111 protein-coding genes and 1 riboswitch (1 of these 112 running past the window's edge) are annotated in these 112,169 nt (G+C 71.0%); of the genes, 62 read left to right on the top strand and 49 right to left on the bottom strand.

What is annotated here, in order from left to right:
- From ABGB17_RS21490 to ABGB17_RS21480, 3 genes are all read right to left on the bottom strand, one after another.
- On the bottom strand, nucleotides 1-281 hold the 5' portion of the coding sequence (locus ABGB17_RS21490; protein ID WP_347632242.1) for a glycosyltransferase family 2 protein. 535 nt of this gene lie to the left of the window's left edge; the window shows 281 of its 816 coding nt (coding positions 1-281); the start codon lies at nucleotides 279-281; its stop codon lies off the left edge, out of view.
- A gap of 68 nt (nucleotides 282-349) precedes the next feature.
- Complete coding sequence (locus tag ABGB17_RS21485; protein ID WP_347632240.1) at nucleotides 350-1,051, bottom strand: hypothetical protein; 702 nt, start codon at nucleotides 1,049-1,051, stop codon at nucleotides 350-352.
- 499 nt (nucleotides 1,052-1,550) lie between these two features.
- Nucleotides 1,551-1,751: a hypothetical protein gene (locus tag ABGB17_RS21480; RefSeq protein ID WP_347632238.1), complete on the bottom strand. Its 201-nt coding sequence runs from the start codon at nucleotides 1,749-1,751 to the stop codon at nucleotides 1,551-1,553.
- Nucleotides 1,752-1,944: 193 nt separating this feature from the next.
- Between ABGB17_RS21480 and ABGB17_RS21475 the strand changes: the two genes are divergently transcribed.
- From ABGB17_RS21475 to ABGB17_RS21455, 5 genes are read left to right on the top strand one after another with little or no spacing between them, the layout of a single operon-like run.
- Complete coding sequence (locus ABGB17_RS21475) at nucleotides 1,945-2,985, top strand: 4Fe-4S dicluster domain-containing protein (RefSeq protein ID WP_347632236.1); 1,041 nt, start codon at nucleotides 1,945-1,947, stop codon at nucleotides 2,983-2,985.
- Nucleotides 2,982-3,788 (top strand): FAD/NAD(P)-binding protein, encoded by an 807-nt coding sequence (locus ABGB17_RS21470; RefSeq protein ID WP_347632262.1) that lies wholly within the window; start codon nucleotides 2,982-2,984, stop codon nucleotides 3,786-3,788. Before ABGB17_RS21475 ends, ABGB17_RS21470 begins: the two co-directional genes overlap by 4 nt.
- Nucleotides 3,785-4,705: an oxidoreductase gene (locus tag ABGB17_RS21465; protein WP_347632234.1), complete on the top strand. Its 921-nt coding sequence runs from the start codon at nucleotides 3,785-3,787 to the stop codon at nucleotides 4,703-4,705. The genes ABGB17_RS21470 and ABGB17_RS21465 overlap by 4 nt, the downstream gene beginning before the upstream one ends.
- Nucleotides 4,614-5,900, top strand: coding sequence for a Ni/Fe hydrogenase subunit alpha (locus ABGB17_RS21460; RefSeq protein WP_347632232.1), 1,287 nt, complete (start codon nucleotides 4,614-4,616; stop codon nucleotides 5,898-5,900). Before ABGB17_RS21465 ends, ABGB17_RS21460 begins: the two co-directional genes overlap by 92 nt.
- Nucleotides 5,884-6,363 (top strand): hydrogenase maturation protease, encoded by a 480-nt coding sequence (locus ABGB17_RS21455; protein WP_347632230.1) that lies wholly within the window; start codon nucleotides 5,884-5,886, stop codon nucleotides 6,361-6,363. The genes ABGB17_RS21460 and ABGB17_RS21455 overlap by 17 nt, the downstream gene beginning before the upstream one ends.
- Here the strand turns inward: ABGB17_RS21455 and ABGB17_RS21450 are convergent.
- On the bottom strand, nucleotides 6,345-8,270 hold the full coding sequence (locus tag ABGB17_RS21450) for a multicopper oxidase (RefSeq protein ID WP_347632228.1): 1,926 nt from the start codon (nucleotides 8,268-8,270) through the stop codon (nucleotides 6,345-6,347). The genes ABGB17_RS21455 and ABGB17_RS21450 overlap by 19 nt on opposite strands.
- Before the next feature lie 169 nt (nucleotides 8,271-8,439).
- Between ABGB17_RS21450 and ABGB17_RS21445 the strand changes: the two genes are divergently transcribed.
- Genes ABGB17_RS21445 through ABGB17_RS21435 form a run of 3 tightly spaced genes read left to right on the top strand, consistent with a single transcriptional unit; the run spans nucleotide 8,440 to nucleotide 12,220 of the window.
- On the top strand, nucleotides 8,440-9,189 hold the full coding sequence (locus ABGB17_RS21445) for an HAD-IA family hydrolase (protein ID WP_347632226.1): 750 nt from the start codon (nucleotides 8,440-8,442) through the stop codon (nucleotides 9,187-9,189).
- Nucleotides 9,186-11,555, top strand: coding sequence for a glycoside hydrolase family 65 protein (locus ABGB17_RS21440; protein WP_347632224.1), 2,370 nt, complete (start codon nucleotides 9,186-9,188; stop codon nucleotides 11,553-11,555). Before ABGB17_RS21445 ends, ABGB17_RS21440 begins: the two co-directional genes overlap by 4 nt.
- A complete protein-coding gene (locus ABGB17_RS21435; protein ID WP_347632222.1) occupies nucleotides 11,552-12,220 on the top strand; it encodes a pyridoxamine 5'-phosphate oxidase family protein in 669 nt (222 codons plus the stop codon). Before ABGB17_RS21440 ends, ABGB17_RS21435 begins: the two co-directional genes overlap by 4 nt.
- Nucleotides 12,221-12,247: 27 nt before the next feature.
- On the opposite strand, the gene ABGB17_RS21430 is transcribed toward ABGB17_RS21435, so the two are convergent.
- The 5 genes from ABGB17_RS21430 to ABGB17_RS21410 form a co-directional block, all read right to left on the bottom strand.
- Nucleotides 12,248-13,138 (bottom strand): universal stress protein, encoded by an 891-nt coding sequence (locus tag ABGB17_RS21430; RefSeq protein ID WP_347632220.1) that lies wholly within the window; start codon nucleotides 13,136-13,138, stop codon nucleotides 12,248-12,250.
- Nucleotides 13,139-13,241: 103 nt separating this feature from the next.
- Complete coding sequence (locus ABGB17_RS21425) at nucleotides 13,242-14,771, bottom strand: AAA family ATPase (protein ID WP_347632218.1); 1,530 nt, start codon at nucleotides 14,769-14,771, stop codon at nucleotides 13,242-13,244.
- Entirely contained in the window at nucleotides 14,768-15,466 is a 699-nt protein-coding gene (locus ABGB17_RS21420) for a CBS domain-containing protein (protein WP_347632216.1), read from the bottom strand. Before ABGB17_RS21420 ends, ABGB17_RS21425 begins: the two co-directional genes overlap by 4 nt.
- Before the next feature lie 74 nt (nucleotides 15,467-15,540).
- Entirely contained in the window at nucleotides 15,541-18,276 is a 2,736-nt protein-coding gene (locus tag ABGB17_RS21415; protein WP_347632214.1) for a cation-transporting P-type ATPase, read from the bottom strand.
- 99 nt (nucleotides 18,277-18,375) lie between these two features.
- A complete protein-coding gene (locus tag ABGB17_RS21410) occupies nucleotides 18,376-19,083 on the bottom strand; it encodes a CBS domain-containing protein (RefSeq protein ID WP_347632212.1) in 708 nt (235 codons plus the stop codon).
- Between the two features lie 253 nt (nucleotides 19,084-19,336).
- On the opposite strand from ABGB17_RS21410, the gene ABGB17_RS21405 reads away from it, so the two are divergent.
- Together ABGB17_RS21405 and ABGB17_RS21400 are read left to right on the top strand one after the other, a co-directional pair.
- Entirely contained in the window at nucleotides 19,337-20,728 is a 1,392-nt protein-coding gene (locus ABGB17_RS21405) for an FAD-dependent oxidoreductase (RefSeq protein WP_347632210.1), read from the top strand.
- Nucleotides 20,729-20,879: 151 nt separating this feature from the next.
- Nucleotides 20,880-21,239 carry a metalloregulator ArsR/SmtB family transcription factor gene (locus ABGB17_RS21400; RefSeq protein ID WP_347632208.1) on the top strand — a complete coding sequence of 120 codons (360 nt, stop codon included), beginning with the start codon at nucleotides 20,880-20,882 and terminating at the stop codon, nucleotides 21,237-21,239.
- 14 nt (nucleotides 21,240-21,253) lie between these two features.
- Here the strand turns inward: ABGB17_RS21400 and ABGB17_RS21395 are convergent, their stop codons facing one another.
- The gene (locus tag ABGB17_RS21395) at nucleotides 21,254-21,916 is read right to left on the bottom strand and encodes a low molecular weight phosphatase family protein (protein ID WP_347632206.1); all 663 of its coding nucleotides are present in this window, start codon (nucleotides 21,914-21,916) and stop codon (nucleotides 21,254-21,256) included.
- 223 nt (nucleotides 21,917-22,139) lie between these two features.
- Between ABGB17_RS21395 and ABGB17_RS21390 the strand changes: the two genes are divergently transcribed.
- The 8 genes from ABGB17_RS21390 (at nucleotide 22,140) to ABGB17_RS21355 (ending at nucleotide 28,030) form a co-directional block, all read left to right on the top strand.
- Complete coding sequence (locus tag ABGB17_RS21390) at nucleotides 22,140-23,129, top strand: PstS family phosphate ABC transporter substrate-binding protein (RefSeq protein WP_347632204.1); 990 nt, start codon at nucleotides 22,140-22,142, stop codon at nucleotides 23,127-23,129.
- Nucleotides 23,126-24,073 carry a phosphate ABC transporter permease subunit PstC gene (gene pstC, locus ABGB17_RS21385; RefSeq protein ID WP_347632202.1) on the top strand — a complete coding sequence of 316 codons (948 nt, stop codon included), beginning with the start codon at nucleotides 23,126-23,128 and terminating at the stop codon, nucleotides 24,071-24,073. The genes ABGB17_RS21390 and pstC overlap by 4 nt, the downstream gene beginning before the upstream one ends.
- Complete coding sequence (gene pstA / locus ABGB17_RS21380) at nucleotides 24,070-24,963, top strand: phosphate ABC transporter permease PstA (RefSeq protein WP_347632200.1); 894 nt, start codon at nucleotides 24,070-24,072, stop codon at nucleotides 24,961-24,963. Before pstC ends, pstA begins: the two co-directional genes overlap by 4 nt.
- A gap of 25 nt (nucleotides 24,964-24,988) precedes the next feature.
- On the top strand, nucleotides 24,989-25,816 hold the full coding sequence (pstB, locus tag ABGB17_RS21375; protein ID WP_347632260.1) for a phosphate ABC transporter ATP-binding protein PstB: 828 nt from the start codon (nucleotides 24,989-24,991) through the stop codon (nucleotides 25,814-25,816).
- Between the two features lie 20 nt (nucleotides 25,817-25,836).
- The gene (locus ABGB17_RS21370; RefSeq protein ID WP_347632198.1) at nucleotides 25,837-26,541 is read left to right on the top strand and encodes a response regulator transcription factor; all 705 of its coding nucleotides are present in this window, start codon (nucleotides 25,837-25,839) and stop codon (nucleotides 26,539-26,541) included.
- A 53-nt stretch (nucleotides 26,542-26,594) separates the two neighbouring features.
- A complete protein-coding gene (locus ABGB17_RS21365; RefSeq protein WP_347632196.1) occupies nucleotides 26,595-26,948 on the top strand; it encodes a metalloregulator ArsR/SmtB family transcription factor in 354 nt (117 codons plus the stop codon).
- 146 nt (nucleotides 26,949-27,094) lie between these two features.
- The gene (locus ABGB17_RS21360; RefSeq protein ID WP_347632194.1) at nucleotides 27,095-27,388 is read left to right on the top strand and encodes a metalloregulator ArsR/SmtB family transcription factor; all 294 of its coding nucleotides are present in this window, start codon (nucleotides 27,095-27,097) and stop codon (nucleotides 27,386-27,388) included.
- Between the two features lie 213 nt (nucleotides 27,389-27,601).
- On the top strand, nucleotides 27,602-28,030 hold the full coding sequence (locus ABGB17_RS21355) for an arsenate reductase ArsC (protein WP_347632192.1): 429 nt from the start codon (nucleotides 27,602-27,604) through the stop codon (nucleotides 28,028-28,030).
- A 6-nt stretch (nucleotides 28,031-28,036) separates the two neighbouring features.
- Here the strand turns inward: ABGB17_RS21355 and ABGB17_RS21350 are convergent, their stop codons facing one another.
- Nucleotides 28,037-28,696 (bottom strand): TetR/AcrR family transcriptional regulator, encoded by a 660-nt coding sequence (locus tag ABGB17_RS21350; RefSeq protein ID WP_347632190.1) that lies wholly within the window; start codon nucleotides 28,694-28,696, stop codon nucleotides 28,037-28,039.
- Between the two features lie 342 nt (nucleotides 28,697-29,038).
- Nucleotides 29,039-29,479 (bottom strand): hypothetical protein, encoded by a 441-nt coding sequence (locus ABGB17_RS21345; protein ID WP_347632188.1) that lies wholly within the window; start codon nucleotides 29,477-29,479, stop codon nucleotides 29,039-29,041.
- Between the two features lie 80 nt (nucleotides 29,480-29,559).
- On the opposite strand from ABGB17_RS21345, the gene ABGB17_RS21340 reads away from it, so the two are divergent.
- From ABGB17_RS21340 to ABGB17_RS21320, 5 genes are all read left to right on the top strand, one after another.
- A complete protein-coding gene (locus ABGB17_RS21340) occupies nucleotides 29,560-29,805 on the top strand; it encodes a hypothetical protein (RefSeq protein ID WP_347632186.1) in 246 nt (81 codons plus the stop codon).
- A gap of 72 nt (nucleotides 29,806-29,877) precedes the next feature.
- Nucleotides 29,878-30,774, top strand: coding sequence for a HAMP domain-containing sensor histidine kinase (locus tag ABGB17_RS21335; protein WP_347632184.1), 897 nt, complete (start codon nucleotides 29,878-29,880; stop codon nucleotides 30,772-30,774).
- Nucleotides 30,775-30,948: 174 nt separating this feature from the next.
- The gene (locus ABGB17_RS21330) at nucleotides 30,949-31,872 is read left to right on the top strand and encodes a potassium channel family protein (protein ID WP_347632182.1); all 924 of its coding nucleotides are present in this window, start codon (nucleotides 30,949-30,951) and stop codon (nucleotides 31,870-31,872) included.
- An 82-nt stretch (nucleotides 31,873-31,954) separates the two neighbouring features.
- On the top strand, nucleotides 31,955-32,914 hold the full coding sequence (locus ABGB17_RS21325) for an RNA polymerase subunit sigma-70 (RefSeq protein WP_347632258.1): 960 nt from the start codon (nucleotides 31,955-31,957) through the stop codon (nucleotides 32,912-32,914).
- A 78-nt stretch (nucleotides 32,915-32,992) separates the two neighbouring features.
- Nucleotides 32,993-33,655, top strand: a complete 663-nt coding sequence (locus ABGB17_RS21320) for a TIGR03086 family metal-binding protein (RefSeq protein WP_347632180.1) — start codon at nucleotides 32,993-32,995, stop codon at nucleotides 33,653-33,655.
- A 101-nt stretch (nucleotides 33,656-33,756) separates the two neighbouring features.
- Here ABGB17_RS21320 and ABGB17_RS21315 read toward each other — a convergent pair whose 3' ends face one another.
- The 3 genes from ABGB17_RS21315 to ABGB17_RS21305 all read right to left on the bottom strand — a co-directional run bounded on the left by ABGB17_RS21315 (nucleotide 33,757) and on the right by ABGB17_RS21305 (nucleotide 36,201).
- Entirely contained in the window at nucleotides 33,757-34,536 is a 780-nt protein-coding gene (locus ABGB17_RS21315) for an ABC transporter permease (RefSeq protein ID WP_347632178.1), read from the bottom strand.
- Entirely contained in the window at nucleotides 34,529-35,503 is a 975-nt protein-coding gene (locus ABGB17_RS21310; protein WP_347632176.1) for an ABC transporter ATP-binding protein, read from the bottom strand. Before ABGB17_RS21310 ends, ABGB17_RS21315 begins: the two co-directional genes overlap by 8 nt.
- Before the next feature lie 236 nt (nucleotides 35,504-35,739).
- Nucleotides 35,740-36,201 carry a helix-turn-helix domain-containing protein gene (locus tag ABGB17_RS21305; protein WP_347632174.1) on the bottom strand — a complete coding sequence of 154 codons (462 nt, stop codon included), beginning with the start codon at nucleotides 36,199-36,201 and terminating at the stop codon, nucleotides 35,740-35,742.
- Between the two features lie 156 nt (nucleotides 36,202-36,357).
- Between ABGB17_RS21305 and ABGB17_RS21300 the strand changes: the two genes are divergently transcribed.
- From ABGB17_RS21300 to ABGB17_RS21290, 3 genes are all read left to right on the top strand, one after another.
- Nucleotides 36,358-37,620 carry a glycosyltransferase gene (locus ABGB17_RS21300; RefSeq protein WP_347632172.1) on the top strand — a complete coding sequence of 421 codons (1,263 nt, stop codon included), beginning with the start codon at nucleotides 36,358-36,360 and terminating at the stop codon, nucleotides 37,618-37,620.
- Nucleotides 37,621-37,742: 122 nt separating this feature from the next.
- Complete coding sequence (locus tag ABGB17_RS21295; protein WP_347632170.1) at nucleotides 37,743-38,957, top strand: cation:proton antiporter; 1,215 nt, start codon at nucleotides 37,743-37,745, stop codon at nucleotides 38,955-38,957.
- 44 nt (nucleotides 38,958-39,001) lie between these two features.
- On the top strand, nucleotides 39,002-39,874 hold the full coding sequence (locus ABGB17_RS21290; RefSeq protein WP_347632168.1) for an alpha/beta hydrolase: 873 nt from the start codon (nucleotides 39,002-39,004) through the stop codon (nucleotides 39,872-39,874).
- Between the two features lie 52 nt (nucleotides 39,875-39,926).
- On the opposite strand, the gene ABGB17_RS21285 is transcribed toward ABGB17_RS21290, so the two are convergent.
- Entirely contained in the window at nucleotides 39,927-42,485 is a 2,559-nt protein-coding gene (locus ABGB17_RS21285; RefSeq protein ID WP_347632166.1) for a LuxR C-terminal-related transcriptional regulator, read from the bottom strand.
- Nucleotides 42,486-42,551: 66 nt separating this feature from the next.
- Here ABGB17_RS21285 and ABGB17_RS21280 point away from each other — a divergent pair, with 66 nt between their 5' ends.
- On the top strand, nucleotides 42,552-43,643 hold the full coding sequence (locus ABGB17_RS21280) for a hypothetical protein (RefSeq protein ID WP_347632164.1): 1,092 nt from the start codon (nucleotides 42,552-42,554) through the stop codon (nucleotides 43,641-43,643).
- A gap of 202 nt (nucleotides 43,644-43,845) precedes the next feature.
- On the opposite strand, the gene ABGB17_RS21275 is transcribed toward ABGB17_RS21280, so the two are convergent.
- A complete protein-coding gene (locus ABGB17_RS21275) occupies nucleotides 43,846-44,274 on the bottom strand; it encodes a hypothetical protein (RefSeq protein ID WP_347632162.1) in 429 nt (142 codons plus the stop codon).
- A gap of 268 nt (nucleotides 44,275-44,542) precedes the next feature.
- Between ABGB17_RS21275 and ABGB17_RS21270 the strand changes: the two genes are divergently transcribed.
- Together ABGB17_RS21270 and ABGB17_RS21265 are read left to right on the top strand one after the other, a co-directional pair.
- Complete coding sequence (locus ABGB17_RS21270; RefSeq protein ID WP_347632160.1) at nucleotides 44,543-45,262, top strand: leucine-rich repeat domain-containing protein; 720 nt, start codon at nucleotides 44,543-44,545, stop codon at nucleotides 45,260-45,262.
- 236 nt (nucleotides 45,263-45,498) lie between these two features.
- Nucleotides 45,499-46,434 carry a DUF2332 domain-containing protein gene (locus ABGB17_RS21265; protein WP_347632158.1) on the top strand — a complete coding sequence of 312 codons (936 nt, stop codon included), beginning with the start codon at nucleotides 45,499-45,501 and terminating at the stop codon, nucleotides 46,432-46,434.
- A 21-nt stretch (nucleotides 46,435-46,455) separates the two neighbouring features.
- Here ABGB17_RS21265 and ABGB17_RS21260 read toward each other — a convergent pair whose 3' ends face one another.
- Nucleotides 46,456-46,863: a hypothetical protein gene (locus tag ABGB17_RS21260; RefSeq protein ID WP_347632156.1), complete on the bottom strand. Its 408-nt coding sequence runs from the start codon at nucleotides 46,861-46,863 to the stop codon at nucleotides 46,456-46,458.
- A gap of 105 nt (nucleotides 46,864-46,968) precedes the next feature.
- Here ABGB17_RS21260 and ABGB17_RS21255 point away from each other — a divergent pair, with 105 nt between their 5' ends.
- Nucleotides 46,969-47,532: a hemerythrin domain-containing protein gene (locus ABGB17_RS21255; RefSeq protein WP_347632155.1), complete on the top strand. Its 564-nt coding sequence runs from the start codon at nucleotides 46,969-46,971 to the stop codon at nucleotides 47,530-47,532.
- A gap of 72 nt (nucleotides 47,533-47,604) precedes the next feature.
- On the opposite strand, the gene ABGB17_RS21250 is transcribed toward ABGB17_RS21255, so the two are convergent.
- Nucleotides 47,605-47,817, bottom strand: a complete 213-nt coding sequence (locus ABGB17_RS21250; protein WP_347632152.1) for a DUF2188 domain-containing protein — start codon at nucleotides 47,815-47,817, stop codon at nucleotides 47,605-47,607.
- A gap of 89 nt (nucleotides 47,818-47,906) precedes the next feature.
- Nucleotides 47,907-48,194 (bottom strand): hypothetical protein, encoded by a 288-nt coding sequence (locus ABGB17_RS21245; protein WP_347632150.1) that lies wholly within the window; start codon nucleotides 48,192-48,194, stop codon nucleotides 47,907-47,909.
- A 292-nt stretch (nucleotides 48,195-48,486) separates the two neighbouring features.
- Here ABGB17_RS21245 and ABGB17_RS21240 point away from each other — a divergent pair, with 292 nt between their 5' ends.
- From ABGB17_RS21240 to ABGB17_RS21220, 5 genes are all read left to right on the top strand, one after another.
- Nucleotides 48,487-49,725, top strand: a complete 1,239-nt coding sequence (locus tag ABGB17_RS21240) for a cytochrome P450 (protein WP_347632148.1) — start codon at nucleotides 48,487-48,489, stop codon at nucleotides 49,723-49,725.
- A 72-nt stretch (nucleotides 49,726-49,797) separates the two neighbouring features.
- Entirely contained in the window at nucleotides 49,798-51,564 is a 1,767-nt protein-coding gene (locus tag ABGB17_RS21235) for a thiamine pyrophosphate-dependent enzyme (protein WP_347632146.1), read from the top strand.
- A gap of 35 nt (nucleotides 51,565-51,599) precedes the next feature.
- Complete coding sequence (locus tag ABGB17_RS21230; RefSeq protein ID WP_347632144.1) at nucleotides 51,600-51,932, top strand: SRPBCC family protein; 333 nt, start codon at nucleotides 51,600-51,602, stop codon at nucleotides 51,930-51,932.
- Nucleotides 51,933-51,963: 31 nt separating this feature from the next.
- Nucleotides 51,964-52,218, top strand: coding sequence for an alcohol dehydrogenase catalytic domain-containing protein (locus ABGB17_RS21225; RefSeq protein ID WP_347632142.1), 255 nt, complete (start codon nucleotides 51,964-51,966; stop codon nucleotides 52,216-52,218).
- Complete coding sequence (locus tag ABGB17_RS21220) at nucleotides 52,188-52,445, top strand: hypothetical protein (RefSeq protein ID WP_347632140.1); 258 nt, start codon at nucleotides 52,188-52,190, stop codon at nucleotides 52,443-52,445. Before ABGB17_RS21225 ends, ABGB17_RS21220 begins: the two co-directional genes overlap by 31 nt.
- 48 nt (nucleotides 52,446-52,493) lie before the next feature.
- Here the strand turns inward: ABGB17_RS21220 and ABGB17_RS21215 are convergent, their stop codons facing one another.
- Nucleotides 52,494-52,958 (bottom strand): hypothetical protein, encoded by a 465-nt coding sequence (locus tag ABGB17_RS21215; RefSeq protein ID WP_347632264.1) that lies wholly within the window; start codon nucleotides 52,956-52,958, stop codon nucleotides 52,494-52,496.
- Between ABGB17_RS21215 and ABGB17_RS21210 the strand changes: the two genes are divergently transcribed.
- The 6 genes from ABGB17_RS21210 (at nucleotide 52,845) to ABGB17_RS21185 (ending at nucleotide 57,161) form a co-directional block, all read left to right on the top strand.
- Entirely contained in the window at nucleotides 52,845-53,255 is a 411-nt protein-coding gene (locus ABGB17_RS21210) for a TOBE domain-containing protein (RefSeq protein WP_347632138.1), read from the top strand. The two genes, ABGB17_RS21215 and ABGB17_RS21210, sit on opposite strands and share 114 nt — an antisense overlap.
- Before the next feature lie 10 nt (nucleotides 53,256-53,265).
- Nucleotides 53,266-54,039 carry a molybdate ABC transporter substrate-binding protein gene (modA, locus tag ABGB17_RS21205; protein WP_347632136.1) on the top strand — a complete coding sequence of 258 codons (774 nt, stop codon included), beginning with the start codon at nucleotides 53,266-53,268 and terminating at the stop codon, nucleotides 54,037-54,039.
- Nucleotides 54,040-54,129: 90 nt separating this feature from the next.
- Complete coding sequence (locus ABGB17_RS21200) at nucleotides 54,130-54,891, top strand: ABC transporter permease (protein ID WP_347632256.1); 762 nt, start codon at nucleotides 54,130-54,132, stop codon at nucleotides 54,889-54,891.
- Entirely contained in the window at nucleotides 54,888-55,919 is a 1,032-nt protein-coding gene (locus ABGB17_RS21195; protein WP_347632134.1) for an ABC transporter ATP-binding protein, read from the top strand. Before ABGB17_RS21200 ends, ABGB17_RS21195 begins: the two co-directional genes overlap by 4 nt.
- Before the next feature lie 136 nt (nucleotides 55,920-56,055).
- The gene (locus tag ABGB17_RS21190; RefSeq protein WP_347632132.1) at nucleotides 56,056-56,460 is read left to right on the top strand and encodes a metalloregulator ArsR/SmtB family transcription factor; all 405 of its coding nucleotides are present in this window, start codon (nucleotides 56,056-56,058) and stop codon (nucleotides 56,458-56,460) included.
- The gene (locus tag ABGB17_RS21185) at nucleotides 56,457-57,161 is read left to right on the top strand and encodes a cation transporter (protein ID WP_347632130.1); all 705 of its coding nucleotides are present in this window, start codon (nucleotides 56,457-56,459) and stop codon (nucleotides 57,159-57,161) included. Before ABGB17_RS21190 ends, ABGB17_RS21185 begins: the two co-directional genes overlap by 4 nt.
- A 23-nt stretch (nucleotides 57,162-57,184) precedes the next feature.
- Here ABGB17_RS21185 and ABGB17_RS21180 read toward each other — a convergent pair whose 3' ends face one another.
- The 3 genes from ABGB17_RS21180 to ABGB17_RS21170 form a co-directional block, all read right to left on the bottom strand.
- A complete protein-coding gene (locus tag ABGB17_RS21180; protein WP_347632128.1) occupies nucleotides 57,185-58,615 on the bottom strand; it encodes a pentapeptide repeat-containing protein in 1,431 nt (476 codons plus the stop codon).
- 261 nt (nucleotides 58,616-58,876) lie between these two features.
- A complete protein-coding gene (locus ABGB17_RS21175) occupies nucleotides 58,877-59,548 on the bottom strand; it encodes a response regulator transcription factor (RefSeq protein WP_347632126.1) in 672 nt (223 codons plus the stop codon).
- The gene (locus ABGB17_RS21170) at nucleotides 59,530-60,738 is read right to left on the bottom strand and encodes a sensor domain-containing protein (protein ID WP_347632124.1); all 1,209 of its coding nucleotides are present in this window, start codon (nucleotides 60,736-60,738) and stop codon (nucleotides 59,530-59,532) included. The genes ABGB17_RS21175 and ABGB17_RS21170 overlap by 19 nt, the downstream gene beginning before the upstream one ends.
- Before the next feature lie 210 nt (nucleotides 60,739-60,948).
- Here ABGB17_RS21170 and ABGB17_RS21165 point away from each other — a divergent pair, with 210 nt between their 5' ends.
- The 6 genes from ABGB17_RS21165 to ABGB17_RS21140 all read left to right on the top strand — a co-directional run bounded on the left by ABGB17_RS21165 (nucleotide 60,949) and on the right by ABGB17_RS21140 (nucleotide 68,121).
- The gene (locus ABGB17_RS21165; RefSeq protein WP_347632121.1) at nucleotides 60,949-61,674 is read left to right on the top strand and encodes an ABC transporter ATP-binding protein; all 726 of its coding nucleotides are present in this window, start codon (nucleotides 60,949-60,951) and stop codon (nucleotides 61,672-61,674) included.
- Nucleotides 61,668-64,049: an ABC transporter permease gene (locus tag ABGB17_RS21160; protein WP_347632119.1), complete on the top strand. Its 2,382-nt coding sequence runs from the start codon at nucleotides 61,668-61,670 to the stop codon at nucleotides 64,047-64,049. Before ABGB17_RS21165 ends, ABGB17_RS21160 begins: the two co-directional genes overlap by 7 nt.
- A gap of 142 nt (nucleotides 64,050-64,191) precedes the next feature.
- Nucleotides 64,192-66,075 (top strand): RiPP maturation radical SAM C-methyltransferase, encoded by a 1,884-nt coding sequence (locus tag ABGB17_RS21155; protein ID WP_347632117.1) that lies wholly within the window; start codon nucleotides 64,192-64,194, stop codon nucleotides 66,073-66,075.
- Nucleotides 66,072-66,689 carry a DUF5825 family protein gene (locus ABGB17_RS21150; RefSeq protein WP_347632115.1) on the top strand — a complete coding sequence of 206 codons (618 nt, stop codon included), beginning with the start codon at nucleotides 66,072-66,074 and terminating at the stop codon, nucleotides 66,687-66,689. The genes ABGB17_RS21155 and ABGB17_RS21150 overlap by 4 nt, the downstream gene beginning before the upstream one ends.
- A 39-nt stretch (nucleotides 66,690-66,728) precedes the next feature.
- Entirely contained in the window at nucleotides 66,729-66,866 is a 138-nt protein-coding gene (locus tag ABGB17_RS21145) for a hypothetical protein (protein ID WP_347632113.1), read from the top strand.
- A 91-nt stretch (nucleotides 66,867-66,957) separates the two neighbouring features.
- The gene (locus ABGB17_RS21140; protein WP_347632111.1) at nucleotides 66,958-68,121 is read left to right on the top strand and encodes a hypothetical protein; all 1,164 of its coding nucleotides are present in this window, start codon (nucleotides 66,958-66,960) and stop codon (nucleotides 68,119-68,121) included.
- 186 nt (nucleotides 68,122-68,307) lie between these two features.
- Here ABGB17_RS21140 and ABGB17_RS21135 read toward each other — a convergent pair whose 3' ends face one another.
- From ABGB17_RS21135 to ABGB17_RS21110, 6 genes are all read right to left on the bottom strand, one after another.
- Nucleotides 68,308-69,639, bottom strand: coding sequence for a hypothetical protein (locus ABGB17_RS21135; protein WP_347632109.1), 1,332 nt, complete (start codon nucleotides 69,637-69,639; stop codon nucleotides 68,308-68,310).
- Nucleotides 69,640-69,739: 100 nt separating this feature from the next.
- Nucleotides 69,740-70,102 carry a hypothetical protein gene (locus tag ABGB17_RS21130; protein WP_347632107.1) on the bottom strand — a complete coding sequence of 121 codons (363 nt, stop codon included), beginning with the start codon at nucleotides 70,100-70,102 and terminating at the stop codon, nucleotides 69,740-69,742.
- A gap of 38 nt (nucleotides 70,103-70,140) precedes the next feature.
- Nucleotides 70,141-71,022 (bottom strand): copper resistance protein CopC, encoded by an 882-nt coding sequence (locus ABGB17_RS21125; protein WP_347632105.1) that lies wholly within the window; start codon nucleotides 71,020-71,022, stop codon nucleotides 70,141-70,143.
- A 250-nt stretch (nucleotides 71,023-71,272) separates the two neighbouring features.
- Complete coding sequence (locus tag ABGB17_RS21120) at nucleotides 71,273-71,947, bottom strand: DUF6766 family protein (RefSeq protein ID WP_347632103.1); 675 nt, start codon at nucleotides 71,945-71,947, stop codon at nucleotides 71,273-71,275.
- Nucleotides 71,948-71,982: 35 nt separating this feature from the next.
- Entirely contained in the window at nucleotides 71,983-72,117 is a 135-nt protein-coding gene (locus ABGB17_RS21115; protein WP_347632101.1) for a hypothetical protein, read from the bottom strand.
- A 2-nt stretch (nucleotides 72,118-72,119) separates the two neighbouring features.
- The gene (locus ABGB17_RS21110) at nucleotides 72,120-72,512 is read right to left on the bottom strand and encodes a hypothetical protein (protein ID WP_347632098.1); all 393 of its coding nucleotides are present in this window, start codon (nucleotides 72,510-72,512) and stop codon (nucleotides 72,120-72,122) included.
- 153 nt (nucleotides 72,513-72,665) lie between these two features.
- Between ABGB17_RS21110 and ABGB17_RS21105 the strand changes: the two genes are divergently transcribed.
- A complete protein-coding gene (locus ABGB17_RS21105) occupies nucleotides 72,666-73,928 on the top strand; it encodes a GAF domain-containing SpoIIE family protein phosphatase (RefSeq protein WP_347632096.1) in 1,263 nt (420 codons plus the stop codon).
- A 10-nt stretch (nucleotides 73,929-73,938) separates the two neighbouring features.
- Here ABGB17_RS21105 and ABGB17_RS21100 read toward each other — a convergent pair whose 3' ends face one another.
- From ABGB17_RS21100 to ABGB17_RS21070, 7 genes are all read right to left on the bottom strand, one after another.
- On the bottom strand, nucleotides 73,939-74,895 hold the full coding sequence (locus ABGB17_RS21100; protein ID WP_347632094.1) for a TIGR03885 family FMN-dependent LLM class oxidoreductase: 957 nt from the start codon (nucleotides 74,893-74,895) through the stop codon (nucleotides 73,939-73,941).
- A gap of 76 nt (nucleotides 74,896-74,971) precedes the next feature.
- Nucleotides 74,972-75,718, bottom strand: a complete 747-nt coding sequence (locus ABGB17_RS21095) for a hypothetical protein (RefSeq protein WP_347632092.1) — start codon at nucleotides 75,716-75,718, stop codon at nucleotides 74,972-74,974.
- Nucleotides 75,719-75,981: 263 nt separating this feature from the next.
- Nucleotides 75,982-77,079, bottom strand: a complete 1,098-nt coding sequence (locus tag ABGB17_RS21090) for a DUF3103 family protein (protein ID WP_347632090.1) — start codon at nucleotides 77,077-77,079, stop codon at nucleotides 75,982-75,984.
- Between the two features lie 268 nt (nucleotides 77,080-77,347).
- A complete protein-coding gene (locus ABGB17_RS21085) occupies nucleotides 77,348-80,755 on the bottom strand; it encodes a DUF4153 domain-containing protein (protein ID WP_347632088.1) in 3,408 nt (1,135 codons plus the stop codon).
- 28 nt (nucleotides 80,756-80,783) lie between these two features.
- Nucleotides 80,784-81,473, bottom strand: coding sequence for a response regulator transcription factor (locus ABGB17_RS21080; RefSeq protein ID WP_347632086.1), 690 nt, complete (start codon nucleotides 81,471-81,473; stop codon nucleotides 80,784-80,786).
- Nucleotides 81,474-81,568: 95 nt separating this feature from the next.
- Nucleotides 81,569-82,564, bottom strand: a complete 996-nt coding sequence (locus ABGB17_RS21075) for a ribonucleotide-diphosphate reductase subunit beta (protein WP_347632084.1) — start codon at nucleotides 82,562-82,564, stop codon at nucleotides 81,569-81,571.
- A 35-nt stretch (nucleotides 82,565-82,599) separates the two neighbouring features.
- On the bottom strand, nucleotides 82,600-84,876 hold the full coding sequence (locus ABGB17_RS21070; RefSeq protein WP_347632082.1) for a ribonucleoside-diphosphate reductase subunit alpha: 2,277 nt from the start codon (nucleotides 84,874-84,876) through the stop codon (nucleotides 82,600-82,602).
- A gap of 124 nt (nucleotides 84,877-85,000) precedes the next feature.
- Nucleotides 85,001-85,209, bottom strand: a riboswitch (cobalamin riboswitch).
- Between the two features lie 144 nt (nucleotides 85,210-85,353).
- Here ABGB17_RS21070 and ABGB17_RS21065 point away from each other — a divergent pair.
- A complete protein-coding gene (locus tag ABGB17_RS21065; RefSeq protein WP_347632080.1) occupies nucleotides 85,354-85,932 on the top strand; it encodes a dihydrofolate reductase family protein in 579 nt (192 codons plus the stop codon).
- 16 nt (nucleotides 85,933-85,948) lie between these two features.
- On the opposite strand, the gene ABGB17_RS21060 is transcribed toward ABGB17_RS21065, so the two are convergent.
- The 4 genes from ABGB17_RS21060 to ABGB17_RS21045 form a co-directional block, all read right to left on the bottom strand.
- Nucleotides 85,949-86,803 carry an ABC transporter permease subunit gene (locus tag ABGB17_RS21060; protein ID WP_347632078.1) on the bottom strand — a complete coding sequence of 285 codons (855 nt, stop codon included), beginning with the start codon at nucleotides 86,801-86,803 and terminating at the stop codon, nucleotides 85,949-85,951.
- 214 nt (nucleotides 86,804-87,017) lie between these two features.
- Nucleotides 87,018-87,992, bottom strand: a complete 975-nt coding sequence (locus ABGB17_RS21055) for an ABC transporter ATP-binding protein (protein WP_347632076.1) — start codon at nucleotides 87,990-87,992, stop codon at nucleotides 87,018-87,020.
- The gene (locus ABGB17_RS21050) at nucleotides 87,989-89,074 is read right to left on the bottom strand and encodes a hypothetical protein (protein WP_347632074.1); all 1,086 of its coding nucleotides are present in this window, start codon (nucleotides 89,072-89,074) and stop codon (nucleotides 87,989-87,991) included. Before ABGB17_RS21050 ends, ABGB17_RS21055 begins: the two co-directional genes overlap by 4 nt.
- Nucleotides 89,058-89,612: a sigma-70 family RNA polymerase sigma factor gene (locus ABGB17_RS21045; protein ID WP_347632072.1), complete on the bottom strand. Its 555-nt coding sequence runs from the start codon at nucleotides 89,610-89,612 to the stop codon at nucleotides 89,058-89,060. Before ABGB17_RS21045 ends, ABGB17_RS21050 begins: the two co-directional genes overlap by 17 nt.
- A gap of 395 nt (nucleotides 89,613-90,007) precedes the next feature.
- Here ABGB17_RS21045 and ABGB17_RS21040 point away from each other — a divergent pair, with 395 nt between their 5' ends.
- Complete coding sequence (locus ABGB17_RS21040; RefSeq protein WP_347632070.1) at nucleotides 90,008-90,955, top strand: GNAT family N-acetyltransferase; 948 nt, start codon at nucleotides 90,008-90,010, stop codon at nucleotides 90,953-90,955.
- 117 nt (nucleotides 90,956-91,072) lie between these two features.
- On the opposite strand, the gene ABGB17_RS21035 is transcribed toward ABGB17_RS21040, so the two are convergent.
- The 5 genes from ABGB17_RS21035 to ABGB17_RS21015 form a co-directional block, all read right to left on the bottom strand.
- Nucleotides 91,073-92,443 (bottom strand): hypothetical protein, encoded by a 1,371-nt coding sequence (locus ABGB17_RS21035; RefSeq protein ID WP_347632068.1) that lies wholly within the window; start codon nucleotides 92,441-92,443, stop codon nucleotides 91,073-91,075.
- A complete protein-coding gene (locus ABGB17_RS21030) occupies nucleotides 92,440-92,979 on the bottom strand; it encodes a SigE family RNA polymerase sigma factor (protein WP_347632066.1) in 540 nt (179 codons plus the stop codon). The genes ABGB17_RS21035 and ABGB17_RS21030 overlap by 4 nt, the downstream gene beginning before the upstream one ends.
- Before the next feature lie 114 nt (nucleotides 92,980-93,093).
- Nucleotides 93,094-94,287 carry a chromate efflux transporter gene (gene chrA, locus ABGB17_RS21025; protein ID WP_347632064.1) on the bottom strand — a complete coding sequence of 398 codons (1,194 nt, stop codon included), beginning with the start codon at nucleotides 94,285-94,287 and terminating at the stop codon, nucleotides 93,094-93,096.
- A gap of 388 nt (nucleotides 94,288-94,675) precedes the next feature.
- Nucleotides 94,676-94,990 (bottom strand): PadR family transcriptional regulator, encoded by a 315-nt coding sequence (locus ABGB17_RS21020; protein WP_347632061.1) that lies wholly within the window; start codon nucleotides 94,988-94,990, stop codon nucleotides 94,676-94,678.
- A gap of 73 nt (nucleotides 94,991-95,063) precedes the next feature.
- Complete coding sequence (locus ABGB17_RS21015) at nucleotides 95,064-95,834, bottom strand: TetR/AcrR family transcriptional regulator (RefSeq protein ID WP_347632059.1); 771 nt, start codon at nucleotides 95,832-95,834, stop codon at nucleotides 95,064-95,066.
- Between the two features lie 116 nt (nucleotides 95,835-95,950).
- On the opposite strand from ABGB17_RS21015, the gene ABGB17_RS21010 reads away from it, so the two are divergent.
- From ABGB17_RS21010 to ABGB17_RS21000, 3 genes are all read left to right on the top strand, one after another.
- Nucleotides 95,951-96,703 carry a DUF2306 domain-containing protein gene (locus ABGB17_RS21010; protein WP_347632057.1) on the top strand — a complete coding sequence of 251 codons (753 nt, stop codon included), beginning with the start codon at nucleotides 95,951-95,953 and terminating at the stop codon, nucleotides 96,701-96,703.
- Nucleotides 96,704-96,731: 28 nt separating this feature from the next.
- A complete protein-coding gene (locus ABGB17_RS21005) occupies nucleotides 96,732-97,631 on the top strand; it encodes a diacylglycerol kinase family protein (protein WP_347632055.1) in 900 nt (299 codons plus the stop codon).
- Between the two features lie 182 nt (nucleotides 97,632-97,813).
- Nucleotides 97,814-98,290: a hypothetical protein gene (locus ABGB17_RS21000; protein ID WP_347632053.1), complete on the top strand. Its 477-nt coding sequence runs from the start codon at nucleotides 97,814-97,816 to the stop codon at nucleotides 98,288-98,290.
- A gap of 10 nt (nucleotides 98,291-98,300) precedes the next feature.
- Here ABGB17_RS21000 and ABGB17_RS20995 read toward each other — a convergent pair whose 3' ends face one another.
- Nucleotides 98,301-99,410, bottom strand: a complete 1,110-nt coding sequence (locus ABGB17_RS20995) for an aldo/keto reductase (protein WP_347632051.1) — start codon at nucleotides 99,408-99,410, stop codon at nucleotides 98,301-98,303.
- Nucleotides 99,411-99,595: 185 nt separating this feature from the next.
- Here ABGB17_RS20995 and ABGB17_RS20990 point away from each other — a divergent pair, with 185 nt between their 5' ends.
- The 9 genes from ABGB17_RS20990 to ABGB17_RS20950 all read left to right on the top strand — a co-directional run bounded on the left by ABGB17_RS20990 (nucleotide 99,596) and on the right by ABGB17_RS20950 (nucleotide 109,923).
- Nucleotides 99,596-100,543 carry a PLP-dependent cysteine synthase family protein gene (locus ABGB17_RS20990; protein ID WP_347632049.1) on the top strand — a complete coding sequence of 316 codons (948 nt, stop codon included), beginning with the start codon at nucleotides 99,596-99,598 and terminating at the stop codon, nucleotides 100,541-100,543.
- Between the two features lie 262 nt (nucleotides 100,544-100,805).
- Nucleotides 100,806-101,228 (top strand): cellulose binding domain-containing protein, encoded by a 423-nt coding sequence (locus ABGB17_RS20985; protein ID WP_347632047.1) that lies wholly within the window; start codon nucleotides 100,806-100,808, stop codon nucleotides 101,226-101,228.
- Nucleotides 101,229-101,437: 209 nt separating this feature from the next.
- Entirely contained in the window at nucleotides 101,438-101,986 is a 549-nt protein-coding gene (locus ABGB17_RS20980) for a snapalysin family zinc-dependent metalloprotease (protein ID WP_347632045.1), read from the top strand.
- A 185-nt stretch (nucleotides 101,987-102,171) separates the two neighbouring features.
- Nucleotides 102,172-103,869 carry an ABC transporter ATP-binding protein gene (locus tag ABGB17_RS20975; protein WP_347632043.1) on the top strand — a complete coding sequence of 566 codons (1,698 nt, stop codon included), beginning with the start codon at nucleotides 102,172-102,174 and terminating at the stop codon, nucleotides 103,867-103,869.
- Nucleotides 103,866-105,602 (top strand): ABC transporter ATP-binding protein, encoded by a 1,737-nt coding sequence (locus ABGB17_RS20970; protein WP_347632041.1) that lies wholly within the window; start codon nucleotides 103,866-103,868, stop codon nucleotides 105,600-105,602. The genes ABGB17_RS20975 and ABGB17_RS20970 overlap by 4 nt, the downstream gene beginning before the upstream one ends.
- Before the next feature lie 283 nt (nucleotides 105,603-105,885).
- Complete coding sequence (locus tag ABGB17_RS20965) at nucleotides 105,886-108,546, top strand: sensor histidine kinase (protein WP_347632039.1); 2,661 nt, start codon at nucleotides 105,886-105,888, stop codon at nucleotides 108,544-108,546.
- Nucleotides 108,547-108,579: 33 nt separating this feature from the next.
- Nucleotides 108,580-109,005 carry a roadblock/LC7 domain-containing protein gene (locus ABGB17_RS20960; RefSeq protein ID WP_347632037.1) on the top strand — a complete coding sequence of 142 codons (426 nt, stop codon included), beginning with the start codon at nucleotides 108,580-108,582 and terminating at the stop codon, nucleotides 109,003-109,005.
- Nucleotides 109,002-109,352: a DUF742 domain-containing protein gene (locus ABGB17_RS20955; protein WP_347632035.1), complete on the top strand. Its 351-nt coding sequence runs from the start codon at nucleotides 109,002-109,004 to the stop codon at nucleotides 109,350-109,352. The genes ABGB17_RS20960 and ABGB17_RS20955 overlap by 4 nt, the downstream gene beginning before the upstream one ends.
- Complete coding sequence (locus tag ABGB17_RS20950) at nucleotides 109,333-109,923, top strand: ATP/GTP-binding protein (RefSeq protein WP_347632033.1); 591 nt, start codon at nucleotides 109,333-109,335, stop codon at nucleotides 109,921-109,923. Before ABGB17_RS20955 ends, ABGB17_RS20950 begins: the two co-directional genes overlap by 20 nt.
- A gap of 85 nt (nucleotides 109,924-110,008) precedes the next feature.
- On the opposite strand, the gene ABGB17_RS20945 is transcribed toward ABGB17_RS20950, so the two are convergent.
- Nucleotides 110,009-110,854, bottom strand: coding sequence for a hypothetical protein (locus ABGB17_RS20945; RefSeq protein ID WP_347632031.1), 846 nt, complete (start codon nucleotides 110,852-110,854; stop codon nucleotides 110,009-110,011).
- A gap of 319 nt (nucleotides 110,855-111,173) precedes the next feature.
- Nucleotides 111,174-111,797 (bottom strand): TetR/AcrR family transcriptional regulator, encoded by a 624-nt coding sequence (locus tag ABGB17_RS20940; protein ID WP_347632029.1) that lies wholly within the window; start codon nucleotides 111,795-111,797, stop codon nucleotides 111,174-111,176.
- Nucleotides 111,798-112,169 lie beyond the last annotated feature (372 nt).

Genomic DNA, 112,169 nt, shown 5'->3' with positions numbered 1-112,169 from the left:
CGGGCGATCGCGGCGGCGATCGCGGCGCCCGCGCCCCGATTGCGGTCGAACGAGACGACGACGAGCTCGGGGCAGTCGGCCCGCAGGGCCGCGAGGATGGCTCCGGTCGCGTCCTTGCTCCCGTCGTCGCACACGACGATCTCCCACGCGCCGACCGCCGGGTGCCGTTCGAGGTAGTCGCGCCACTCCGTCACCACCGCCGCGATGGTCTCCGCCTCGTTGTACGCGGGCGCCGCCACCGAGATGTCGACGGTGCGGGCCCCGACATGCGTGTTCGGCAAATCTCACCTCCCGGAAGGGCTTCAGATGCGGGCGTGACGGCCATGACGAGACGGGCCGCCGGAGCCGGTCACCGGACCGGCGTGAGCTCCCCGGCCCCCAGCAGGCGGGTGATCCAGCGATCGAGGGGAAGCAGGTTGATCCCGACGACGATCGGAACGTGCGCGAGGGCGAACAGGATGGTCGCGCCGAACGAGATCGGACCGCCGGTGAACAGGTTGATGTGGGGCGCGTCGATGACCTCGGGGATCGCCACCGGGTTGACGACGAACCACATGATGTCGAGAAACCCCGAGAACAGGATGACGACGCCGGTCGCCATGATTTTCAGGCAGCGGCCCCGGCTGCCGCCTCCGATCCGGTAGGCGGCGGCGACCGTGAGGACGATCGCCGGATAGAGCAGCAGATAGAGGTGCGTGTAGAAACCGTCGCCCTGCGCGCGTGCGCCGTCGCCGAAGTAGAACCAGCTGATCCGCGGGATCACGTACCCGGTGAAGAAGACGAACGGGATGAAGACCAGCCACTGCAGGCGCGGCGACACCCACGGGAAGAACGCGATGGCCACGCACAGGCAGGCGAACACGGTCAGCTTGGCCACGAGCTCCCACGCCGTCTGCGTCTCCCGCCCGTGGGGGGTGGCCAGCCAGACGACGACGGCACCGGCCGCCCCGGCGACCAGGGACAACCACCACAGGTGCCGGGCCCATCGGCGCCGCCCGCGCAGGAGGCCGTCAACGCCCCCGGACCGGCCCGTGGTGACTTCCCCGTCCATGATCGACCGGGATGGCGGGCTTTCGTCACGTGCCGTCATGGAGAATCGGCACCTTTCTTCCAGACGACGGGCGATCCGGGGATAGGTAGAGTGCTCCGGCCCCAAGCCGCGGGAGCGCTCCCACACAGTATGGCAGCGGCCTCTCCAATAGCGCCTAAGTATATGAAAATGGGACCTTCCAACCTCATCCCTTCGAGGCGGATTGAGAGATGCCCGCGAATACCCAGATGAACCTTTATACAAAATTCAACTTTCCAGCGTGCACCTAGAGAGAGGCCAATATGTGAGCCTCTCTCAAATATTGATTCCACAACTCGGCTTTTGAACGCTTCGTCATGCGTTCCATAAGGACAGTGCGCTTCTCCGCCCCGGGGCGCCGCCCCGCCCCTTACACTGCGTGACCGGCGGAGCCGGCCCCGCGTGCCGCCGCAGCGCTCCCGCGACGTATCCCTCTGTCTCAGTGCACACATTGTGCGTCGGGACAAGCAGGTGGTTTCGCTCACGAATGGATATCGAGCCGTCGCGATACGCCATACCGGGATTCCATCATGGACGTCTTGGAATGCCCGGTGACGGAGACGAGTCCCGCCGAGGTGACCGCCGCGCCGCGCGCGAACGGCCGCAGGCTGGACCAGGGAACGGTCGAGAAACGGCTTGGGAAGCTCCAGACCGGCAGGAGGCCTTCGAAGGTGACGGTCACCGGCGCGATCGCCGGCCTCCTCGCCGCGGCGGCGTCTCCCGCCGCGGCCGGCATCGGCTGGTCGCACCGGTCGGGAGGAGCGGCCGTGACGAGGCTACGCGGCCCCGCCGTAATGTGGGTATTACCGCAGGTAGGCACACAGGGCGGGAGGGGGCGTCGCATGGATCCCGTCATCGTGTATACGCTGGGCCCCTTGATCGACGATCTGCGGAGCCGTGGCTACACCGTAGTGGGGCCCACGATCAAGAACCGGGTCGTCCGCATGAGTGAGATCAGCTCTGAGACGGACCTGCCGAAGGGATCAGGGGACGAGCAGGAGCCCGGCCGTTACCGCATGACGGAGCGGGGCGGCGAGATGATGTTCGACTTCGCCGCCGGCCCTGATTCGGCCAAGCGCTACACCCAGCCGCCACGGCAGGCCCTGTTCCGGGTGCGGGACGAGACGGTCGAGGAGGCCGAGCCGGAGGCGCCGTCCGTCGCCCTGCTGGGGGTACGCGCGTGTGACCTGGCCGCGATCGCCGTGCAGGACCGGGTGTTCCTGGGCGGCCGGCATCCGGATCCCGTCTACCGGAGACGCCGGGACGCCCTGTTCCTCGTCGCGGTGAACTGCGCGGTGCCCGGGGGCACGTGCTTCTGTGTCTCCATGGGGACCGGTCCCCGGGCGACCACCGGGTTCGATCTCGCGCTCACCGAGTTGGCCGATCCACATCGCTTCCTGGTCGAGGTGGGCAGCGAGCGCGGCGAAGCGGTGGCCAGGGGCCTGGATCGTGCCCCCGCCGACGAGGCCGACATCACCGCGGCCCGTGAGGTCTCGCGTACGGCGGCCGGGCACATGGGCCGTCAGGTGGACCTGGACGGCGTGCGGGACTGGCTGCCGGCGGCCCACGACTCACCGCGTTGGCAGGACGTGGGGTCGCGCTGCCTGAGCTGCACCAACTGCACCATGGTGTGCCCGACATGCTTCTGCACCACCGTCGAGGACACCACGGGCTTCACCGACGGGGCGGCCGAGCGCGCCGAGGTGTGGGACTCCTGCTTCACCCTGGAGTTCTCCGAGACGGGCGGCGCGCCGGTCCGCGGCTCGGGGTCGGCCCGGTACCGCCAGTGGCTGACCCACAAGTTCGCCACGTGGTACGACCAGTTCGGCATGTCCGGCTGTGTGGGGTGCGGCCGGTGCGTCACCTGGTGCCCGGTGGGCATCGACGTCACCGAGGAGCTGGCGTGCATCCGATGACACCGGAGCTCTACCGGGTGCGCTCGCGCCGGCCCGACCGGGCGGACACGGTCACGCTCACGCTCGCCCCGGTCCACGGCACCTGCCCGCCGTTCGTCCCCGGGCAGTTCACCATGCTCTACGCGCCGGGGGTCGGCGAGATCCCGATGTCGATCAGCGGCCGTGCGCGGTCGGGCGGCTACGTGCAGACGATACGGGCGGTGGGGGCGGTCAGCGGCGCCCTGTGCCGGAAACGGCGGGGGGACGTCGTGGGGGTGCGGGGGCCGTACGGCACCGGCTGGGACGTGGCCGCCGCCACCGGGCTGGACGTGGTGGTGGCGGCCGGGGGCCTCGGTCTGGCGCCGTTGCGCGGCGTCGTCCAGGAGCTGCTCCGGCGTCCGTCGCGGTACGGCCGCGTGAGCGTCATCGCCGGCACCCGGACGCCCGCGACGCTGATGTATCCGCGGGAGCTGGCGCGCTGGCGGGAACACGGGCTGGACGTGCGGGTGACCGTCGACCATCCCGACCCCGCGTGGCGGGGCCCCGTGGGACTGGTCACCCGCCTGATCGACAAGATCGTCTTCGAGCCTCGCCGCACCTTCGCCTTCGTCTGCGGTCCCGAGATCATGATGCGGGCGGTGGCGGCCGAGCTGGTGCGCCGGGGGGTGCGGCGCGACCGGGTGGAGGTGTCGCTGGAGCGGAACATGAAATGCGGGGTGGGGCGCTGCGGGCATTGCCAGCTCGGCCCGCTGCTGCTGTGCCTGGACGGCCCGGTGGTCAACTACGAGCGGGTCGCGTGGATGCTGGAGGTGAGGGAGCTGTGACGGGCCGGGTGCCCACCGGCCGGAGCGGCCATGCAGGGAAGCGGGCCGGGCGGCCGCGGCTGGCCGTGTGGAAGTTCGCCTCCTGCGACGGCTGCCAGCTCACGCTGCTGGACTGCGAGGACGAGTTGCTCGCACTGGCCGCCGACGTGGAGATCGCCTACTTCCTTGAGGCATCCAGCGCCCCAGGGCGGGGACCATACGATCTGTCGCTGGTCGAGGGGTCCGTCACCACGCCGGACGACCTCCAGCGGATCAAGCACGTGCGGCGGGTGTCCAAGCGCCTGGTGACCATCGGGGCGTGCGCCACCGCGGGGGGCATCCAGGCGCTGCGCGACTTCGCCGACGTCCAGGAGTTCCTCTCGATCGTCTACGCCCGTCCCGATTACATCGCCACGCTGGATCGCTCCACACCGATCTCCGCGCACGTACCGGTCGATTTCGAGCTGCGCGGCTGCCCGATCGACAAGAGGCAGCTCCTGGAGGTCATCTCCGCCTTCCTCGCCGGCCGCCGCCCCGGCGTCCCGTCCCACAGCGTCTGCGTCGAGTGCAAGGCCGCGGGGAACGTCTGCGTCATGGTCGCGCACGGCACGCCGTGCCTGGGACCGGTGACCCAGGCGGGTTGCGGCGCGCTGTGCCCGGCCTTCGACCGGGGCTGCTACGGCTGCTTCGGTCCCATGCAGAGCCCGAACGCGCGGTCGCTCAACCGGCGGCTGCAGGAGCTGGGCATGAGCACACCCGAGCTGGTCCGTGTCTACCGGACCTTCAACGCGACCGAGGAACCTTTCCGCCAGGCGGCCGAACGCGCGCACGAGGCAGGAGACGAACGTGACGCACAAGACGATCCGGCTCAGCGGCCTGTCACGCGTGGAGGGCGAGGGCGCGCTGCTGGTCCGCGCCCGCGACGGCCGCGTCACTGACCTGCGGCTGCGCATCTATGAGCCGCCTCGCTTCTTCGAGGCCCTTCTGCGGGGCCGTCACCATACCGAACCACCCGACATCACGGCCCGGATCTGCGGGATCTGCCCGGTCGCGTACCAGATGAGCGCCTGCCAGGCCGTCGAGGCCGCCTGTGGGGCGGAGGTGACCGGCCCGCTGCGGGATCTCCGCCTCCTGATGTACTACGGGGAATGGATCGAGTCGCACGCGCTGCACGTCTACCTGCTGCACGCGCCCGACTTCCTCGGCTACGAGAGCGGCATCGCCATGGCCGCCGACCACCGGGGCCTGGTGGAGCGGGGACTGGCGTTGAAGAAGGCCGGCAACGTACTGGTGGCGGCCGTCGGCGGCCGGCCGATCCACCCGGTCAACGTGCGGGTCGGTGGCTTCTACCGCGCTCCCACCCGGCGGGACCTGGCGCCCGCCGCCGAGCGGCTGCTCAGGGCCCGTGAGGACGCGCTGGCCACCGTCTCCTGGGTCGCCGGCTTCGACTTCCCCGATGTGGAGCACGCCTACCGTTTCCTCGCGCTGCGCCACCCCACCGAGTACGCCATCTTGTCCGGGTCGGTCGCCACCGCCGGCGGCGAGTTCGGCGTGGAGGAGTGGCCGGCGCACATCGTCGAGGAACAAGTGCCGCACTCGACCGCACTGCACGCCCGGCTGGACGGTGTCACCGGCTACCTCGTGGGGCCGCTGGCCCGCTACAACCTCAACCACCGGCAACTGTCCCCGACGGCCCGGGAGGCCGCCGCGGGGGCGGGTCTCGACGGCCATTGCCGCAACCCCTTCCGCAGCATCGTGGTGAGGGCCGTGGAGATCGTGCACGCGTGCGACGAGGCACTGCGGATCATCGACAGGCTCGACGAGCCCGACCGTCCGGCCGTCCCGGTCGACGTCCGCGAGGCGACCGGGCACGGCGCCTCCGAGGCACCCCGAGGCACCCTCTACCACCGTTACAGCGTCGGCCCCGACGGCCTGATCCTCGACGCCGACATCGTCCCCCCGACGTCCCAGAACCAGGCGCGCATCGAGATGGACCTGCGCGATCTCATCGAACCCCGTCTCCACCTGCCCGCGGAGCGGCTGGCCGAGTGGTGCGAGCGGGCGATCCGCAACCACGATCCGTGCATCTCCTGTTCCGCCCACTTCCTGGACGTCCATGTCGACGCCCGGTAGCACCGTCGTGATCGGCCTCGGCTGCGAGTGCCGGGGCGACGACGCCGCGGGCCTGGAGGTGGTACGGCTGCTGGCCCGCGACTCCCTCCCTCCCTCGGTCGTGGTCCTGGAGAACTACGGCGACGCCGCCGAGTTGATCGAGAGCTGGACCGGCGCCTGCCTGGCGATCGTCGTCGACGCCGCCATGTCCGGGGCGCCGCCGGGCACCCTGCATCGGCACAGCGCCCTGGGGCTGGCTCCCACGTGGCAGGGCAGTTCCCATGTCCTGAGCCTGGCCGACGCCATCGACTTGGCCCGCGCGCTCGGACGACTCCCCCGACGGCTCCTGCTGCTGGGGATCGAGGGCGAGGACTTCGCGGTGGGCGGCCCCATGAGCCCGTCCGTGCGGGCGGCGGTGGCGCGCACGGCTGAGATGCTGCGTGGACGGTTCGGCGGCGGGGCCGATCAACCGCCGATGCGGTAGGGACGCATCATCTCGTTGTCCTCGTGCTCCAGCAGATGGCAGTGCCAGACGAAGAGCCCGGGCCGGTCGAAGAGGGCGGCGATGCGGGTGACCTGCTTCGGGTAGGCGATGACCGTGTCCTTGCACCCCTGTTCCCACGGCTCCGGCGGCCGGGGGGAGCCGCCGAAGGGCCGGCGGTCCAGAACGTGGAACAGGACCTCGTGCACGTGGATGGGGTGGGCGTCCGGCGTGAGGTTGTGGATCTCCCACACCTCGATGGCCCCGGCGGCGGGATTCTCGGTGATCGGATCGGACCACATCCTGGGCTCCGGCCGCCCCTCACCGTCCAGAGTGCCGAGCAGCGCCGCCGTCGGGCCCGCGCCTCTCATGACCGCCGAGTCGTGCTCCAGCAGGGCCACCTTCCGGGTTGCCTTCGCGGGTCCGGGGGAGGCGAACGACGGCAGGGTGAGCCGGTCGGGGGGCACGCTGCGGTCCGGCCCGCGCGAGTCGATCACGGTGAACCTCATGACCTGCCCGGTGGTCGCCGGGTCGGCCGGTGCCGCACGGGGGTCCCCGCTGAACGCGGCGTCGGGCCCTTCGTTGATCAGGTAGAGCGCGGTGCCGGGCCGCACACCGGTGAAGTCGACGATCAGATCGGCGCGCTCCGCCGGGGCGAGCAGGGTGCGACCGAGCTCCACCGGCGCGGGCAGGAGGCCCCCGTCCGAGCCGATGTGCCAGACGGGCAGGGCGACCGGTGCCGGACGCCGGGCCCGCGGATCCGCCACGATCTTCAGGTTGAGCACGCGCCCGTTGCATCCGTTGAGCAGGCGGAACCTGTACCGGCGCGGCTCGACCTCCAGGTACGGCCACGTGCGGCCGTTGACCATCATCGCCCTCCCGAAGAACTCCGGGTTCCAGATGGGCGGGACGTCACCGTGGGGCACGTACGGCCCGCGGAAGTGGTCGAAGAAGGCGCGCCCGCCCGGGTAGAACAGCGAACCGTCCGCGAAGAACGTCCGGTCCTGGATCACGATCGGGATCTCGTGGTACGGCCCGCGCCCGCCGTCGCCCGCAGCCGGCGCCGGGCCCGGCAGCACACCCGGCGGCAGGTCGGAGGGCCCGCCCCGCAGCAGGTAGAAGCCCGCGAGGCCGGCGTAGGTGTTCAGCCGGGTGACGCCCAGCGTGTGATCGTGGTACCACATCGTGGCGGCCCGCTGATCGTTGCCGTAGTGGAACACCGCCGAGCCCGGGCTCCACGACCCGCCGTGGGCCTCGGCGTAGCGGAGGGCGAACTTCGCGTACCAGGACCCCTCTGTCGCGTAACCCACCGGAAGCTTCCCGGCCTGAGGCAGGTACCACGCTTCGGGGAACCCGTCGCTGTGGTCGGCGCTGTGTCCCCCGTGCAGATGAGTGACCAGAGGAACCGGCCCCTGGTAACGTCCGGGGGTGCCGCGGAAGTCGGCACGCCTGTCCCTCCCGGCCGGCCCGCCCTGCGGGTTGGCCCAGTGCAGGGTGGGGTCCACCGGCAGCAGATGCCGCAGATACCGGCCGTTCTGGTCGACCAGTTCGTTCACCCAGCGCACGCGCACCGGACGGCCGACGATCGCCTCGATGGTGAACCCCGGGCTGCCGAAGGTCCGCAGATCTTGCACGGCCCCGTAGCCCCACACAGTGGTGGGTGGGTGCCCGGGTGGCAGGATCTGCTGCGTGAACTGACGCGCCCCGATCGCGTACCGGTCGACCGGCTCCCCCTCCAGGGACACCGGCGGCATCACCGGGGGGACGACAAGCGGCGTCACGTACTTGGCGATCCCCTCGGGGGCGAGCACGGCCACGGGGGCCGCCACACCACTGATCGGCTCTCGGCACAGCAGCACGACGGCCGTTCCCCCGATCGTGGTCTCGAGGAACTCTCGTCTGGTGATCATCCCAGCCTCCCCGTCCTTCCCATTACAGACCTCGGGGACCCGGCCCGGGGAGGGGGACCGTGCCTGCCGATACCCCGAGCCGGGGCTTTCGTTGTCCGACCTTGGGAAAGAGGCCCTGTCGTCTTTCCGGAGGCCGCCGGTAACGTCGTGTCCGGCGGAGGTGATGCCAATGCCTGTCATCGATCTGACCCGCGTCGACGCGGTCATCTTCGACAACGATGGTGTCGTCACCGACACCGCTCGGCTGCATGCCGCGGCCTGGAAACAGGCCTTCGACGAGTTCCTCCGCGGCCGCTCCGAGCCGTTCGACATCTGTCGCGACTACCTCGAGTACGTCGACGGCAGGTCCCGTATGGACGGCGTGCGGACCTTCCTCGCCTCCCGCGGCATCATCCTTCCCGAAGGAGCAGCGGGCGACCGCCCCGGCACCTTGTCGGTACACGGCCTCGCCGCGGCCAAGGACATCCTTTTCCTGAAGAATGTCGAAAGCGACCGCGTCGCGGCGTTCCCGCGGACCGTCGGGTTGCTCCGCCGGTTGCGGCGGTACGGCTGCCGCACCGGGCTGGTGTCGGCCAGCAGACACTGCCACGCGGTGGTGACCGCGGCGGGTGTCGCCGGCTTCTTCGACACCGTGGTGGACGGCCACGACGCCGCCACCTTGTGTCTTCCCGGGAAACCGGAACCCCACCTGTTCTGGGAGGCGGCGCGCCGCCTCGGCGTCCCACCCGGCAGGGCGGCGATAGTGGAGGACGCGCTCGCCGGCGTCGAGGCCGGGCGGCGGGGCGGCTTCAGCCTGGTGATCGGCGTCGACCGCGCCGGCGGACGGACCGGGACGTTGCGCGCACGAGGTGCGGACATCGTCGTCTCCGACCCCGGCGAGCTGGAGGTCACCGGCAGGGCCTGGGCCGGCGCCCCGTGAACCCCTGGCTGCTGACCTACGACGGCTACCTGCCCGCCGACGAAGGCCGGCGAGAAGCGCTGTGCGCCCTTGGCAACGGGTACTTCGTCACGCGCGGCGCGGCCCCTGAGGCCAGGGCCGACGGCACACACTATCCGGGCACCTACGTCGCGGGCTGCTACAACCAGCTCACGTCGCGCATCGGCGGGGAGCAGGTCACCAACGAGGAACTGGTGAACGTACCCAACTGGCTGCCGCTGCTGTTCGCCACGCCGGAGTCCCGCTGGTTCCACCCACGCACCGCCGAGTTGATGGAGTACCGGCAGGTGCTCGACCTACGGCATGGTGTGCTGAGCCGCCGGCTTCGCTACCGCGACGAACACGGCAGGGTCACCGCCGTCCGGCAGCGCCGGCTGGTCTCCATGGCCGACCCCCACGTGGCCGCCCTGGAGACGACGTTCACCGCGGAGAACTGGTCGGGGCCGATCCGTGTGGCCGCGGCCCTCGACGGCCGCGTGTCCAACCGGGGAGTCGAGCGCTATCGCGATCTCCGCGGCGATCATCTGGTGGAGCTCTTGACGGGGCACGACGAGGACCACACCTGGCTCAGTGCCCGCACCAGTTCATCGGGCATCGCGATCGTGCTGGCCTCTCGGTTGTGTCTCGAAGCCGTCCTGGAGCAGGTGCGCCGGGAACCGGACCGGATCTCGACGGAGCACCTGCTTCCCATGGAACGTGAACGCCCCGCGACGGTGACGAAGATCGTCGCGCTGACGACCTCCCGCGACCACGCGATGGCCGACCCCCGGTCGGCGGCGGTGCGCACGGTACACCTCTCCCCCTGCTTCGGCACGGTTCTGGCACGGCACCGGCTGGCCTGGGACCGGCTCTGGGCACGTGCCCGACTGGACTGCGACGACCCGACAGGTGCGCAGATCATCCATCTGCACACCTTCCACCTGCTGCAGACGCTCTCTCCCCACACCACGGATCTGGACGTGGGGGTGCCCGCGCGTGGGCTGCACGGAGAGGCGTACCGGGGTCATGTCTTCTGGGACGAGCTTTTCGTCCTTCCATGGCTGAACTTCCGGTTCCCGGAGATCTCCCAGGCCCTGCTGCGGTACCGCCACCGCCGGCTTCCCGAGGCGAGGGCGGCGGCGAACGCGGTGGGCCTGCCAGGGGCGATGTTCCCGTGGCAGAGCGGCAGCGACGGGCAGGAGAACACCCAGCCGTACCATCTGAACCCTTCCTCCGGCCGCTGGCTGCCCGACCGGTCCCGGCTGCAACGCCATGTGGGACTCGCCATCGGCTACAACGTCTGGCAGCACTTCACCGCCACGGGGAACATGGGATTCCTCGCCGACTTCGGTGCGGAGCTGCTCGTCGAGATCGCCCGGTTCTTCGCGGCACTGAGCGAGCTCGACCCCGTCTCCGGCCGCTACGAGATCCGCCATGTCGTGGGACCTGACGAATATCACGACGCCTACCCCGGCGGCACCTCGCCCGGTGTCGACAACAACGTCTATACCAACCTGATGACGGTGTGGCTCCTGCTCAAGGCCTGTGAGGTGCTCGACCTGCTCCCTCTGCGCGAGCGGACGGAACTCACGACACGGCTCGGTCTGAGCCGGCCGGAACTGGAGCGCTGGGACGAGATCACACGCCGGATGCGCGTGGATTTCCACGAAGGAGTCCTCAGCCAGTTCACCGGCTACGCGGACCTGCCGGAACTGGACTGGGGGCGCTATCGCGGCGTACGGCGGCTGGACCGCGCCCTGGAAGCCGAGGGAGACGACGTCAACCGCTACAAGGCCTCCAAGCAGGCCGATGTCCTCATGCTCTTCTACCTGCTCACCGCGGAAGAGCTGCGGCGGATCCTCGCCCGGCTGGGACGCGCGGCCGAACCTGATCTGATCCGCGACACCATCGGCTACTACCTCAAGCGGACCAGCCACGGTTCCACGCTGAGCGCCGTGGTGCACGCATGGGTGCTGTCACGGCTGGATCGGGCCGTGTCCTGGCACTTCTTCGTCGAGGCGCTGAGCAGCGACCTGGCCGACGTGCAGGGGGGTACCACGGCCGAGGGCATCCATCTGGGCGCGATGGGAGGAACCCTGGACCTGGTGCAACGCTGTTACCTGGGCCTGGAGGCGGGTCTCGACGGTCTGCGACTCGACCCGCACCTGCCCGACCGGCTCCCCGCGCTGTCGTTGACGATCGAGGTCTGCGGCGGCTCGTGCTCGATCGACGCCGGCCACGCTTTCGTGCGGGTCGGCCGCGCCGACGACGGCCCTGAATCGCTTCGAGTCGAAGTGCGCGGCCAGCGCGCCAAGATAGGCCGTGGCGCGGCGCATGTGTTCTCGCTGATCCGCATGGAGGCCGAATGACGCCATCTGGAGGATCCACCGGCGACCTCGGCCGGCGTATCGCGCACCGGCGCGAGAGCCTGGGCCTCAGCCGGGAAGAGCTCGCCGACCGTACCGGCATGGCCACCGGCTATCTGGAATACCTGGAGAGGACCCCGGCGACCCTGGACCGGGGGACGCTGTTGCGGCTCGCCAGGGCTTTGGACACGACCGCGGAGGACCTGCTGGGAGGTGGGCTGGACCGGCCGCCGGGCTCGGGGCGTCCACCTCGCCACCCTGTGCTGGAAACACTCGACTCCGATGAGTGCCTTCGGCTGATCTCTCCGGGCGGCGTCGGGCGGGTCGCGTTCGTCGGCGCCTCGGGCCTGGCCGTGCTGCCGGTCAACTACACGATGTACGAGCGGTCGATTCTCTTCCGCACCCGGCTGGGGGGCGCGATGGACGAAGATCTGCGCACGGGCGTCGCGGGGGTCGAACTCGCCATCGCCTTCGAGGTCGACCGCATCGACGAGGCGTCACGGGCGGGATGGAGCGTGCTGGTCCAAGGGGCCGCGCACCACGTACCGCCGGACGAGACGGCGGAGGTGGCCGGGGCGTACGTCGAACCCTGGGCAGGGGGTGAACGGGAGTTGTACGTCCGCGTCACGCCCCTGCGTGTCACCGGTCGCCGCATCCACGGCTTCTGAGCCCGGGAGGCCGACGGGTGTGGCGGCCTACCCGGTGGCGCTTGCCGGTTCCTGCCCGTCCCGCGGCGAGGGCACGATCATCACCGGGCAGTGCGCACGGTGCAGAACGCCGTGACTCACCGAACCGAGCAACGAGGAACGGAAGGCGCCACGGCCGCGCGAACCGACCACGACGAGGTCGGCCGTCTTCGAGGCGTCGGCCAGCGCCGGCACGGGATGCCGGCGCACGATGGACTCGGCGAACCGGACGCCGGGGTACCTCTCGCGCCATGGTCGCAGACTTTCGCCGACCTGCCTGCTGTCGTACTCCAGGACATCGCGCAGGACATCGGCGTAGTCGTCGGCGAACGAGGAGTACATCGGCATGGTCCAGGCGTATACGGCGCGAAGTGCGCAGTTCCGGATCTTCGCCTCCTCGAAGGCGTACCGCAGAGCGGCCTCTGAGTACGCCGACCCGTCGACCCCCACCACGATCTCCTGGTGCTCGGCGCCCGGAGCCGTGCGCACCACGACGAGAGGACTCGCGGTGTGCCCGGCGAGTCCCAAGCCGAGCGACCCGACGACGAGCCCCGCGAAGCCCCCCAATCCTCGGCTCCCGACCACAAGGACGTCGGTCTTCTCGGCCTCGTGACGGAGCCGCTCGATCACCGCGCCCGTGTCCAGGCCGGTGCTCACCGGAAGACCGGGCGCCCGTCGCCTCGCCCGATCGGCGGCCGCGGCCACCACATCCGCGCAACGGCCCGTGATCGCCGCGTCGAAGCTCGAGACGATGGGGAACGGGTACTCCCTCGCCCACGGCTCCTTGACCGTCACGACTCGCAGAGCCGCGCCCCGGCGTGCCGCCTCGTCCGCCGCCCAGTCGACGGCCGCCTCGGCGGACGTCGAACCGTCGACCGCGACGGTCACCAGATCGAACATCATCATCCTCCTCGATGACACGACTCCATGAGACCGCGGCTCAATGCGGACCGCATCGGCGGAAGGCCCCTGGCATCGGAGGCTTTCGTCCCACAGGCCGAGGTCAGCCTGGTTCCATCCGAGGAGGGCGGCGGTACCTCCATGGGACGGTCCGCGCAGGCGGCAGCAGCACTTCCAGGGCCCGGCTCAGCGCCTGGTCCCGGGTCGCGCTCGTGTCGATCTCCACCGACTCCGGCCAGGGCGCCGTTGTCTCCCGCATCACGTCCGCGATCGTCTGGTCGGCGTCCGACACCCCGCCCCTCCGGCGGGCGAGCCGCTCCGCGGTCACCTGCGGCAGAGCGGTGCACCGCAGCGCCACCAGGTCGCTGAAGGTCTCCTCCGCGAGCCGGCCGGCCGCCGCCCGGTGTGCCGCGTCGGTCCACGAGGCGTCGAGGATCACCGATTCACCGAAGCCGAGGAGGCCCCGCGCGCGGGACGACAATTCCTCGTAGGCCCGCGCCGTCCACTCGCGGGTGTAGATCCCCTCCTCGAACGGCGCCGCCGCCGGCTGCTCGGGCGCGATCCCGGCGAGCTCCTTGCGGACCCGGTCACTGGCCAGCACCGTGTACCCGAGCCGGTCGGCCAGGGCCGCGGCCAGTGTCGACTTGCCGGTCCCTGGCAGCCCGCCGACGAGGACCAGCGTGGCCGCCCCCGCCCTCAGGTGGCGGAGACCGAGCTCACCGAGCTCACGGGCCTCGCCTGCCGCTTCGGCGTTCCCTTGCGCATGCCGTACACACGCGACCTTGGCACGGACGAAGGCCCGGTAGGCGACGTAGTGATGCCACAGCGCCGGTGGTGCCGGGTCGCCGGAGAACTCGGTGTACCAGTGCAGGAACAGCTCGGCCAGCCGGGGCGAACCCAGCCGCTCCAGGTCCATGGCGAGGAACGCGGCGTCGTCCAGCCCGTCGAGATAACGCAGGTTCGCGTCGAATTCCAGGCAGTCCAACACCTGCGGGCCCTCCTCCAGGCAGAAGATGTCCTCGGTCAGCAGGTCACCGTGGCCTTCCACGACGCGTCCCTGACGCACACGGGCGGCGAACAACGGCTCACGTCCGTCAAGGAAACGCAGGGCGAGCCGCTCGATCTCCGCCACGGATTCGGCGTCGAGGACGGCGGGAAGCACTCTCACCTGCTGAAAGCTCGCCGTCCAGCGTTCCCGCAGCGCTTCTCGTCCACCTTGCCGGTCGATCTCCGCGCCGTGGCGGGCCTGCCCGTGCAGGCTCGCCACCATCCGGGCGATCTGCCGCAACTGCCCCTCCACCGGCTTTCCCGCGCGGACGAGCGCCGCCAGACGCCGATCGTCGGGCATGCGCCGCATCACCACGAGGTGCTCGCAGATCTTCCCGTCCGGCCCGAGGACGTCGGCCACCCCCTCGTAGACCAGGGGAGCGAGCCGGCGGTTCAGCTCCACTTCCTGCTCGCAGACGGCCCGCCTGGCCTCCAGGGTGGTGAAGTCGAGGAAGCCGAGATCAACCGGCTTCTTCACCTTGTACGCGTGATCCCCGAGGAGGACGACGACCGCGGTGTGCGTCTCCTTGATCTGCGCCCACGGCGTCGCCGGCGATCTCCGCGCGCCCGGGTCACCTGGTCTCATGTCATGTCCACCTGGTCGCCGGCGTCGTCGCAGACCAGCCTGTCCACTACGTCGACCACGCCGTTGACCCGCTCGATCATGCTCGCGGCCATCCGTGCGTCCGCACGGCACGCCATCCGCCCGCTCAGGGTCACCACTCCGCCGGACACGCGCACGCGTACCCGCGACGCGCGGGCCCGCAGCGCACCTCCGACGATGTCGTCCCGCACTTCGCGGGCGATCGCGTCGTCGGTCCGCGCGAAGACGGTGAGCAGGTCGTGGCGGCTGACGATGCCCTCCAGCACACCGTTCTCGTCGACGACGGGGAGGCGTTTCACCCCGTGCTCGCTCATCAGCCGGGCGGCCTTCACCACGTTGGTGTGCGGCTTGACGGTGATCGCCGGCTTGGTCATCAGTTCGGCGGCCGTGTCGCCGCACGCTCTCCGCCCGGGCGGGGCCCCCTTCCGGCCGGCGTACTCGCGAAGCCGGGCACGAAGCGGAGGACGGTACCCCTCCTGGTAGTACTGCTCCCTGAACTCCTCCTTGCGCAGCAGGTCCGCCTCCGAGATGATCCCGACGACGTGTCCCTCGCCGTCCACCACCGGGACCGCGCTGAGCTCATGGCGCACCAGTACCTCGGCCACGTCCTTGAACGGCGTGCCACCGTTGACCGAGGTGACCTGCCTGGTCATGACGTCCCGCACCTTCATGTGCATGGCTGCCCCCTTAGGGCGCTTACCCGTCCGTCGCGTCCTCGACGCGTCCTCGAACCACTCGTCACCTGGGAATCTCATGTCACCACGGCCGTCCTGGTGTTTTCGCCGGAGGGGGCGGCCCGCGCGCCACGCCGTCGCGTGTGCCACCGCCACAGCTCGTCCGCGCCCCACACGATCAACGGGAAAGGCAGGAGTAGCGCGAGTTGGGCCGGGCCAGGCACCGCCGTCCCGAAAAGCCGCTGAAGGGGTGGCAGCAGGACCACGGCCGCGGCGAACAGCACCTCGAAGGCGATCCCCCACAGCAGCAACCTGTTGCTGGTCAGCCCGATCTGCCTCAGGGACGCGGAGCGGGTGCGCGAGGCGAACGCGGTGCCTATCTGGCAGGACACGATGACCAGGAAGGTCATCGTGGTGGCCTGGAGCCAGGTGTGGTGCAGCGCCGTGCCCGGGCCGGTGTCCGCACCGAGATACCAGCCGCCCGCGCGCAACGTGAGGAAGAAGGCCGTGAGCACAAGGACGGCGGACACACCGCCCAGGAGTATCCAGGCGCGGACCAGCATCCCCGCCTGCACCACCCCCTGGTCGCGCGGCCGGGGCGGACGGCTCATCAAGCCGGGTTCGGCGGGCTCGCGGCCGAGTGCCAGGGCCGGGAGGGTCTCGGTGCCGAGGTCGATCGCCAGGATCTGCATGGCGGTCAGCGGCAGAGGCACCTGACCGCCGGACAGCGCGAACACCAGGAAGGGGATCATTTCCGGCGTGGCGTGGGCGAAGATGTAGACGATGAACTTGCGCACGTTGTCGTACACGCGGCGCCCGGCCTGGACGGCGTCCACGATGGTGGCGAAGTTGTCGTCCGTGAGCACCATGGTGGCGGCTTCGCGTGCCACGTCCGTTCCCGAGACACCCATCGCCACCCCGATGTCGGCCTGCCGCAACGCGGGAGCGTCGTTGACGCCGTCGCCCGTCATGGCGACCACATGGCCCTGTGCGCGAAGGGCGTCGGCGATGCGCAGCTTGGCCTCCGGTGAGCTGCGCGCGAAGACCAGTTCATCGTGCTTCCGCAGCAGGCCGTCGAGGTCGTCCTCGGTCATGGCCTCCAGCTCACTGCCCGTGATCACGCGCAGGCCGTCCCCCGCTATGCCCACGTGCCGGGCGATCCGCGCGGCGGTGAGCCCATGGTCCCCGGTGACGACGATCAGCCGGATGCCGGCGGTGTGACATCGGGCGACCGCGTCGGCGACCTCCGGACGAGGCGGGTCGACCATGGCGACGATGCCGAGCAGCGTGAGTCTCGTCTCGGCTTGGGCCCGGTCGGCGGGGAGAGGGGCGGAGGGGTCGAGTCGCCGTCGTGCCACCGCCAGCAGCCGCAGCCCTTGGGACGCGTAGTCCCGGATCACCGCGGAGACCGTGTCGCGATCCTGCCGCGTACAGGTTCGCGTTTCCCCGTCCACGGTCATGATGCGGTCGGTGCGGGAGAGGACCTCCTCCGGCGCGCCCTTGGTGTGGACCCATCGGTGACCGTCGACCGTGTCCACTGTCGACATCATCCGTACCGCCGGGTCGAAGTGGAACTGCCTGCGCCGCTCACCACCACGCTGCTCACCCAGGGAAGCGCACATGCGCAGCAGGGCTACTTCGGTGGGGTCTCCCGTGGGTACCGGCTCCAGTTCGGCGTTGTTGCACATGGCCGCGGCCCGTGCCAGCGCGAGCAGCGGCGCCGAGCGGCGCGCCGGCATGTGACCATCGGCGTCGACCGGGCCGCCGACGGTCCATACGGCGGTCACCCGCATCTGATTCAAGGTCAGCGTGCCGGTCTTGTCGGTGCAGATCACTGTGGTGGAGCCCAGGGTCTCCACCGCGCTGAGCCGTTTGACGATCGCGCCGCGCCGCGCCAGCACGCGGACGCCGACGGCCAGCGCGAGCGTGATCGTGGGCAGCAGGCCCTCGGGGACATTCGCCACCAACAGGCCGATGGCGAAGGTGAGGGCATCCGGAAGCGGAAGATCCGCCACCAGGACACCGACGGGCAGGAACGCGACGCCGGCCGCGACAGCGACGAAAGCGATCAGCCAGGCCACCCGCTTGACCTGATGTTCCAAGGGTGACTCGGCTCTGCCCACCCGCTGGGAGAGGGCCGCGATACGGCCGAGTTCGGTGCGCATGCCGGTGGAGAACACCAGGCCCCGCGCCTCGCCACCGGTGCAGGTGGTGCCGCTGAACACCATGTCGGGCGACGCCAGCAGCGGCCCGATCTCCACCGCGGGTTCGGCGGACCGATACGCCGGAACGGATTCGCCCGTCAGCGCGGACATGTCGATCTCCACGGCGCCGTCCAGCAAACGGACGTCCGCCGGCACCCGGTCACCCTCCTCGATGATCAGGATGTCACCGGGGACCAGTCGGGTCGCCTCGATCACTACGCGGGCACCGTCCCGGAGAACCTTCACCTTGGCGGGCAGCAGACCAGCCAGCGCTTCGACGGCGCGCTCCGCCTGCCGCTCCTGGACGAACGCCAGCATCGCGTTGAGCACGATCACCACCACGATGGCTCCGCTCAGCGGGAGTATGCCCGCCACCGCCGCGAGCGCGGCGGCCAGCCACAGCAGGAGCGCCAGGGGGTGGATCAACTGGCGGCCGAGTTCTCCGGCCCAGCCTCGCTCTTGCCGTCTCGCCAGTTCGTTGGGACCGAAGATCGTCAGCCGTTGAGCCGCCTCCCGGCTCCGCAGCCCTTCCGGGCGTGACCGCAGGTCCCGGAACAGCCGGAAGACCGGTTCGCGAGGATCTGATGTCTGCGCCGAGGATTCGTTCATTCAGGCCGTCACCGCCCTGTGCCCGCTGACGGCGAGTCGAGGTCGAGCCGCGTACGGCGCTCGATGCCACGGCGCTCATGGCCGCCGAGCGCGTTGTGCTCAGATCCGCTCACCATGGGGATCCGCCGCCGCGCGCGCCGTCCCCACCAGCTTGTCGACCACGTCCACGACCCCGTCCACCCTGCCGATCATGCGGGCGATGATCCGCGCGTCGTCGCGGTGGGCGATGTGACCGCTGAGAGTCACGACTCCGTCGGCGACGGAGAGGTGGACGCCTGAGGTGTCGGTCCACAGGGGACCCTCCAGGATGTCGTCCCTGATCTCAGCGGCGATGGCGTCATCGCTCCGCACGAAGACGTTCAGCAGGTCGTGACGGCTGACGATGCCTTCCGGCCGCCCTTCCTCGTCGACGACCGGCAGCCGTTTGACCTCGAATCTGCGCATCGCGCGGGCGGCGCTGACCACGCTTCCGGAGGACCTGATCACGATCGCCGGACTCGTCATCAGTTCGGCCGCCGTCCCCGCACGGGCCTTCTCCGGAAGTCTGGCGCTTTGCCCGGTGACCCGCTCGCGAGGCCCCGCGCGAAGAGCAGGACGGTGGTCATCGCGGGAGGACCGCTCCTTGACCTCCTCCTTGCGGAGCAGGTCGGCCTCCGAGACCACCCCGACCACATGGCCCTCCCCGTCGAGGACCGGGACCGCGCTCACCCGATGTTCGACCAGCACCTTCGCCACGTCCTTGAACGGAGTGCCGGCGTCCACGCACACGACCTCCCTGGTCATCACGTCCCGAACCCTCTTCTGCATGATCCGCCCCTTCGACCACTGACAGTGATGCCCGTTTTATGCCCCTTAAGTAATTTTGCGAACTAGCCGCACCGGGCGTGAAGGGACCCAGGGCAGGCATCAGGAGGACCAACGACCCGTCGCGCCCATCCCACGTGATCAACTGAGGACGGCCCGAGCAGCCTGCTTAGGGGTACATCTAATTTGACAGACCTCTAATCAATGCCTCATGCTCTGATTAGATGGATGTCTAACCAGACGCGAGGAGAGCGACATGAGCGACGGGTGCTGCGGGCCGTCCGCTATCGAGATCGAGCGGTTCACGCCCCTCCGGCAGACGAGTGATCTGCCTGTCGTGGTGATCGGCGCCGGGCCGGTGGGGCTCGCCGCCGCCGCGCACCTCGCCGAGCGGGGGATCGGCTTCCTGGTGCTGGAGGCCGGGCACCACGCGGGGGCGTCGGTGGCGCGGTGGGGGCACGTGCGGGTGTTCAGCCCGTGGCGCCACGACATCGACGCCGCGGCGCGGCGCCTGCTGGAGGCCGCGGGCTGGCGTGCCCCTGATCCGGAGTGGCTGCCCACCGGTGCCGAACTCGTCGCCGGCTACCTGGCTCCCCTGGCCGCGCTGCTGGGCGACCGGGTGCGGCTGGGCGCCAGGGTCACGGCGATCAGCCGCCTGGGCTACGACCGGGTCCGGACCGGCGGCCGCGAGGAGGCCGCGTTCCTGATCCGCCTCCAGGACGGCGAGGAACTCCACGCGCGAGCGGTCATCGACGCGTCCGGCACGTACACCAGCCCCAACGTGCTCGGTGCCGGCGGTGTGCCCGCACACGGTGAAGGCGACGTCTTCGTCGACCATGCGTTGCCTGACGTGCTGGGCGCCGACCGCGCCACCTACGAGGGCAGGCACACCCTCGTGGTCGGCGCGGGCCATTCGGCCGCCACCACCCTGCTCGCCCTCGCGGAGCTGGACGGCACACCCGTCACCTGGGCGATCCGCGGCGGGAGCGCCGGACGCACCTACGGCGGGGGTGAGGCCGACGCCCTGCCCGCCCGCGGCGCGCTGGGCACACGGTTGCGTGGTCATGTGGAGTCCGGCCGCATCCGGTTGCTCACCGGGTTCTTCACCCAGCGGGTGCGGCAGGTGCCCGACGGCATCGAGGTGGTCAGCCGCGATCCGTCGGGGACCGAGCAGTCGATCACCGTGGAGCGGGTCGTCAGCGCCACCGGCTACCGGCCCGACCACTCCATCGCCGGCGAGCTGCGCCTGGACCTGGACCCGATCCTCGGCTCCACCCGGGCGCTGGCCCCGCTGATCGACCCCAACGTCCACTCCTGCGGGACGGTCCCGCCGCACGGCGTCGACGAGCTGACGCACCCCGAGCCCGGCTACTACGCCGTCGGCGTCAAGAGCTACGGCCGCGCGCCGACCTTCCTGATGGCCACCGGGTACGAACAGGTCCGATCGGTGGTGGCGGCCCTGGCAGGGGACTGGGAGGCGGCCCGCGATGTGCGGCTCGAACTGCCCGAGACGGGAGTATGCTCCTCGGACCTGGCCGCGGCCCAGGAACAACGGGCCGGCCTGGCCACCGGCCTCAGCGGCGGCCTGCTGTCCAGCCTGCTCCCGCTGGTCACCGTACCCGGCACCGGCGGCGCCTGCTGCGGATGAGCTTCGGCAGCGAGCACAGCTCCGGCCGTCGTCCCCAGTGGCGGCGGCCGGTGTCGCCGCGTCGGGAGTACGGGTGCGCTGTCGTTGCCATGGCCGTGTTCACCGACGATCGCCTATCATTTTGATTGACGTCGAAGTAAGGAGCCGAAGGATGGACACCAGCACCGTCGGCTGCTGCGCGCCGATCGCCCAGGGGCCGTTGTCCGAGACCGACGCGGCCGACCTCGCCATCCTGCTCAAGGCGGTCGCCGACCCGGTTCGGCTGCGCCTGTTGTCGCTGATCGGCTCCCACCCGGGCGGCGAGGTGTGCGTCTGCGACCTGACCGGCGTCTTCGACCTGACCGCCCCCACCATCTCCCACCATCTGAAGGTGCTGCGCACGGCGGGGTTCATCGACAGCCAGCGCCGCGGCACGTGGGTGTACTACTGGATCATCCCCGAGACGGTGAGCCGGCTCGGTGCGCTGTTCAGCCCGCTGGGCGAGCCCGCGGCGGAGCCCGCCTCGGCGTGATCGCCCGGACCTGATCAGAGCCTCGGCGAACCACCGGCCGTGGACGCCGGGGCGGGTCGCTGGACGAGCTCGTCCAGCAGATCACGGACCATCAGATCGACCAGGACGGCGATGTCGCGCACCTCGGCCGTCGTCCTGCCGTGCGTGTCGGGCAGGTTCCACTCCAGATAGCGCCTGCCGGGGTGGATCGGACATGCGTCCCCGCACCCCATGGAGACGACGACATCGGCCGCCTGGACCACCTCGTCGGTGAGCGGCTTGGGGAACTCCTCCGAGACGGCCAGCCCCAGTTCCTCGATCACTTTCCGCACGGCGGCTTCGATCTCCGCGGCGGGGCGGGTTCCGGCGGTGCGGACGTGCACGCGCTCGGCGGCGTGCCGGGTCATGAAGGCGGCGGCCAGTTGTGAACGGCCCGCGTTCCGCGTGCACACGAACAGCACCTCCAGTACCGGCTTGGCGATGGCGCCCTGGCTCTGCGCGAGGGCGACCAGGCGCTCTTGAGCCAGCTTCTCCGTCAAGACCAGCAAGTGCTCGCGCACCCGGGCGGTGGTGGCGAGCGCCCGGTGGGACTCGATCACGTGACGCTCCACCGTCTCGGCGGAGAACACCCCCGGGAAACGCGACAGAAGCTGGGCGGCGACACGGCGCAACAACGGGTCCTGATCGCGCACGGCCATCGGCGCCCCTCACATAGACACTCATCAATGTTTACCGTCATCAATATAGCTGCCGGACAGGGCGCCGACACCGCCGTCCGCCGTCGCATAGATAGACATCTATTAGTTAAGTGCCCGCTTAGGCGGCGTTTGCCGTACGTTCACATAGACAGCCTTCGATGCGTTCTGGGGGATGGAAGCCCGGTCACCGGCTGGGCTCGGGTATCGAAGCGAAGGAAACGACGTGAGCACTCGACTGCAGGCAGTGCGCGCCATAGCGACCATGGCGGCAGGTGCCCTCGTGCTGACCGCATGCGGCGGGAATCAGAACAACCCCGGCGGGGAAGCGGGCGCCTCCGCGGCCCCGTCGTCCAAGGAACTCGCCGGCGACATCAAGATCGACGGCTCGAGCACGGTCGCGCCGCTGTCCACGGCCGCCGCCGAGCTGTTCGCCGAGCAGAACCCCAAGGTGCGGGTGACCGTGGGCACGTCCGGCACCGGCGGCGGCTTCGAGAAGTTCTGCAACGGCGAGACCGACATCTCCGACGCCTCCCGCCCGATCAAGGACGAGGAGACGGCGGCCTGCCAGGCCAAGGGCATCGCCTACGAGGAGTTCACGGTCGCCAACGACGCGCTGACCGTCGTGGTGCCCAAGGAGAACACCTGGGCCACCTGCCTGACGGTGGACCAGCTGAAGAAGATCTGGGAGCCCGGTTCCAAGGTGAACAGCTGGAACCAGGTGGATCCGAAGTTCCCCGACGAGCCGCTGAAGCTGTTCGGCGCGGGCACCGACTCCGGCACCTTCGACTACTTCACCGACGCCGTCAACGGTGAGGAGGGGGCGAGCCGCACCGACTACAGCCCGAGCGAGGACGACAACGTCACCGTTCAGGGTGTGTCCGGCTCCAAGGGCGGCCTCGGGTACTTCGGCTTCTCCTACTACGAGGAGAACGCCGGCAAGCTCAAGGCGCTGCAGATCGACGGAGGCGGCGGCTGCGTGGCGCCGAGTGTGCAGAGCGCTCAGGACGGCACCTACACCCCGCTGTCGCGGCCGCTGTTCATCTACCCCAAGGCGGAGTCGATGAAGAGGCCCGAGGTCGTGGCCTTCGTGGAGTACTACGTCGCCAACCACGGTGCGATCGCCAAAGACGCGCAGTTCATCCCGCTGAACGCCCAGCAGGAAGCCGACCTGAAGGGTGACCTCGACAAGCTCAAGACGCGAGCCGGCGGATGAGCTCGCCCGAGACGACGTCCTTCCCGGCCGCCCCCAAGGGGGCGCTGGGGAGGACCCGTTCACGCTACGGCGAGCAGACCATCCGGGTGGTGCTGACCGTGGCCGCGCTCGTGTCCGTGGCCACCACCGTCGGCATCGTCGTCTCCCTGGTCCCGCCGACAGTGGAGTTCTTCACGGCGGTCGGCTGGCGGGAGTTCTTCACCACCGCCGACTGGGCTCCGCTGTTCGATCCACCCGCCTACGGGGTGCTGCCTCTGGTGAGCGCCACCTTCCTCATCACGCTGATCGCCGTGGTGGTGGCCGTCCCGCTCGGCCTGGGTGCCGCCCTGTACCTCAGCGAGTACGCCCACCGGCGCACCCGCAAGGTGTTCAAGCCGGTTCTGGAGGTCCTCGCCGGCGTTCCCACCGTGGTCTACGGGTTCTTCGCCCTCCGCTTCGTGACCCCGGCGCTGCAGGAGTACCTGCCGGCCGGGCTGCGGCCGGATGTCTTCAACGCCATCTCGGCCGGTCTGGTCATGGGGATCATGATCGTGCCGACGGTGGCCTCGCTGTCGGAGGACGCGATGTCGTCGGTGCCGCGAGGACTGCGCGACGGCGCCTACGCCCTGGGGTCCTCCACCCGGGTCGTGTCGATCCGGGTCGTCATCCCCGCCGCCCTGTCGGGCATCGTGGCGTCCTTCGTGCTGGCCGTCTCCCGCGCCATCGGGGAGACGATGATCGTGGCCATCGCGTCCGGCAACAAACCCTCCCTGTCACTGAACCCGCTGGACGCCATGCAGACGATGACGGGCTTCATCGCCCAAGCCGGCTCGGGCGACCTGCCCACCGCCTCACTCGACTACAAGACGATCTTCGCGGTCGGCGCGCTGCTCTTCGTGATCACTTTCACGATGAACTTCGTCAGCGCCCGCCTGGTACGTCGCTTCAGGGAGGTGTACGAATGACCGCCCCCACCGTCACCGAGCCCCGGACGGTCACCCTCACACGCCAGAAGGTGCCCTGGGCGGACATCGTCTTCAAGCTGATGCTGCGGCTGTGCCTGCTGATCGCGGTCGCGTTCCTGGCCACGTTGCTGATCTACGTGGTCTACAAGGGCTGGTCACGCCTGGACCCGCGGTTGTGGGACAACTTCCCCTCCATCCGCAGGCCTGAACGCGCCGGAGCCCGCTCCGCCCTGTACGGCACCCTGTGGGTGATCTCCCTCACCGCGGTGTTCTGCCTGCCTGTGGGCATCCTGGCGGCGGTCTACCTGGAGGAATACGCCAATCCCGCCCGCTGGTACAACCGGATGATCGAGCTCAACATCGCGAACCTGGCGGCCATCCCGTCGATCGTCTACGGCATTCTCGGCCTCGGCGTCATCGCACGCGGATTCGGTTTCGGCACGACCATCCTGACGGCTTCCATCACCTTGTCGTTGCTGGTGCTCCCCATCGTCATCATCGCGTCCCGCGAGGCCATCAGAGCGGTCCCGCTGTCGATCCGCCAGGCCTCCTACGGACTCGGTGCCACCAAATGGCAGACCACCTGGCGCCAAATACTGCCCGCCGCCATCCCCGGCATGGCGACCGGCTCCATCCTGGCCCTGTCCCGGGCGGCCGGCGAGGCCGCGCCGCTGTTGCTGCTCGGCGGCCTCACCTACGTCGCCTTCCTGCCCGACGGCATCCTCAGCGAGTACACCGTCCTGCCGATCCAGATCTACGGCTGGATCAGCCAGTCCCGCGAAGCCTTCCACGACCTGTCCGCCGCGGCGATCGTGCTGCTGCTGCTCGTCATCATCGCGATGAACTCCATCGCCATCTACGTCCGAAATCGCGCCCAGAAGCGGTGGTGAACCTCCAGTGACCCCCAGAATCGCGGTGACACCCGCGACCGGCGACCAGGCGGCCGACCGGGAACTCCCCGAGCTCCTTGATCCCGTGTTCACATTGGAGGATCTTTCCGTCTACTACGGCGACTACCAGGCCGTACGCGGCGTGACCATGAGCATCGCGCCTCGCGAGATCGCCGCCATGATCGGCCCCTCGGGCTGCGGCAAGAGCACGGTGCTGCGCTGCCTGAACCGCATGAACGACCTGATCCTCGGCGCCCGCATCGCCGGGAAGATCACCTACCACGGGCAGGACCTGTACGCCGCCGACGTGGACTCCATCGAGGTGCGCCGGCGGATCGGCATGGTCTTCCAGAAGCCCAACCCGTTCCCCAAGTCCATCTACGACAACGTCGCCTACGGCCCGCGCGTCAACGGCCGCCGCAAAGGACTGGACGAGGTCGTCGAGCAGGCCCTGCAAAGGGCGGCGCTCTGGGACGAGGTCAAGGACAAGCTCAAGCAGAACGCCCTGGCCCTGTCCGGCGGCCAGCAGCAACGGCTGTGCATCGCCCGCGCCATCGCCGTCCAGCCCGACGTGATCCTCATGGACGAGCCGTGCTCGGCACTCGACCCGATCGCGACCGGCAAGATCGAGGACCTGATGCAGGACCTCGCCCGGGAGTACACCATCGTGATCGTCACCCACAACATGCAGCAGGCCGCTCGCGTCTCCCATCGCACCGCCTTCTTCACCGCCGAAGTGGACGAGCAGGGCGTACGGCACGGCCGGCTGGTCGAGTACGACTCGACGGTCCGCATCTTCAGCAACCCGGCGGACAAGCGGACCGAGGGCTACATCACCGGCCGATTCGGATGAACCTGGGAGGAGAGACGCTGGTGCCTGACGTCGTCGTACCGCCACGTGCACCCAGCGGCGAACGGCGAAGGCCGATCGTCCTGGTCGCGGATCCAGACGCGGACCTGGCAGAGCTCACCGCGTGCGGCATCACGGTGGTGCACGCCGGCGACGGGCTCGAGGCTCTGCTGCGGATCGGCATGCTCTCTCCCGATGTGGTCCTGCTCAGCGCCCGGCTCCCGCAGGTGGATGCGCCTGCCGCGATACGGGCGCTGCGCACGATCTACGACTCTCCGATCATCATCGGCGCCGGCGCCGGCGACGCCGACATCGCCGTGCGGGCTCTCACCGCCGGCGCGACGGCGTGCGTGGCGCGCCCTTACCGCATCCAGGAACTGCTTCCCCTCATCGACAGCGCGGGAACGGCCCACATCCTGCAGTCACTGCGCTCCGGGGACATCGAACTGGACGTGGTCGGCTACATCCTGCGCCGGGGCGGCGTCGAGGTGCACATACCGCTGCGCGAGTTCGAGCTGCTGCGTTTCCTGATGACCAACTCCGGCCGCGTGGTCACTCGCGAGGAGATCGCCCTCGCCGTCTGGGGAAGCGAGCTGGGAGCTCAGCACAACACCATCGCGGTGCACATCAAACGGCTGCGCGCCAGGTTGCGCGACGACGAGCGGAACCCGTCGATCATCCACACCATCCGCGGCCGGGGCTATCGCTTCACCCCGCCGCTCGACTGACCGGGCCGTTCATCTGGAGGTCACCCAGGAATCAGACTCCATACACTGAACGCGTGGAAACTGCGGAAGTGCCACCGAACGACCCTCTTATCGCCGACGAGGAGTGCGCGACCACGGTCGTCGCGGTGCCCATCTCACGCTCCCACGCCGAGAGCCTGGCGAGCGCGTTGAAGGCGGTGGCCGACCCGACGCGGCTCCAGTTGCTCAGCATGATCAGCGGTAGCCCGGCAGGGGAAGCCTGCGTGTGCGATCTCACGGCTCCGCTGGGGCTCACCCAGCCGACCGTCAGCCACCACCTGAAGATCCTCGTGGACGCGGGCCTGCTGACCCGCGACCGGCGCGGCAAATGGGCTTGGTACGCGATCGTCCAGGAACGCTTGGATGTCGTGCGCGGCCTGCTGACCTGATCATCGGCCAGGCGGGGCAGCAGGACAGGGGCGACTGGACAAAACACATAGACGTCCATAAAAATAGACGTGTGTCTATGAGTCCGTCGGGGCTGCCGCGCCCTCCGTCCGAGGACGGTTGCGCAGGCCCGGCACCGGGCGTGCCGATGCCCACCCAAGAGGCCAAGGCGCTCGCCCATCGACTCAAGGCCGTGGCGGACCCGGTACGGCTGCGCATCCTCAGCATCCTGCTCTCGCACGCCGAAGGAGAAGCGTGCGTGTGCGACATCACCGACGCCTTCGACCTGGTCGGCCCCACCATCAGCCACCACCTGCGAGTGCTGCGAGAAGCCGGCCTCGTCACGTCGGAGCGGCGGGGGTCCTGGGTCTACCACCGGGCCACCGAGGACGGCACGGCCCTGTACGACCACCTCGTCCGGGTACCGGCCGCACTCACCTGAGCGCCTTCGGCGTCGCCGCCTCACTCAAGGGAATTCATGTCAAGCCGCCACGTCCCAACCCGCGCCGCCGCGCCACCGGCCGGCACCGAAGTCTCGCGTGGGCTGTCGCGACTGGACCGCTTCCCACCGGCCCGTCCTGGTCGCCCTGGTCCACGTCTCCCGGTGGACCCGCCACCGCTACTTCCCCGTCACCGCCAACCGAAGGAACCCACCATGACCACTCCCAGCGCCACGCCGGCCAAGCCCAGCGTCCTGTTCGTCTGCGTCCACAACGCCGGCCGCTCCCAGATGGCCGCCGGCTGGCTCACCCACCTGGCCGGCGACCAGATCGAAGTCCGCTCCGCCGGCTCCGCCCCCGCCGAGCACATCAACCCCGTGGCCATCGAAGCCATGTCTGAAGTCGGTATCGACATCTCCCACCAGACACCCAAGATCCTCACCGTCGACTCCGTCCAAGCCTCCGACGTGGTCATCACCATGGGCTGCGGCGACGCCTGCCCCATCTTCCCCGGCAAACGCTACGAGGACTGGGACCTCACCGACCCGGCCGGTCAGGACATCGACGCCGTGCGCCCCATTCGCGATGAGATCAGAGCCCGGATCGAGAAGCTCGTGTCCGAACTTCTGCCGGCCCACAGGTGACAACTTCTACGGCTGGTGAGCGTTCAGCGTGATCAGAAGCCGGTCGAGATCGGGCAGGGGGCGTCGGCAGATTTGGTGCGCTTCGTCGGCGGGGATCCCGAAGGTGCGCAGCAAGTCCTCGGCGACACGGTCGGTGGCCGTGGCGTCGTCGCGCTCGGGCTGGGCGTGGAGCAGTTGACCGAGGCATAGCGCGGCGCCCGCGGCTATCACGAGGGCGAGCTCGGGGTCGCTCACGGTGAAGCGCCCGGCTTGGATGCCGGCCTGGATGTCGCGCCGGGTATGCGGGGCGAGGCCGTGCTCGGAGGTGACGACGGCCAGGCCGGTGTTGAGCATGACCTGGCTGAGCTGGGGATGGCGGCGGTGCAGGCGCCCGGTCAGGCGGAAACTGCACGCGAAGACCTCGGCGGGGTCGTCGATGCCACGGGTCAGCTCGTCCAGTGTCGCGCCGTGCCGCTCGAGAGCGTCATCCACGGCGGCCCTGAAGAGCTCGTCCTTGCTGGAGAAGTGGTTGTAGAACGAGCCCATGCCCACGTCGGCCGCTTGGGTGAGCTCCAGGATCGCCGTGTTGGTCCTGCCGTCGGCGATGAAGGCCTGGGCGGCGTGGATGAGTGCCGCGCGGGTGCGTGCCTTGCGCCGTTCCAGGCGGCTGGGTGCGGTGCCGGCCATCTGTTCTCACTTCTGTCGACGCCTCACCCCTCAGTCTAGAGCGATCCATCAGGACTGGCGAAATACTCACCATCTCTTTGACGATCCATGGCATCAGTGCCGATAGCATCCAAATATGACGAAATCATCACATATGAGGCTTTCCTCCCGGAGGAGTACGCACATGATCTCCTCGCCGGCTTGCTCCCAAGGAGGAAACCATGACGGATCAACTCGCCTCGGGCCTTCGTCCTGTTCCGTCCCCGCGCGGCGTCCCCCTCCTCGGGAACACGCTGGAGATCCCGGAGACCAATCCCGTCCAGTACTTCGCCAAGCTGTCCGAGCGGTTCCCCGAGGGGATCTTCAGTTTGGACATCGCCGGCATGAAGCAAGTGGGAACACAGGCAGGGGCAGCCGGTCGACATCACCGACGACTACACCCGGCTGACCCTGGACACCATCGCCCTGACGGGCTTCGGCCACCGGTTCGGCTCCTTCGACCGGGAAGAGCTGCACCCCTTCGTCCAGGCGATGCTGGACGCGCTGACCGAGTCGATGCGGCGCACCCAGGAGCTTCCGATGATGACGAGGTTGCGTGAGGCCGACGGCAAGAGGTACCGCGAGAGCATCGCCACGATGCGGGACGTGGTCGAGCAGGTCATCATGGAACGCCGCCGGGGGAGGACCAGCGGCGGGAACGACCTGCTGGGTCTGATGCTGGAAGCCGTCGACCCGGAGACCGGCCGGCGGCTGGACGACGACAACGTCCGGGATCAGGTGGTGACGTTCCTCATCGCCGGTCACGAGACCACCAGTGGGCTGCTGTCGCTCGCCATGTACTCGTTGCTGCGCAACCCGCACGTGTTGTTCCGGCCTTCTCCGCGGTGCACGACCATCCGGCCTGGTTCGTCCAGGACGCCCTCGCCGCCGCCTCCGGCACCGTGTGGAAGGCCCTGCGGGACGGCGCGTCCATCTACGTCTGCGGCGACGGGCGCCGCATGGCACCCGCCGTACGCCAGGCACTCGCCACCATCCACCGCGCTCACACCGGCGGCGACGACGACACCACCCGGCGGTGGCTCGCCCGACTGGAGACCGACGGCCGCTACCAGCAGGACGTCTTCGCCTGATCTCCCGGCGCTGCCAGCCAGGGCCACCGGCGGACGCTCATCCTGCCGGGCATACCGGAGAGAGAGAACGTGATGAGACAGAACATCGACGACGCCGCCGTGTTCGCGGCCATTCCGAACCCCTGCCTGGTCATCGCGCCTGATCCGACCATTGCGGCCGTCAACCAGGCGAACATCGGCGTCTGCGAACTGCGGTGGGAGGAACCGCCGGGGCGGGTGGAGGCGGAGCACGAGGTCCCCCCCGAGGGGACTCGGGAACCGGACGAACAGTTGAGGGAGGCGAAAGCGCACGTTCAACAGTTGCTCGACCGGAAGCGTCAGTTCGCCGCCGACGCCTCGCACGAGCTGCGTACACCGATCACCGGCCTACGCCTGCAAGTGGAAGCAGCACGGATGCATCCGGAGGACGTCGACCTCCCCGAGCTCCTGGACCATGTCATGGGTGACCTCGTCCGGCTGGAGAAAATCCTCGCCGATCTCGTCCGGCTGGCCTGCCCGAAGGCCGACACCGGGAAGATCCTCGAAGATGTGGACCTGACCGAACTGGTCAAGACAGTGGCGGCTCGCTGGGCCGGCCGTTGCGACCTACGACTCGACCTCGACCCCGCGGTCATGGTGAACGCCGCCCCAGGCCAGATCGCCCGATTGCTCGTCAACCTGCTCGACAACGTCCGGCGTCCCGCCACCCGCGTGATAGAGGTACGTCTGCGCCGCGCCGGTGAACACGCCGAACTGGCCGTGACCGATGACGGCGAGGCAACCCCCACTCCCGGGCGCGACCGTGCGTTCCGGGACTTCACCCGGCTCGACACCGCCCGCAGCCGCGACCGCGGCGGTGCCGGCCTGGGGCTGGCCATCGCGCGCGACATCGCCTCAGACCATCACGGCACTCTGCACATCGACGACTCGGCGACCGGCGGTGCGTGCTTCCTGTTCCGCATTCCCCTCGCCCGCCGGCACCGAACCTGATCCACTGCCAGGTGGTCAGCGCGTCCGAACCCCGGCGCGGTGAGACCCGGGCGGGCTCTCACGGGTTCGCGACGGTGGAAATTCATCGCCGGGTGCCTCTGGAACATCGGGGGCGCAAGCACACCCACGGGCTGGGTGCGGATCGCGGCCGCCCCTGGCGGGAAAATGCAGGGCATGACGTGGCTCGTGACGCTCCTCGGCGCCGCCCTCGTGATGGCCATCCTCCGGGACGTGTTTCACACGATCTGGCACCCGACCCGCCACGGCGGCCTGAGCAGGCTGGTGATGACGGGAATGTGGCGCCTGTCCTCACGCCTGAGCACCCGGCGGCGCGCAGCGGGGCTCGCCGGCCCGCTGGGCATGGTCTGCGTCGTCGCCGCGTGGGCGGTGACCGTGGCCGCCGGGTGGGCACTGATCTACTGGCCGCACATGCCGCAGAGCTTCACGTACTCCTCGAACCTCGTCCCCGCCGAGCACGCGGGGCTGGTGGACGCGCTGTACGTTTCCCTGGTCACGCTCGCCACCCTCGGCCTCGGGGACATCGCGCCGGCCGCGGGCTGGTTGCGCGTCGCCGGCCCGCTGGAGGCGCTGGTCGGCTTCGCCCTCCTGTCGGCGACCGTGTCGTGGATCCTCGGCATCTATCCCGCCCTGGCCCGCCGCCGCACGCTCGCGCTGCGCCTCTCCCACGTGCGCCGCGGCGAGGTGACCCTCCAGGAGCTCGATTCGGAGGGAGGCGCCGCACTGCTGGACAGCCTGGCCGCGAACGTCTCGGTCATCACGGTCGACTTCCTCCAGTACGCCGAGTCGTACTACTTCTACGACGGGGACGACAACACCTCGCTGCCCCGGCAGATCGGCCATGCCGCCGGCCTCGCGGAGCGGGCGGTGAACGCCGGCCGTCCCGACGTCCGGCTCTCCGCCACGATGCTGCGCCGGGCACTGGACGACCTGGCCGCCATCCTGGACGAGCGCTTCCTGCGCACAGGGGCGGCCACGGCCGGCGTCTTCGCGTCGTACGCCTGCGATCACGGCGACCGCACGGCGTCCCCTGCCCGCCCTCCGGAGGAGACGGACGGGCACATCCGCCCCGGGCGGTGACGAGCGGCGTCCCTGAGGAGGGACCAGCCACCCGCTGAGGGCCGCAGTGTCGGTCCGGGTGGTTAGGCTCGCTGCCGTGAGCATGGTCGAGGACGGCGAGGCCGAGCGAGCCCGGCTGCTGGCCGCCGCGCGGGAGGGCGACCACGATGCCTTCGCCGCCCTGGTCGCACCATATCGACGGGGCCTGCACCTGCACTGTTATCGCATGCTGGGCTCGGTCGACCAGGCCGAGGAGGCACTGCAGGAGACGCTGGTGCGGGCCTGGCGCGGCTTGGGCGGCTACCAGGGGCGGGCGCCGTTGCACCACTGGCTGCACAAGATCGCCACCATGGCCTGCCTGCGGGCCGTCGAGCGGCGCGGGCGCCTGCCGGTCGTGTCCGCCGAGATCGCCCATCTGCAGCCCTATCCGGACGTGCTCATCGACGAGGTGGACCCCGCGCTGGTGGCCGAGCGGCGCGAGGAGGTGGCGCTGGCCTTCGTCGCGGCGCTGCAGTTGCTGCCGCCGGCCCAGCGGGCCGCGGTCATCCTGCGCGAGGTGCTGTGCTGGAGCGCCGCCGAGGTCGCCACCCTGCTCCAGATCAGCGTCCCGGCCGTCAACAGCCTGCTGCAACGCGGCCGAGCGGCGTTGCGCTCCGGGCCGGAGCGCCCGCGGCGCCCGCTGATCGACTACGAGCGGCGGCTGCTGCGCCAGTTCGTGCAGGCGTGGGAACGCTGCGATCTCGACGGGCTGGCCGCGCTCCTGCGCCAAGACGTCGTCCTGCGGATGCCGCCGGAGGAGGTCGAGATCAGCGGCCGGGCGGCGGTGACACGCTTCTTCGCGACCGAACCGGCCGGAGGACGGCTGGAGCTCATCCGGCTGGTCGAGGCCGGCGCCAACGGCCAGCCCGCGCTGGCCGCCTACCTGCCGGACCAGACCGGCGACTGCCGCGGCTTCGGCATCATGGTGCTGTCGGCGACGCCACAGGGCATCTCCGAGATCATCGGGTTCCCCGACCCCGCCTTGTTCCGCTGGTTCGGCCTTCCCCTGACCGCCCCGGTGTGAGGCGATGAGTCGGCCCGGTGAGCGGGATCTGTCTGGGTGAACGGTCGCGTTCGCGACCCTCCACCGGGAGGAACAGCCATGGATCCCCGTACTGCCGTCGAGCCGCACCACCACGCCTGGGAGCACCGGGCCGGAGACACGAGCCAGGTACCGCTCGCCGACGATCGCGCTCTGCTCGAAGAAAGCTTCGCCCTGGTCACCAGCGTGATCGGCCAGATCGGCCCGCAAGGGTGGACGGCCGCGAGCCCGTGCCGCAAGTGGACCGTCCGCCAGACAGCCAACCATCTGGCGGGCGGCCTGCTGCTTCTGGCCCGCTTCGCCGAAGACGACGCAGTGGACGCGGCCGAGGTCGACGCCCAGCGCCAAGCCGACACCGATCACCTCGGCGGTTACCCCGTGACCGCGTTCGCCGCGATCACCGATCGATCGCTGGCCGCCTTCACCGCGCCTGGCACGCTGGAACGCGAGCACGCCTTCATGGGCACCGACGTGCCCGGCAGTGTGCTGGCCTCGATCAGCCTGCTCGAATCGCTCATCCATGGCTGGGACATCGCCACCGGCGCGCATCTGCCCTACCCGGCGCGCGACGACATCATCCAAGCGGTGTGGCACTTCGCCACCACCGACCCGGCCGTGGAACAGGGACGCGGCAGTCAGTTCACCGACGCGCTGCCCGTCCTGCCCACCGCCACGCCGCGCGTCCGGCTCCTGGCCCACCTGGGACGACACGCCGACGCGTGACGCTGCGCCCGCCCGCCGGCTCGGCGGTCACCTGCGGGCGGGCACCGCACAACGGCTGTACGAAGACGGCCGCCGCGGCGGCGTACGCGGGCCGGCCACTCTCATCGGGTGTGGTCGGCGCGGTTCCACCAGACGGCGGTCGTGACGGCGCCGGCCACGCCGGTGGCCGCGACCAGCGCGAGGCCGGCAAGGCCGGGCGGGTTCTGGCCGGGGCCGGCGACCCCGGCGAACAGGCCGGGCACCGACCAGGGGAAGACGGCGCCGTAGCCAAGCGTCGCGATGACCTGAGCGGCGAACACGAGGGCGAACAGGACACCGACGGCGGCCAGGTAGCCGCGGCCGATGCCGGCGGCCAGGGCCAGCGGCGTGGTGGTCAGCGCCGCCAGCGCGGCCGCGGCCACGATGCGTCCGACTCCCCCGACCGCGACCGGCACCGTCCAGCCGGGCAGAGCGAGCAAGGCGCCGATCAGCAGGCCGAGCCCGGCGAGCAGGAGCGCCAGCAGCAGCGCCCAGACCGCGGCGACGGTGAACTTGGCGGCGACGACGGCGGTGCGCGAGGTGGGCAGGGCGAGCAGATCGGTCGCGGTGTGGTCGCTGAATTCGCGGCCGAACAGCCAGATGGCGATCAGCCCGTAGATGCCCAGTCCGCCCACCGCGACGGCCTGGGCGAGCAGGGCGAGATAGCCGGGCCAGTCGGCGATGGCGCCGGAGAGCTGGGCCTTGTCGCCGAGCAGGCCGAACGACCGGGCACGGGCGGGGTCGGCCAGGATGAACATGAACATCCCGCACACCAGCGCGGCCACGGTGAAGGCCAGCACGGTGATCCAGGGCAGCCGGCTTCGCCGCACCTTCAGCGTCTCCGCCCACAGCGCCTCACGCATCCGCGGCCCCCGTTCCGGTGTGGAGGGCGGTCGGCGTGGCCGGTCCGACCGTGCGCAGGAAGAAGGCTTCGAGGTCTTCTTCCTGCAGGTGGAGGTCGATGGGCGGCACCCCGCCGTGGACGAGCACGGTGGCGACGTCCTCGGGCCGGGCCAGGGCGCGCTGGTCGGAGAGCAGCAGGCCGGCCGGCACGGCGGGACGGGGGTGGTAGCCGTGCGCACGCAGCACCGCGCGGGCGGTGGCGTCGTCGCGGGTGGCCAGGCGCAGGTGGCGGCGGCGGTGCCGGTCCAGCTGACCGGCGTCGTGTTCGGCGATCAGGCGGCCGTCGTGCATGATGCCGACGCGGGTGGCCAGGCGGGCGACCTCGGCGAGCAGGTGGCTGGACAGGAACACGGTGGTGCCGTGCTGACGGGCCAGGTCGGCGAGCACCGCGCGGATCTCGGCGACACCGGCCGGGTCCAGGCCGTTGACGGGTTCGTCGAGGATGAGCAGGCCGGGGGCGTGCAGCAGCGCCTTGGCCAGGGCCAGGCGCTGCAGGTTGCCCAGCGACAGGGTGCGGGCCCGCCGGTCGGCGTAGGGGGTGAGCGCCAGCCGTTCGATGATGTCGTCGGCGGTGCCGGGCAGGCGGCGCAGCCGGCGGACCACGTCCAGGTTCTCGCGCACGGTCAGCTCGGGGTAGGCGGCTGCCGCCTCCACCAGGTAGCCCACGTTCGCCCAGGCGCTGCGATCGCCGGCCGAGACGTCGGCACCGAGGACGCGCACCGTCCCGGCGGTGGGGGTGATCATGCCGAGCAGCAGGCGGATCAAGGTCGTCTTGCCGGCTCCGTTGAGGCCAAGCAGGGCGTAGATCTGTCCCGCCCGCACGTGCAAGGTGACGTCATCGACGGCCGGCACGTCGCGGTAGCGCTTGCTGAGGTGGACGATCTCGATGACCGGCGTCGCCGCGCTGTGGAACCGATGCGCGGTCATGACCGGGGACGCAGGCTCAGACACCGCGTCGTCGGACTCTGGGGGTGGGGGGCCGGGGGGCACACGGGCACGTCCTTCACTCGATGCGGAGTTGACGTGCCGACCAGGCTTCCCGGCTCACCTGACGACCAGCCTATCCCTGCCGGCTCGCGCCAGGCAGTGGGCTTCCCGCTTGCGTGCGACACCGTCCCCGTGACGTGGCGCGGGGGTGAGTGCCGCCGCGGGTGAGTGCGGACTCAGCGGGATGAGCGCTGTTCTTCCCAGCGGCGCAGCAGGCCAGGTAGTTCACCCAGCAGGAACTCATAGAAGTCGTGCATCCGGGTCAGGCGTGCGTGGGCCGGGTCGCCTGACGTGGTGGTGGCGATACCGGTCTTCGCCGCCTGCAGCATGACGTGGACGACGGTGTTCTGGGTGGAGAACAGGGTCGGCCAGGCGTCGTCACGCAGCCGGTAGTGCTCGCGGCGGCTGCCGGGCGCGGGCAGGCGCTCGATCAGGCCGACAGTCAGCAGGGCCTTGACCGCGCCGGACACCGAGCCGGCGCTGACCCCGAGGCGGTCGGCGATGTCGCCCATGGTGACGGTGTCGGCATCGGTGAACAGGAACACCGCCAGGGCTCGCGCCGACATACGTTGCAGGCCGCCCTCGGTCAGCACCAGAGCCAGCCGTTCCGCGGCCTGCCATCGTTCCTGCTCGCCCACCTGGTCACCTCCTCCGGCCAGCATAGCCAAGCCATGCAATCTTCAGAAATTTCTGAAATCACGGTATATTGATGAATATTCGGCCTGTGACAGGCCGGTGGTGTGCCGGGAAGCCTGGTCGGCGAGCGCAGTAGTCCTCCGAGCGAAGGATCGCCGATGAAAGTGCTCATCCTCACTCATGGCACCCGTGGCGACGTGCAGCCGTACGCCGCTCTCGCGCTGGCGCTCAAGCGGGCCGGGCACGAACCGATCCTGGCGGCCCCGGCCGCGATGGCGGGCCTCGCCGGACCGCACGGCATCGCCTTCGCGCCGGTACACGACGGGCCGAACACGCTCGTCAATGAGCCCGGCATACGCGAGGCCATCGAGACCAACTACCGCGGCCTGCGCGGCAAGAAGGTCGCCCTGCAGGTGATGCGGCGCAGCAAGCCGCTCATGGCGGCCGTGTTCGACGACATGGCCGGCGTCGCGGAGGGCGGGGCCGATCTGGTCGTGCACGCACCAGGCGTGCCCGGCCACCACATCGCCGAACGGCTCGGCGTGCCCGCGGTTCCCGCCGCGCTCCAGCCCGTCTGGGTGCCCACCGCCACCTTCCGCAACCCCATGGTGCCGCTGCCGCTGCCCACGGCGCTGAACCGGGCCTCCTACCTGCCGATCAAACTGATGCTTCGGTCCTTCGGCGGCATCGCCGACGAGCTGCGCGGACGGCGCTTGGATCTGCCGCGGCGGCGCGGGCGGCACGACATCCTGCGCCGCCCGGACGGCCGTCCGGCGACCGTCCTTCAGGGCTTCAGCCGGCACGTCCTGCCCGGCGGCCTGGACTACCCGGCGTGGGTGCACACCACCGGCTTCTGGTTCCTGCCCGCCCCGCCAGGCTGGAACCCGTCGCCGGAGCTTGCCGCGTTCCTCGATGACGGCCCGGCGCCGGTGTACGTCGGGTTCGGCAGCATGGCCGGCACCGACCCGCGGCGCCTGGGCCGCATCGTCACCGAGGCGCTCCGGCTGGCCGGGGTGCGTGCCGTACTGGCCTCCGGCTGGGGCGGCATCCAGGCCGGCGACCTGCCGGACACCGTCCACCGGCTCGATCAGGCGCCGCACGACTGGCTGTTCCCGCGCATGAGCGTGATCGTGCATCACGGCGGCAGCGGCACCACCGGCGCCGCGCTGGCCGCCGGACGGCCGCAGGTCGTCTGCCCGTTCGTCGCCGACCAGCCGTTCTGGGCGGCGCGCACGCACGCGGCCGGTGTCGCCGTGCCGCCCCAGCCGCAGCGGCGACTCACCCCGGACGGGCTCGCCGCCGCCATCCGGCGGGCCGCCACCGACCCGGCGATGGCGGCCGCCGCCGACGACCTCGGGCGGCGCATCCGCGCCGAGAACGGCACCGCCCGCGCCGTCACGATCCTGGAATCGCTGTCCTGACCACGAGCACTCTCCGCGGCCCCTGTTAGGGTGGGCGGCGGTGCGCCGGGAAGTCTGGTCGGCAGTTTTCGTCGCCGACCCGGCCGGAGGCCGCTGATGACCTGCTCCCCGCGGTGGCGTTGATGGGGCCGCTGCTGACGGCGTTCGCCGCCGTGCTGTTGCTGGCCGTGCTGCTGTCGAGCCTGGCTCACCGCACCATCCTGTCCACCGCCGCGCTGTTCCTGGTGGCTGGATTCGTCCTCGGGGACGGCGTGCTCGGCGTGGTCTCGTTGCGGCCCGGCGACGACCTGGTGGCCGTCCTCGCGGAGCTGGCCCTGTTCACGGTGCTGTTCACCGACGGCATGCGGGTGGGCTGGGCCGAACTGCGCAGCGCCTGGCGGCTACCGGGGCGGGCGCTCGGATGGGGACTGCCGCTCACTTTGGCCGTCACGGCCGCCGGTGCCCACTATCTGCTCGGGCTGGGCTGGATCGAGTCGCTGCTGATCGGCGCGATCCTGGCACCCACCGACCCGGTCTTCGCCGCCGCGCTGGTCGGCAACGAGAAGGTGCCGCCCCGGCTGCGGCAACTGCTCAACGTCGAATCCGGCGTCAACGACGGGCTGGCGCTTCCGTTCGTCATCCTCTTCCTGGCCATCGCCTCCGGGTCCGACGATCTGCACCTCGGCGCACTGGGGCTGGAGCTGGGCCTCGGCGTCGCCATCGGGATCGTGATCCCCTGGGCGGCGATCAAGCTGGAGCAGACCCGCTGGTTCTCCGCCTCCACCGCCTACGAACCGCTCAACGCCCTGGCCATCGGCCTGCTCGTCCTCGCCGTCGGCAAGGCCACACACGGCAACCTGTTCCTGGCCGCCTTCTCGGCCGGCATCACCGTGGCGACCTTCGGCCGGCGCCAGCGCGAGTCGTTCGAGCACTTCGGTGAGCTCATCGCCGAGGTGTTCAAGCTGGCCGCGCTGCTGGTGTTCGGCGCCCTCATCACCCCCGCGCTGCTCGGCTCGGTCGGCTGGCAGGGCTGGCTGTTCGCGATCGGCGCGCTGGTGCTCGCCCGCCCGATCGCCATCTGGCTGTCCTTCCTGCGCTCCGGGCTGTCGGTACGCGAGCAGACGGCGGTGGCCTGGTTCGGCCCCAAGGGCTTCGCCTCCGTCGTCTACGGCCTGCTGGTGCTCGCCTCCGGCATCGCCGCCGGACAGCAGGTGTTCCAGATCGTCGCCGTCACCATCGTGGTCTCGATCCTGCTGCACTCCTCCACCGACATCGTGGTCGCCCGCTGGTTCGACGACGAGCGTGAGGTCCCGGCCTGGTACGGGAGCGTCGCACGCAAGATGGGCCGGCGGGAGTGACCGTGCCGGCGCGTGAACGATCCCGTCCCCTCTGAGGAGCTGCCATGGTGTCCACTTCCCCCGCGGTCTACGCCGAGCGCGACACGGCCGTCGCGCGTCTGCCGTCGGGCACGGTGGAGTACAGGCTGGAGGGCGACGGCGCCAGGACGGTCCTGGTGTTCCACGGCGGTCACATGCGGGCGGGACTGGCACTCGGCGAAGAGGTCTTCACCGATGCCGGTCTCACGGTGCTGGCGCCCTCACGCCCCGGTTACGGACGGACACCGCTGACCACCGGCACCACAGCGACCGGCTTCGCCGACGCCACCGCCGAGCTGTGCCAGGCCTTGGGGATCGAACGCCTCGCCGCGGTCGTGGGCATCTCAGCCGGCGGCCGCACAGCACTGGCCATGGCCGCCCGCCATCCGCATCTGGTCGAGCGGGTCGTGCTGCAAAGCGCGGTCGGGTTCCTGCCCTGGCCCGACCGGCGGACCCGGCTGGGCGGGCAGGTGGTGTTCAACGCCCGGGTGGAGGCCGGCACCTGGGCGATCATGCGGTCCCTGCTCCGCGTCGCGCCGTCCCTCGCGCTACGCCTGCTGCTGCGCGACCTGTCGGCCCTGCCCGCGCGCCAGGTCCTGGCGGGTCTGTCCGCCACCGAGGTGGCCACGCTGACCGGATTGTTCACCGTGATGCGCTCCGGCCGGGGCTTCGTCGCCGACATGTTCCCCGTACCGGACTGCGCCTCGCAGGTCGGCCAGCCCGCGCTGGTCATCGCCACCCGCCAGGACCGCTCAGTGCCCTTCGCCCACGCCGAGTCCCTGGTCACCGTCATGCCGCACGCCGAACTCGTCGACAGCCGCGCCGACAGTCACCTGATCTGGTTCGGCACCGACTATCCCCGGGTCGCCGCGCGGATCCATGACTTCCTCACGGACTGACGTGGCTCCCGCCTCCCGGCGTCGGCGATCCTGGGAAGTTGCGGGCGTCCGGTCAGTCGAGGCCGGGAGGTGCCGGCTTCTGCGCCAGGGCCGCCATGACGTGGGCCAGGTCCTCCCGGCCCGTGACGCCCGTGCGCTCGTAGACGGTGTAGAGGGTGTTGGCGACCGTGCGGATCGAGACCACCAGGCGCTCGGCGATCTCGCGGTTCGTCAGCCCCTGTGACGCCAGCACCGCGATCTCGGTCTGCCGCTTCGTGAGACCGGGGAGGGAGAGGCCGACCAGGGCGGGGGTGCGTGCCCCCTGGCAGCGTTGGATCAGGGCGCTCGCGCGGGTCTCCGCCGCGCGGGCGTGGCGGGTGGCGCCGTCCCGGCGGTAGCGGCCGACGGCCTGCGCGCAAGCCTCGGCCGCGTACAGGAACATGCCCTGCTGCTCGAAGCAGGCGGACACCTCCTCAAATTCCTCCGGCTCACGGGCGGCCGCGTGCCGGGCGAAAAGCGCGGCGAGCGGCCCGAGCCCGGCCAGCCGCGCCAGCCGCGCCTCGGTCACCTCCGGGCGGCCGAGCCGTACGACGTCGTGCAGCGCGAAAAGGGAGAAGAACGTGTACGGGCTGTCGGCGATCTCCAGCGCCAGCGCCACGGCCCCGTCCAGGTCGCCCCGCGCGGCGGCCGTCCAGACCCTGGCCAGATGGAGCGGATAGGTGATCAGGGGACCGGCGGGGGCCACATGATCCTCCGCGCGGGCCATCGCCGCCGCGGCCCGCTCGGCGTCGCCGCGCAGCGCGTGGGCGTGGGCGAGCTCACCCAGGCACGGGCCGGCGTACGTGCCGCGCTCCGGCATCCGCAGCAACGCCTCCTCGCAGACCGCGATGGAGTCGAGGAGCCGTCCGCCCAGCCGGGCGATCTGGGCCTTGCGCGCCCCGAACTGCAGGAAGGCCCGGTCCCAGAGCCCGAACTGGCCGCCGGGGCCGTAAGCGCGGTCGGTGTAGCGGCCGGCGCGCGGCAGGTCCGCGTTGACGATCGCGGCCATCCCTCCCGCGTCGAGCCCGACGGCGAGGACGCTCGGCATGGCGTCGGGGTGCGCGGACAGCATGCTCAGCGCCCGCTCGACCGTGTCCAGCGCCTGCTCCCCGTGACCGGTGAGCGCCAGCTGGATGGCCTCCCCCGTGACCAGCGCACCGTGTGCGCGTTCGTCGACGGGGCCCTCCCCCCGTACCTGGGCCAGGTACGCGCCGGCGCTGTGCAGGTCGCCCCCCAGGGCCAGGACCCCGGCCTCGAAGCAATACAGCACCTGCCGCAGTCCCGGGCCGAGCGTGGTCCGCCTCGCCTCGGCGAGCACGGCCGCCGCCGCGTCGGTGCGGCCGAGCACCCAGGCCAGGTTGATCGACCGCATGGAGGCCGCCTCGAACCGGGTGAACTCGTCGAGGGGGGACTCCATGGCTTCGCGGAAGGCATCCTCTGCCTCCACCCCGCGATCCAGATATGTCAGGACACCGGCGAGAGCGAGCAGGGCCGGGGTGCCACCGCCCGCCGCGACCGCCGAGGTGGCCAGCCGCTCGGCCAGCCGGAGATCACGCACCTGTCTGGCCTGCCGGCACGCGCGGATGAGCAGGTCGGCGTCGTCGGCGCTGCCCGCGTCGAGCCGCCACACCGCGATCCTCAGCACGTCCTCCCGCCGTCGCGGCCCGGTCCCCTCGAGGGCCGCGGCCAGACGGCGTAGCACGGTCCTGGTCCGCAGCCCGCCGCACCGCTCGCGGATGACCTCGCCGTACAACGGGTGCGCGAGCCGTGCCTCCAGCCGGCGACCGCTCGGCTGGACCGTGGCGAGCTGCCGCTCCTCCAGCCGCTCGACGACCGCGGCGGAGCACTCCGCGGCCAGCAGGTCGGCGCCGATCGGTTCGCCGAGCGCGAGGAACTCCAGCGCCTCGCGCTCCTCCCCGGTCAGGTCGCCGATGCGCGCGGCGATCGTCTCGCGCAGCGAGGTGGTCATCGCCAGCGGGCCGTGCCAGAGCCACAGGCCGCCGAGGTCGCGCAGCACTCCGGCCAGGACCAGCTCGCGCAGGTAGAGCGGATTGCCCTGGCTGGTGGCCCAGAGCCGGGCGAGTGAAGCGGTCTCCACCCGTCCGGGCAGCGCCTCGGCCAGCATGCGCTCGGTGTCGGCCAGGGTCAGCGGGTCGAGCTCCAGCCGGGTGAGCAGCTCGTCCTTCCACAGCGCCACCACCGCGTCCGGCGGGCGCGTCCCCGCGCGGACCGTCACGAACAGCCTCGCGGTCCCGTGCAGGGCCAGATGGTGGACCAGCCCGGCGGAGGCCGGGTCCAGCAGGTGCGCGTCGTCCACGACGAGCACGGGGGAATCGATCGCCGAGGCCGCCCAGCGCAGCGGGTTGCCGCCCGGCGGCGAGGCGGGCAGCAGGTGCGCGAACGCGCCGAACGGCAGCTCGGCGGTGGCTTCGGTGGCGCGCGCCCAGTCCACGCCGGGAAGGTCCCGGACGGCCTCGGCGACCAGGCGGCTCTTGCCCGCTCCCGCCGCGCCGAACACGACGACACCGCGGCCGGCCGCCCGGAGCGCGGAGATCTGGTCCGTACGTCCGGCGAACGGCCACGGGCTCGGCATGGGGGGAGGATATTTGAGTAGGCCCGACTCATGCGAGCGTCATGGGCCGGCCACCATGGTGGTCCGATGAGCGCACACACAGACGCCGGCCTGACCCGGCTCGTCCGGGAGCATCTGGGCGACCCCGCCGCGGAGATCGCCGAACAGCGGGTCGAACCGGTCGAGGCCGAGCCGGGCGCCTTCTCGACGGCGAGCCTGCACCGGGTGCGCGGGACGACCACCGACGGAGCGGCCTGGTCGTTCTTCGTGAAGTCCGTCAACTCCGTACGTCACTCCCCCGCGCTCGCGACGCTCCCCGAGCACCTGCGCCCCGTCATGATCGAGCATTTCCCCTGGCGGTCCGACGCCGATGTCTACCTCGCCGCCGAGCCGCTCCCCCGCGGGCTGCGCCTGCCCCGCCTGTACCGCCTCGACGACCTGGGGGACGACCGCCTGATCATGTGGCTGGAGGACGTGGAGCAGGATCCCGGCGCCCAGTGGGACCTCGACAGATACGCCCGAGCCGCCCACCTGCTCGGCGCCCTGGCCGCGGCCCGTCCGGTGCCCCGCCCGGACCCGCCCCGACCGCTGAACACGGGCCTGCGGTTCTTCTACGAGGACGTGGTCCCCGCCACGATCAAGCCGCGACTGCTCGGCGAGGAGCTCTGGCGGCACCCCCTGGTCGCCCCCTACGCCGACGGCCGCCTCCGCCAGGACGTCCGCACCCTGATCGGCCGCTGCGCCGACCTGCTGGACGCCCTGGACCGCCTCCCGCACACCCAGGTCCACGGAGACGCCTGCCCGCAGAACCTGCTGGTCCCCGCCGACGGCTCCGCCGACTTCGTCGCGGTCGACTGGAGCTTCAACGATCCCGCCGCCGTCGGCCACGACCTGGGCCAGCTCCTGATGGGCCACGCCCACCTCGGCCGGACCCCGGTAGAGGAACTGCCCAAGCTCCAAGAGACGATCGAGCGGTCCTACCGAGAAGCCTTCCCCGCCGCCGACCCCGCGCAGATCACCTTCGGCTTCCTCGGCGGCCTGGTCCTGCGAAGCCTCTGGACCGCCGTCCCGATCCCCCGCCTGGCCGAGGATCCCACCCCCGACCTGCACGAACACTTCCGCAACCGCCTGACCCTCACCCGCCACCTCACCGACCTGGGCCTCTCACTGACCTTCTGAGCGTCACACCGTCATCCTTCTCACGTGCGCGCCGCTCCCCGATCGCATCATCGTGCTTTCGTGTCGTGGAGTATCCCGACGAACTGTGCGAGCGAGCGATGGGGATGGTGTTCGCGTTCGTGAACGAAGCGGTACGCGCCCGGAACTATCGCACGGCTGGCGTGCATCGATTCCCCCGGCACACCTCCGACGCGTGTGACTGTCAGCAGGTAGGAGAATCCATGATCCGAATCTTGTCCACCACCCAGTCGATGTCCCAGAGCCTGCTGTTCGGTGATAAGCACCAGATGGCGCCATTGGTGAAATGCAGCAGAGCGCCGTCGTCGTTGCGGGAGTTGACCGCGGCGTAAGAACCATAGGCCCGGGAGCTAAGGGTCTGATAGCCGCTGGTGATGTCCTTGTACGCCGCGGTCCACCTTCTGGCATCCCAGTCGGCTTTGGTCTTGTAGAAGCAGACCTGCGGGTAGCCGCACCCATCCCTCGTGTCGAGGGTCGCGGGGGGTTCACTGGAGACGGTGCCCGGCGGATCGAGACGTACCGCACTTGCGCCGGCCGGAGCTCCGCTCGTCACCGAAACAGTGAGAGCAACGCAAACACCGGCCACACCACTCATGATTCGCTTGAGTCTCACTCCAACTCCTTCTCTTGGGGATTCCCGGCTTCGGCTGTCGTGAGCCGTGTCCTCATCATCGGGAGCCACGAAAGGAGAGTCGTTGACGATTAGCGCCAGACACGTGATGATGCGCGCCAGGATCGGGACGCTGCACGGCACGGACTTAGATTCACGGTGATCTCGGTGGATCTGCCCGGTGTCACTCCTCTTCGCCGGAGGCCAGCGCGCGGACGATCGGCTGACCTGCCACCGTCACGGCCGGCCGTCCACGAAAGGAGCGGGCCACATGCGAGATGTGCTCAATCTCTGGCGTCAACAGCTCGGGAACGTGCCCGATTGGGTCTGGCTACGCACCGACCTCCAGGTGCTGATCCTGGCCGAGACCGGTCTCACCGCCCTTCCTGCTGAGATCGGGCGACTGCACCGGCTGGTCACCTTGGATCTGGGGCACAACACCCTCACATCCCTGCCGGACGAACTGGGTGAGCTGATCCGCCTCAGTGGCTGTCTCTACCTCCATGACAACGACCTGCGTGAGCTTCCCGGCTCGCTGGGCAACCTGGCCCAGGTGCGTTATCTCAACGTCGGGGAGAACAAGCTGACCGCCCTGCCGGAGTCGATCGGAGGGATGGCCGCCCTGACCGAACTCAGGGCCCAGCACAACCGGTTGACCGGGCTGCCTGACGGCATCGGCCGTCTCCACAACCTGCGCGAACTATGGCTCCGTGGTAACGCGATCGACCGCCTGCCGCCGTCCGTGGCCGACCTCCGCGAACTACGTCACCTGGACCTGCGGGACAACCACCTCGCCGAACTGCCGGACCCGACGGCGGACCTTCCCCGGCTGCGCCACGTGGACCTCAGGAGCAACCGCCTCACCCGTCTGCCGGACTGGGTCGTCGAGATGCCTTCGCTGGAGAAACTGGATCTGCGCTGGAACCCCTGCATTCCCTCTCCGCCGCTGCTGGCGGCATTGGAGCGGAGAGGTTGCGTCGTCCTGACGTAAATATCGGCCAAGGTGGGGGGGTTTCGGGGCGGGGCTCTCTTCCGCCTCACTGGAAGAGAGCCCCATGACTGAGACATTGGATGTCTTTCTCCGTCAGTCTCCGCGATAAGTCTAGGCTTTCGCGCGCATTGACGCCTGGCACAACCTCCAGGCCGGGGTGGACATGGGATGTCTATGGATGTCTCACGCTCACCTCGTCGTCGTTCGCGCAACGACGAGGTGATACCCAATGGGATGTGACCGTCGCTGAGATCTACGCCGAGTTCGCCGCGCGCGAGGCCCGTGGTGTGTCGCCCGCGTACGAACGGCTGGCGTCCGCGGTTTCGCGGGACGAGGTACTGCTGGACTTGCTCGCCGCACTTCCCGTGGCCAAGCGGCAGCCGAACCTGCTGTTCGGTGTCGTCCGGTTGCTCGGGGGGCCGGTCGAGGATCCGGCCGCGTTCCACGAGTACACGGTGGCGAACTGGCCGCTGGTCGAGGCGGAGATACGGGTTCGGGTCACGCAGACGAACGAGGCCGGGCGGTGTGCTGTCTTGGTGCCGGTGCTCGCCGCGTTGCCGCAGCCGGTGGCGCTGCTGGAGGTCGGCGCGTCGGCTGGGCTCTGCCTCTATCCCGACCGCTACGTCTACCGTTACGGCGATCACGTCGTCGGTTCCGGTGGGCCGATCTTCGACTGCGCAGCCGTCAACCTGACGGTGCCTGCCCGCCTTCCCCACGTGGTGTGGCGAGCCGGGCTGGACCTGAACCCGCTCGACGTCACCCACCCCGCCGACGTCGCGTGGCTCGACGCCCTGATCTGGCCGGAACACACGCATCGCCGCTCCCGGCTGCGAGCGGCGGCGGCCGTCGTCGCCGCCGACCCGCCGCTGCTCGAACGAGGCGACCTGGTCGACGACCTGCCCGCCCTGGCCGCCGAGGCCCCGCCCGACGCGACACTGGTGGTGTTCCACAGCTCGGTGCTGTACCACGTGCCGCCGCGAAGGCGGACAACGTTCACCGAGCTCGTAGGCCGTCTGCCCGGACACTGGATCTCGAACGAGACCCCGGAGGTGCTCCCCTTCGGCACACTGCCGACACCCCCGGACGAGGCGCTGTACAACGTGCTCGCCCTCGACGGAAAACCGCTGGCCTGGACCCGATCACACGGGCAAGCGATCATCTGGTTCTCGTAGAGGTGTTTGAACAGGATGAACCTAGTCGAATTTCCCGTCCCGAAAAGCGTCTTCACTCGGGGGTGAGAAGCCGGTGGCGGATCGGATCGTCCCGAGCAAGTCGTGAGCGCGCTTGCGGACCTGTTCCCATACAGGATGGGTGCGCAGAGCATCGTCCGCCCACAGTCCGTCGCGTTCCGGGCCGCTGATGGAATCGAGGTCCCGGTCTATTCTCCGCAGTTCTGCTTCGATCTGCCGGTCGATCAGCCCGGCCTCTCTGGCTCGCCAGAGCGTGCTGATCGACCATTCGTAGTCGAGAGCCAACTCGTCAGAAGGCAGATGCGCCTTGTCCAGAAGTTCTATCTGTGCGTCCGCCGGTAACGCCAGCCTCGCCAACGCTCTGACGACGTTGCGCACGGTCGCGGCCGCGTCTGCCTGTCCGTCGGTCATCTCAGGGGCGAATCATAGGTGACTGGCCCGGTGCGCGGGCGCAGGTGTAGTGCGGTGGTGGGTGGGCAGCGATGTGGGAGGTCGTGAAGAGAAAGGGGGACGTCAGTGAGTGGTGGCGGAGAGCAGAATGTCGTCGATCTGCTGATCGGGCAGCATACTCAGATCAAGGAGATGTTCGCCGAGCTCGCCGGGGCTCAGGGGGAGCGCAAGCGGGAGTTGTTCCACGAACTCGTGCGGCTGCTTGCGGTGCACGAGAGTGCTGAGGAGCTGGTGGTGCATCCGGCGGCGCGGCCGACTGCCGGGGAGGAGATCGTCGAGGCGCGGCTGCGTGAGGAGCACGAGGCGAAGGAGGCTCTGTCCGAGCTGTATGACCTCGGGGTGGAGCACCCGGAGTTCGACGCCAAGTGTGCGGCGTTGGCGCAGGATGTCCTGGAGCACGCCACGCAGGAGGAGCTCAAGGAGTTCTCGCGGTTGCGTGCGGAGGTGCCGCCGGAGCGTCTGGTGCGTATGGCCGGCGCTGTCCGGGCGGCTGAGAAGATCGCTCCTACCCGGCCGCATCCGGCCGCCGGCGAGTCGGCGATCGTCAACATGCTGGTCGGGCCGCCGGTGGGGGTCTTCGACAAGGTCCGCGACGCCGTCCGTGACTGGCATCAGGCGAACAACGACTGAACGGCACGAATCGGCGGCCAGGTGGGTGGCGTCCTCTCGAGGGGATCGCCACCACCGGCCGCCGGTGACGCTCTAGCCCGCGGGTGGGTGGGGGTCGTTGCCGGGGGCGATCGTGCGCTGGTCGCGGACCTTGCCGTCGGTGCCGTGGATCCGCAGTTCACCGCCACCGTCGTTGGTGAGGATCTCGGTCGCCCTGCGGATCGCCTCGTCCTGTGTGGGCAGTAACACGCTGGCCCGGCTCGCGCCTGGCCGGGTGATCGCCCACATCCCGTCTTCCTGTCTCACGACGTCACGTGAGTTGGCTTGTCCCGGCATCCTTTCTCTCCTTACTTGTTCCTCGGCCTGTTCACAATCGGCCCCTACCCATCGTTACTTCACAAAACGTCTGAGCGAGGGGCGGTGGCGTCCGGGTTGAACGTCCCCCGCGGGCTCATCGGGGCCGTCTGGGCGGTGGCGCGGTCGCGTTCCAGCCGGTCGGCGAACCATTCGATGGTGCGGCGAAGTCCGGTGGTGGCGTCCACCCGGGGACGCCACCCCAGTCTGCGCGCGGCCAGGGACGTGTCGGGGCGGCGGACGGTGGGGTCGACCACGGGACGGCTGATGTGGTGGATGGGCGACCGGGAACCCGCCAGGCGGCGAATCGTCTCGGCCAGTTCGAGCATCGACATCTCCGTCGGGTTGCCGATGTCGACGGGCCCCTCGAAGTCGTCTTGTTTCCGGACCGAGGCGACTACCGGGAGAAGCGCTTCTCAAACGGGACGCCTACCGAGAAGAGGAGGCCAGAGGGTCCGCACGCTGCGGCATGTCACTCCAAGTGATTTTTTCCCCGATCGGCGGCCGGGACGGTGCTCTGGCCGTTCTCCCGGCGGCGGTCCACCCGCGACACCGCCCCCGCCATGCCCGTGGGCGCTGTTTCACGATGGGGGCGACGGGCAGCACCACCGTATGCATGCCATGGATCAGACGGTATTCGCGCTGCTCGAAGGCTATGCCTGGCTTCCGGCTCTCCGGCGCCGCGCCTCGGGAGAAGTCGTCCGTACCCGGCTGGCGGGGCGGCGGGCGGTGGCCCTGCGCGGGCCGGACGCGGCGCGTTTCTTCTATGACGAGGCCCACGTGCACCGGCACACCGCGCTGCCCGGGCCGGTCAAGAGCACGTTGACCGGTCACGAGGCGGTGCACACGCTGGACGGCGAGGCGCACCGCGTCCGCAAGGCGCTCTTCATGTCACTGCTGGACGGCGACGGCGTGGCGCGCCTGGTGGAGCACACCACGGCGGCGTGGGACGACAGGGTGAAGTCGTGGGCCGGAGGCCGGCCGGTCGTGCTGTTCGACGAGACGGCCGAAGTGCTCGCACAGGGCGTCTGCTCCTGGTCCGGAGTCCCTCTGGCGACAGCCGACGTGCCCGCCCTCGCACGGGACCTGGTCGCCATGGTGGACGGTTTCGCGACGTTCGGCCCGAGACACTGGCGGGCCCGGGCGGCGCGGGCGCGGCGCGAGGCATGGCTGACCGGCCTCGTCCAGGACGCCCGCCGAGGCGTGGCGCCGGTCGCGGCGGGGTCCGCGGTGACCGCCGTCGCTCATCACCAGGACGCCGGCGGCCGTCCCCTCGACGCCCGGGTCGCCGCGGTGGAACTGCTCAACGTGCTGCGCCCCACCGTGGCCGTGTGCTGGTGGCTCGCCTTCGCGGCGCACGCGCTGCACCGATGGCCGCACCACCGCGGGCCGTTGTCCGGCGACACGGGCGCCTTCGCCGAGATGTTCGCCCAGGAGGTCCGCCGGTTCTACCCCTTCGCGCCGTTCGTCGGCGGCCGGGCGGTCAAGGATCTCTCCTACGAGGGGGAACCGATCCCGGCCGGCTCCATGGTGCTCCTCGACATCTACGGGCAGCACCATGACGAACGCTTCTGGAAGGACCCCTACACCTTCGCCCCCCACCGCTTCGCGGAACACCGCGCCGGCATGTTCGACCTCATCCCGCAGGGCGGGGGTGATCCGGCCACGGGACATCGATGCCCCGGCGACGCTCTGGCCGTCGCCCTGCTCCAGGCCCTGGTGCCGCGACTGGCCGGGCTGCGCTACGACGTGCCCGGCCAGGACCTCACGATCTCGCTGCGGCGCGTCCCCGCCCGTCCCGCGAGCGGCTTCGTCCTCAAGCTCGTGGGGACCGGGCCGGAAGCGATCGGCCCCGGGTGACGGGTGGCGGTCGCTGGTGCCGTCCTCGCGGTCTTCCTGTATGCGGCGCCGGAGGCAGGGCAAGGGAGCCTTATGGGACGCATCGCTTCGGAATCACTCATCGAACGCCTCGCCGACTGGGGGGTCGACACGGTCTTCGGCCTTCCGGGTGACGGCATCAACGGGATCATGGAGGGCCTGCGGCGGCACCGCGACAAGGTGCGCTTCGTCCTCGTCCACCACGAGGAGGCCGCCGCGTTCATGGCCACCGGACATGCCAAGGCCACCGGGAGGATCGGTGTGTGCCTGGCCACCTCGGGGCCCGGCGGCATCCACCTTCTGAACGGCCTGTACGACGCCAAGCTCGACCACGCTCCCGTGCTGGCGATCACCGGCATGCAGGAGACGTCGGTGCTCGGCACCTCCTACCAGCAGGAGGTCAACCTGGACCGGCTGTACGAGGACGTCACCGAGTACAACATGATGATCACCAATCCGGTGCAACTGCCGTCGCTGGTGGACATCGCCGTGCGGACCGCGTACGCGCGGCGCGGGGTCGCGCACCTGACGATCCCCAATGACATCCAGGTGGCGGACGCGGACGCCGACCCGTGGCAGCACGTGGCGCCCGCGCGGCCGCCGGCGACGTCGCCGGTGTACCTGCGGGGGCCGGGCCTGCCGCGGCGGCAGGACCTGGAACGTGCGGCCGAGGTGCTCAACGGCGCGGAGCGGCCCGCGCTGCTCGTCGGCGCCGGCGCGCTGCACGCCCGCGCGGAGGTGCTGGCGGTCGCCGAGGCGCTCCAGGCGCCGGTGATCAAGACACTCCCCGGCAAGGCGGTCATCCCGGACGACTCGCCGTACACGACGGGCGGGATCGGGCTGCTGGGCACCCGGCCGTCGGAGGACCTGGTGGAAGACGTCGACGTGCTGTTCCTCGTGGGCACCAACTTCCCGTACACCAAGCACCTGCCCGAGCCGGGGAAGACGCGGTTCGTGCAGCTCGAGGCCGACCCCGCCCGGGCCGGGACGCGGGTGCCGACCGACGTGCCGATGATCGGCGACGCCAAGGAGGGGCTTGCCGCGTTGCTGCCGCTGCTCACCCGGCGCGCGGACTCCACGCATCTCACGAAATATCAGGAAAAGATGGATGGGTGGCGCTCGGACATGGCCGCTCTCGCCAACCCCGGCCGCGACCCCATCGCCCCGCAGTACGCCATCTCGCTCATCGACGAGATGGCCGACGATGACGCCATCCTCACGTGCGACAGCGGCACGATCGCCACCTGGGCGGCCCGGCACTGGACGGTACGCGGTGAGCGCGGCTTCTACCTGTCCGGCAACCTCGCCACCATGGCGCCGGGCCTGCCCTACGCGATCGCGATGCAGCACGCCTTCCCCGGCCGGCAGGTGATCGCCTACATCGGCGACGGGGGGTTCGCCATGCTCATGGCCGAGTTCCTGACCGCCGCCCAGTACGGCCTGCCCATCAAGGTAGTGATCAACAACAACAACTCGCTCGGCCAGATCCTGTGGGAGCAGATGGTCCTCGGCTATCCGGAGCACGGCGTCCGCTACCCCGAGCCCTTCGTCGACTTCTCCTCCTGGGCACGCGCCTGCGGCGGCTTCGGCGCGAAGGTCACCAAGGCGGGTGATCTACGGCCCGCACTGGCCGGCGCGCTCACCCACGACGGACCGGCGCTCGTCGACGTCGACGTGGACCCCGACGAGCCGCCGATGCCCGGCCGCGTGAGCTACGAACAGGCCAAGAAGTTCGCCCAGGCGTTCCTCAAGGGCCAGCCACACAAGGTGGGCATCGCGACGACCCTGTTCAAGGACCGCATCGCCAAGCTCGGGGACTGAGAGGCGCCGCGCCGTCGTCCCCGGAAGGGAGAGTGATGGACCTGACCGCCACGACGACCGTTCGCAAGCCGGTGGCGGAGGTGTACGCGTACCGGCGCGACCTTGAGAATCTGCCGGCGTTCATGGGCCACCTCGACGAGGTACGGCGGACAGGCGAGCGGACGAGTCACTGGACGGCCGGTGCGCCGTTCGGCCGTACGGTCGAATGGGACGCGGAGATCGTCACCGAGGTGCCGGGTGAGCGGCTCGCGTGGCGCTCGGCCGGGGAGGCCGACGTGCCGAACACCGGGGAGGTGCGGTTGGTGACGAGGCTCCGTGGGGCGAACGCGCCCGTCACGAGTTCCCGCAGCGCCCCGCGCAGCCTCTGACGGCCGGCGAACTCGCGAAGGGAGCACAGGCATGAGGGCCAACACCTGGGCGGGCCGCAACAAGGTCGAGGTCCGCGAGGTGCCGGACCCGTCGATCCTCAACAGCCGTGACGCGATCGTGCGGGTCACCTCGACCGCCGTCTGCGGCTCGGACCTGCACCTGCTCGACGGCTACGTGCCGGCCATGCGGGACGGCGACGTCCTCGGCCACGAGTTCTGCGGCAGGCCATCATGTCGTGCCGCAGCGGCGGCGTCGTGTCGGTCATCGGGGTGTACGGCGGGCTGATCGACAAGTTCCCCGCCGGGTCGTGGATGAACCGCTCGCTCACCCTGCGCACCGGGCAGTGCCATGTGCAGCGGTACATGGAACCGCTGCTCCGGCGGGTCGAACGGGGCGAACTCGACCCCACCCGCGTCATCACCCACACCCTGCCCCTGGAGCAGGCGCCGCGCGGCTTCGACATCTGTAAGAACAAACAGGACGACTGCGAGAAGGTCGTGCTCAAGCCCTGACCCCGATGCCGGCATCGGCGTGAGCCCCTGGCACGCCACCGCGCGCGGTCAACGGAACGCGGCCAGGGCGCGTGGCTGCCACTTCCGCCAGGTGGCGAGGCGTTCCTCGTACTCGGCCGCGACCGGCTCGAGCGGCTCGCCGAAGAAGACCCGGGCCGGGGGGTCGTCGGTGTCGGCCAGTTCCAGGATGGGGGCACGTGTGGCTTCCGCGTCTCCGAGGTCCCACTCGATCCGGGTGGCGGCGCGGACCTCGGCGTGGTCCGGGTGCCCGGCGCTGGTGCGGACGCCGCCGCCGCCGAAGCCGGTGGAGTACGGGCCGGGCTCCGGGGCCGTCTCCTCCCGCTGTTGCGACCCCTGACGAGGGTTCAGGCTTGAATATGCGAGGAGTACGGTGGGCTTGTGACGACGTTTCGGATCAGCGAGGCCGCCGCGTTGCTCGGGGTCAGTTCCGACACAGTCCGCCGGTGGGTGGACGCCGGGCGGTTGGCCGCGGAGCGGGACGAGAACGGGCACCGGCAGGTGAACGGCGCCGACCTGGCGGCTTTCGCCCGTGCTCAGGTCGAAACGTCCGACGGTGGCCGTTCCTCGGCGCGTAATCGCTTTCGCGGGATCGTGACCGAGGTGATCAGGGACGCGGTGATGGCACAGGTGGAGATCGCCGCGGGACCGTTCCGGGTGGTGTCCCTGATGAGCCGTCAGGCCGCCGACGAGCTGGGCCTGGCGGTGGGGGTGGTCGCGGTCGCTGTGATCAAGTCCACCAACGTCGTCGTGGAGATCCCCGGCCACGAACGTGTGGCCGGTAGCCAGTGAGGAGTCTCCCTTGGTGTTCCGTCGTTCCTCCCGGTGGGTGGCCGCCCTGCCCGTCGCGCTCACACTGGGGCTGTCGGGATGCGGTTCCGGTGCCCCGGCCGCCTCGGCTCCCGCCACGGAGGTGACGGTGTTCGCCGCCGCGTCGCTGACCGGTACGTTCACCGAGCTCGGGAAGGTCTTCGAGGCCGCGCACCCGGGCACCACGGTGAGGTTCAACTTCGGGTCCAGCGCCACGCTCGCCCAGCAGATCACCCAGGGCGCGCCCGCCGACGTGTTCGCCGCCGCCAGCCCGGCCACCATGAAGACGGTCACCGACGCCTCCCTGGCGGGCGCACCGGCCACGTTCGCGCGCAACAAGCTGCAGATCGCCGTCCCGGCCGGCAACCCGGCCGGGGTGGACGAGCTCAAGGACCTCGCCGACCCCAAGGTCAAGGTGGCGCTGTGCGCCGAGCAGGTGCCGTGCGGGGCCGCCGCGGTCAAGGCGCTGGACGCCGCCGGGCTGAAGGTCACCCCGGTCACCCTTGAGCAGGACGTCAAGGCCACCCTCACCAAGGTCGAACTCGGCGAGGTGGACGCCGCCCTGGTCTACAGGACCGACGTGACGGCCTCGGCGGGCAAGGTCCAGGGCATCGAGTTCCCCGAGGCCGACACGGCGATCAACGACTACCCGATCGCGACCCTCACCAAGGCCCCCGCGGGTGACCTCGCCCGGCGGTTCGCCGACCTCGTGCTGTCGCAGCGGGGCAAGGACGTGCTGGCCAAGGCCGGCTTCGAGACACCCTGAGCCCGTATGGTCACCCCTGATCGCACCGGACCGGTGAGCCCGCCCAGCGGGTTCGCCGGCCGCTCGGCGCCGTCCGGCCGCCTGCCGTGGATGCTGGTGCTTCCCGCGCTGCTCGGGCTCGTGTTCCTGGTGCTGCCGCTGGCCGGGCTGCTGGTCCGCGCCCCTTGGGCGACGCTGCTGGAGCGGCTGGCCGAGCCGCAGGTGCTGGAAGCGCTACGGCTGTCACTGGTGTGCGCGACCGTCGCCACCGCGGCATGCCTGCTGCTCGGGGTACCGCTGGCCTGGTTGCTCGCACGGGTGGACTTCCCGGGACGGCGCCTGGTGCGGGCCCTGGTGACCGTGCCGCTGGTGCTGCCCCCGGTGGTCGGCGGTGTGGCGCTGCTGCTGGTGCTCGGGCGGCGCGGACTGGCCGGGCAGTGGCTGGACACGACCTTCGGGATCACGCTGCCCTTCACCACGGCCGGCGTGATCGTCGCCGAGGCCTTCGTGGCGATGCCGTTCCTGGTGATCAGCGTCGAGGGTGCGCTGCGCGGCGCCGACCAGCGTTTCGAGGAGGCCGCCGCGACGCTCGGGGCCTCGCGCTGGACCGTCTTCCGCCGTGTCACCCTGCCCCTGATCATGCCGGGTGTGGTGGCCGGGGCGGTGTTGTGCTGGGCGCGGGCACTGGGCGAGTTCGGCGCCACCATCACGTTCGCGGGCAACTTCCCCGGTACCACGCGGACGATGCCGCTGGCGGTCTACCTGGCGCTGGAGACCGAGCCGGAGGCGGCCATCGTGCTCAGCCTGGTCCTGCTGGCGGTGTCGGTGATCATCCTGGTCAGTCTGCGGGACCGGTGGGTGAGCGCGCCATGACGCTGCGGGCGCGGCTGGTGGTCACCCGGCCCCACTTCGAGCTGGACATCGCCCTGGAGGTGGCCCCTGGCGAGGTGGTCGCGCTGCTCGGCCCGAACGGCGCGGGCAAGACCACCGCGCTGCGTGCCCTGGCCGGGCTGACGGCCATGACCGGCGGGCAGATCACTCTGGACGGGCAGCCGTTGCACACCCTGGCCGCCGAGCGGCGCCCGATCGGCATGGTCTTCCAGGACTACCTGCTCTTCCCGCACCTGTCCGCGCTGGACAACATCGCCTTCGGCCCGCGCTGCCAGGGTGTCCCCAAGGCCGAGGCCCGCCGCGCCGCCGCGGCACTGCTGGAGCGGGTCGGCCTGGCCGGCCATGCCGCCGCCAAGCCCCGGCGGTTGTCCGGCGGCCAGGCGCAACGGGTGGCGCTGGCCAGGGCGCTGGCCGTCCAGCCCCGCGTGCTCCTGCTCGACGAGCCGCTGGCCGCCCTCGACGCCCACACCCGGCTGGAGATCCGCTCCCGGTTGCGCCGCCACCTGGGTGACTTCGACGGCGCCACGGTCCTGGTCACCCACGACCCGCTGGACGCGATGGTGCTGGCCGACCGGCTGATCGTCATCGAGAACGGCGCCGTCGTGCAGGAAGGCGCGCCGGGTGAGGTGGCCCGCCGCCCGCGTACCGACTACGTCGCCCGCCTGGTCGGCCTCAACCTGTACCGGGGCGTGGCCGACGGGCAGCACGTCAAGGTCGGCGAGCTCGCGCTCAGCACGTCCGAGCACCTGCGCGGCCCGGCGTTCGTCGCCTTCTCCCCCACCGCGGTCGCCCTGTACCGCACCCGGCCGGACGGCAGCCCGCGAAACCTCTGGCAGGCCCGCGTCGACGGCATCGAACGCCACGGCGACAACGTCCGCGTCCACCTCGACGGCCCGATCACCGCGTTCGCCGACATCACCCCCGCCGCCGTCGCCGACCTCGACCTGACCCCCGGCCGGCGGGTGTGGGCGTCGATCAAGGCGACCGAGACCCACGCCTACCCGGCGTGAACCGCGCCGCGAGGCGCCAGAGGTCATGCAGGGCTTCGGCCAGGCGGTCGACGTCCCGGCGGGAGGTGTACAGGGCGGGGGTGACGCGGCAACCTGTGCTTGCGCTGTCATAACAAGGCGGGGCTATCATCGCCATATGGCGATGAATCCTGACGGTGGCCGGTGCGTCAGCGCGGACATCGCCGCCGGCGTCTCCCCGGCGGCGGCGCTGTTCCACTCCTTGGCCGACGAGACCCGGCTGCGCATCGTGCGGCGCCTGGCCCGTGGCGAGGCCCGCGTGGTGGACCTGACCGGCGAACTCGGGCTGGCCCAGTCCACGGTGTCCAAGCACCTGGCCTGCCTGCGCGACTGCGGCCTGGTCGGCTACCGCGCGGAGGGCCGGCAGTCGTTCTACTCCCTGACCCGGCCCGAGCTGATGGACCTGCTGGCCTCGGCCGAGCAACTCCTGGCCGCCGCCGGCCACACCGTGACGCTGCGCCACACCCCCGAGCCGCACGACGACGAGCTTCTCGACCACATCGAAGGGCAGGCGCTGACGTGACCGTCCTGAACCTTTCCCTGGAGCGAAGGGCGGTGCTGCGGCGCCGCATCCGGTTACTGGTCGCGGCGACCATCACCTACAACGTGATCGAAGCGGCCGTCGCCATCACCGCCGGCACCATCGCCTCGTCCGCCGCACTGATCGGCTTCGGCCTGGACTCCGTGGTCGAGGTGGCCTCAGCCGCCGCGGTGGCCTGGCAGTTCTCCGCCACCGACCACGAGCGCCGTGAGAGAACCGCGCTCCGCGTCATCGCGATCTCCTTCTACGCCCTGGCCGCCTACGTGACCTTCGACGCCGTACGAGCACTGCTCGGCACCGGCGAGGCCCAGCACTCCACCCCCGGCCTGATCCTGGCCGCCCTCTCCCTGGCCGTCATGCCCCTGTTGTCCACAGCCCAGCGACGCGCCGGCCAAGAACTAGGCTCCACCTCAGCCGTGGCCGACTCCAAACAAACCCTGCTGTGCACCTACCTGTCAGCCATACTCCTGACCGGCCTGGCCCTGAACACCCTGCTCGGCTGGTCCTGGGCCGACCCCCTCGCCGCCCTGATGATCGCCGCCATAGCCCTCAAGGAAGGCCACGAAGCCTGGCACGGCAACACCTGCTGCCCTCGCCCCACCACCTCCCTCCCCACATCCACCACCGACCCCTCCGGCTGCACCGGCGATTGCTGCCCACCCACCCCGGAGACCTCGCGATGACCGGACGCCCCGCCGGACGAACTTCAAACAGCTTCTTGCCGGCGAGCCGTCTCCTCTTCCGGAGGTCCGCCAGTAAGAGGACCTTCCTGTGCGAGTTCGAGAAAGTCCGAGTCGTCAGAAGGGGCCGCCTCGCGCCACCCGTCGGGCCAGGACCGCCGTACGCCGGAAGCCGGGCGCACCCTCGCCTCGTGAAACTCCGGATGGCTCGCGAAGCTGGTCCCCCGGAACGAGACCCCGCTCGTGAACAGCGCCTGCCGGAAGCCTGTCTCGCCCATGAAGGCGGCTCCGTCGAAGACCGCTTCCTTTGTGAAGGCCGCCGCGCGGAAGACAGCCCGTTCCTTGAAATGGGTCCGGCTGAAGAGCGCCATCTCTGTGAAAACGGCGCCCCGGAAATCCGCCCGGAGGGCGAGCACGGTCTCCCGGAACATCGCGTCCTGCGTGAAGAGCGCCTCCGCGAAGCACGCCTTGTAGTTGGCCTCCCCCCAGGAAGCCCTGCCGGTGAAGACCGCTCCGCTGAAAACGGTTCGCCCCTCGAACGTGGCCCGGTCGAAACGGGCGAACCCCTCGAACGTGGCCCCACCGAAACCCGCCGCGCGCATCCGGCAATCGCTGAGATCGAATTTCACCAGCCATGCGCCGGAAAGCTCCAGATCGATGTCCGGCCAGAACAGAAGGGGAGGCAGGCGTTCGGACCTGCTCCAGCGGAGATGGTTCCGGAGAATCCGCTGAGCGGTGGTGCGGACCTGGAGCTCCTGCGGGTCGACGAACACCCGGATCTCTTCCTCGGGGTTCACCAGGTGGTCTGCCCCCTTTCCCGGTTGCTCCGGCGCGGGCGAGGTCAGGACGGGAGGCATGCGGAGGTAGGCGCAGATCACGTCGACGACCGTCTGGCGATGTTCCGGATTGCTCTGGGCGACACGCTCCAGGGCGTACAGACCCGCCAAGCGTACGGCGGCTTTGTCGTGTCCGAGCTGGTCGGTCGCCTTGGTGTAAAGCTCGGTCACCCGTTTCTCGTCGGCGTCGAACTCCTGGTACGCCTGTGCGCGCTCGCCGAGCCATTGCCGGCGCACACCCAGTAAGAGCGCCACCAGCCCCGCGGCACCGGCGCCGACGGTCAGACCGGTCTTCACAGCGTCCAGCCGCAGCTCGGCCCGCCTGGTGGCGTCCGGGGCGCCGTCCGCCAGGAACAGCAGGACCGCCGTGGCACTCCACATGGAGACCACGACGATGACCACCCCGGCGAGGACCCACCACCACGACAGGACATGCAGCGTCGCACGACCGGAGCGCGGGCCACGCCGCGACGACAGGCCGAGGCCGGTCCCCGCGAGCACCGCGGCTGCCAGGAGCAGCACACCGGCCATCGGCACATAGGCGGCCACGTCGCGCGCTCCGGATGCTCCCGCCACCACCCCCGCCGCGGCCACCACCCCGGCCGCGATCACGGAGATCATGCCGACCGTACGACGGCTCGGCCCGCGCCAGCGCTGCCTCATAACGGTTAACTCCACCACATCCACAATTGATGTGATGGGCTTCTATATAGAAGTTTCTCCCATGCCGGCTCACTGGGATCATCGGCGAATGTCGTGGAGTCTCGATCGGGCACGCCACCTGTGGGCGAGTCTGGCCCGTGTTGCCGCAGTGGAGGGCGCGGGGGGACGTGTCGCGGCGGGTCGCCCGGGGGCTCGGGTTCCGGGAGATGGGCTCTCAGGTCAGCGTCCGGGTGCGTGCGGGTGGCCGCGGAGGTAGGTGAGGACGGCGAGGACGCGGCGGTGGTCGTCGCCGGCGGGGGGGAGGTCCAGTTTGGTGAGGATGCCGGCGATGTGTTTGGCTACGGCGGCTTCGGTGACGAACAGGGCGCGGGCGATGGCGGCGTTGGAGCGGCCTTCCGCCACCAGGCTCAGGACCTCTCGTTCGCGGGGGGTCAGGCGGGACAGTGGTTCGCGGCGGCGGCTGAGGAGCTGGCGTACGACCTCTGGGTCCACGACCGTGTGGCCGGCGGCGACTCGTTCCACGGCGTCGACGAATTCCTGTACGTCGCCGATCCGGTCCTTCAGCAGGTAGCCGATGCCGGTGCCGCCGTTCGAGTCGAGTAGTTCGGCGGCGTAGGTCTGCTCGACGTACTGGCTGAGTACCAGGACGGCCAGCTTCGGGTGGGAGGCGCGCAGGGTCAGGGCGGCGCGCAGGCCCTCGTCGGTGAAGGCGGGGGGCATGCGTACGTCGGCGACGACGATGTCGGGGGTGTGTTCGGCCACGGCGGCGATCAGGGCTTCGCCGTCGGACACCGAGGCGACGACCTCGTGGCCGAAACGGTCCAGGAGGCCGGCGAGGCCCTCGCGGAGCAGAACGCCGTCCTCGGCCAGGGCTATCCGGAGATGGGGCACGGGATCTCCACACGCAGCGATGTCGGGCCGCCAAGGGGGCTGGACAGGGTCATCTCGCCGTCCACGACGGCGACTCGGTCGGCCAGGCCGGCCAGGCCGGAACCGGCTGCCGGGTCGGCGCCTCCCACGCCGTCGTCGCCGATCTCCAGCGTCAGCGCGCCGTCGTGGAGCCGGGCGTGCACGAAAGCGTGCCGCGCGTGGCTGTGCTTGGCGATGTTCGCCATCGCCTCCGATACGACGTAGTAGGCGGTCACCTCGATGGGTGACGGTAACCGGCCGGGCAGCGAGAGATCGACGTCGACGGGGACGGGAGACCGGCCTGCCACGTCGTGCACGGCGGCGCCCAGGCCCCGGTCGGTGAGTACCTGGGGGTGGACGCCCCGGATCAGTTCGCGCAGGTCGGCCAGGGCACGTTTGGCCTCCTCGTGCGCTTCGGCGATCTGCGCCTCGGCGGGCGAACCGGGCGGCAGGTCGAGCCGGGCCAGGCCGAGCTTCATGCTGAGGGAGACCAGCCGCTGCTGGGCGCCGTCGTGCAGGTCGCGTTCGATGCGGCGGCGTTCGGCCTCGAACGCGTCGACCAGGCGTGCGCGGGAGCGGATGATCTCCGCGTCGCCCGGTGCCAGGACGGCTCGCGTGATCATCGCCCGGGTGCCCGCCCACGCGGCCAGCATGTAGGCGAAGAGCGGGATCAGCAGCAGGCCCGCGGCGAACAACGGCAGGCCCTCCACCGGCGTCATGCTCGGCTGGAACGGGCCCGACATCAGCAGCAGCGGGAGCCAGAGCGCCGACGAGACCAGCCCCACGTCCATCCACCACATCACGGACACCGCGACGACCGTGAACCCCAGCTCCCGCCAGGTCGCCTGCTCGCGCAGGCGGGTGGCGAGCCAGGCCCGAGGGCCCGGCCGCGGCGGCTTCACGTGCGGGTCGCCCGCGGGGGCGCGGTCCACCAGCCGCAGCCGCCACCGCTCGAACGCCGCCGCAGGCAGAGTGAGCACGGCCAGGGCGAGCAGTGCCCCCACGAGCGCGAGCCCGACGCCGTAGGCGTAGGCCGCGTAGATCGTCACGCACGCGGTCACCGCGTGGACGGCGCTGCACAGCAGGTAGGCCAGGGAACGCCAGGGCCACGACGAGCGGAGGAACGCCGACGGCCTGCGGGTCATCGCCGCCAAGGCGGTACGCGCGAGCACTCCCCGACGTTAGCCCGTCGGGGTGCGCCGGCGCGGTAGTGCTGGGTCTACCCTGGGCCCTCGTCCCAGCGCCAGTGCGCCGGCCCGGCACGGGCGGCTTCGCTGGACCCTATGCACCCGACAGACCCCCCAGGCGGCCGAGACCGCGGGCACCCGGCAGAATCCACCGGCGGCGGAGACCGCGCACACCCGGGAGATCACAAGGAGACCGTGCGGCTCGAAGCGGTGCGCCGGCTGTACGGCACGGCCGCCCGCACGGTGAAGGCCCTCGACGGGGTGACGGCGAGCTTCCACGCGGGCACACTGACGGCGGTCATGGGGCCGTCGGGGTCCGGCAAGTCCACCCTGCTGCACTGCGCGGCGGGACTGGACCGGCCGACCGGCGGCACCGTCGTCATCGACGGCACCGACCTCGGCTCGCTGAGCGAGAACGACCTGACCGTGTTGCGCCGCGAGCGGATGGGGTTCGTCTTCCAGGCGTTCAACCTGGTGTCCGCGCTCACCGCCGAGCAGAACGTGGCGCTGCCGCTGCGCCTGGCGGGCCGCGCGGCCCCGTCCGGCCTGGTCCGGGCGGCGCTGGCGGAGGTCGGCCTCGCGGACCGGGCGGGCCACCGGCCGAGCGGCCTGTCCGGCGGCGAACAGCAGCGTGTCGCGATCGCGCGTGCGCTGATCAGCAGGCCCGCCGTGGTGTTCGCCGACGAGCCGACCGGCCAGCTCGACACCAAGGTGTCGCGCCAGATCCTCGGCATGCTGCGCGGGCTGGTCGACGACCACGGACAGACGATGATCATGGTGACGCACGACCCGGTGACGGCCTCCTACGCCGACCGGGTGCTGTTCCTCGCCGACGGGTGCGTGGTGGACGAGTACACCGGCACCGTCACCGCCGAGTCCGTCGCCGCGCGGATGGCCGTACTGGAGGCCGCGCCGTGCTGACCTTCGCGACGTTGCGTGAGCGGTGGCCCTCGTTCGCCGGGGGGTTCGTCGTGCTGTTCCTCGGCATGGCGATGGTGTCGATGAGCGTCCTCGCTCTGGCCTCGGCCGGGGCGGAGGTGCCCGAGCGGCTGGCGGGGACGCCCGTGTTCGTCTCGGTGCCGGTGATCGAGCGTGGCGACGGCAGCTTCGCCCCCGACCGGCCGTGGTCGCCTGAGGCGGTCACGTCACTGCGGGAACGGCTGGACGCGATCCCGGGGGTGGCGCACGCCATACCGGATCGCACGTTCTACGCGCAGCCGGTCATCGGGGGCAGGCCGGTGGCGGCTGACCGGGGGTACGCGTGGTCGGCGGCGATGCTGGCGCCGTACACGCTGACGGCGGGTGCCGCGCCGCGGGAGGGCGAGGCGGCGCTGGACCGGTCGCTCGGGCTCGCGCCGGGGGCGCGGGTGTCCGTGCTGACCGTGCACGGGCCGGTGACGTACACGGTGTCCGGCACGGTGAACGGGCCGGGGGTGTACCTGAACGACGCGGAGGCGGCCCGTGTCTCGGCGGGGGTGCGGGCGATCGGCCTGGTCACCGAGCCGGGGGCGGACGTCGCGGCGGTCGCGGCGGCCGCGGGGACGGCGGCCGGCGCCACCGGCGTGGTGCGCACCGGGGACGGGCGCAGCGTCCTGGAGACGCGGGAGCACGAACGGACCCGCTGGATCGGCATGCAGGTGCTCACCGCCATGGCCGTGTTGTCCGCGTTCGTGGCGATCCTGGTGGTGAGCTCGACGTTCGCGGTGGGGGTGGCGCAGCGGCGCCGCGAGTTCGGCCTGCTGCGCGCGGTGGGGGCGACGCCGCGCCAGGTGTGGCGCATGGTGTACGCCGAGGCGCTGGTGGTCGGTGTCACCGCGACGGCGGGCGGGGTGGCGGCCGGCGCGTTGCTCGGTCCCGTACTCGGGGACGTGCTCGTCACGGCCGGGTTCGAGCCGCCGGGCTTCGCGGTGCGGTTGTCCCCGCTGCCGCTCGCGGGCTCGTTCGCGGTGGGGGTGATCGGCACGCCGGCAGGGGTGTGGTGGGCGTCCCGGCGGGCCGCGCGGGTGCGCCCGCTGGAGGCGCTGCGCGAGGCCGAGGTGGACGACCGTCCGATGCCGCGCGTGCGGTGGATCACCGGGGCGGCGTGCTGCGCGCTGGGCCTGGCGGCCGCGGCCGACGCGGGCCTCTCGGACGGTTCCGACGCGTTCGTGACGTCGGGCCTGCTCGCGGCGATGGGGGTGATCGCGGGACTGGCGCTGCTGTCGCCCGCGGTCGTGCCGCCGGTGGCACGGCTGGTGTCGTGGCCGTTCGCCCGGGGCCGCGGCGCGACCGGGATGCTCGTCCGTGAGAACGCGCTGACCGCGGTCCGCCGTACCGCGGCCACCGCCACGCCGGTGCTGATCACGGTGGGGTGCGCGGTCCTGATCACCGGGATGGTGCAGACGACCGCCGCGGGGTTCGCACAGGTGCGCGCCACCACGATCCGGGCGGACACGGTGATCGTGCCGGACGGCACCCCGGGCCTGACGGACGCGGCGGCGTCCGCGGCGGGCGCGCAGTCGTCCCTGTTCACCGCCGTGTTCCAGCCGGACGGCGACCCCCTGAGCGCCATCGGCGCCACCCCGGAACTGCTGGAGCGGGCGGGTGACGTCCAGGTGGTGTCCGGCTCGCTCGACGCGCTCCGGAGCGACGACCGGGTGCTCGTGGCGGAGTGGCTGGCCGAGGAACGCGGGCTGCGCCCTGGCTCGACGCTGGAGGTGTCGTTCGAGGACGGCACCTCGGCGTCGCCGACGGTGGCCGGCGTGGTCCGCGAGGCGGACGCCGACGTGCTGCTCTCCCGGGAACTGCTCAGGAGACACGACCCGGTGGCCCTCGCCGAGGAGGCCTACGTCGCGGGCACCCCCACGCCGCCCGGCCCGGGAGCGCGCGTGGTGGACGTCCCCACCTACTCGGCGGAGGCGGACGCCGAGGAGGACCGTCTGGTGTGGATCGCCACCGTACTCCTCGTCGTGGTGTCCACGGCCTACGCGGGCGTGGCGATCGTGAACACGATGGTGATGTCGGCGGCCGGCCGCGTCCGCGACCTCGCGGTGCTGCGCCAGTCCGGCGCGACACCCCGGCAGGTGCTCGGCACCGTGGCCGCCGAGTCGATGTTCGTGGTGCTCCTCGGCACCGGCATGGGCCTCGTGGTGGCGTTGCCCGCCCTGCTGGGCATGCGACGCGCCTTCGCCACGGCCATGAACACCGACGTCCCCCTCGTGGTGCCGTGGCCGCTCATCCTGGGGGTGATCGCCACGTGCCTGACCCTCGCGACCTGCGCCGCCGTACTCGCCGCCCGCCCCGCCGCGAGGCGCTGACCCCCGGAGCGGCCGGATCAGTGTCTCACCGCATCACCTGAGCGTAGCGAAACACTCACCTGGCCGTAGCTTGTCGGGTCCCGGGCCCCCGAGGAGTATGAGGGGTCGCCGCCGTCGTGGTTTCGCCACTGAGGGGAGCGGGATGCGGATACTTCTCGTCAACATGCCGTGGGGATCCACCGATGTTCCCTCGTTGGCGCTGGGCATTCTCAAGCGTGCGGTGAAGGAGCGGATTCCCGGGGCCGAGGTCGAGGTGGTGTACGCCAACATCGATTACGTCGACTGGGTCCAGGAGCATGTCGATCTGGGGGTGGAGGACTACGACTTCTTCGCCCAGCAGTCCTTCACCGAGGGGAACGGCGACTGGGTCTTCTCCTCCGCTCTTTACGATGACCCGTCCTGGCGGCGGCGGCAGTTCGACGAGCGGATGAGCGGGGGGAAGACCGATCAGCAGATGGCGTTGTGTCACCGTCTGCACGAGCTGGCGCCGGCGTTCGTCGGGGAACTCGCGGGACGGATCGCCGATTCGGCGCCTGATGTGGTGGGGTTCACGTCCACCTTCCAGCAGAACGTCGCGGCGTTGTCGGCGGCCAGGCAGGTCAAGCGGCTGCGGCCGGAGATCGTCACGATATTCGGCGGGGCCAGTTGTGACGGGGCGCAGGGGGCCGCGTTGCACCGGCTCTTTCCGTTCGTGGATTTCGTGCTGCGGGGGGAAGGTGAGGTCGCCTTCCCGCGGTTCGTCGACACTCTGGCCGGGGGCGGCGATTTCGGGGCGATACCTGGACTGGTCTGGCGGGACGGCACGGGAGCCTCGGTCGCCAACGCCATGAGTGCCCGGCCGCTGGCGCCGGGCGAGATCGTCGCCCCGGACTTCGACGACTATTTCCAGCGGTACGCCTCCTCGGCCGCGCGGATGTGGGGGGATCCGCGGCTGGTGCTGGAAAGTTCACGCGGCTGCTGGTGGGGGGAAAAGCATCACTGCACGTTCTGCGGCCTCAACGGGTCGTTCATGGAGTTCCGCAGCAAGAGTCCGCAACGGTTCCTTGACGAGCTGATCGGTCTGGCGGAGCGTCACCAGGTCCTCGACGTGTTCATGGTCGACAACATCCTGGACATGAACTACCTGACGTCGGTGTTGCCCGCTCTCACCGCGGCGGACTACGACTTCCGCATGTTCTACGAGGTCAAAGCCAACCTGCGGCGCAGTCAGGTCCAGGCTCTCGCCGACGCGGGGGTCGTGCGGGTCCAGGCGGGGATCGAAAGCCTCAGCAGTCGCGTCCTGAGCATCATGGAGAAGGGCGTCACCGGCTGCCAGAACGTCCGCATGATGCGCGACTCCGAATCGGCCGGCATCTGGGTGGAGTGGAATTACCTGTTCGGCTTTCCCGGGGAGACCGCCGACGACTACACGTCCGTCGTCGAGCAGTTTCCCGCGCTGCATCACCTTCCCCCGCCCGGCATGGTGGGCAGGCTGGCGATCGAGCGGTTCAGCCCGTACTTCGACCGGCCGGAGCTGGGGTTCGCGGAGCTGCGGCCGCATTCTCAGTACTCGCTGATCTACGACCTCCCCGAGCACGAGCTGTTCGACCTCGGCTACCTGTTCGAGGCGCCGCCACGCGGGATCGACGCGGCGGTCGCGGACCGGCTCGCCGCCGCGGCGGCGGAGTGGGAGTCGGCGTACCCGGACAGCCGGCTGACGCTGTGCGACCTCGGCGACCACCTCGCGCTGGTGAGCCGGCGACCGGCCTTCGACTGGACGACGTTGCGGGTGGACGACCCGGTGGAGATGGCCGCCATGCGCCTGCTCGACCGGCCGCACCGGCCGGCCGCGCTGGCCGGGAAGCTCGGCGTGACCGAAGGCGACGTCGCGGAGCTGCTCCGGCGCTGGCGCGAGCTGGGGTTGATCTTCGCCGACGGCGGGCAGGTCGTGCTGACCGCGGTCAGTCCCGCCAACCAGAAGCTGCGGCGGGTGAACCGGCACGCCGGCGACCAGGCGGCACCGGCGCTGGCGGGTGAGCCGCGATGACGCCGGTCACGGTGACGTTGTGGCGCGACTACGAGGAGCTCGACCGGCCCGGCATGTTCGCGGGGACGGCCGTGGTGTCCGGTCCCGCCGCGGACGAGAGCCGCGTGTTCTTCGAGAGCGGCGTGCGCCGGGTCGCGCTGAGCGACACCGTGGATCTGGAGATCGCGGGCGGTCAGGCGGCGGCCGTGCGCACTCTCGTGCTGGTGCGGGAGCTGACCGGGCATGGAATCGCCGTCGACTGGCGGCTACGCCTGGGTGCCGAGCGGTGGCGGCCGCTGAGCCATCTCTACCCGCCCGCCGAGGTCGTCGGCGCCGAGGACGTCCGCCGCGAATGGCGGGACAGCTATCACTTCTTCAAGTGCGTCTACCGCCGCGGACCGGGGTTCCTCCAGGTACGCGACCGGCGTTCCGAGATCCTCCGCAAGGTCACCGTCGACGGTCCCGTGCACCGTGCGGCGATCGACCACCTGCTGGAAGGGTGCCCCGCCTCGGCGATCCCCCCGCCGATCCTGCGCGATCTCACCACGATGAGGCTCGTTCATCTCCTCGGCGGCACGGCCTGGTGGTTGCCCTACCGGGTGCGGCAGTGGCCCGCCGGAAAGAAAGTCCTCTGATGTCCCGTGAAGGTAGTCCGACAAGAGAGAAGGTGTGACATGACACGCGACGAGGCGCTGCGTGCGGCGCTGGAGCAGATGAGCGTGGAGAACCTGACCACGACCGACGGCATCCGTGTCGACGTCGTCAGCGACGACATCGACGCCCCGGACGAGAGGGTCTGGGGCATCGCCTGACCGCAGGCGTTCGATTCCACTCCGGGTGCCGCCGTCCGACGACGGCACCCGGACACCTGTCGGCGTTCGGTGAACTCCAGAGGCGATGACGATGACGACCGCAGCCATGATCCCCGATGACGCCGTGTGGGACGGCGTGTCCAACCTGCTCGACGAGTACCTCCAGATACGGCCTGACGACCAGGTGTTCCTCCTGTACACGGCGGACGCCAGGGAGCCCGCCGCGTGGGTCGCCGCCGAGCTGGCCGTCCGCGGCATCGAGCCGGCGCTGCTCGGCATGAACGCGGTCCACGACGACACCGTGGAGCCGCGGCTGCGCGCGGCGCTCCCCGACCCCGCGTCCCCGCATCCGCGCATCGTGTTGCTGACGATGGAGCTCAACTCGATGTCGCACGTGCTCCAGCTCCGGCGAGCGCTGGCCCCCTACGCCGAGGACCGCTGGGCGACGTACCGGATCATCAACGCGTCGGCGGAGTTCTTCCGCCACTCGATGAGCGTCACCCCCACGCTGCTCTCCGCGCTGAACGGGGCGCTGCTGAACCGGATGATGCCCGCGTCGCACCTGCGCATCACCTCCAGCAGCGGCACGGACCTGGAGGTCACCGTCGACTCCCGGCGCTACCGCTGGCTCAGCAACCGCGGCGTGTGGCGGGAAGGCGCCTTCCTCGTGCTGCCGCCGGGTGAGGTCAGCACGTACCCGGCGGACATCAACGGCGTCCTCGTCGCCGACGGCGCCTTCAACGTGACCTCCTACACCAGCTACGACGCCCGGCTGGCCGCCCACCCGGTCACGGTCGGCATCAGGAACGGCCGGGTCACCGATGTCGCGTGCGCCGACCCGCTCGTGACCCGCCTGCTCGAGCGCTGCCTGAAGCTCGACAACGCCGACCGGATCGGCGAGCTCGGTTTCGGCACCAACGTCGGCACCACCGGCTTCATCCCGCTGAACTCCCACATCAACGAGCGCCACCCCGGCGTGCATCTGGGCCTCGGCATGCACGGGCAGCGTCTCGACGTGGTGGAGTACTGGTCCGACATCCATCTCGACCTGATCACCTCCGACGCCACCATCGTCGTCGACGGCCACACCGAGATCAGGAGCACGGACCTCATGAGCTTCGCCGAGGAACGGCACCCGGCACCCCTGACCGAAGGCCTGCACGAGGAGGACATCGACGGCGACTGCTGCGGTCTCATCGCCAGCGAGGTCGCCCGGGTCAAGAACGAGTTCCTCCAGATGCGGGACTGTCAGTAGCCGGGCCGCTCGCTGTCCGGCGTTCCTCACGTGCACGACCTCCAGGGCGTGCCGGTCGCCGGCGCGTTTCGCGCGGCCGAGCAGACCGACGGTGAGGTCGTCCCGCGTCGTCGTCTCCGTGGGGTGGACGTACACGAAGATCCCGTCGGCGTCGCCGGTGCTCCCCCCTATGGCAACGCCCTCTGCCTAGGCCGCGAACAGGAGCATCAGGCCGGTCACCGTGTAGAGCACCATCAGGGCCAGCAGAGGGACCTGGCCGAGGACGGCGGTGCGCCGGGGGAAGAGGGTCAGGGCGCGGTCGTGGGCCAGCACGGTGCCCATGACGTGGCCGACGACGATGACCGTCACCTGGAGCATGGCGATCCCGGCCGGGCTCGTGCCGGCGGCGCCGACGGTCCACCCGGCCGTGCCGAGCCAGTCGGCCCCGGTGACCAGGGGGTCCGACAGCAGGGCGATGGTCCGCTGGCCCTCCAGGAGCAGCAGCGTGAAGTAGTGGGCCACCAGGTAGCCCACGGCGATCGGCACGATCGAGTGCGCCAGCTCACCCGCCGTGCTCCCCGGCGCTGCTCCGCCCCATCGCCCGGCCAGCGCGGTCGCCGCCACGTACGCCGCGAGCACCGCGCCGATGACGGCGACCAGGCCGGCCGTGCCGAGCACCGGCGCGGGCACGGCGCTGTCCTGCACGAACCGCACCCAGAACGGCGCGTTGGAGACGCTGTCGTACATGGTGGACCCCAGGAGAACGATCACCAGAACCACCAGGCCCGGCGCGGGTTCCAGGCCCGCCATGCCGTGCAGCGGGTTGCGCCGGGTGAGGGTGCCGTCCGGGTTGCGGCCCACCGGGGCGAGCCTGCCCATGAGGCCGCTGTACGCCTCGAAGGTGTCGCCCTTGTCGAACCATCCGGAGCCGAAGACCACCGCGCCCGCCAGCATGGCCACGGTGTACAGCGCGAGCCAGGCACCGATGACCGGCAGGGTGGCGCGTCCGGGGGCGACCAGTTCCAGCCAGGTGAACGCGAACAGGCCTGCGGCGGCCGGCCAGTACCCCAGCCCTTCCGGCAGCGGCCGCACCCCGCGCCGGGGGTCACGGCGCAGCGCGGCACAGGCCAGCAGGTGCACCGTGCGCAACGGGTTCACCGCGCGCCATACCGGGCCGAACAGCAGCGACAGCGGGATCAGGCCCACCCAGAACAGGACGTAGAACACCCCCGCCGTCGGATTGTCGGCCCGGTCCGGCCCGAAGAACAGCCCGACGCAGAAGTAGGCCGTGGCGAGAAGCCCGGCCAGCCGCCACGACCACCGCCACGCCGGGGCGCTCACCAGACCCTGCACCCGGACGGCCACCGGCCGGGTGTAGGCGAGGGCGCCGGCGAGCCGCGGTTCGGTCCACAACACGCCGAGCGCGGCGAACGACATCAGCAGGGCCAGGACGGCGCCGGTCATCGCGGCGGAGAAGGGGATCGGCAGGTCCTGGCGGCCTCCGACGCCGTGGGCCAGCGCGAGCACCCCTAGCTCCATTTTCCGCACATCGCCCTCGACGCCCTCCACCGATCACTCACCGCGCCGGATGACATATAGCTCCTTACCAGGGACATTCGGGCTGGTGCGGAAAGCAGGCCTAGCGCACCAGGAGCTGGAAGAGCTGCAGTTCCTGTTCGTGGGTCTCCACCTCGAACAGGCCGCTCTGGCCGGCCACGAACTCGATCGTCCCAGGGACACCCGGACGCAGGACCGCGGCCTTGTCGTAGCCGTGCACGTGCGCCTGGTCCGCCACGTCGCTCGTCACGGTGATCCGCACCCTCTGGCCCTTCGTGACGTCGATCCGCGAGGGGGGCGGGGTCACCGTCCGGGCTTTGATGGTCACCGTGATGTCCTTCACGGTGGTCGGGGCCGCGGCCGCGCCGGCGCCCGGACCGCCGCAGCCGAGCAGGGCCACACCGAGCAGCGCGGTGGCGAGGAAACGGGCAGCGGGGAATCTCACCGTGGAACTCCTGGGGACGGGTGTCGGGGTTCTGGACGTCAGCGGCGTCCGCCGCGAGGTGCGCGGCGTGGCGGAGCAGGAGGCGAGGAGCGCGGTCCCGGACGGGGCGGTGGGCCGCCGGCCGGCCGGGAGCGGGCGGCCCTCGCCACCATGACAGCCGTTCCGGCGACGAGCAGCAGGGGGACCGCCCACACCAGCACGTCCGTACCCGCGGACGCCGGCGGCTGCCCGGTCGTGTCCGTCGCCGCCGCGGGGCTCTCCGCGGCCTGAGACGCGTGACCGCAACCGGTCTCCGGCATGGTCCTCGGTGTGCACCCCGGGGACGGCGCGCCGCCCTGCGTCGCGTCGGCCCGCGGTCCGGCGGATTCCACGTCGCCGGTCTCACCGGTGTCACCGTGCTCGCCGGACGCGGCCAGCAGAGCGGGATCGGGATCGTCGGCGGGGCTCGTCCAGCCCTTGGGGGCTTTGGTGGTCCGGCCGGCGTAGGTGAACTTGATCTCTCCGCGCACCGTGTCCCCGTCGGAGGCGACGGTCCAGTAGCGGGCGACGTAGACGCCCTTCTCCGGCCAGTGCGCCACGGGAACGCGCACCTCGAAGCCCTCGTGGTACAGGCGCGGCTCCCACACGCCGTCGACGAGGAAGTACTCCCGGACCGGCTCGTCCAGCCGTTTCGTCGCACCGTGCGACCACGGACGGTCGACCCGGGCGCCGCTCGGCGCGGTGACGGTGAAGTACGCCTCTGACAGCGGCTTCTCGGTGAAGTACAACAGGACCGCCTCGAGCGGCTCCCTGACCGTGCTCTCCTTGGCCGGTACCGAGAGCGCGAGCTGCCCGTGCGCCTCAGCCGGGGACGCCGAGACGGCCACGACCACGGACCCGAAGATGACCAGCAGCAGGACCCGGAAGGACGACCAGATCATGGCTGGGCGACGCGATCGCACGAGACCGAAAGGGACGTGGACAAACGCAAATGATCCTTCCAGGGATGCGTGCGCCGACCACGTCGATGGCTGATGAGAAAAAGTCAGGCGTGCAGGGTACCGGCCTACCTCGCCCAACGGATTACCACGCCACATTGTGGTCATGAGCCTCTGGAGGCGTCAACCCTCGCCCGGGCGCGCGGCACGCCGGGGCCGGGCGGAGCGGGAGGTGAACCCGCACTTCGCCGGGTCAGTTCTCCTCGCTGGTGACGCCGTGCGGGGTGCCCACCGGTTTGGACTCCGGTGAGCCGCGCTGGCGCAGGTAGACGGACAGCACCACCATCGACAACACCGCGAGGAACTCCGACTGCCAGTTCTGCAGGGTGCGGTTCCAGAAGTCGGGTGACCCGAGGTACTCCAGCGCGGAGACGGGGTCCTGGAGCTGTGAGAGCTGCTCGGCGTTGTAGGCGGCCCTTCCCGCCACCCACTGCGCCACCCAGGACGACACGAAGAAGAGTCCCATCACCATGCCGAGGGATGCGCCGTACAGGGCGGGGCGCAGCCCCGTGCCCTTGGCCCAGGACGGGCTGTCCGGTCGCGCGTGCGCGCCGACCTTCTGCTGCGCGTCGTCGCCCGTGCCCTCTTCTCCCGGTTTCTTCGACTCGGGCGACCCACGCTGCACGAGCCACACCGTCACCATGATGAACAACAGGAACTGCAGGTACTCGGACTGCCAGTTCTCGGCCACATCGACGGCGAAGTCCGAGGAGGTCACGTACGCGGGCCACGAGATCGGCGCGCCACCGGCGGCCACCTGCCGGGCGTTGTAATCGGCGTTGCCCGCGAACGACTGCCCGGCCAGAGCCAGCACGAAGATCACCAGGAAGAAGAGGCTGAGCGCGTTGTCCCTCAGAAAGCGTTTCATCTCGGTCGTCCCTTCGGTTGCCGCCGCGCCTCGCGTCAACGCCCCAGCAGTCCGACGACCAGGAAATACGCCAACCCGATCACGATGACCACCACCGTGATCGTGAACAACACCCGGCTGCCCACGTCGTGGGTCCCGCGCTCACTCCCTGCTGTGGACGACCTCCGCATGTCTAGCTCTCCACTTCGCATCGATACGGCTTCTCTCCGCGCGGCGTGCACCCGGCGGCCCGGATCAGCCACCCCTTGGGGAACCGGTGCAGGAAGACCGTGTCCCCGGACAGCCGCACCTGCGCCTCCGAGCCCCACACCTGCGTCCCGAGCACCGCTCCCGCCGGCAACCGGGCCTTGACGACGGCCGCCGCGCAGCCTTCCTCCTCCGAGGCCAGCGCCTCAGCGGTGTCCGGCGTCAGTAACGCGCACGCCCCGCCCCCGTCACCGCTGCGCACCGCCGCGTAGAACCGATCAACCGTCCCCAGCACGCCGGCGTCCTGACCTGAGGCGCACCCGGCGACCGCCAGCGTCACGCCCACGGCCACCGTCGCCGCGACCGCTCTTTTGCACATACTGACGCGCTACCCCGCTGACCACGATCGTCACATCTGTCGCCACCAAAAGATCTTTGTGACCTGAGTGTTCGCCAGGCGGCACCGGGTACGGGTTAGTGATGGGCTGAGCGGTAGCTCAGGAGCGTGGCGAGTCTCTTGGCGGTGAGAGGCTTGATCGACGGAAGCGGGCGGGGACATCCGGACGGGGGCGCGGTAGGCGTCGGCACGGCGCGGATGCTGTCCGGGCTGCTCGAAGCCAGTCACGTCGTGGTACTGGAGCAGGTGCCGTCGCTGGTCTGCAAGCACGCGGCCGAAGTCGGCTTCCACGACGCGCGGGTGTACCTCGTCGACCTCCAGCAGGACGTGCTCCGCCTCCTGGCCGCGCCGGAGCACGCCGACGAGGACGAGGCCCGGCATCCGCACGAGATGCGCATCGATACGACGCTGGCGGGGCGGGCGTACCAGGAGACACGCATACTGGACCGGCCGGGCACCGACGGCGGGCCGCACCACTGGTGGGTGCCGATGCTCGACGGCACCGAACGGCTCGGGGTACTGCTCGTCATGGCCTGGGACGCCGGCGAGGTGACGCAGGAGGACATGCGGGCCCTGGCGTCGCTTGTGGCGCTTCTGCTGGTCAGCAAACGTTCCCACAGCGACACCTATGCGAAGCTCGTGCGCACCCGGCCGATGCACGTGGCCGCGGAGATGCAGTGGAACCTCATGCCACCGCTGACCTTCACCGGCGAACACCTGGCGATCGGCGCGGCGCTCGAACCGGCTTACGAGATCGGCGGAGACGCCTTCGACTACTCCGTCACCGACCAGCGCGCCAACCTCGCGATCTTCGACGCGATGGGCCACGACGCCTCCGCCGGCCTGACCGCCTCCCTGGCGATCGCCGCGTGCCGCAACAACCGCCGCCAGGGCGCCGACCTGGTCGAGACCAGCAAGGCGATCGAACGGACCCTGATCGAGGAGTTCGGCAGGGCCACCCGCTTCGTCACCGCGATCCTGGCCGACCTCGACATCACCACCGGCTCACTGACCTGGGTCAACCGCGGCCACCACCCCCCGGTGGTGATCCGCGGCGGCCGCTGGACCACCCGCCTGCAGTGCCCACCCGCCCACCCGATGGGCCTCGACCTGGGCCTCCCCGTCACCCTGTGCCGCGAACAACTGGAACCCGGCGACCGCGTGCTGTTCTACACCGACGGCATCACCGAGGCCCGCGACCCCAAGGGCCACGAATTCGGCCTGGACCGTTTCGTCGACTTCATCATGCGCCACCACTCCGACGGCCTCCCGGTCTCCGAGACCCTCCGCCGCCTGATCCACAACATCCTGCACTACCACGGAAGCCATCTCCAGGACGACGCCACCGTCCTCCTCGCCGAATGGCACGGCCCCCACGCCACCCAGTTCACCATGTGAACCAGGGCCCCTAGCGCAGTACGGGCAGGACCTTGGCCCCGAAGGCGTCGATGAACGGCAGCAGGTCCTGGCCCACGTGGTGCAGATAGATGCGATCGAACCCGAGAGCCGCGTAGCCGCGCAGCCAGTCGATGTGCCGTTCGAGGTCCGCGGACACGTTCACCACGCGGCGCACCTGCTCCACGGTCACGTGCTCGGACACCACGTCGAAGTGCTCCACCAGCTCCAGGTCCCAGCAGACCGGCGGCCCGAAGACGTTGCTGCGCCACTGATCGTGAGCGATGGCCTCCGCCTCGGCCTCCGTAGGCGCCCAGCTCAGATGAACCTGCAGGCACAACGGCCCCCGTCCCCCCGCGTCACGGTACGCCGCGATCATCTTGCGCAGATGATCCTCCGGCGCGTTGACCGTGACCAGCCCGTCCGCCCACTCCGCACACCGCTCCGCCGTACCCACACTCACCGCCGCCCCGATCAGGGGCGGCCGTGTCTCCGGCCGCGTCCACAACCGGGCACGGTCCACCGTCACCAGCCCGTCCCGCGTGACGACCTCCCCGTCGAGCAGATCACGGATGACCTCCACGCACTCCCGCAACCGAGCGTCCCGAACCTCCTTACGCGGCCACGGCCCCCCGGTGACATGCTCGTTGCTGTACTCGCCACTCCCCAGCGCCGCCCAGAACCGCCCAGGGAACATCGCCCCAAGAGTCCCGATCGCCTGAGCGATGATCGCCGGGTGGTACCGCTGCCCCGGCGCGTTCACCACCCCGAAACTGAGCCCCGTGGCCTGCAACGCCGCCCCGAGCCACGCCCAGGCGAACGCCGACTGCCCCTGCCGCGCACTCCACGGCGAGAAGTGATCCGAACACATCGCGACGTCGAACCCGGCCCGCTCAGCGGCCACCATGGCACTCAGAAGCTCGGCCGGCGGGATCTGCTCATGAGACGCGTGAATTCCATACTCCGTCATGCGCGACGCAGCTACCCAGCACGACCACGGCCAACCCCCGCATCGTCCTCGATGACTCCTGCCTTGATGGAGTCGGTCAGACAGGTTTCTGGTACCGGGAGAGGCGTAGTTCGTACCCCGTCTCCTGGCCGGAGGCCGTGAGTGCTCTGCCCCCGCTGGTCGCGGCGTTCCACAGCCAGGGCCGTACATGGCGCAGGGGTGACTGTGGCGGACCGGCGCAGATCGCCTGCCGTAGAGCGAGGCGCAGGCGCTGAAGTTCGTCCAGGTCCGCCGCCGGGAGATCGACGGCTCTCTGCCGTCCGTCTCCGGCGGTCATCTCGGCCAAGGTCATTGCTTCGCCTTCGGCTGTGGCCGGGGCCGCTTCGCGTACACCCGCTTGCTGTGCTCGCCAGTCGGTCCAGTTCGTCCCAATGCTGGCCACTGCCGCCCTCAACGTCGTGACGGCACGCCGTTCCGCATCCGTGCCCGCGCCCCAGACCTGTTCGGCCAGCGGCACCACCTGATCCCAGGTGAGGTGTGCGAAGCGGTCGCCGTCCCGGTGGCTTGGCGGCGAGAAGGTGAGCGGTGGTGTCACGTAGGTGAGGTCGACGGTGATGCCGGGATGGTGATGGGCGGCGAGTGTGCAGTACCCGGTGAGCTGGTCCCGCCGGTGGCTTGATGCCTCGGTCTTCAGCTCGATCATCCACAGCCGGTCGTGCCACAGCACGGCGTAGTCGGGTGCTCCGCCCCGCTCGTCGGTGTGCCTCGGGGGCAGCTCGAACTCGTCCACGAACAGCGGCTGCCCACTCCTCTCGCTCCGGCCGAACGACAACTCGTCCAGCAAGCCCAGGAACCGAGCCCCGTCAGGAGAGGGCCGGCTGCGGCTGTTCCAGGGAGGGTAAGGGCCAGCCACTATCAGCATGGTCAGCAAGCGCTGACAGTACTCTTCCCGGCCCAGCCGCAGGCGCTTCAGTAATCGGAGAGGGTCCTCGATCGCCATGGCGGCCAGGCTCGCATGCCGGCTCCGGCGCTGTACAGGTTCCCCGATGGACGCCTGCCGAGTTGTGTGCCCGGCAGGCGGCCGTTCTCCCAGGAGGCTGGACTGGGTCAGAGTTCGGACACCCAGTAGGGGGTCACGTCCATCCAGCCGTTGCCGCGGGCGCCGTTCAGGTGGCCGGTGGTGGAGGTGGAGAGGGTGTACCAGGAGTCGACGTAGTCGGGGTCGTCGGTCCACCAGGAGGCGGGGATGGCGGAGAGTATGGCGTTGACCAGGGGGATGTAGGTGCCGGCGTCGGCGATGGTCAGGAGGGCGGTGATGATGGCTTGGGCTAGTTGCTGGTAGTTGGTGTCGCCGTCGTCTTCCATCATCACTACGTCGGCCAGGTTGTACTTGTAGGCGGAGAAGTGGGCCAGGAGCTGGTTCGGGTAGTACGTTGTGCCGTCGTTGTCCAGGTAGGGCATCTGGACGATGGTGACGGTGGCCTTGCCGTCCAGGCCGAAGCCGCCGACGACGCTGTAGATCTCGGCGGAGCCCTTGACCCAGGGCTCCGCGTCGTCGGAGAGGCGGATGGCGTTGACCTTGGTGGCCCAGTAGCCGCCGGACGACCGGGTGGTCGTGAGTGGGCGGGGCGCGGTCAGGCCGCGGGCGGACAGGGTCTTGCGCATCAGGTCGAGGCCCAGGGGCAGCGCTTTGGCCACGTCGACCTCGACCACCAGCACCGGGCGCTTGGGGGGTGTGGCGGGGTCGAGGGTCAGCCTTCCGCCTCGGGGGTCGTACGCGGTGACCGAGGTGGCGTCGTCGTCGGTGGGGGCGGCCGCGACCAGCGGTACCTCGCCGCGGGACAGGCCGATGCGCATCGTGTCGGTGGCGACGCGGAGTCGGAGCAGGGAGCCGCTGTTCGGGGGGAGGCCCTTGGCGGCGAGCACGGACTGGTTGGCCGTGCGGGTGGCTTCGGCCAGGGCGGTGTCCGCGGTGAACGCCAGCAGGTCCACGGGGGCCGAGGCGGCGGCGGACGCGGCGCGGTCGCGGAGCCCGCGGTCGGCCAGGGCCGCGGCGACCTGCGCGGCCAGTCGGTCGGTGACGGCGGACACCGTGGTCGCGGAGGAGGCGGGCGGTGCCGGGTCGGTGGGAGTGGCCAGGGCGGTTCCGCCGGCCAGGGCCAGTGCGGCCACCGTGGCGATGGCGGCCGTGAGGACTCGGGTCACGAGTCTTCTCCTTCGGTCAGGGTTCCGGCCAGGAGGGGGTGCCCTGGCCGGAGCAGCGAGACAGATGGAGAGTGACAAGTCCCGTCAATTCACAACATGTGAAGAGCTGTCGATGACCGTGCGGTCATTTGGTACGGCTTTACGCTATCCCGACTGGGTGAGTCAGGGCAGGATTGTCGGAATCAGGCGCGGGCGTGGATACGGGCCGCCCGCGTGGCCACGGCCGGCCCGGGGCAGGTGGGTGACGGCACGCCCTGTGAACAGGGATTCAGTCCAAGGGGGCGAGGGAGCGAGAGAGGGCCGGGCAGTCCGGTTGTCGCAGCACCGGGTGTTGCCGCAGGATGTCGCGGGCGCGGGCGAGGGCGAGGTTCCAGCCGTTCCAGGGGTCTGGGGTGTCGAGGTCGTTCGCCGAGACCACGTCGCGCAGGACGCAACTGCGGGACGGCTCGGGGAGGCGGTCCAGGGCGGGGACGGCCTCCGGGCCCAGGTCTCCCAGGTACTCGTGGTCCAGGCGGTCGATGCCGCGGACCGCCATCTGGGTCTCGGCCACCCGGGCCTCGGGGTTCCAGACGGCGAACGTGAACACGGTCAGGCCGGTGAGGAGGACCAGTGAGCGGAAGAACCACGGCACACCGGGGCCTCTGAGGCGTATCGCGCCGGCGGTCAGGACCAGGACGAAGACCGCGGCGAGCCACCAGATCGTGACCTGGACGGCGGCGCGGAGGCGGGACAGGCCGTACGCGTCGGTGTAGAGGTCCAGGCGGTGCAGGGCCGATGCCAGGATGACCAGGGTGAACGCGCACAGCAGGCCCAGGAGGACGGCTGGGAGCCAGCGGTCGGGGCGGCGGGCGGGGCGGAGCAGGGCGGCTATGGCCGCCACGATGCCGAGCACGAAGATGCTGACGGTGACCAGTTCGAAGAAACCGGATCTGGCGTATTCGGCGTAGGTCAGCCCGGCTGTGGAGAGCACTCTCCGGCTGCCTCCGAACAGCACGGTGATCTGGATGGCCACGAACGACGCGAACAGGAGGTTGAGCGCCACCAGCGGGATCACCCACACGCCTCGGTCCAGTTTGACGCGGAGGTCGGGAGTCGGCGGGTCGGCGACGGGGCGCAGTGCCACCAGGGCGCCGGCCGCGGCCAGCACCGCGAAGACCGCGAAGAGGAAGACGCGGAAGGGCATGTTGTCCAGCCAGCCGGGTGCCTGGAGCAGGCGGCTCATGTACGACTGGAACACGGCGTCGGCCGAGCCGAACAGCAGGCCGAAGACGGTCAGGAAGACCACCGTGATACCGGTGCCGGCGAGCACGGGGAGCACTCTGCGGTGCTTTCTGAGGCGCTTCAGCGGACCGGAGAGGAACCAGGGCACCAGGAGCGTGGACAACGCCACGGAGGCTCCGCCCCTGAGCAGGCCCAGCCAGCCCTTACCCGCGCCGGACAGTGCGAGCGCCGCGATCGCGAACGCGAGCAGCAGCGCGGGGGCGACCAGCCAGTCGGCGTCCCGGAAGAGCGCCACCGACACCAGGGCGTACGCCAGCACGCCGAAGCTCACCGTCCAGGGGGTGAGCCGGCCGCGTCGCACCGGGAGTGTCGCGGGGAAGACCGCGGCTCCCAGCGCGACCGCGGTCAGCACCAGGCCGAGGCCCGTCGAGATGTGCGGCAGGGCCACGGCGGCGACGAGGCCCGCGGCCGCCGCGGCCGGCAGGAGCCAGCGCGGCACCTCGGGCAGCTCGGGGCGAGGGAGCAGGGGGGGCGGCACGTACACGGGCGGCGGCGAGTGGTGGGCACCGGGATAGAGGGCCGGCGCGGCACCGGCTTGGTGGCCCGCGACTTGATGGCTCCCGGAAGGGTGGGTCCCGGAAGGGTGGGTCCCGGAAGGGTGGGTCCCGGAAGGGTGGGTCCCCGCAGCCTGACTCCCGGCAGGCTGAGTCCCGGCAGCCTGACTTCCAGCAGCCTGAGTCCCGGCAGCCTGAGTCCCGGCAGCCTGAGTCGCCGCAGCCTGAGTCGCCGCAGCCTGAGTCGCCGCAGCCTGACCCTCGGCAGGCTGACTTCCAGCAGCCTGAGTCCCGGCAGCCTGAGCCCCGGCAGGCTGACTCCCAACAGCCTGAGCCCCGGCAGCCTGAATCCCGGCAGCCTGAATCCCCGCAGCCTGAATCCCCGCAGCCTGAATCCCGGCAGGCTGAGTCCCGGCAGGCTGAGTCGCGGCAGGCTGAGTCGCGGCAGGCTGACTTCCGGCAGCGTGACTCCCAGGTGGCTGACCCCCGGTTGGGGCGGTGGAGGCCGGGGTGTCGCGGGGCGTCTCGTTCCGCTGGGGGTCGGCGGCGATCTGATCACCTTGTCCGGTCACGGGGGCGGGCAGGGTGTCAGTCACAGGAGCGGGGGCGGGGGCGGCGACAGGGCCGGCCATGGTGCCTGCCGCGGGGCCGTCCGCAGGTTCCTTCATCGTGACTCCTGTCGTCGTGTCCGGTGCCGGTACCGAGACGGGGGTGGGCGGCTCCGCCGTGCCGGCTTCGGGGCCGGGGGTGCCGAGTGCCGTGTCGGGCTCGGGGGGTGTGCGCGGTTCGCCGGTGGCCGGCAGGCGGCTCGGGGGCGGGGCTCCGGTTTCCGCCGGGGAAGGGGCCGTCTCGGTGTCGTCCGCCGGGTGCGGAGGGAGGACGGTTCCCGGGATCGTGGCGGGGAGCGCGACGACCAGGCGGCAGCCCGGCGCGCCGGCGGCCCTCGTGTGCGTCGGTGCGTCGGTGACGTAGATGGAGCCGTCGTGGAGTTCCACGATCTCCTTGGCGATGGCGAGACCGAGGCCCGCGCCTCCCGTGCCGGCGGCGCGGCCGGCGTCGAGGCGGGAGAAGCGTTCGAAGACACGGGTCCGTTCGCCCGACGGGATGCCGGGGCCCTGGTCGACCACGCTGACCTCCAGGGACGGGCCGGTCAGCCGGGACTCCAGGCGGACCGTCCCCCCGGGTGGGCTGTGCCGTACGGCGTTGTCGAGCAGGTTGGCCAGTACCTGCGCGAGCAGGGCGGGGTCGGCGGACAGGGACGTCTCGGAAACCATGCTGACCACGGTGACGTCGTCCCGGCCGAGGGCGGCCTCGGAGGCGGCCTGGCGGCACAGGGACGCGAGGTCCAGCACCTCGGGCTCGATCAGCCGGGCACCGGAGTCGAGCCGGGACAGGTCGAGGAGCTGTGCGGTCAGCCGGCCGAGCCGCTGGGTCTGGGCGAGGGCGGTGCCCAGGGTGTCGAGGTCGGGGGGAGACACGCCGTCGACGACGTTCTCCAGCACGGCCTGGAGGCCGGCGATCGGCGTCCTCAGCTCGTGGCTGACGTTCGCCACCAGCTCGCGCCGCTGCCTGTCCACTTCACCCAGGTCGGCGGCCATCGCGTTGAACGCGCGGGCGAGTTCCCCCACCTCGTCCCGCGAGGTGGCCGAGACGCGCAGACCGTACCGCCCCTTGGCGATCGTCTGCGCGGCCGCCGCCATCTCACGCAGCGGGCGGGTCATGCCCATGGCGAGGAGCTGCACCATGATCAGCGCGAGTACGGCCGCGACGGCGATCCTGGCGTCGCGCGGCAAGCCGGCGTTGATGCCGACCTCGTTCACGACGAACGCCGTCACGACGGCGAGCACGATCACGATGCCGAGCTTGACCTTGATCCGTCCGAGGAAGTCGAGCGGTCTCATCTCCCTGCCTCCTTCCGGCGGGCGGCGCTCACGGGCGGACCAGCGCGTATCCGACTCCGTGCACCGTCCTGACCACGTCGGGCCCGAGCTTGCGGCGCAGGGCGCGGACGTGGCTGTCGACCGTCCTCGTCGCGGCGGCCTCCGAGAAGCCCCAGATGTCCGACAGCAGCCGCTCGCGTTCGAACACCTGGCCCGGCCGTTCCGCGAGCCTGCGAAGCAGGTCGAACTCGGTCCTGGTCAACTGCGCCTCGACCCCCCGCACGAACACCCGCCGCTCGGCCGTGTTGATCTCGACGACGCCGACGCGGATCACCGTGTCCTCGTGCGCCAGCACGCCGGCCCGTTCGACCCGCCGCAGCAGCGCGTGGATCCGGGCGACCAGTTCCCGCATGCTGAACGGCTTGGTGATGTAGTCGTCCGCCCCCACGCCGAGGCCGACCAGCACGTCGGTCTCCTCACCGAGCGCGGTCAGCATGAGCACGGGGACGGGACGGGTGGCCTGCATCCGGCGGCAGACCTCCAGCCCGTCCAGCCCGGGCAGCAGCCGGTCCAGGACGACGACGTCGGGCTCGGCCTTGGCGTAGGCGGCCAGCGCCTTCTCCCCGTCGCCCGCGACCCGCACGTCGAATCCTTCGGCGGCCAGCCGCAGCCGGACCGCCTTCGCGATCGTCTGATCGTCCTCGACCACGAGGACGCGCCGTTGCCGGGGGATGGCCATGGACGGAAAGCGTAGGCCCCGCCCGTGCAGAAGAGCCGTCCCGATATGTGCAGATCTCGTGCACCGCGGCCGGCGCAGGCGGGCCGCGGGCGGGCTCAGAACTCGGCGTCGAAGGTGACGCCGCCCGTCACGGCCACCTGGTAGGCGGAGACGCGGCGTTCGAAGAAGTTGGAGAGTTCCTGGACGTCCTGGAGCTCCATGAAGGCGAAGGGGTTCTTCGCCCCGTACAGCGGGGGGATGCCGAGCTGGGTCAGGCGGCGGTCGGCGACATGCCTCAGGTAGGTGCGCATGTCGGCCGCGGACAGGCCGGGTACGCCCTGGCCCAGCAGGTCCTCGGCGAACTGGGCCTCGCACTCGACGGCTTCGGAGAGCATCTGACGTACCTGGGACTTGAGGTCCTCGTCGAACAGGTCGGGTTCCTCGGTGCGTGCGACCTGGATGACGTCGAACGCGAAGGCCATGTGCTGGGATTCGTCGCGGAAGACCCAGTTGGTGCCGGAGGCCAGGCCGTTGAGGAGGCCGCGGGAGCGGAGGAAGTAGACGTAGGCGAAGGCGCCGTAGAAGAACAGGCCCTCGATGCAGGCGGCGAAGCAGACGAGGTTGAGCAGGAAAGCCCGCCGGTCCCGCTTGGTGGTGAGGCGCCGGAGATCGGCGAGGGAGTCGATCCAGCGGAAGCAGAACTCGGCTTTGCGGCGGATCGAGGGGATGTTCTCCACGGCCGCGAACGCCTCGGCCCGTTCGGTCTCGTCGGGGACGTAGGTGTCGAGCAGGTTCAGGTAGAACTGGACGTGCACCGCCTCCTCGAAGAGCTGGCGGGACAGGTACAGCCGGGCCTCAGGCGCGTTGACGTGCTGGTAGAGGTTGAGCACCAGGTTGTTGGCCACGATGGTGTCGCCGGTGGCGAAGAACGCGACCAGGCGGCTCACCAGGTGCCGCTCGGCCGGGGAGAGGCGGCCGAGGTCGGCGAGGTCGGAGTGCAGGTCCACCTCCTCGACGGTCCAGGTGTTCTTGATCGCGTCACGGAAGCGGTCGAAGAAGAGCGGGTAGCGCATCGGGCGCAGGGTGAGGCTCATGCCGGGGTCGAGCAGCATCGGGTGTTCTTCCTTCTGGGACGGCTCGGCCGGGGTCACTGGCAGGCCTCGCAGGACTCGGGGTTCTCCAGGGAGCAGGCGTCGGGGGTGAGCGGCACGGTGGCCTGCTGGATGCGCGTGGCGGGGCGGGAGCGCAGGTAGTAGGTGGTCTTCAGGCCCGACTTCCAGGCGTACAGGTACATCGAGGAGAGCTTGTCGATGGTGGGTGCGCCCATGAAGAGGTTGAGCGACTGGCTCTGGTCGACGTACGGCGCCCGGGCCGCGGCCATGTCGATCAGCGCCCGCTGCGGGAGCTCCCAGGCCGTGCGGAACAGGTGCCGCACCTCGGCGGGGAGCCCGGTGACGCCCTGCACGGAGCCCTCGGCCTGACGGATCGCGGCCCGCACCTCCTCCGTCCACAGGCCCCGGGCCTTCAGCTCGGCGACCAGGGCGTTGTTGATCTGGAGGAACTCGCCGCTGAGGGTCTCGCGCTTGAACAGGTTGGACACCTGCGGCTCGACGCACTCGTAGCAGCCGGCGATGGAGGCGATGGTCGCGGTCGGGGCGATCGCGATGAGCAGCGAGTTGCGCAGGCCGTGCGCGGCGATCTTGGCCCGCACCTCCGCCCAGCGGCCGGACGTGGGCACGCCCCACAGGTCGGGCTGCAGCCGTCCCCGGGCCGCCCAGGTCTGGTCGTACGCGGGGTGGGGGCCGGAGCGCGCGGCGAGGCCGGCGGAGGTGTCCAGGGCGGCGAGGCAGATCTCCTCGGCGATCCTGGTGGACAACTCCCTGGCCTCGGGCGAGTCGAACGGCAGGCGCAGCGCGAAGAACACGTCCTGCAGCCCCATGACGCCGAGCCCCACCGGGCGCCAGCGCGGGTTGCTCGCCGCGGCCTCCTCGCTGGGGTAGTAGTTGACGTCGATCACGCGGTCCAGGAACGTGACGGCGGTGCGCACCGTGGCGCGCAGCCCTTCCCAGTCCATGCCGTCGCCGCCGAGGTGGGCCGCGAGGTTGACCGAGCCGAGGTTGCAGACCGCGGTCTCGGTGTCGCTCGACACCTCGATGATCTCGGTGCACAGGTTGGACAGGTGCACCACGTTGCCCGGCTCGGCGGCCTGGTTGCACAGCCGGTTGGCGGTGTCCTTGAACGTCATCCAGCCGTTCCCGGTCTGCGCCAGGGTGCGCATCATCCTGGCGTACAGGTCGCGGGCCCGTACCTGCCGCACGTACCGCCCGGCGGCCTCGGCCTCGCGGTAGGCGGTGTCGAACGCCTCCCCCCACAGGTCGGGCAGTTCGGGCACCTCGTCGGGGTCGAACAGCGACCAGACGCCGTCGGCCTCGACGCGCCGCATGAACTCGTCGGGGATCCAGTTGGCCAGGTTCAGGTCGTGCGTACGGCGGGTGTGCTCGCCGGTGTTGTCGCGCAGTTCGAGGAACTCCTCGACGTCCGGGTGCCAGGGCTCCAGGTAGACGCACGCCGCGCCCTTGCGCCTGCCGCCCTGGTTGACCGCCGCCACCGACGCGTCCAGCGTGCGCAGCCACGGCACGATGCCGTTGGAATGCCCGTTGGTGCCGCGGATCAGCGCGCCGCGCGAGCGCACCCGCGACCAGGAGATGCCGATGCCGCCGGCGAACTTCGACAGCCGCGCCACCTGGGCGTAGCGGCTGTAGATCGAGCCGAGGTCGTCGCGCGGCGAGTCGACCAGGTAGCAGGAGGACATCTGGGTGTGCCGGGTGCCGGAGTTGAACAACGTCGGGGAGCTCGGCAGGTACGCGAGCGACGACATGAGCCGGTACAGCCCGACCGCCTCCTCGGCCGTCCAGGCCAGCCCGCACGCCACCCGCAGCAGCCAGTACTGCGGCGTCTCCACCACCAGCCGTGTCGTGGGGTGCCGCAGCAGGTACCGGTCGTGCACGGTGCGCAGGCCGAAGTACTCGAACCGCAGGTCTCCCCCGGCGTCCACCGCGCCGTCCAGCTCGTCCGCGTGCGCCGCCACGAAGTCCGCGGCCGCGTCGCCGATGAGACCCTCGTGGTGGCCGAGCCGTACCGCCTGGCTGAACGAGGCCACGCCCTGGCCGCGCGCCTCGTCATCGATCCGCGCCGCGAGCAGCCGCGCGGCGAGCCGGGAGTACTGCGGCTCCTCGCCGATCAGCTCCGCGGCGGTCCGGATCGTCAGCCGTTCCACCTCGGCGGCGCCCGCCCCGTCGTGCAGCCCGCTGAGCGTCCTGGCCGCCACCCGCTGGGGGTCGACGTCGGGCAGGTCGCCCGCCCATCGCTCCACGGCCCGCACGATCGCGGCGTGCGCCGTCAACTGGTCCTCGGTGACCGTCACGTTCTCTCCTCGCGAACTCGGCCCACATGGCCGGGCACGCGCAGGAGGCACCGCCGGGGAACACGTCCCCGCGCCGGAGCCGCGGGCCGTCCCGCGCGACCCCGGACCTGCCGCGTGCCCATGGACGGCACGCGGCGCGGCCGGCAGGTCTTCGGACTCGTGGGCGCCGTGCTCGCTTCCTACTGGCCGTCGCTTCCCGGGCCTTTCGGCCCAGTGCCATGTGACGGCGGTCGTTCCCACTCACCGCTGCGGGGCAGTCCCGGATTCCCACCGGGTTCCCTCTTGCCCCGGCCGCCCTCGACGAGCGACCGGACCGGCTGCACGGGACACCATATATAGGTGATCCGGAGATGTCACATCCAACATGTCGTGTTCAGGGGCTCCCGCGAAAATGTCGGAGCCGACTGTCAGACTGGCGCCGCGCCACCCTGACACAGAACACCGCGACATGAGCCCGCGGAACACCTGGGAGATGTGATGAGCCGCGTAGTGATGCACAACGTCGTGTCGGTGGACGGCTTCATCGCCGACGCGGAGGATCGGGTCGGCCCTCTGTTCGACTGGTACTCCAACGGCGACACCGAGCTCGTCGACGGGGGCGGGCTGAAGGTCTCGCGGGTCTCGGCCGCGTACGTCAAGCCGATGTGGGCGGGCATCGGGGCGATGGTGATCGGGCGTCACCTGTTCGACATGACCAACGGCTGGGAGGGGTCGCCCCCGGCGGGTGAGCATGTGGTCGTGGTGTCCCACCGGCCCAAGCCCGAGGGATGGCACCCCGAGGCGTCCTACCACTTCGCCGGCGACGTGGCGGCGGCGGTCGCCAAGGCCAAGGAGCTCGCCGGGGAACGCGTCGTGGCCGTGGCGGCGGGCAACGTGGGCGGGCAGGCGTTCGCTCTGGGGCTGGTGGACGAGGTGGCGATGGACGTCGTGCCTGTGGTCCTCGGTTCGGGCAAGCGGTACTTCGGGCCGGTGGACACCCAGCATCTGCTCGACGACCCGCACACGGTCATCCAGGGCGACCGGGTGCTGCACCTGCTCTTCCGGGTCCGCCGCTAGGCCCGGGTGTGCCGGGTCACAGGTCGCGGCGCACGAAGGCCACCGCCGCCACGACGAACACCAGGACGATCCAGACGGCGGTCCAGACGAGGTAGGCGGGGGTGAGCGGGGCGTCGCTCAGGAACGGGGAACCCCCTTCCATGGCGGGGCCGGCGAGCCGGGCGAGGGCCGACGGTTCCTGGAGCGCGTGCATGGCGCCGCGCCACAGGCCGTCCGTGGGGAGGAGCACCCGTGAGACGGTGCCCACCCGCGCCACGCCCTCGTTGTGCAGAGCCTGTCCCACGCTGCCGATGACGCCCGCGACCCACGTGGCGCCGAAGAGGCCGACCGCCACGATGCCGGACGCCATCGGGGAGATGACGGTGGACAGCAGGAGGGCCAGGGTGAGCAGGACGGTCGTCTGGGTGGCGAGGAGCACCAGGCCGGTGACGGGCTCCGGCGGCCAGTAGCCGAGAGTGGTCCAGACGATGAGGAACTGCGCCAGCCCCGACACGGTCACGAAGGCGCCGCCGAAGACCACGAGGCCCAGCCACTTGCCCAGCAGCACCGCGGGACGCCGGATGGGCCGCGCGAGGATCGCCAGCGCCGTTCCCGACTCGATCTCGCCGGCCATGGTGGGCCCGGAGAGGAACGCCGTGCCGAGGGCGGCGATCAGGCTCAGTCCGAACATCACCAGGTTGAGCACCTGGGCGGATGCCAGCCGGGCTTCCCCCGTGGTGAGCGTGGCGAGCTCCGCCGCCAGCCGGGAGAAACCCCAGGCGCTGAGCACGAGCAGCGCCAGGGTCATCGCGGCCACCGCGAGCAGCACCCGCCGCCGCGCCGCCTCCCGGAGGGTGAGCAGGGCGACGGTGAGAACGGTACGGGCGGTCATGGGCGGTCACCATTCTGATCGGCACGAAGGAGGGATGACCGGCCCCGGACCGCCGATCGGCCGGTGGGTGTCCCGCCGTACGGCGGCGCCGCGTTCGCCGTACGGCGTCCCGCCATCGCGGCGCCGGAATGGAGGCCCGGGAGAGCGAGACGGGTGCGGCGCGATCGCGCCCGCGGGCCGGGCAGCCGGTCCTCGGGGAGCACTGCGCGGGGCGTCATGGGCGGTCGGGGGTTCGGTCGGCGCGGAGGATGTCGAGGAGGCGGTCCTCCAGGCTGACGCGGACCGGTTCGATCGCGTGGACGCGGACGCCCAGGGCGACGAGGTCGGCCACCAGGTCCGGCACGGTGGTGAGGTCTTCGGTGGCGGGGAGTGTGACGGTGTACGAGTTCTCGTCGCGGGTGAGGGGTCCGGTGGCGCTCAGCCGGGCTTCCGCTTCTGGGCTCACCCTGTCCAGGCGGAGGCGTAGTTCGCGGCGGCCCAGGAGTTCCGCCAGGGTGCCCGCGGCGGCCACGCGGCCCTTGTCGAGGATGACGACGCGGTCGCAGACGCGTTCCACCTCGCCGATCAGGTGGGAGTTGAGCAGGACGGCCACCTGGCGTTCCTTGAGGGACAGCAGGAGGTCGCGGACGTCGGCGCGGCCCAGGGGGTCCAGGGCGCTTGTCGGTTCGTCGAGCACGACGAGTTCTGGGCGGGCCACCAGGGCGACGGCCAGGCCCAGGCGTTGCTGCATGCCTTTGGAGAAGCCGCCCACGCGGTCGGCGGCGCGGTCGGCCAGGCCGACGGTGGCCAGGCACTCGCGGCGTTCCCGGTCCGGTACCGTGAGGCCGGCCAGGCGGACGTGCAGGGACAGGACCTCGGCGGCGGTGAGCCACGGCTGGTAGCGGAACAGCTCGGGCAGGTATCCGACGCGGGCCCTGGCCTGCGGGTCCCGCGCGGGGCGGCCGAGCAGCAGGACGTCTCCCGCGTCGGGGCGGACCAGGCCGAGCATGATCTTGATGACGGTGGTCTTGCCGGCGCCGTTCGGCCCGAGCAGTCCCACCACTTCGCCGCGGCCGACGGTGAGGGACACGTCGTCGACGGCGGTTCTTCGCCGGTACCGCTTGCGCAGGCCCGAGCACCACACCGCGGGGGCGGGGGGCAGTTCCGCGAGCAGCCGCCGCGCGGCGTCGAGGGAGGAGTCCGCGGTCACCGGTCCCACCGCAGCCCCCGCGCCACCGACAGCACCTCGCCGGCGCTCAGCGAGCCGGCCACCGCGGTGACGGCCCCGTCGCGTACCCAGATCACGGCGGCCATCGTGTGGTCCCGCGGGGTCAGCACAGTGGCCGGTGCCCCGTTGACGTCGGTGGCGTAGCTCGTCGTCTGGTCGGTCGACGTGAACAGGGGAAGCGTGGCCCCCTCGCCGGAGAAGTCGCGCAACTGCGACGCGACGTTCTCGGGCATGAGCCCCAGGGACAGCAGGTAGTCGCGGGCCGTCCTGAACGGGACGCCGGAGGAGTACGCGGTGGGCGCGACCGCGCGGGCCACGACCAGGGCGGGCATGGGACGGTTCTCCGCCCAGACCGCGGCCACTCCCGGTCCCGCGACCAGCCGGAACTGGCTGCCGTCGAGCCCGGGGGGCGCGGGTGGGATCGTCTTGCCCGCCGCGGCGGCGGTCCGCGCCGTCGTCTCGGCGGAGAAGGTGAACACCATGCTCGCCCGGGCCCCGACGTGGTAGGTGGGGCGCCCCGTGACGCCGCGGGGCAGCGCAGCCACCCGCGGGACGGAAAGCCCGGAGGCCTTCTCCGCGGCGGCGGCACCCGCGACCTTGCGCACGCTGATCCTCTCGCCCACCTCGATCTTGCCGAAGGCGGACAGGTCGGGCAGCTTGACCAGGTCGGCCTTGGGTGCGGTGACCGGGGCCACCTGCTGGGCGCGGAAGATCTGCAGCCAGTCCCCCGCGGCCGCGGCGCCGGCCCCGGCCAGCAGGACGGCGACGCCGAACACGGCGACCACCGGGCTGCGCAGCGCCGCGCGCCAGCGGCGGGCGGGGGCGGACGTGGCCGTCCCGCTCTCCTCGGCGGCGACCGCCTGCGCCAGGCGGCGCCACCCGGTGTCCACGTCCACGGCGAACTCGGCGTTCAGGACCGCGCCGGCGGCCGCCGCGTCCCGCTGGGCGGCGGTCAGCCCGGACAGGCACACCGCGCAGCCGGCGACGTGCTCACGATCGGCGTCGGCGACACCGGCCGGCTCGTCCACAAGCCGGCGCAGCGTGCCGTCAGTCGGATGACGCATGACGGTTCAACTCCTCGCGCAGAGCGCACTCGGCGCGTCGCACGGTGGTGCCCACGCTGCCGGGTGACAGATCGAGAGCGGCGGCGACCTCCGCGTAGCTGAGGCCGCTGTGCCGCAGGACGAGGGCGACGGCCTGCCTGCGGGGCAGCCGGGCCAGCGCCGCCCGCACGCGGCGGCGCTCGTCGCGGGTCACGACCGCGTCGGCGACGTCCGGTGCGACCGCGTCGCCGTCTTCGGCGGCCTCTTCACGGGAGGCGCGACGGCGGCCGGAGCGCAGGTGGTTCAGCGCGGTGTGCGCCGCGGCGACGGTCAGCCACCCCACCGCCTCCCCGGCGGGCACCGACGAGCGCCCGAACGTCAGGAACACCTCCTGGGCCACGTCCTCGGCCTCGTCCCGGGAACCGAGCACCCGGGCGGCGACCCCGACGACCCGCGGATAGGCCGTGCGGAAGACCTGTTCGAGATCGGCCCGTACGGCCTTCCGCCCCGGCCGGCTCGACACCACCACGCCGTCCTCCCGCCCGGCTCGCCTCGCCACCGCGCCGTGTCCTTCACCGGACAGTGCGGCCGGCAGCGCGGCCACCCGCGCGCCCCTACCTTGCCCTACGACGTCCACATCCATAGAGCACCGCCGACGCCCCGCATGTGACAGGGCCGCCGGATCCACGGCGGTCGGCCGGACCGGGACAGCGGCACCGAGAACTGCGGGGCATTCACGTGACAGCTGATCACGGCGCCGTAAAAGGATTTGCGGCCCACCATAGGTGACCGGTAGAACTCGACACCGACATGACCGTTCGTGTCCCACGACACGCACCGAGCACGGAAGGAGGGCAGGCCATGACCCGCGAGTCCACCGTGCGCCGGCCCTCCCGGACGGCCTGAACCACCGGCCCCGGGGCGGCCGGGCGCGACTCCCTTAAGGAACGCGTCTTGACCGCAGCACAACAGCAGTACCCGCTCGGCACGACCGTCCGCCCGATCAACGGGCCGGGCGAGGTCGAGCTTTTCAACCAGCTTCGTTACGCCTTCGACGACGAGATCGCCGGCGACCTGGTCGCCGGCCGCCGGCGGCCCGAGTGGCTCTGGGTCGCCCTGCACGAGGGCCGGGTCGTGGCCCGGGCCGGATGGTGGTGCAGGGCCGGCGACGAACGGCCCCTGCTGTTCGACATCTTCGACTGCGCCGAGGGCCACGAGACCGCGGGGCGCCGGCTGCTGGAGACGGCACTGGCCGCGGTCGCCGCCGACGGCGCCACGCCGCCGCAGTGGGTGCGGTTCGTGCCCGGCGGCTGGCGGGACGACCCCGCCGTACGGCCGGGCGTCGACGCCCTCGTCGCGCTCGTCGAGGAGCAGGGGGCCACGCCTTTCGTGGAACGGCTGCGCTTCCAGTGGAACCCTGGCACGCCTCTCGGCGAACCCGACAAGCGGCTGTCGTTCCGGCCGGTCGCCGGGCGGGAGGAACTGGTCGATCTGATGACCGAGGTCCTCGACGGCACGCTGGACGCGCACAGCCGGCGGGACCTGCTCACCATGACGCCACGCCAGGCGGCGCTGGAGCAGTACGAGGACGAGATGGAGAAGTACACCACTCCGCGCGACTGGTGGCGCGTCGCCGTACTCCCCGGTGGAGAGCCCGTGGGCTTCGTCATCGCGGCGAGGAACAGCTACAACGCGATCATCGCCTACCTCGGCGTACGCCCCGCCCACCGCGGCCACGGCTACGCCGACTCCCTGCTCACCGAGGGCACCCGCCTCCTCGCCGAGACCGGCGTCCCGCGCGTCCGCGCCACGACGGACCTCGGCAACACCCCCATGGCGGCGGCCTTCCTGCGGGCGGGCTACGTCAACTACGAGCGCGAGATCCACTACGCCTGGTCCTGAACCCCGGGTGTGTGACCCCGCCGCCGCGAGCGCGGCGTGCAGCCGAAGTCGCGGCGGCGGGTGACGCCCCGGCCCGCGCCGCCCTGGCGCGGGCCGTACCGGCGCGGTCAGCGAGGCTCAGCGGCGGGTCAGCAGCGGGCGCCAGCTCCCGGGGCGCTGGCTGTTCAGCATCTCGCCGGACAGGCGGACACTCTTGGAGCCGTCGAGAGTGACCACCACCAAGCGGGCGTCGAACTCGTCCTCACAGGTGCCGAGGCACTGGAGGCCGATGAGGTGGCCGTCGTCGGCCCACGCGCGGAGCTGGAGCATCTCCTGGCGGCCGACCAGCCGGCCGGAGGACACGTCGGTCACGAAGGTCAGCGGTCCCCTCGGCTGCAGGACCCCCATCTTCTTGAGGTCCTCCAAGGAATGCGTCGGGGCGAGGGTGGGGGCGGGGGCAGGAGTCAGCGTCGGCGGCACTCCGGCGTACAACCTGCCGTCGGGTGAGTAGCCCGCCTCGCCGCCCGGGTCCAGGTCGCGCTCGGGGGCGGCGTGCGGGCGGCCGTCCAGGTCGTAGTACAGCCGCTCGGGCGACCGAGAGGTGCCGAGCGACGGGTCGTGCAAGGCCGGGTTCGACTCGCTGACCAGGGTGCCGTCCAGACTCCACCGGAAGGCACTCTGGTCGAACGGGCCGCCGGCGCCTTCGGCCCCCGGGTGGAAGGCGGCCTGCCCGGACGCGGCGTCCACGATGGCGAAGCCCAGCCGCCGGACCTGCGGCCTGTTCCAGCTGTCGCCGCCGTTCCGGATGCGGGTGCGGATCGAGGGGTCCTTGTCGAAGCTCGTGACCAGCACCTTCGTGCCGTCGGGCGACCAGGACACGTACACCGCGGGCTGTTCCAGGTCGATCCAGCGCACCTGCCGGGTCGCCATGTCGAGGATGCCCACCCGGCGGGCGGGCAGCTCGCGCTCCAGCACCGCCGCGTACCTGAGGCCGGGCGCGACGTCCAGCGTCGACCAGTCCGTCAGGTCGTACGTGCCGGTGCCCGGGTTGTACAGGTACCAGGTGTCGTGGCGGCGGTCGCTGCCCTTGCCGGTCTTCTCGGTCCCTGACACGAAGTAGGCCGAGACGGCGATCCGCCCGGCGGCGATCAGGCTCTTCGGCGGGGAGTTGCCGGTGTCGGCGCGGATGTCCAGCGATGCCGGCAGGTCCGCGGGGGTCACCTCGGTGGGCGGCGTCACCGGCGTGGTGGTGTCCACCGGCGTGGGGGCGGGGTACCGGGGGGCCGTGTCCTTCGCGGCGGGCGGCGCGGTGTCCAGCATGCGGGGCACGAGCATGCCGCCGGTGACGACCACGGCGGTCGCGGCGGCGGCCAGCGCCATCGTGCCGGGCCGGCGGCGCGAGGCGCGCGGGGCGCGACCGGCCAGCACCCGGTCGGCCAGGTCGTGCGGGACCTGGGCCTCGTCCGCCCACTCCTTGAACGTCTCGGACAGCAGGGACTCCGGGGTCATGGGGTGACCTCCTTGAACGGGGGCCGGTGCGTGGAGTCGAGCTCGGCCAGCTCGGGCGCGAGGACGCGCAGCCGGGCGAGCGAGCGGTGGACCGTGCTGCGGACGGTGCCGACGGAGCACCCCATGATCTGGGCGACCTCCGCCTCCGGCAGGTCCTCGAAGAAGCGGAGCACCAGGGCGGCGCGCTGGCGCGCGGTCAGCCTGGCCAGCGCGTGACGCAGCACGAGTTTCAGCTCGGCCGCGTGCGTGTGGTCGCGGCCCGGCACGTCCGGCGCCTCGGCGACCACCGTCTCCCGCCGCCGCGCGGCGACGCGCCACCAGCTCACCTGCTGGCGGTACATGGCCTGCCGGACGTAGGGTTCGGGGTCGTCGATGCGCGACCACCGCGCCGCGGCCCGTACCAGTACCGTCTGCAGCAGGTCCTCCGCCGCGTGCCGGTCACCGCCGGTCAGCAGGTAGCCCAGCCGCATCAGCGCCGGTGAGCGCGACGCGACGAACTCGCGGAAACGTCGCTCCTCGGCAACGTCCACGATCACCTCCGGGGTTTAGATGTCCCCCTGTAGACGCCGCCACCCGCCCGCCGCTATGCCGGTCGTGAGGAAAGCCCGGGAGCTGGAACAGTCCGGTCCCGCCGCCGAAGCGTCCGGGCCTCAGGTCAGCAAGGTGTGGGCCAGGCCGATGGCGGCGCCGGCGGCGATGTACCAGGCGTTGTTGAGCTTGGTTCTCCACAGCAGGGCCAGGGTGGCCAGGGCGATGAGCGCGGTCAGGGGGTCGATGATCGAGTTTCGGGCGAGCTGGAGGGAGACGCCGGCCATGAGGGCGAGGGCGGCGGCGTTCAGGCCGTCGAGCAGGGCGGAGGTCCAGTCGCTCGAGCGCAGCTTGTCGGTGAGCCTGGTGAGCAGGCCGACGAAGACGAAGGACGGGAGGAAGATGGCGACGGTGGCCAGGAAGGCGCCCGCGGGGCCGGCGACCAGGTAGCCGAGGAAGGTCGCGGTGGTGAAGAGCGGGCCGGGGGTGACCTGGCCGATGGACACGGCGTCGATGAGCTGCTGGTTGGTGATCCAGCCGAGGCGGTCGACGAAGTCGCCGCGCAGGAAGGCCAGCAGGACGTAGCCGCTGCCGTACAGCACGGAGCCGATCTTCAGCATGGTGGTGAACAACTGGGCGAGCTGGGCCCCGGTCGGGTCGGGGAACAGCGGGGAGCCGAGGGCCAGCGGGAGGGCGAGCACGGCCTCGGGGCCGCCGGCACGCAGGCGGCGGGCCGACCGGGCGGCGGCGGCCAGCAGGGCACCGGTGGCGAGGATCAGCAGTTCGTTGAGGCCGAGCAGGTAGGCGGCCAGCGCGGCGACCGCGAGCACGGCGAGCCAGACGCTCTTGATCACGGTGCGGAGCAGGCCGGACAGGGCGTGCACGATGATCGCGATCACGGCGGGGACGATGCCGTACAGCAGTCCCTGGACGGCCGGGGTGCTGCCATAGGTGACGTACCCCCAGGCCAGCGCGGTGACGATGAGGGCGGCGGGCAGGATGAAGCACACGCCGGCGGCGACGAGACCGCGCCACCGCCCCCGGTCGTAGCCCAGGTGGATGGCCAGCTCGGTGGAGTTGGGGCCAGGGATGAGGTTGGTGGCGCCCATCAGGTCCACGAACCGCTGGTCGCTGACCCACCCGCGGCGGCGCACGAGCTCGTCACGCATCATCGCGGTGTGCGCGGCCGGCCCACCGAAGGCGATGAGCCCCAGCTTGAGGAACACCAGCGTCACCTCCCGCAGACGGCGCCAGGTCACCGTGGGCTCCCGGCCCTCCGGGACGCCGTCGCGCCCCCCGGGCAGATCCTGGCTCACCTGCTGGTCCCTCCCGCCGTGGGCCCGTTACCGAGCCCGATATCGGCAGACGATATCAGCCCCCGGTGAAGCGCCTCCGAGCGCGGGGGGTGAAGACGGCCGGCCGAATCGCCCCCGGCGGCGGCCCGGAACGACAGTGGGACGGAACGACAGTGGGGGCAGGGGGCCCGCTCGACCCGGCAGCCCAGGGAACGGCAGCGGAGGCAGGAGCCGGTCGGTCGACCCGGCAGCCCAGGGAACGGCAGTGGAGGCAGGGGCCGGTCGGTCGACCCGGCAGCCCAGGGAACGGCAGTGGAGGCAGGGGGCCAGCCGGCCTGGCCGGGGGGTGGGCGATATCGCCGATGATCGGCCGGGCCGGTCGCCGGAGACCGGTGGCGGCGGGGGTGGTTCACTCCCCGGACGGCAGCGCCCCGGGCAGCACTTCGCGGACCAGTTCGAGCAGGGCGGCGCGGTCCTCCTGCAGGGCCGTCACGCCCGCTTCCGTGGCGCGGTAGACGCGCCGTACCCGTCCCTCCACCACCTCCTGGCGTGAGGAGAGCAGGCCGTCGGCCTCCAGCCGGTGCAGGGTCGGGTACAACGTTCCGGGGCTGATCGCGTAACCGTGCCGCTTGAGTTCCTCGCTCATCCACGCGCCGTGGATGTCCTGCTCGGCCGCGTGATGCAGGATGTGCAGCCGCACCACCCCGCGCTGGAACTCCCGCATCCCCGCCTCACCTCTCCGGCACCGCCGTCCTCAGCATATGACGGAACCGATATCGGGAGCCGATAACCGCTCGTCAGGCGCCGGCACGTGCGCGGACTAGGGTCTCCACGCCGTCGAGGATGCGGTCGAGGCCGAAGCCGAAGTGGGTGGCGGGATCGGTGCGAGGACCTTCGCCGTCGCGCTCGTCGAAGACGCCGGCGTCGAGGATCTCGGCCAGGGCGGGGAAACGCTCGGGCGTGATCAGTCGGGCGAGCAGTGCGCCGTACGCGGGGGACGGCTCTCGTGCGGGGCTTGGCGCGGCGCGCAGGTCGTTCGAGGAGAGGTGCGCGTCGCCGCGGACGTAGTGCATGACGAGCAGCAGCACGGACATCTTCTCGCGGGGGCGCAGCGGGGTGCCGCCGAGGGCGCGCAGGCCGGCGTCCATCCAGGCGAGCTGGCCCGGGTCCATCGGCGGGGGGCCCGCGGCGCTCAGGTGCAGGATCCACGGGTGCCGGTGGTACACGGCGACCAGTTCGACGGCCCACCGGCGGAGCTCGCCGCGCCAGTCGGCCGGGGCGGGCGCGATGTCGGGCGGCGGGCCCGGCGCGGCGTCCATCATGAACATCTGCAGCTCGTCCTTGTTGGCGACGTGCCGGTACAGCGACATGGTGGCGCAGCCGAGCCGCTCGGCCAGGCGGGCCATGGACAGGGCGGGCAGGCCGTCGGTGTCGGCGATGGCGATGGCGGCCTCCACGATGCGGTCGAGGCTCAGCGCCTGCGCCGGGCCTCGCGTGCGGCGCCCGGCACGGCGGCCCCACAACACCTCCAGGGTGCGGGGCAGCTCGTCGCCGGTCTTCTCGCTCATCGGCGCCATCCTATCGCGGTGCGTATTACGTACGCTCAGCGCATTCCACACGCATATGCGTATGGGATACGCTCCGCGTATAACGTACGCAGCAAAGCCTCCCGACAGGAGCCCTCATGGTCACGACCACGGAGAACCCACCCACCCCGCCCACGGGCGACCCCCCGGTGGTCGCCCACCGCCGCTGGTGGCGGCGGCCGTGGATGGCGCCGCTCGGCTTCGTCGCCGTCGTGTTCCTGGTGTTCTCGTTACCGCCGTACCTCACCGGCGACCCGGCCGCCTCCCGGGTGCCCGCGCCGCCGGGGTTCCCGGCGTACTACCCGTTGCTGGTGGCCCACGTGCTGTTCGCGTCGGTCGCGATGGTGACCTGCTTCCTGCAGGTGTGGCCGTGGTTCCGGCAGCGCCCCGTGGCGCACCGGTACGTCGGCAGGACCTACGTCTTCGCCGGCGTGCTGCCCGCCGGCCTCGCCGGCCTGGTCATCGGGGCGGTCAGCCCGTTCGGGCCGGTGATCGCGGTCAGCAACGTGATGCTGGCGCTGCTGTGGCTGTCCTTCACCGTGGTGGGGTACCGCATGGCGCGGCGGCGGCGGTTCGCCGACCACCGGCGCTGGATGACGCGCAGCTTCGCGCTGACCTTCTCGATCATCACCAACCGGGTCTGGAGCGTCGTCCTCTTCCTCACCCTGAGCCCGCACCTGGAGACGACCTTCAAGGGCGACGAGACCATGTTGATCATGACGGTGGCCGGTCTCGGCGGCTGGCTCGGGTGGACGGTGCCGCTGCTGGCCGTCGAATGGTGGCTGGAGCGCGGCGACGCGGCCCGGCGACGCGCCCGCTCCCGCGCGGGCACCGCCCGCACCTGGGCTTAACGCCGGTTCTCGGGGTAGTCGTCACGGCATGCCTACCAAGGTCGCGGTCATCGCGCATCAGAAGAAGACGCTCGGCGGCGGGCTTGACCGGCTGCGCGTGGTTCTGTCGGAGTACGACGTGGGTGAGTTGCTCTGGTACGAGGTGCCCAAGAGCAAGAAGGCGCCGAAGAAGGTGAAGAAGGCGCTGAAGAACGGTGCGAAGCTGGTCTTCGTCTGGGGCGGCGACGGCATGGTGCAGCGCTGTGCCGACACCATGGCGGGGTCCGGCGTGCCGATGGCGGTGCTCCCGGCGGGCACGGGGAACCTGTTCGCCGGGAACATGGGCATCCCCGAGGACCTCGACGAGAGCGTGCGGATCGGCTTCCAGGGCGAGCGCAGGAAACTGGACCTCGGTGTGCTCAACGGCGAGCACTTCGCGGTCATGGCCGGTGCCGGGTTCGAGGCCGAGATGATGGCCGACGTGGACGGCGCCGCCAAGGGCAAGCTGGGGCGCCTCGCCTACTTCCGCGCCGCGGCCCGGCACGTCGGCGGCACGCCGGTGCCCATGGAGATCAAGATCGACGGCGTGACGTGGTTCAAGGACGAGGCGAGCTGCCTCATGCTCGCCAACGTCGGCACCATCACCGGCGGCATCGAGGCCTTCGACGACGCCCGCCCCGACGACGGCTGGCTCGACGTGGGCGTTTCCACCGCCCGCGGCCCGATCCAGTGGGCCCGGGTGTTCGCCACGATGGCGACCGGCCGCTCCGAGGACTCCCCCTTCGTCCGCATCACCAGGGCCAGAGAGGTGTCGGCACGCTTCGCCTCCCCGCTGACCTACGAACTGGACGGCGGTGACCGCGACGCCACCACCGACATCACCGCGACGGTGGCCCCCGGTGCGCTCACCATCTGCGTCCCCGAGCGCACCTCGGAGCCCCCCGCGTGATCTTTCATTTACGTATCAAGCCCCTTGCTACGCATCACGGCAGGCCGGCGCGGTGGGCACTCCTTTTCGTCATGACCTGATGACCGTTTCGGTCCGGCGAAAGCACGCGGGTGTTGACCGTCACCGGACGGCATGGCCTGATTCGCTGTGGATGGAGTCACAGCCGTGAGAGAGGGTCGCCAATGGTCGTCAAGAGTCTGGCCCGGCGTGTGCTGGCGCTCGGTTCTGCCCTGGTCACGAGCAGCGCTTTGCTCGTGGTGGCCGCGCAGCAACCCGCCGCCGCCAGCACCGTCAGGGTGGTGGGCACGATCGACTGCCTCAACAACAACTACTACGGGGACACCAGGGACTGGTACGCCGAATACGCGTCGGGTGGCACCTCACCTTCGGGCACATCCAAGGCGATGAGCGCCATGACCGCGATACCGGCCACGCACGCGTGGCAGTTCGACCTCACGGTGCCGAGCAGTGACACGTCCGTCTGGGTCTCGGCCCGGTGCAGCAGCGGCCATCAGTACGGCGACTTCAGCGGGTCGGGCGGGGCGACCATCCCTGCGGGAGTCAGCGTCGTGAACGCCGTGTGGGGCTGCACCACCGCCCCGGTCAACCCCGGCCCGTGGGTCACCACCTGCAGCCTTCAGTCGGTCTCGTACAGCTGAGCGGCGGCGGTCACCTGGTGGTCGCCTGTTCCCAGTTGCGGGTGGCGGGGTCGTAGCCGGTGGGCTTGTCCCCGACCTTGACGCCGGGGCTGACCAGCCAGCTCTGGTACCCGGGCGTGAACATGCGGTAGAGCGACGGGGGCGGCACCGCGCTCGCCTCGTCGAGCCGGACGCGCAGGTCGGGCGGCAGTTCGAAGTCGAGCGCGGCGAGGGTGGCGTCGAGCTGGGCGGCGCTGCTCGCGCCGACGATGGCCGAGGCGACGCCGGGCCGGGTGGCGACCCAGTTGACGGCGACCTGGGCCATCGTCACGCCGAGCGTGTCCGCGACGCTCTCCACGGTGGCGAGCAGTCTCCACTCGTGGTCCGTCCACGACCTCCCTGAGGGGGCGCCGCCGCCCAGCCGGCCGTCCCCGGCCAGGCCCTCACCGGCCCTGCGGTACTTGCCGGTGAGGAAGCCGCCGCCGAGCGGGCTCCACGCGGTGACGCCGAAGCCCAGGGTGCGGGCCATCGCGACGTGTTCCAGCTCGATCGTGCGATCGATGAGGGAGTACGGGAGTTGCAGGCTCACCATGGGGACGAGGGAGTGGGCCTCGGCGTAGGTCTGGGCCCGGGCCGCGTACCAGCCGGGCACGTCGGACAGGCCCGCGTAGCGGATCTTCCCGGCCCTGGTGAGGTCGTCGAAGGTGCGCACGACCTCCTCGACGGGGGTGACGCGGTCCCAGGTGTGCAGCAGGAACAGGTCGATGTGGTCGGTGCGCAGGCGGCGCAGCGACGCCTCCACCGCTCTGATCATGTGTTTGCGGCCGTTGCCGCCCGCGTTGGGGTCGCCGGGGTCGACGCTGTTGGTGAACTTGGTGGTGAGCACCACCCTGTCGCGCACCTTGGCCTCCGCGATGAGGTCGCCGAGTATCGCCTCGCTCTCGCCGGCGGTGTAGAAGTCCGCGGTGTCGATGAAGTTGCCGCCCGCTTCGAGGTAGCGGCGGAAGATCGGCCGGGCCTCCTCCGCGGTCTTGCCGTACGCGGCGTGGAAGCCGCCGGTGCCGAAGTTCATCGTGCCGAGCGCCAGCGGGCTGACGCGCAGGCCGGAGCGTCCGAGCAGGTAGTACTGGTCCAAGGACATGATCACTCGCTTTCCGAACGGTGTGGTCCACAGCCTGTGCACATAAAAATGGACTGTCAAGTCCAAAAAGGCGGAGGCCGGAACACCACTTCCGCGTGCCCGTCCGGGCTGGACACGAGGAGGGCGTGATGGACAAGGTGGGGAGTCCGGCCGCATCCGCCCCCGACGAAACCGGAGTCCGTCGAATGTCACCCGTCATCTCTTCGTCCGTCACCGAGACGATCGGGGGCACCGCGTTGGTGCGGCTGGCGCACATCGTCCCCGAGGGGGCGGCGCAGGTGCTCGTGAAGCTGGAGAGCGGCAACCCCACCGGCAGCTACAAGGACCGGATGGCGCTCGCCATCATCGAGGGGGCCGAGCGCGACGGCCGGCTGCGTCCGGGCCGGCGTGTGGTGGAGTTCACCGGCGGCAGCACCGGTTCCTCGCTGGCCTTCGTCTGCGCGGTCAAGGGCTACCCGTTGTCGATCGTGACCTCGGACGCGTTCTCGCCGGAGAAGCTGCGCACCATGCGGGCGTTCGGCGCCGAGCTGACCGTGGTGCCGAGCGAGGAGGGACGGATCACGCCCGCGCTGTTCGACCGCATGCGCGAGGAGGTCGATCGGATCGTCGAACGCGAGGACGCCTTCTGGACCGACCAGTTCAACAACACGGACGCCCTCGCCGGATACGAGCGGATGGGCCGCGAGATCGCCGGCCAGGCCACCGCCGGAGGGGTGACGGTGGACGCGTTCTGCGCCGGGGTCGGCACCGGCGGCATGCTGGCCGGCGTCGCCGCCGCGTTGCGGGCCGGCGGCCACCCGGCAAGGGTCGTCGCGCTCGAACCCGCCTCCTCGCCGATGCTCACCCGGGGCCACGGCGGCCCGCACCGGGTGGAGGGCATCGGCACGGGCATGGTCATGCCCCTGCTCACCCCCGGCGCGTACGACGAGGCGCGGACCGTGGACGAGGCGGAGGCGCGGCGCCTGGCCCTGCCGCTGGCACGGCTGGAAGGGGTGTTCGCGGGCACCTCGTCGGCGGTGAACGTCGCGGGCGCGATCGAGCTCGCCCGCGAGCTCGGCGCCGGCCGCTCGGTGGTGACGGTCGCCGTCGACACCGGTCTCAAGTACCTCAGCGGCGACCTCTACCACGAATGAACGATCTCCGGGACGGCGGCCCGCGTAGCGAAAGTTTCAGGCCGTTGGACCGTTTCCACCTGCCCGGATGAGGCCGGGGAGAGGCCGCTGTTGACAGCGGATCAGGGGCGGCTGACGATCCACCTCGAACCGCTCCTCTCCCGCCCCAGGCCACCCGAGAAGGTGAGCCGTGCGGTCCTGGAACCTCACCCGCTCATCCACTCGGCCACGGGCCGCGCGTGTCGGGCTGCACGGGGCAGATCGGCTGACCGGAAGGCAGACCATGCGACCTCTCAAACGCCTCGCGGGCATCGGCACGGCGGGCCTGCTGGCGACCGCCCTGTGGGGCGGCGGTACCGCGCACGCCATGGGACCCCTGGCGAGGTTCTCCTGTGACGTGGACCTGACCATCACCAGCGAATGGCCCACCGGGTACGTCGCCAGCCTGCGCTACAACAACACCGGCACCGAGCCGTTCTCCCCGTGGATCGGCCACTTCGAGCTGCCCGCGGGCGACACCCTCGGCCCGGCCTGGAACGGGGTCTTCGCCACGGCGCCGCCGATCGTGGAGGTGAGGGGCGCCGTCTGGGCCGGCACCGGCATGGCCGCGGGAAGCTGGGCCGAGGTGGGCTTCGTCGTCTCACGCGCCGCGCCCGACGGCCCGCCGCTGAACTACACCCTGAACGGCGTGATCTGCACCGTCTGACAGAGCTCGGCCTCGTCGCCGACGCTCATGGGTGGTGGCCCCGGTCCATAACACCGTAGTAGGGGAGAACTGGCGTATCCCCGGAACGGCCCGCCGAGCGTACGTTGGCGGAAGCCCCACCCGAGGACTCCAGCGACCACCGGCCCACCCCCGCCGGTGGTCCTCTCAGGTGCGCCTCGCGGTGGTCACCCCCGACCGAGGAGACCCCGATGCACCTCTCACGGTTCCTGCGGACCGTCACGGCCCTGATCCTGGGCCTCGCCGTCCTGTCCACCGTGTCCCCCGCGCAGGCCACCGCGGTACGCGTGCTGCGGTACGACGCCAGCCGGGCCGCCGAGTTCCGCACCGTTGTGGACCAGGCCGCGCAGGTCTGGAACGCCAGCGTCGTCAACGTCCGGCTCGTGGCGGGCACGCCCGCCGACTTCGTGGTGCTCGCCGACAACGGCTGGCCCCGCGCGAGGGTCACCAGCCTCGGCCGGGGCACCATCTGGATGGGCAGGGAGGCGACCGCCCAGGGCTACTACCCCCTGCGCATCGCCACCCATGAGATCGGCCACATCCTCGGCCTGCCCGACCGGCGCACCGGCCTCTGCACCGACCTGATGTCCGGCTCCAGCGCCCCGGTGAGTTGCACCAACGCCAACCCCAGCGCGGCGGAGCGCCGCGAGGTCGACGCCAACTTCGCCGGCTTCGCCCCGCTCGCCGAGTTCGACAAGCTCTACGTCGACCGCCCGGGCGACCTGGCCTCGGTGCGGTAGCGGCACCTCTGACCCCCGGCGCCCCCGGAGTCCGGCCTTCGTGGCCGGAGTCCGGGGGCGCCGTCGTTTCCCCGTGACGACGACGGCACCCGTTGACCAGGAGCGGACGGTCCTCTAGGTTCCTTATTGCGAGTTATTCGCAACTGCGAGAAAAATGCAGCCTGAGGGTTGGAGGAGCCGTGATCGTGCGATTGCTGACCCCGGGGGTGCGGTGGCGCATGGCCGGGGTGGCCGGGCTGCTGCTGGCCGTCACCGCCACGTACGTCGGCCAGGGGCTGCTGGTGGCGCACATCCTCGCCACCGTCTTCGCGGGACGGATGGACATCGTGTGGCAGCTCGCCGGGGTCGCCGTTCTCCAGGTGGCGCGGAGCGGGGCACTGGTGCTGCGCGAGACCGCGGCGCCGCGGCTCTCCGGGGCGGTGAAGGCGGACCTGCGGCAGCGCATGGCGGGCCGGATGCTGGCGCTCGGGCCCGGGTGGGCGCAGCGGGGGCGCACGGGGGCCACGCAGTCGAGCCTCGTGGACGGCATCGAGACCGTGGACGCCTACGTCGGGCGGTTCCTGCCGCAACTCGTCGCGACGATCATCGGGGCGGTCGGCGTGACGGCGTACATCTTCGTGCTCGACCCGTTGGTGGGGGGCGTCGTGCTGGCGTGCGCGGTGGCCTTGCCGCTGCTGCCGCTCTTCTCCGACCGGGTGCTGCGGGGCCGCAACGCCGCCTGGTTCACGGCGTACAAGCGTCTGTACGCCGAGAACCTCGACGCGTTGCAGGGCATGGCCACGCTCAAGGCGTTCAACGCCTCCCGGCGGCGCGGCGCCGAGCTGGCCGGGGTGGCCGAGAGGTTCAGCCGGGACTCGATCCGCCTGATGGCCGTGGTCGTGCTGTACGTCGGCGGCGTCGCGTTCGTCGTCGGGCTCGGCACGGCCGTCGCGCTCGGCGCGGGGTCGCTGCGGCTCGCCGCGGGTGAGCTGACCCCGACCGAGCTGCTGATCATCCTGATGCTCACCGCGGAGTGCTTCCGGCCGCTCAGGGACCTGCAGGCCGCGTACCACGCGAGCTACAACGCCGTCCCCTCCCTGAAGGCGGTCTTCGAGGTGATCGACACCCCGGCGCCCCCGGAGGGGACCGTGCCGGCCCGGACCGGCGGCCCTCCGGCGGTGACCTTCGAGGACGTGAGCCACACCTACCGCGAACGCGGCCGGGCCGCGCTGGCGCGCTTCTCCCTGCACGTCGCACCGGGCGAGCGGGTGGCGCTGGTCGGCCGGTCGGGCGCGGGCAAGACCACCGTCGCCTCGCTGCTGCTGCGCTTCTTCGACGCCACCGGCGGGCGGATCACCATCGGCGGGCGGGACGTCCGCGAGATGTCCCTGGCCGAGCTGCGTGCCCAGATCGCCGTGGTGTCGCAGGACACCTACCTGTTCCACGGCACCGTGCGCCACAACCTCACCCTGGCGAAACCCGATGCCACCGACGCCGAGCTGCACGCCGCCGCGCGGGCGGCACGGGCCCACGACTTCATCACCGCGCTGCCGCAGGGGTACGACACCGTGGTCGGTGAGCGCGGCATGAAGTTGTCCGGCGGCGAACGCCAGCGCATCGCCATCGCCCGCGCCCTGCTCAAGGACGCTCCCGTCCTCATCCTCGACGAGGCCACCGCCAGCGTCGACGTCGCCAACGAGTCCGGCATCCAGCAGGCCCTGGACACCCTGGCCGGCGGCCGCACCACATTGATGATCGCCCACCGCCTGTCCACCGTCCGCGACGCCGACCGGGTGGTGGTCATGGACGCCGGCCGGGTCGTGGAGGCCGGCGACCACACCGGCCTGCTCGCCCGCCGCGGCGCCTACGCCCGGCTCGTCGCCGCCCAGGAGGGAGCCGCATGACCGCCGTCGCCGTCACCCCGCCCCGTACCTCGCCGTCCCGCCGGCTGCGGCCGTTGCTCGGGCTGGTCGGCCGGCACCGGCCGCTGCTGGTCGCCGCCGCGATCAGCGGCATCGCCCACCACCTGGTGGTGCTCGCCTCGGCCGGCACCGGCGCCTGGGTGGTCAGCCGCGCGGTCACCGGCGCCAGCGTGGACGACCTGCGCGGCGGTGTGATCGCCCTCGCCGCGCTGCTCCCCCTGCTCGCGTTGACCCCGTGGCTGGAGTCCTACCTCGCGCACGTCGCCGCGTACCGGGTGCTGGCCGACGTACGCGGCCAGGTCTACGACGCGTTCGAACGGCTCTCCCCCGGCTACCTGATGGAACGCCGTTCCGGCGACCTCGGCGCCGCCGCGGTCTCCGACGTCGAGCAACTGGAGTCGTGGTTCGCCCACACCCTCAGCCCGCTCGTCAGCGCCGTGACCGTCCCGGTGGCCGCCCTCACCGCGCTCGGCGTCCTCCACCCCGGCCTCGCCGTCGCCCTGGCCCCCCCGCTGGTCCTGCTGGCCACGGTCCCCTCCTGGCTGCGCCGCCACGCCGAGGCGCACGGCGCGGAGCTGCGGGCGCGGATCGGCGAGCTCAGCGCCGAGGCGGTCGACACCATCCAGGGCGTGCGGGAGCTGGTCACCTCCGGCGCGGGCGAGCGGCAGCTCCAGCGTCTGCGCGAGCAGGACCGGCTGCTGCTGGACGCCAAGCTCGCCCACGGCCGCCGCTCCGGCGCCGAGCACGCCGCCACCAACGCCCTCACCGTGGTCGGCCTGCTCTCGGTGCTGGTCACCGCCGCGGTGCTCGTCAACGGCGGCGGCCTGCCCCACGCGTACTTCCCCGTCGCGGTGGTCCTGGCGGCCACCACCTTCGCCCCGGTCATCGCCGTCACCGACGTCGCACGCGACCTCAACCTCGTGATCGCCGCCGCCGGCCGCATCACGACCCTGCTGCACGCCCCCGCCCCGGTCACCGACCGGGTCACCGCACCCCCGCCGGGGCCCGTCATCCCGCGCGTGACCTTCGACCGGGTCACCTTCCGCTACGCCCCGCACCTGCCGGACGCCGTCACCGGCGTCACCTTCGCCATCGAACCCGGCGAGACCGTCGCGCTGGCCGGGCACTCCGGCGCGGGCAAATCGACCTGCGCCGCCTTGCTGACCCGCATGTGGGACGTCACCGGCGGCGCCGTCCGCATCGGCGGCCACGACGTCCGCGACTTCCCGCAGGAGGACCTGCGCCGCCTCATCACGCTGGTGCCGCAGGACGTCCACCTCTTCACCATCCCGATCCGCGACAACATCCGCCTCGGCCGCCCCGGCGCCACCGATTCCGAAGTGGAGGCCGCCGCCCGGGCCGCCAGGGCCCACGACTTCATCGCCGCCCTGCCCGACGGCTACGCCACCGTCCCCGGCGAGCTCGGCGCCCACCTGTCCGGCGGGCAGCGTCAGCGCGTCGCCATCGCGCGCGCCCTGCTCAAGGACGCCCCCATCCTCATCCTCGACGAAGCCGTCTCCCACCTCGACACCGAGAGCGAACACGAGATCAACACCGCGATGGCCGAGGCGAGCCGGGACCGCACCACCCTCGTCATCGCCCACCGCCCCTCCACCCTCCGCACGGCCGACCGTGTGATCGTCCTCGACGGCGGCCACATCGCCGGGACCGGCACCTTCACCTCGCTGACCACCTCTGCGCTCAGACCTCGATGACGTTGCGTGCCCGGGTGACCACGCGGCCCGGCCTGACTGTGATCACGACACTCCGTTGGGTAACGCTTCGTGGAATCTCTGCGGCATCGGTGACACAGCGCGAGAAAAATGCCCATCTCTGGCAACATCGATATGCAATCTTCTTATTGTCGTCTTGAGGCACGAATGTCCCAGTGGCATCGTTAGCCCGGTCATAGGCGCACCAGCCGTGGGGGGATACCCGGGGAAGGCGTCGGCCCGCGGTCGCCTGCCGCGCACAGCACACGCACATTGGACTTGATGGATGAGCTCGCCCCGACCGATCCGCACGAAGCTTCTCAGGATCCTCGTGCTTCCCCTGGTCTCCATGGTCGCACTGTGGGGTGTGATCGCGTACGCCAGCATCCAGGAACTCACGCAGATCTCCCGCACGCAGAGCCGCTGGCAGACCATCGGCTCCCCGGTGCTGCAACTCGTCTACGAGCTGCAGCGGGAACGTCAGGCCTCCGCCCTCGCGGGCGGCGCCACCGGCGGCAACCAGGCGCTGGCCGACCAGCGCCGGGCCACCGACGAGCAGGTCAAGCGGCTGCGCCAGCTCGCCACGCCGGGCGGCGTGCGCGACGCCGAGACCCCCGGCGACGTGCGGGCCCTGCTCGGCGGCCTGGAATCGCTGCGGTCGCTGCGGCAGTCCGCCGACAGCGGCACGCTCTCCTCGCCACTCAGGATCATCGAGGCGTACGACCGGCTGATCGACGACGCGTACCGTCAGCTCAGTGACGAGGACACGCTGAGCGACGTGCCGTCCTACCGCGCCGTGCGCGGCATGGCCGCCTACATCGCCGCCGCCGAATACCTGAGCCGGGAGAACGCCGTCCTCACCAGCGCGGTCACACGGGGATACATGAGCCCGGCCGACCGCGCCGCGTTCGTCGCCGCGATGACCGGACGCCGCATCGCCATGGCGGACGCCGGCCGCGACCTGAAGCCCACGCTCGGCGTGCACTACGAGAACCTCGCACGCAGCCTGCCCCACAAGCGCCTGAGCGCGGTGGAGGACAGGATCCTCAACTGGAACTCGACCGGCGCGCCGCCGCTGGACACCGGCCTGTACAAGAGCGACGCCGACCTGCTGCTGCAGAGCATCGTCCGCGACACCCAGTACGAACTGTTCTGGTCGGAGGAGCAGCGGCAGGCGGACAAGGTGTCGGCGTACTGGCGCATCGGGCTGATCCTCGGCATCGGCCTGCTCGCCGTCGTCGCGTCGATCCTGCTGTCCTACCGGTTCGGCCTCTCCCTGATCAGGGAGCTGAGGCGGCTGCAGAACTCGGCCGCCGAGATGGCCGAGCGACGGCTGCCGCGGCTGGTCGAGCGGCTGCGCAGGGGCGACGACGTGGACCCGGCCACCGAGGCACCGGAGCTGGAGTCCGCGGGCACCGCCGAGGTGGAGCGCCTGGTGGAGGCGTTCTCGGCCGTCCAGCGCACCGCGGTCGGGGCCGCGGTCGACCAGGCCAAGCTCCGCAAGGGCGTCGGCCAGGTGTTCCTCAACCTCGCCTGGCGCAACCAGGCGCTGCTCCACCGCCAGCTCACGCTGCTGGACACCATGGAACGCCGGGTCGAGGAGCCGGACATCCTGGAGGACCTGTTCCGGCTGGACCACCTGACCACCCGCATGCGGCGGCACGCCGAGAACCTCGTCATCCTCTCCGACGCGACACCCGCCCGCCGCTGGCGCGACCCGGTGTCGATCTTCGACGTGGTGCGCAGCGCCGTGCTGGAGGTCGAGGACTACACCCGGGTCATCGTGCCGCCCATGCCGCAGGCGCCGCCGCTGCTCGGCGTCGCGGTGGCCGACGTGATCCACCTGGTCGCCGAGCTGGTGGAGAACGCCACCGTCTTCTCGCCGCCGGAGACCAGCGTCGCCGTGCGGGGCATGACCGCGGCGAACGGCTTCGCCCTGGAGGTCGAGGACCGCGGGCTCGGGCTGAGCCAGCACGTCCTCGACGAGCTCAACGCCAAGCTCGCGAACCCGCCGGAGTTCGACCTGGTGGACAGCGACCGGCTCGGCCTGTTCGTGGTGGCGCGGCTCGCCGCCCGGCACGGCATCAAGATCTCGCTGCGCCGCTCCCCGTACGAGGGCACGACGGCCATCGTGCTGCTGCCCCCGTCCCTGCTCGCCATCCCTGAGCCTCTGGCCCCCGCCGCGGCGCCGGGCCACGCCGAGACGGTCACCTGGGACCCCGCCGTCCCCACGGAGGGCCCCACCACGGTCGCCCGTCACGTGAAGGCGCTCACGACCGCGTCGCCCACGGCCCCGCGCGCCCTGCACGGCGTCGCAGAGCCGTCCGGCGCGGACAGCCCCAACGGCCGGTACGGCCACGGCGGGCCCGGTGGAGACGGCGGTCACGGCGGGAACGGCGGACCCGGAGGAAGTGGCGGTCCCGGCGGACCCGGCGGACCCGATGGACAAGGCGGATACGGCGGGAACGGCGGACACGGCGGACCCGGTCTCGGCGACTGGCCCCAGGGACCCGTCGGGTACGGCACTCCCGGGGACGACCGGCCCGTGCCCGTCCTGGAACCCCCGTCCGACTGGTTCCAGGCCGTCCCGCGTACCTCTCCCGGAAGCCACCTGGCCGCGCCGGTACACCCGGCAACCCCGCCCACGCCCGCACAGCCGGGAACCGCGGCCACACCGGTGAACCCGGCACCGCAGGCGGCGCCGGCGGAGGGCTCCGCGGGCACGTCCTTCCCCCGGCCGCAGAGCTTCGTGCCGAGCACCGAGGACGACGACCTGGACGGGCTGCCGGTGCGGGTGCGGCAGGCCAACATGGCCCCCCAGCTCCGCCGGGCACGGGCCGCCGAGCAGCGCGACGTCACCGCGCGTTCCCCCGAAGAGCTTTTCACCATCATGTCGTCCATGCAGCGCGGCTGGAAACAGGGCCGCGGCGAGGCCGGCCAGAAGTAGATGAAGAACGCGGAATCGAAAGGAGGGCCTCCCATGCCCGACCACCGACCTGAATTGAGCTGGCTGCTCGACGACCTGACCCAGCGTGTCCCCGGCATCCGGCACGCCATCGTGCTGTCCGCCGACGGTCTCGCCATGGGCGGCTCGCGAGGGCTGACCCGTGAGGACTCCGAGCACCTGTCCGCCATCTCCGCCGGCAGCCACAGCCTCGCCCTCGGCGCGGGGCGCCACTTCGGGCTCGGCGGGGTCCGGCAGACCATCATGGAGCTGGAAGAGGGCTTCCTGTTCGTGACCGCCGCCGGCCAGGGCGCCCGGCTGGCGGTGATCGCCACCGGCAACGCCGAGCTCGGCATGGTCACCTACGAGATGGCGTTGCTGGTCAAGCGTGTCGGCGAGCACCTGTCCACTCTGCCGAGGGGAGCCGCCCCCGCTCCCGCCTGGAACGGCACCAGGCCGTGACGGGAGAGGATCCCGGGCCGCTGGTCAGGCTCTTCGGCCTGACCGGCGGCCGTGCACGCCCACCGGGCGAGGCCTTCAACCTGGTGGCCATCGTCACGACCGTCGCAATTCCCTTCGAGCAGCCGGACCTGACCCCGGAGTACCTCGCCATCCTCGCGACCTGCCGCAGACCCACACCGGTGGCGGACGTCGCCGCGCAACTTCGCCTGCCGATCAATATCATCCGGGTGATCCTCGGCGACCTGCGGCGCGAGGGCCTCGTGAGCATCGAACGACCACAGCCTGCCGCGCAGGCGATCGACGAACGCATCTACAGGGAAGTGCTGCATGCGCTACGCAGCCTCTGACCGGGCCGCTGCCACCGGCGCCGTCCCGGCGATGGCCATCAAGATACTCATCGCCGGCGGCTTCGGGGTGGGCAAGACGACCATGGTGGGCACGATCAGCGAGATCCGCCCGCTGCACACCGAGGAGCTGCTCAGCGATCGCGGGGTCGGCGTGGACGACGTCTCGGGGGTGGAGACCAAGACCACCACGACCGTCGCGCTGGACTTCGGGCGCATCACCGTCCGCGAAGGGTTGTGGCTCTACCTGTTCGGCACCCCCGGCCAGGACCGGTTCTGGTTCATGTGGGACGAGCTGGCCCTCGGCGCGCTCGGCGCCGTGGTGCTCGCCGACACCCGCCGGCTGCAGGACTGCTTCCCCGCGGTGGACTACTTCGAGCAACGCGGCCTGCCGTTCGTGGTCGCGGTCAACTGCTTCGAAGGCGCACGCCGCCACGACCCTGACAAGATCCGCCGCGCCCTCGGCCTCGACGGCGTGGCCCCCATCGTGCTGTGCGACGTCCGCGACCGGAACTCGGTCAAGGAGGTCCTGACGACCCTGGTCACCTACTCGGTCGGCGGCAACTTCTCCTGACCCCGTCCCCGCCAGGTCCCTGGTCCCGGGCGGGGACGGGTACCCGGCGTGCCGTCGCGGGACGGCCGCCGGGTCGCTCAAGGGCTCAGCAGTTCGGGATGTCCCGGCCCGCGTTGTCCTTGGCCTCGTCGTTGCCCCACTTGCTGAGGTAGTACGCCGAGACGTAGGCGCCGCGGCCGTTCTTGCCGGGGTTGGTGTGGTCCAGGTCGGTACGCAGCCACCAGTGGTTGTGGTCGTTGCCGTGCCGCACCTCGGCGCCCCAGACCCGGCAGTACACGTAGTTGGTGCCCTTGTCGAGGGTGCCCTGCGCGTCGCCGGTGTTCGGCTCCCGGTAGCCGGTCGCGTTGGCGAACGTGTCGACCCAGACCTTCCCGCCGGGCCCCGGGGCGCCGCCGCCGCCACCGAGCACCCGCGGGCGGTAGGCGCGGAACTGGCTGCCCGCGTTCAGCCCGTAGGTCAGGACGCGGTGGTCGGTCCCGTACCCGCCGCGTTGCTCGTAGGCCCAGTAGGACGTGTGACCGGGGTTGGCCCACTGCTCGAAGATGACGACGTGCCGGGAGTTGCTGTCGCCGATGGCGTCGATGACGAGGTCACCGGGGAGCAGCGCGGACATCGCGATCGGGCTGCTGATCGACGGTGAGGCGAGCGCCACGGTGTTCGGCCCCGGGGCTTTGAGCCCGAGCGCCATCGAGGCGTAGCCGGAACAGTCGGTGCGATAGCCGTTGTGGTATTTGCTCTGGCTGTACGGCACTCGTTGGGGAGTGCCGGGATTCCAGGTCTTCGCCCGGTCGATAACGCTCTGCCGGCTGACGTCCGCCGCGGCGGCGTGGCCGGAATGCGCGGCCCCGGCGACGGCCGCCTCCGCGAACGCGCCGGCCGCGGTGAGCGGCACCGGAGAGGCGGCGGCGATCCCCAGAATCGCGAGATTCATGAAAAGCTGCTTAGTGGACATATCACCCCTTGTGAATACGCTCATTGGCCTGGTGAATGGTATAGCCATGGCCATTGATTTCACTCGCCGCGGTCATCGGAGTTTCCGGCGCCGGTGAAGGAATCTTCATCCCGGGAAGCGGCAGGCACAGCCGGGGTTACAGGAAATCACGCCGCCTTCTATTCGCATTTCCCGCCGTTACGGCATGTGTCGTCTTTAAGCCTTTTCATGGCATGAACAGGCGGCGAGGGCGACGATTCTCCGCACGCGACCCGGGAGTCGCCGACGATCCTCGGCGGCGAGGCGTACTCGCCCCGCATCAATCCCGGCGGCAGCGCGACGACGAGAAGTCCGGGGTGGAGGGAACGACGCAGGACAGCGCGGCGCGCAGGATCGTGGCGAAGGATTCGGTGGTGGCGGGGGCGAGCCAGTGCCGGCCGGCCACGCGGACCGCGCCGGCGACGGCGGCGGCCGTGACGGCGGGGAACAGGTCACGGGTGACGTCGGTGCCGGTGCGGTCCGCGATGGCCTCGGCGAGGGGAGGCTCGGCCATGGTGAACGCCTTCAGGGCCTCGCCCTCCAGCTCGGGGGTCTGCATGATCATGCGCAGGCCGGCCTTGTCGGGCTCGGGGTCGGTGTAGAGCTCGATCACGGCGGCGATGACGGCCTGGTCGAACGGCTCGCCGGCCGGGCGCGAGCGCAGCGCCTCCCCCAGGCGCCGCGCCTGGTCGGCCTGCAGGGCGCAGATCGCCTCCTCCCTGCTGGAGAAGTAGTTGTTGTAGGTGCGCGGCGAGACGCCTGCGGCCGTGGCGATGTCGGTGACGCGCACGAGGGCCAGCCCGTGGGGGCCCTGCTCGATGGCAAGGCGCAGCGCGGCGTGGCTGATCGCCTCACGGGTGGCGCGCCGGTTGCGCGCCCGGAGGTCCATGGCGTCGTCGGTCATGCCCCCGACTCTATCCGATATTGCGTGTCACGCAATATATGCGTGACACGCAACATGGGGGTAGAGTCGGGGCGACGTCTGGCACTCACCACCAAGGAGTGCCAACCGCACGGTGTGTGCCGGGGCGGCGAGGTCGCCCGCGGGTGGTCCCCGCGGGTGCGCCGTCCGTCGCGGGCGCCGTCCCGGGGCACACCCATCACGAGCAGGAACGGGAGCGCAGATGGCTTCGAAGATGATCGCGTTCGATGAGGACGCCCGGCGCGGTCTTGAGCGTGGCATGAATCAGCTCGCTGACGCCGTGAAGGTGACCTTGGGGCCCAAGGGCCGTAACGTCGTGCTGGAGAAGAAGTGGGGCGCGCCCACGATCACCAA

It is taken from the genome of Sphaerisporangium sp. B11E5, assembly GCF_039871875.1.
GTDB lineage: Bacteria > Actinomycetota > Actinomycetes > Streptosporangiales > Streptosporangiaceae > Sphaerisporangium.
This window is presented reverse-complemented; position numbering and strand designations above follow the sequence as displayed.

Coding starts and splice junctions, on each gene's coding strand:
- ABGB17_RS21425 (WP_347632218.1), bottom strand. CDS start 14,771: ATGAGACCAGGTGACCCGGGCGCGCGGAGATCGCCGGCGACGCCGTGG.
- ABGB17_RS21420 (WP_347632216.1), bottom strand. CDS start 15,466: ATGCACATGAAGGTGCGGGACGTCATGACCAGGCAGGTCACCTCGGTC.
- ABGB17_RS21485 (WP_347632240.1), bottom strand. CDS start 1,051: ATGGACGGGGAAGTCACCACGGGCCGGTCCGGGGGCGTTGACGGCCTC.
- ABGB17_RS21230 (WP_347632144.1), top strand. CDS start 51,600: ATGGACCTGACCGCCACGACGACCGTTCGCAAGCCGGTGGCGGAGGTG.
- ABGB17_RS21290 (WP_347632168.1), top strand. CDS start 39,002: ATGGTGTCCACTTCCCCCGCGGTCTACGCCGAGCGCGACACGGCCGTC.
- ABGB17_RS21080 (WP_347632086.1), bottom strand. CDS start 81,473: ATGGCCATCCCCCGGCAACGGCGCGTCCTCGTGGTCGAGGACGATCAG.
- ABGB17_RS21350 (WP_347632190.1), bottom strand. CDS start 28,696: ATGGCCGGCACCGCACCCAGCCGCCTGGAACGGCGCAAGGCACGCACC.
- ABGB17_RS21320 (WP_347632180.1), top strand. CDS start 32,993: ATGGATCCCCGTACTGCCGTCGAGCCGCACCACCACGCCTGGGAGCAC.
- ABGB17_RS20950 (WP_347632033.1), top strand. CDS start 109,333: ATGCGCTACGCAGCCTCTGACCGGGCCGCTGCCACCGGCGCCGTCCCG.
- ABGB17_RS21470 (WP_347632262.1), top strand. CDS start 2,982: ATGACACCGGAGCTCTACCGGGTGCGCTCGCGCCGGCCCGACCGGGCG.
- ABGB17_RS21125 (WP_347632105.1), bottom strand. CDS start 71,022: ATGATCTGGTCGTCCTTCCGGGTCCTGCTGCTGGTCATCTTCGGGTCC.
- ABGB17_RS21020 (WP_347632061.1), bottom strand. CDS start 94,990: ATGCGGGAGTTCCAGCGCGGGGTGGTGCGGCTGCACATCCTGCATCAC.
- ABGB17_RS21405 (WP_347632210.1), top strand. CDS start 19,337: ATGAGCGACGGGTGCTGCGGGCCGTCCGCTATCGAGATCGAGCGGTTC.
- ABGB17_RS21035 (WP_347632068.1), bottom strand. CDS start 92,443: ATGACCCCGGAGTCCCTGCTGTCCGAGACGTTCAAGGAGTGGGCGGAC.
- ABGB17_RS20995 (WP_347632051.1), bottom strand. CDS start 99,410: ATGTCCTTGGACCAGTACTACCTGCTCGGACGCTCCGGCCTGCGCGTC.
- ABGB17_RS21015 (WP_347632059.1), bottom strand. CDS start 95,834: ATGAGCGAGAAGACCGGCGACGAGCTGCCCCGCACCCTGGAGGTGTTG.
- ABGB17_RS21330 (WP_347632182.1), top strand. CDS start 30,949: ATGACGTGGCTCGTGACGCTCCTCGGCGCCGCCCTCGTGATGGCCATC.
- ABGB17_RS21050 (WP_347632074.1), bottom strand. CDS start 89,074: ATGCGTCATCCGACTGACGGCACGCTGCGCCGGCTTGTGGACGAGCCG.
- ABGB17_RS21300 (WP_347632172.1), top strand. CDS start 36,358: ATGAAAGTGCTCATCCTCACTCATGGCACCCGTGGCGACGTGCAGCCG.
- ABGB17_RS21115 (WP_347632101.1), bottom strand. CDS start 72,117: ATGCGGAGGTCGTCCACAGCAGGGAGTGAGCGCGGGACCCACGACGTG.
- ABGB17_RS21450 (WP_347632228.1), bottom strand. CDS start 8,270: ATGATCACCAGACGAGAGTTCCTCGAGACCACGATCGGGGGAACGGCC.
- ABGB17_RS21065 (WP_347632080.1), top strand. CDS start 85,354: ATGAGCCGCGTAGTGATGCACAACGTCGTGTCGGTGGACGGCTTCATC.
- ABGB17_RS20960 (WP_347632037.1), top strand. CDS start 108,580: ATGCCCGACCACCGACCTGAATTGAGCTGGCTGCTCGACGACCTGACC.
- ABGB17_RS21415 (WP_347632214.1), bottom strand. CDS start 18,276: ATGAACGAATCCTCGGCGCAGACATCAGATCCTCGCGAACCGGTCTTC.
- ABGB17_RS21180 (WP_347632128.1), bottom strand. CDS start 58,615: ATGATCTCCGTGATCGCGGCCGGGGTGGTGGCCGCGGCGGGGGTGGTG.
- ABGB17_RS21315 (WP_347632178.1), bottom strand. CDS start 34,536: ATGCGTGAGGCGCTGTGGGCGGAGACGCTGAAGGTGCGGCGAAGCCGG.
- ABGB17_RS21410 (WP_347632212.1), bottom strand. CDS start 19,083: ATGCAGAAGAGGGTTCGGGACGTGATGACCAGGGAGGTCGTGTGCGTG.
- ABGB17_RS21200 (WP_347632256.1), top strand. CDS start 54,130: ATGCTGGTGCTTCCCGCGCTGCTCGGGCTCGTGTTCCTGGTGCTGCCG.
- ABGB17_RS20945 (WP_347632031.1), bottom strand. CDS start 110,854: ATGAATCTCGCGATTCTGGGGATCGCCGCCGCCTCTCCGGTGCCGCTC.
- ABGB17_RS21060 (WP_347632078.1), bottom strand. CDS start 86,803: ATGACCGCCCGTACCGTTCTCACCGTCGCCCTGCTCACCCTCCGGGAG.
- ABGB17_RS21010 (WP_347632057.1), top strand. CDS start 95,951: ATGGTCACGACCACGGAGAACCCACCCACCCCGCCCACGGGCGACCCC.
- ABGB17_RS21430 (WP_347632220.1), bottom strand. CDS start 13,138: ATGTTCGATCTGGTGACCGTCGCGGTCGACGGTTCGACGTCCGCCGAG.
- ABGB17_RS21195 (WP_347632134.1), top strand. CDS start 54,888: ATGACGCTGCGGGCGCGGCTGGTGGTCACCCGGCCCCACTTCGAGCTG.
- ABGB17_RS21120 (WP_347632103.1), bottom strand. CDS start 71,947: ATGAAACGCTTTCTGAGGGACAACGCGCTCAGCCTCTTCTTCCTGGTG.
- ABGB17_RS21190 (WP_347632132.1), top strand. CDS start 56,056: ATGGCGATGAATCCTGACGGTGGCCGGTGCGTCAGCGCGGACATCGCC.
- ABGB17_RS21435 (WP_347632222.1), top strand. CDS start 11,552: ATGACGCCATCTGGAGGATCCACCGGCGACCTCGGCCGGCGTATCGCG.
- pstA (WP_347632200.1), top strand. CDS start 24,070: ATGACCGCCCCCACCGTCACCGAGCCCCGGACGGTCACCCTCACACGC.
- ABGB17_RS21240 (WP_347632148.1), top strand. CDS start 48,487: ATGGATCAGACGGTATTCGCGCTGCTCGAAGGCTATGCCTGGCTTCCG.
- ABGB17_RS21140 (WP_347632111.1), top strand. CDS start 66,958: ATGACGACCGCAGCCATGATCCCCGATGACGCCGTGTGGGACGGCGTG.
- ABGB17_RS21150 (WP_347632115.1), top strand. CDS start 66,072: ATGACGCCGGTCACGGTGACGTTGTGGCGCGACTACGAGGAGCTCGAC.
- ABGB17_RS21360 (WP_347632194.1), top strand. CDS start 27,095: ATGCCCACCCAAGAGGCCAAGGCGCTCGCCCATCGACTCAAGGCCGTG.
- ABGB17_RS21110 (WP_347632098.1), bottom strand. CDS start 72,512: ATGTGCAAAAGAGCGGTCGCGGCGACGGTGGCCGTGGGCGTGACGCTG.
- ABGB17_RS21310 (WP_347632176.1), bottom strand. CDS start 35,503: ATGACCGCGCATCGGTTCCACAGCGCGGCGACGCCGGTCATCGAGATC.
- ABGB17_RS21395 (WP_347632206.1), bottom strand. CDS start 21,916: ATGGCCGTGCGCGATCAGGACCCGTTGTTGCGCCGTGTCGCCGCCCAG.
- ABGB17_RS20980 (WP_347632045.1), top strand. CDS start 101,438: ATGCACCTCTCACGGTTCCTGCGGACCGTCACGGCCCTGATCCTGGGC.
- ABGB17_RS21135 (WP_347632109.1), bottom strand. CDS start 69,639: ATGGAGCTAGGGGTGCTCGCGCTGGCCCACGGCGTCGGAGGCCGCCAG.
- ABGB17_RS21235 (WP_347632146.1), top strand. CDS start 49,798: ATGGGACGCATCGCTTCGGAATCACTCATCGAACGCCTCGCCGACTGG.
- ABGB17_RS20970 (WP_347632041.1), top strand. CDS start 103,866: ATGACCGCCGTCGCCGTCACCCCGCCCCGTACCTCGCCGTCCCGCCGG.
- ABGB17_RS21285 (WP_347632166.1), bottom strand. CDS start 42,485: ATGCCGAGCCCGTGGCCGTTCGCCGGACGTACGGACCAGATCTCCGCG.
- ABGB17_RS21075 (WP_347632084.1), bottom strand. CDS start 82,564: ATGCTGCTCGACCCCGGCATGAGCCTCACCCTGCGCCCGATGCGCTAC.
- ABGB17_RS21445 (WP_347632226.1), top strand. CDS start 8,440: ATGCCTGTCATCGATCTGACCCGCGTCGACGCGGTCATCTTCGACAAC.
- ABGB17_RS20990 (WP_347632049.1), top strand. CDS start 99,596: ATGTCACCCGTCATCTCTTCGTCCGTCACCGAGACGATCGGGGGCACC.
- pstC (WP_347632202.1), top strand. CDS start 23,126: ATGAGCTCGCCCGAGACGACGTCCTTCCCGGCCGCCCCCAAGGGGGCG.
- ABGB17_RS21355 (WP_347632192.1), top strand. CDS start 27,602: ATGACCACTCCCAGCGCCACGCCGGCCAAGCCCAGCGTCCTGTTCGTC.
- ABGB17_RS21335 (WP_347632184.1), top strand. CDS start 29,878: ATGAGACAGAACATCGACGACGCCGCCGTGTTCGCGGCCATTCCGAAC.
- ABGB17_RS21270 (WP_347632160.1), top strand. CDS start 44,543: ATGCGAGATGTGCTCAATCTCTGGCGTCAACAGCTCGGGAACGTGCCC.
- ABGB17_RS21245 (WP_347632150.1), bottom strand. CDS start 48,194: ATGCTCGAACTGGCCGAGACGATTCGCCGCCTGGCGGGTTCCCGGTCG.
- ABGB17_RS21260 (WP_347632156.1), bottom strand. CDS start 46,863: ATGACCGACGGACAGGCAGACGCGGCCGCGACCGTGCGCAACGTCGTC.
- ABGB17_RS21085 (WP_347632088.1), bottom strand. CDS start 80,755: ATGAGACCGCTCGACTTCCTCGGACGGATCAAGGTCAAGCTCGGCATC.
- ABGB17_RS21325 (WP_347632258.1), top strand. CDS start 31,955: ATGGTCGAGGACGGCGAGGCCGAGCGAGCCCGGCTGCTGGCCGCCGCG.
- ABGB17_RS21100 (WP_347632094.1), bottom strand. CDS start 74,895: ATGACGGAGTATGGAATTCACGCGTCTCATGAGCAGATCCCGCCGGCC.
- ABGB17_RS20965 (WP_347632039.1), top strand. CDS start 105,886: ATGAGCTCGCCCCGACCGATCCGCACGAAGCTTCTCAGGATCCTCGTG.
- ABGB17_RS21225 (WP_347632142.1), top strand. CDS start 51,964: ATGAGGGCCAACACCTGGGCGGGCCGCAACAAGGTCGAGGTCCGCGAG.
- ABGB17_RS21400 (WP_347632208.1), top strand. CDS start 20,880: ATGGACACCAGCACCGTCGGCTGCTGCGCGCCGATCGCCCAGGGGCCG.
- ABGB17_RS21455 (WP_347632230.1), top strand. CDS start 5,884: ATGTCGACGCCCGGTAGCACCGTCGTGATCGGCCTCGGCTGCGAGTGC.
- ABGB17_RS21000 (WP_347632053.1), top strand. CDS start 97,814: ATGGTCGTCAAGAGTCTGGCCCGGCGTGTGCTGGCGCTCGGTTCTGCC.
- ABGB17_RS21005 (WP_347632055.1), top strand. CDS start 96,732: ATGCCTACCAAGGTCGCGGTCATCGCGCATCAGAAGAAGACGCTCGGC.
- ABGB17_RS21155 (WP_347632117.1), top strand. CDS start 64,192: ATGCGGATACTTCTCGTCAACATGCCGTGGGGATCCACCGATGTTCCC.
- ABGB17_RS21145 (WP_347632113.1), top strand. CDS start 66,729: ATGACACGCGACGAGGCGCTGCGTGCGGCGCTGGAGCAGATGAGCGTG.
- ABGB17_RS20940 (WP_347632029.1), bottom strand. CDS start 111,797: ATGACCGACGACGCCATGGACCTCCGGGCGCGCAACCGGCGCGCCACC.
- ABGB17_RS21295 (WP_347632170.1), top strand. CDS start 37,743: ATGGGGCCGCTGCTGACGGCGTTCGCCGCCGTGCTGTTGCTGGCCGTG.
- ABGB17_RS21280 (WP_347632164.1), top strand. CDS start 42,552: ATGAGCGCACACACAGACGCCGGCCTGACCCGGCTCGTCCGGGAGCAT.
- ABGB17_RS20985 (WP_347632047.1), top strand. CDS start 100,806: ATGCGACCTCTCAAACGCCTCGCGGGCATCGGCACGGCGGGCCTGCTG.